102 protein-coding genes and 1 pseudogene (2 of these 103 cut by a window edge) are annotated in these 115,343 nt (G+C 54.2%); 47 read left to right on the plus strand and 56 right to left on the minus strand.

Features of this window, described 5'->3' with window-relative positions:
• Window positions 1-431 carry the 5' end (the start) of a 4Fe-4S binding protein gene (locus tag LUQ43_RS02015; RefSeq protein ID WP_299963279.1) on the minus strand. Its footprint begins 805 nt before the window's first position, so 431 of the gene's 1,236 nt are visible here — the first part of the coding sequence; it begins with the start codon at window positions 429-431; its stop codon lies off the left edge, out of view.
• Window positions 432-686: 255 nt separating this feature from the next.
• Here LUQ43_RS02015 and LUQ43_RS02020 point away from each other — a divergent pair, with 255 nt between their 5' ends.
• The 6 genes from LUQ43_RS02020 (at window position 687) to hisB (ending at window position 7,259) form a co-directional block, all read left to right on the plus strand.
• Window positions 687-2,081 (plus strand): hypothetical protein, encoded by a 1,395-nt coding sequence (locus LUQ43_RS02020; protein ID WP_299963281.1) that lies wholly within the window; start codon window positions 687-689, stop codon window positions 2,079-2,081.
• 100 nt (window positions 2,082-2,181) lie between these two features.
• On the plus strand, window positions 2,182-3,591 hold the full coding sequence (locus LUQ43_RS02025) for a zinc-ribbon domain-containing protein (protein ID WP_299963282.1): 1,410 nt from the start codon (window positions 2,182-2,184) through the stop codon (window positions 3,589-3,591).
• 243 nt (window positions 3,592-3,834) lie between these two features.
• Complete coding sequence (locus LUQ43_RS02030) at window positions 3,835-5,037, plus strand: methionine adenosyltransferase (RefSeq protein ID WP_299963284.1); 1,203 nt, start codon at window positions 3,835-3,837, stop codon at window positions 5,035-5,037.
• 7 nt (window positions 5,038-5,044) lie between these two features.
• Window positions 5,045-5,962: an ATP phosphoribosyltransferase gene (gene hisG / locus LUQ43_RS02035; RefSeq protein WP_299963286.1), complete on the plus strand. Its 918-nt coding sequence runs from the start codon at window positions 5,045-5,047 to the stop codon at window positions 5,960-5,962.
• Window positions 5,963-5,970: 8 nt separating this feature from the next.
• Window positions 5,971-6,681 (plus strand): 1-(5-phosphoribosyl)-5-[(5-phosphoribosylamino)methylideneamino]imidazole-4-carboxamide isomerase, encoded by a 711-nt coding sequence (gene hisA, locus LUQ43_RS02040; RefSeq protein ID WP_299963288.1) that lies wholly within the window; start codon window positions 5,971-5,973, stop codon window positions 6,679-6,681.
• Window positions 6,678-7,259: an imidazoleglycerol-phosphate dehydratase HisB gene (gene hisB, locus LUQ43_RS02045; RefSeq protein ID WP_299963290.1), complete on the plus strand. Its 582-nt coding sequence runs from the start codon at window positions 6,678-6,680 to the stop codon at window positions 7,257-7,259. The genes hisA and hisB overlap by 4 nt, the downstream gene beginning before the upstream one ends.
• Before the next feature lie 5 nt (window positions 7,260-7,264).
• Here hisB and LUQ43_RS02050 read toward each other — a convergent pair whose 3' ends face one another.
• From LUQ43_RS02050 to LUQ43_RS02070, 5 genes are all read right to left on the minus strand, one after another.
• The gene (locus LUQ43_RS02050; RefSeq protein ID WP_299963292.1) at window positions 7,265-7,771 is read right to left on the minus strand and encodes a GNAT family N-acetyltransferase; all 507 of its coding nucleotides are present in this window, start codon (window positions 7,769-7,771) and stop codon (window positions 7,265-7,267) included.
• Between the two features lie 82 nt (window positions 7,772-7,853).
• A complete protein-coding gene (locus tag LUQ43_RS02055) occupies window positions 7,854-8,375 on the minus strand; it encodes a MarR family transcriptional regulator (RefSeq protein ID WP_299963294.1) in 522 nt (173 codons plus the stop codon).
• A gap of 102 nt (window positions 8,376-8,477) precedes the next feature.
• Window positions 8,478-8,684: a histone family protein gene (locus tag LUQ43_RS02060; RefSeq protein WP_292544835.1), complete on the minus strand. Its 207-nt coding sequence runs from the start codon at window positions 8,682-8,684 to the stop codon at window positions 8,478-8,480.
• Between the two features lie 196 nt (window positions 8,685-8,880).
• Window positions 8,881-9,645 (minus strand): methanogenesis marker protein Mmp4/MtxX, encoded by a 765-nt coding sequence (gene mtxX / locus LUQ43_RS02065; RefSeq protein ID WP_299963296.1) that lies wholly within the window; start codon window positions 9,643-9,645, stop codon window positions 8,881-8,883.
• Entirely contained in the window at window positions 9,630-10,679 is a 1,050-nt protein-coding gene (locus LUQ43_RS02070) for a methanogenesis marker 2 protein (RefSeq protein ID WP_299963298.1), read from the minus strand. The genes mtxX and LUQ43_RS02070 overlap by 16 nt, the downstream gene beginning before the upstream one ends.
• Before the next feature lie 72 nt (window positions 10,680-10,751).
• Between LUQ43_RS02070 and LUQ43_RS02075 the strand changes: the two genes are divergently transcribed.
• Window positions 10,752-12,209 carry a replication factor C large subunit gene (locus LUQ43_RS02075; protein ID WP_299963302.1) on the plus strand — a complete coding sequence of 486 codons (1,458 nt, stop codon included), beginning with the start codon at window positions 10,752-10,754 and terminating at the stop codon, window positions 12,207-12,209.
• Here LUQ43_RS02075 and LUQ43_RS02080 read toward each other — a convergent pair.
• On the minus strand, window positions 12,186-12,605 hold the full coding sequence (locus tag LUQ43_RS02080; RefSeq protein WP_299963304.1) for a UPF0146 family protein: 420 nt from the start codon (window positions 12,603-12,605) through the stop codon (window positions 12,186-12,188). The two genes, LUQ43_RS02075 and LUQ43_RS02080, sit on opposite strands and share 24 nt — an antisense overlap.
• Window positions 12,606-12,622: 17 nt before the next feature.
• Here LUQ43_RS02080 and LUQ43_RS02085 point away from each other — a divergent pair, with 17 nt between their 5' ends.
• Window positions 12,623-13,162: an archaemetzincin family Zn-dependent metalloprotease gene (locus LUQ43_RS02085; protein ID WP_299963306.1), complete on the plus strand. Its 540-nt coding sequence runs from the start codon at window positions 12,623-12,625 to the stop codon at window positions 13,160-13,162.
• A gap of 168 nt (window positions 13,163-13,330) precedes the next feature.
• Here LUQ43_RS02085 and LUQ43_RS02090 read toward each other — a convergent pair whose 3' ends face one another.
• Both LUQ43_RS02090 and LUQ43_RS02095 read right to left on the minus strand, forming a co-directional pair.
• The gene (locus LUQ43_RS02090; protein ID WP_299963308.1) at window positions 13,331-13,900 is read right to left on the minus strand and encodes a hypothetical protein; all 570 of its coding nucleotides are present in this window, start codon (window positions 13,898-13,900) and stop codon (window positions 13,331-13,333) included.
• 103 nt (window positions 13,901-14,003) lie between these two features.
• Window positions 14,004-14,600 (minus strand): RDD family protein, encoded by a 597-nt coding sequence (locus tag LUQ43_RS02095; protein ID WP_299963310.1) that lies wholly within the window; start codon window positions 14,598-14,600, stop codon window positions 14,004-14,006.
• Window positions 14,601-14,913: 313 nt separating this feature from the next.
• Between LUQ43_RS02095 and LUQ43_RS02100 the strand changes: the two genes are divergently transcribed.
• Window positions 14,914-16,029: a hypothetical protein gene (locus LUQ43_RS02100; protein WP_299963312.1), complete on the plus strand. Its 1,116-nt coding sequence runs from the start codon at window positions 14,914-14,916 to the stop codon at window positions 16,027-16,029.
• A gap of 11 nt (window positions 16,030-16,040) precedes the next feature.
• Here LUQ43_RS02100 and LUQ43_RS02105 read toward each other — a convergent pair whose 3' ends face one another.
• The 8 genes from LUQ43_RS02105 to LUQ43_RS02140 all read right to left on the minus strand — a co-directional run bounded on the left by LUQ43_RS02105 (window position 16,041) and on the right by LUQ43_RS02140 (window position 25,379).
• Window positions 16,041-16,226: a tautomerase family protein gene (locus LUQ43_RS02105; protein ID WP_299963314.1), complete on the minus strand. Its 186-nt coding sequence runs from the start codon at window positions 16,224-16,226 to the stop codon at window positions 16,041-16,043.
• A 1,087-nt stretch (window positions 16,227-17,313) separates the two neighbouring features.
• Entirely contained in the window at window positions 17,314-18,069 is a 756-nt protein-coding gene (locus tag LUQ43_RS02110; protein ID WP_299963316.1) for a TetR/AcrR family transcriptional regulator, read from the minus strand.
• A 49-nt stretch (window positions 18,070-18,118) separates the two neighbouring features.
• On the minus strand, window positions 18,119-19,075 hold the full coding sequence (locus tag LUQ43_RS02115) for a class I SAM-dependent methyltransferase (RefSeq protein WP_299963318.1): 957 nt from the start codon (window positions 19,073-19,075) through the stop codon (window positions 18,119-18,121).
• Between the two features lie 90 nt (window positions 19,076-19,165).
• Window positions 19,166-19,966, minus strand: coding sequence for an EFR1 family ferrodoxin (locus LUQ43_RS02120; protein WP_299963320.1), 801 nt, complete (start codon window positions 19,964-19,966; stop codon window positions 19,166-19,168).
• A 99-nt stretch (window positions 19,967-20,065) separates the two neighbouring features.
• Window positions 20,066-21,652: an amidohydrolase gene (locus LUQ43_RS02125; protein ID WP_299963322.1), complete on the minus strand. Its 1,587-nt coding sequence runs from the start codon at window positions 21,650-21,652 to the stop codon at window positions 20,066-20,068.
• A 28-nt stretch (window positions 21,653-21,680) separates the two neighbouring features.
• On the minus strand, window positions 21,681-22,409 hold the full coding sequence (locus LUQ43_RS02130; RefSeq protein ID WP_299963324.1) for an isoprenylcysteine carboxylmethyltransferase family protein: 729 nt from the start codon (window positions 22,407-22,409) through the stop codon (window positions 21,681-21,683).
• Between the two features lie 677 nt (window positions 22,410-23,086).
• Window positions 23,087-24,523 (minus strand): condensation domain-containing protein, encoded by a 1,437-nt coding sequence (locus tag LUQ43_RS02135; protein WP_299963326.1) that lies wholly within the window; start codon window positions 24,521-24,523, stop codon window positions 23,087-23,089.
• A 673-nt stretch (window positions 24,524-25,196) separates the two neighbouring features.
• Complete coding sequence (locus LUQ43_RS02140; protein ID WP_299963327.1) at window positions 25,197-25,379, minus strand: hypothetical protein; 183 nt, start codon at window positions 25,377-25,379, stop codon at window positions 25,197-25,199.
• A 256-nt stretch (window positions 25,380-25,635) separates the two neighbouring features.
• On the opposite strand from LUQ43_RS02140, the gene LUQ43_RS02145 reads away from it, so the two are divergent.
• From LUQ43_RS02145 to LUQ43_RS02160, 4 genes are read left to right on the plus strand one after another with little or no spacing between them, the layout of a single operon-like run.
• A complete protein-coding gene (locus LUQ43_RS02145; RefSeq protein WP_299963329.1) occupies window positions 25,636-25,932 on the plus strand; it encodes a nucleotidyltransferase family protein in 297 nt (98 codons plus the stop codon).
• The gene (locus tag LUQ43_RS02150) at window positions 25,925-26,266 is read left to right on the plus strand and encodes a DUF86 domain-containing protein (protein ID WP_299963331.1); all 342 of its coding nucleotides are present in this window, start codon (window positions 25,925-25,927) and stop codon (window positions 26,264-26,266) included. The genes LUQ43_RS02145 and LUQ43_RS02150 overlap by 8 nt, the downstream gene beginning before the upstream one ends.
• Before the next feature lie 8 nt (window positions 26,267-26,274).
• Window positions 26,275-26,577 (plus strand): type II toxin-antitoxin system HicB family antitoxin, encoded by a 303-nt coding sequence (locus LUQ43_RS02155; protein ID WP_299963333.1) that lies wholly within the window; start codon window positions 26,275-26,277, stop codon window positions 26,575-26,577.
• A 5-nt stretch (window positions 26,578-26,582) separates the two neighbouring features.
• Window positions 26,583-26,924, plus strand: a complete 342-nt coding sequence (locus tag LUQ43_RS02160) for a nucleotidyltransferase domain-containing protein (protein WP_299963335.1) — start codon at window positions 26,583-26,585, stop codon at window positions 26,922-26,924.
• 206 nt (window positions 26,925-27,130) lie between these two features.
• Here LUQ43_RS02160 and LUQ43_RS02165 read toward each other — a convergent pair whose 3' ends face one another.
• From LUQ43_RS02165 to LUQ43_RS02200, 8 genes are all read right to left on the minus strand, one after another.
• The gene (locus LUQ43_RS02165; RefSeq protein WP_299963337.1) at window positions 27,131-27,421 is read right to left on the minus strand and encodes a type II toxin-antitoxin system RelE/ParE family toxin; all 291 of its coding nucleotides are present in this window, start codon (window positions 27,419-27,421) and stop codon (window positions 27,131-27,133) included.
• Window positions 27,418-27,618 (minus strand): hypothetical protein, encoded by a 201-nt coding sequence (locus LUQ43_RS02170; protein WP_299963339.1) that lies wholly within the window; start codon window positions 27,616-27,618, stop codon window positions 27,418-27,420. Before LUQ43_RS02170 ends, LUQ43_RS02165 begins: the two co-directional genes overlap by 4 nt.
• A 241-nt stretch (window positions 27,619-27,859) precedes the next feature.
• Window positions 27,860-28,231: a hypothetical protein gene (locus LUQ43_RS02175; RefSeq protein ID WP_299963341.1), complete on the minus strand. Its 372-nt coding sequence runs from the start codon at window positions 28,229-28,231 to the stop codon at window positions 27,860-27,862.
• Window positions 28,232-29,241: 1,010 nt separating this feature from the next.
• Window positions 29,242-30,036 (minus strand): nucleotidyl transferase AbiEii/AbiGii toxin family protein, encoded by a 795-nt coding sequence (locus tag LUQ43_RS02180; protein WP_299963343.1) that lies wholly within the window; start codon window positions 30,034-30,036, stop codon window positions 29,242-29,244.
• Window positions 30,033-30,791 (minus strand): type IV toxin-antitoxin system AbiEi family antitoxin, encoded by a 759-nt coding sequence (locus LUQ43_RS02185; protein WP_299963345.1) that lies wholly within the window; start codon window positions 30,789-30,791, stop codon window positions 30,033-30,035. Before LUQ43_RS02185 ends, LUQ43_RS02180 begins: the two co-directional genes overlap by 4 nt.
• Window positions 30,792-31,591: 800 nt before the next feature.
• Window positions 31,592-36,715, minus strand: coding sequence for a hypothetical protein (locus tag LUQ43_RS02190; protein ID WP_299963347.1), 5,124 nt, complete (start codon window positions 36,713-36,715; stop codon window positions 31,592-31,594).
• A gap of 401 nt (window positions 36,716-37,116) precedes the next feature.
• The gene (locus LUQ43_RS02195; protein ID WP_299963349.1) at window positions 37,117-37,689 is read right to left on the minus strand and encodes a GNAT family N-acetyltransferase; all 573 of its coding nucleotides are present in this window, start codon (window positions 37,687-37,689) and stop codon (window positions 37,117-37,119) included.
• Window positions 37,690-37,836 (minus strand): hypothetical protein, encoded by a 147-nt coding sequence (locus LUQ43_RS02200; protein ID WP_299963351.1) that lies wholly within the window; start codon window positions 37,834-37,836, stop codon window positions 37,690-37,692.
• A 269-nt stretch (window positions 37,837-38,105) separates the two neighbouring features.
• Between LUQ43_RS02200 and uvrA the strand changes: the two are divergent.
• Together uvrA and uvrC are read left to right on the plus strand one after the other, a co-directional pair.
• A pseudogene (uvrA, locus tag LUQ43_RS02205) lies at window positions 38,106-40,928 on the plus strand (excinuclease ABC subunit UvrA).
• 66 nt (window positions 40,929-40,994) lie between these two features.
• Entirely contained in the window at window positions 40,995-42,584 is a 1,590-nt protein-coding gene (gene uvrC, locus LUQ43_RS02210; protein WP_299963353.1) for an excinuclease ABC subunit UvrC, read from the plus strand.
• A gap of 185 nt (window positions 42,585-42,769) precedes the next feature.
• On the opposite strand, the gene LUQ43_RS02215 is transcribed toward uvrC, so the two are convergent.
• Together LUQ43_RS02215 and LUQ43_RS02220 are read right to left on the minus strand one after the other, a co-directional pair.
• Window positions 42,770-43,168, minus strand: coding sequence for a hypothetical protein (locus tag LUQ43_RS02215; protein ID WP_299963355.1), 399 nt, complete (start codon window positions 43,166-43,168; stop codon window positions 42,770-42,772).
• 107 nt (window positions 43,169-43,275) lie between these two features.
• Window positions 43,276-43,590, minus strand: coding sequence for a transcription factor S (locus LUQ43_RS02220; protein WP_299963357.1), 315 nt, complete (start codon window positions 43,588-43,590; stop codon window positions 43,276-43,278).
• Window positions 43,591-43,757: 167 nt separating this feature from the next.
• On the opposite strand from LUQ43_RS02220, the gene artA reads away from it, so the two are divergent.
• A complete protein-coding gene (gene artA / locus LUQ43_RS02225) occupies window positions 43,758-44,636 on the plus strand; it encodes an archaeosortase A (protein WP_363318472.1) in 879 nt (292 codons plus the stop codon).
• A gap of 418 nt (window positions 44,637-45,054) precedes the next feature.
• Here the strand turns inward: artA and LUQ43_RS02230 are convergent, their stop codons facing one another.
• The gene (locus LUQ43_RS02230; RefSeq protein ID WP_299963361.1) at window positions 45,055-45,687 is read right to left on the minus strand and encodes a CDP-alcohol phosphatidyltransferase family protein; all 633 of its coding nucleotides are present in this window, start codon (window positions 45,685-45,687) and stop codon (window positions 45,055-45,057) included.
• Between the two features lie 136 nt (window positions 45,688-45,823).
• Here LUQ43_RS02230 and LUQ43_RS02235 point away from each other — a divergent pair, with 136 nt between their 5' ends.
• Complete coding sequence (locus LUQ43_RS02235) at window positions 45,824-46,507, plus strand: dihydrofolate reductase family protein (protein WP_299963363.1); 684 nt, start codon at window positions 45,824-45,826, stop codon at window positions 46,505-46,507.
• A 6-nt stretch (window positions 46,508-46,513) separates the two neighbouring features.
• A complete protein-coding gene (sppA, locus tag LUQ43_RS02240; protein ID WP_299963365.1) occupies window positions 46,514-47,317 on the plus strand; it encodes a signal peptide peptidase SppA in 804 nt (267 codons plus the stop codon).
• On the opposite strand, the gene truD is transcribed toward sppA, so the two are convergent.
• The gene (gene truD / locus LUQ43_RS02245; RefSeq protein ID WP_299963366.1) at window positions 47,304-48,581 is read right to left on the minus strand and encodes a tRNA pseudouridine(13) synthase TruD; all 1,278 of its coding nucleotides are present in this window, start codon (window positions 48,579-48,581) and stop codon (window positions 47,304-47,306) included. The two genes, sppA and truD, sit on opposite strands and share 14 nt — an antisense overlap.
• Window positions 48,578-48,940 (minus strand): peptidyl-tRNA hydrolase Pth2, encoded by a 363-nt coding sequence (pth2, locus tag LUQ43_RS02250; RefSeq protein WP_299963368.1) that lies wholly within the window; start codon window positions 48,938-48,940, stop codon window positions 48,578-48,580. Before pth2 ends, truD begins: the two co-directional genes overlap by 4 nt.
• A 114-nt stretch (window positions 48,941-49,054) precedes the next feature.
• Here pth2 and LUQ43_RS02255 point away from each other — a divergent pair, with 114 nt between their 5' ends.
• The 4 genes from LUQ43_RS02255 to LUQ43_RS02270 all read left to right on the plus strand — a co-directional run bounded on the left by LUQ43_RS02255 (window position 49,055) and on the right by LUQ43_RS02270 (window position 54,316).
• A complete protein-coding gene (locus tag LUQ43_RS02255) occupies window positions 49,055-49,690 on the plus strand; it encodes a class I SAM-dependent methyltransferase (protein ID WP_299963370.1) in 636 nt (211 codons plus the stop codon).
• 63 nt (window positions 49,691-49,753) lie between these two features.
• Window positions 49,754-50,761 carry an ATP-binding cassette domain-containing protein gene (locus tag LUQ43_RS02260; RefSeq protein ID WP_299963372.1) on the plus strand — a complete coding sequence of 336 codons (1,008 nt, stop codon included), beginning with the start codon at window positions 49,754-49,756 and terminating at the stop codon, window positions 50,759-50,761.
• A gap of 1 nt (window position 50,762) precedes the next feature.
• A complete protein-coding gene (locus LUQ43_RS02265; RefSeq protein ID WP_299963375.1) occupies window positions 50,763-51,599 on the plus strand; it encodes an ABC transporter permease in 837 nt (278 codons plus the stop codon).
• Between the two features lie 131 nt (window positions 51,600-51,730).
• Window positions 51,731-54,316: a calcium-translocating P-type ATPase, PMCA-type gene (locus LUQ43_RS02270; protein WP_299963377.1), complete on the plus strand. Its 2,586-nt coding sequence runs from the start codon at window positions 51,731-51,733 to the stop codon at window positions 54,314-54,316.
• Between the two features lie 372 nt (window positions 54,317-54,688).
• Here LUQ43_RS02270 and LUQ43_RS02275 read toward each other — a convergent pair whose 3' ends face one another.
• Window positions 54,689-55,069: a response regulator gene (locus tag LUQ43_RS02275; protein ID WP_299963379.1), complete on the minus strand. Its 381-nt coding sequence runs from the start codon at window positions 55,067-55,069 to the stop codon at window positions 54,689-54,691.
• A gap of 113 nt (window positions 55,070-55,182) precedes the next feature.
• Complete coding sequence (locus LUQ43_RS02280; protein ID WP_299963381.1) at window positions 55,183-57,243, minus strand: PAS domain S-box protein; 2,061 nt, start codon at window positions 57,241-57,243, stop codon at window positions 55,183-55,185.
• Window positions 57,244-57,584: 341 nt separating this feature from the next.
• On the opposite strand from LUQ43_RS02280, the gene LUQ43_RS02285 reads away from it, so the two are divergent.
• The 5 genes from LUQ43_RS02285 to LUQ43_RS02305 are packed head-to-tail and all read left to right on the plus strand — an operon-like array spanning window position 57,585 to window position 61,852.
• Window positions 57,585-57,758 carry a hypothetical protein gene (locus LUQ43_RS02285; RefSeq protein WP_299963383.1) on the plus strand — a complete coding sequence of 58 codons (174 nt, stop codon included), beginning with the start codon at window positions 57,585-57,587 and terminating at the stop codon, window positions 57,756-57,758.
• The gene (locus LUQ43_RS02290; RefSeq protein ID WP_299963385.1) at window positions 57,755-58,351 is read left to right on the plus strand and encodes an acetate uptake transporter; all 597 of its coding nucleotides are present in this window, start codon (window positions 57,755-57,757) and stop codon (window positions 58,349-58,351) included. Before LUQ43_RS02285 ends, LUQ43_RS02290 begins: the two co-directional genes overlap by 4 nt.
• A gap of 5 nt (window positions 58,352-58,356) precedes the next feature.
• A complete protein-coding gene (locus LUQ43_RS02295; RefSeq protein ID WP_299963387.1) occupies window positions 58,357-59,835 on the plus strand; it encodes a methyl-accepting chemotaxis protein in 1,479 nt (492 codons plus the stop codon).
• A 17-nt stretch (window positions 59,836-59,852) separates the two neighbouring features.
• Window positions 59,853-60,386, plus strand: a complete 534-nt coding sequence (locus LUQ43_RS02300; protein ID WP_299963389.1) for a chemotaxis protein CheW — start codon at window positions 59,853-59,855, stop codon at window positions 60,384-60,386.
• A 20-nt stretch (window positions 60,387-60,406) separates the two neighbouring features.
• Entirely contained in the window at window positions 60,407-61,852 is a 1,446-nt protein-coding gene (locus LUQ43_RS02305) for a response regulator (RefSeq protein WP_299963391.1), read from the plus strand.
• 116 nt (window positions 61,853-61,968) lie between these two features.
• Here LUQ43_RS02305 and LUQ43_RS02310 read toward each other — a convergent pair whose 3' ends face one another.
• Together LUQ43_RS02310 and nudC are read right to left on the minus strand one after the other, a co-directional pair.
• Window positions 61,969-65,421: a response regulator gene (locus LUQ43_RS02310; RefSeq protein WP_299963393.1), complete on the minus strand. Its 3,453-nt coding sequence runs from the start codon at window positions 65,419-65,421 to the stop codon at window positions 61,969-61,971.
• 153 nt (window positions 65,422-65,574) lie between these two features.
• Window positions 65,575-66,408 carry an NAD(+) diphosphatase gene (nudC, locus tag LUQ43_RS02315; protein ID WP_299963395.1) on the minus strand — a complete coding sequence of 278 codons (834 nt, stop codon included), beginning with the start codon at window positions 66,406-66,408 and terminating at the stop codon, window positions 65,575-65,577.
• 129 nt (window positions 66,409-66,537) lie between these two features.
• Here nudC and LUQ43_RS02320 point away from each other — a divergent pair, with 129 nt between their 5' ends.
• On the plus strand, window positions 66,538-67,488 hold the full coding sequence (locus LUQ43_RS02320) for an aldolase (RefSeq protein WP_299963397.1): 951 nt from the start codon (window positions 66,538-66,540) through the stop codon (window positions 67,486-67,488).
• A 161-nt stretch (window positions 67,489-67,649) separates the two neighbouring features.
• Here LUQ43_RS02320 and LUQ43_RS02325 read toward each other — a convergent pair whose 3' ends face one another.
• The 3 genes from LUQ43_RS02325 to LUQ43_RS02335 all read right to left on the minus strand — a co-directional run bounded on the left by LUQ43_RS02325 (window position 67,650) and on the right by LUQ43_RS02335 (window position 69,474).
• Entirely contained in the window at window positions 67,650-68,093 is a 444-nt protein-coding gene (locus LUQ43_RS02325) for an Hsp20/alpha crystallin family protein (RefSeq protein WP_299963398.1), read from the minus strand.
• Window positions 68,094-68,192: 99 nt separating this feature from the next.
• Window positions 68,193-68,534: a translation initiation factor eIF-1A gene (eif1A, locus tag LUQ43_RS02330; RefSeq protein WP_299963400.1), complete on the minus strand. Its 342-nt coding sequence runs from the start codon at window positions 68,532-68,534 to the stop codon at window positions 68,193-68,195.
• A gap of 715 nt (window positions 68,535-69,249) precedes the next feature.
• Window positions 69,250-69,474: a hypothetical protein gene (locus LUQ43_RS02335; protein ID WP_299963402.1), complete on the minus strand. Its 225-nt coding sequence runs from the start codon at window positions 69,472-69,474 to the stop codon at window positions 69,250-69,252.
• Window positions 69,475-69,590: 116 nt separating this feature from the next.
• Between LUQ43_RS02335 and LUQ43_RS02340 the strand changes: the two genes are divergently transcribed.
• Window positions 69,591-70,898, plus strand: coding sequence for an STAS domain-containing protein (locus LUQ43_RS02340; protein WP_299963404.1), 1,308 nt, complete (start codon window positions 69,591-69,593; stop codon window positions 70,896-70,898).
• A gap of 3 nt (window positions 70,899-70,901) precedes the next feature.
• Here the strand turns inward: LUQ43_RS02340 and LUQ43_RS02345 are convergent, their stop codons facing one another.
• Together LUQ43_RS02345 and LUQ43_RS02350 are read right to left on the minus strand one after the other, a co-directional pair.
• Window positions 70,902-71,336 carry an ATP-binding protein gene (locus LUQ43_RS02345; RefSeq protein ID WP_299963405.1) on the minus strand — a complete coding sequence of 145 codons (435 nt, stop codon included), beginning with the start codon at window positions 71,334-71,336 and terminating at the stop codon, window positions 70,902-70,904.
• Between the two features lie 20 nt (window positions 71,337-71,356).
• Window positions 71,357-72,739: a SpoIIE family protein phosphatase gene (locus LUQ43_RS02350; RefSeq protein WP_299963407.1), complete on the minus strand. Its 1,383-nt coding sequence runs from the start codon at window positions 72,737-72,739 to the stop codon at window positions 71,357-71,359.
• Window positions 72,740-72,863: 124 nt separating this feature from the next.
• Between LUQ43_RS02350 and LUQ43_RS02355 the strand changes: the two genes are divergently transcribed.
• From LUQ43_RS02355 to LUQ43_RS02365, 3 genes are read left to right on the plus strand one after another with little or no spacing between them, the layout of a single operon-like run.
• Window positions 72,864-73,196 carry an STAS domain-containing protein gene (locus LUQ43_RS02355; protein ID WP_299963409.1) on the plus strand — a complete coding sequence of 111 codons (333 nt, stop codon included), beginning with the start codon at window positions 72,864-72,866 and terminating at the stop codon, window positions 73,194-73,196.
• Window positions 73,183-74,928: an MBL fold metallo-hydrolase gene (locus LUQ43_RS02360; protein WP_299963411.1), complete on the plus strand. Its 1,746-nt coding sequence runs from the start codon at window positions 73,183-73,185 to the stop codon at window positions 74,926-74,928. The genes LUQ43_RS02355 and LUQ43_RS02360 overlap by 14 nt, the downstream gene beginning before the upstream one ends.
• Before the next feature lie 48 nt (window positions 74,929-74,976).
• Window positions 74,977-75,789: an ATP-binding cassette domain-containing protein gene (locus LUQ43_RS02365; RefSeq protein ID WP_299963413.1), complete on the plus strand. Its 813-nt coding sequence runs from the start codon at window positions 74,977-74,979 to the stop codon at window positions 75,787-75,789.
• A gap of 933 nt (window positions 75,790-76,722) precedes the next feature.
• On the opposite strand, the gene LUQ43_RS02370 is transcribed toward LUQ43_RS02365, so the two are convergent.
• Window positions 76,723-76,965 (minus strand): hypothetical protein, encoded by a 243-nt coding sequence (locus LUQ43_RS02370; RefSeq protein ID WP_299963415.1) that lies wholly within the window; start codon window positions 76,963-76,965, stop codon window positions 76,723-76,725.
• Between the two features lie 400 nt (window positions 76,966-77,365).
• Here LUQ43_RS02370 and LUQ43_RS02375 point away from each other — a divergent pair, with 400 nt between their 5' ends.
• Window positions 77,366-77,665, plus strand: a complete 300-nt coding sequence (locus tag LUQ43_RS02375; protein ID WP_299963416.1) for a hypothetical protein — start codon at window positions 77,366-77,368, stop codon at window positions 77,663-77,665.
• Between the two features lie 123 nt (window positions 77,666-77,788).
• Here the strand turns inward: LUQ43_RS02375 and LUQ43_RS02380 are convergent, their stop codons facing one another.
• The 3 genes from LUQ43_RS02380 to LUQ43_RS02390 form a co-directional block, all read right to left on the minus strand.
• A complete protein-coding gene (locus LUQ43_RS02380; protein ID WP_299963418.1) occupies window positions 77,789-78,565 on the minus strand; it encodes an ABC transporter ATP-binding protein in 777 nt (258 codons plus the stop codon).
• Window positions 78,566-78,576: 11 nt separating this feature from the next.
• The gene (locus LUQ43_RS02385; protein WP_299963420.1) at window positions 78,577-79,749 is read right to left on the minus strand and encodes an iron ABC transporter permease; all 1,173 of its coding nucleotides are present in this window, start codon (window positions 79,747-79,749) and stop codon (window positions 78,577-78,579) included.
• Between the two features lie 65 nt (window positions 79,750-79,814).
• Entirely contained in the window at window positions 79,815-81,764 is a 1,950-nt protein-coding gene (locus tag LUQ43_RS02390; RefSeq protein ID WP_299963422.1) for a putative cobaltochelatase, read from the minus strand.
• 293 nt (window positions 81,765-82,057) lie between these two features.
• Here LUQ43_RS02390 and cobN point away from each other — a divergent pair, with 293 nt between their 5' ends.
• From cobN to LUQ43_RS02410, 4 genes are read left to right on the plus strand one after another with little or no spacing between them, the layout of a single operon-like run.
• Entirely contained in the window at window positions 82,058-85,870 is a 3,813-nt protein-coding gene (gene cobN / locus LUQ43_RS02395; protein ID WP_299963424.1) for a cobaltochelatase subunit CobN, read from the plus strand.
• A 31-nt stretch (window positions 85,871-85,901) separates the two neighbouring features.
• The gene (locus LUQ43_RS02400; protein ID WP_299963426.1) at window positions 85,902-86,858 is read left to right on the plus strand and encodes an ATP-binding cassette domain-containing protein; all 957 of its coding nucleotides are present in this window, start codon (window positions 85,902-85,904) and stop codon (window positions 86,856-86,858) included.
• On the plus strand, window positions 86,855-87,580 hold the full coding sequence (locus LUQ43_RS02405) for an ABC transporter permease (protein ID WP_299963428.1): 726 nt from the start codon (window positions 86,855-86,857) through the stop codon (window positions 87,578-87,580). The genes LUQ43_RS02400 and LUQ43_RS02405 overlap by 4 nt, the downstream gene beginning before the upstream one ends.
• Window positions 87,577-88,677: an ABC transporter substrate-binding protein gene (locus tag LUQ43_RS02410; protein ID WP_299963430.1), complete on the plus strand. Its 1,101-nt coding sequence runs from the start codon at window positions 87,577-87,579 to the stop codon at window positions 88,675-88,677. Before LUQ43_RS02405 ends, LUQ43_RS02410 begins: the two co-directional genes overlap by 4 nt.
• A gap of 33 nt (window positions 88,678-88,710) precedes the next feature.
• Here LUQ43_RS02410 and LUQ43_RS02415 read toward each other — a convergent pair whose 3' ends face one another.
• From LUQ43_RS02415 to LUQ43_RS02455, 9 genes are all read right to left on the minus strand, one after another.
• A complete protein-coding gene (locus tag LUQ43_RS02415) occupies window positions 88,711-89,691 on the minus strand; it encodes a metal ABC transporter substrate-binding protein (RefSeq protein ID WP_299963432.1) in 981 nt (326 codons plus the stop codon).
• Window positions 89,692-89,716: 25 nt separating this feature from the next.
• A complete protein-coding gene (locus LUQ43_RS02420; RefSeq protein WP_299963434.1) occupies window positions 89,717-90,547 on the minus strand; it encodes a metal ABC transporter permease in 831 nt (276 codons plus the stop codon).
• 5 nt (window positions 90,548-90,552) lie between these two features.
• Window positions 90,553-91,269 (minus strand): ATP-binding cassette domain-containing protein, encoded by a 717-nt coding sequence (locus tag LUQ43_RS02425; RefSeq protein ID WP_299963436.1) that lies wholly within the window; start codon window positions 91,267-91,269, stop codon window positions 90,553-90,555.
• 26 nt (window positions 91,270-91,295) lie between these two features.
• Complete coding sequence (locus LUQ43_RS02430; protein ID WP_299963438.1) at window positions 91,296-91,751, minus strand: formylmethanofuran dehydrogenase subunit E family protein; 456 nt, start codon at window positions 91,749-91,751, stop codon at window positions 91,296-91,298.
• Between the two features lie 139 nt (window positions 91,752-91,890).
• The gene (locus LUQ43_RS02435) at window positions 91,891-92,445 is read right to left on the minus strand and encodes a type IV pilin N-terminal domain-containing protein (RefSeq protein WP_299963440.1); all 555 of its coding nucleotides are present in this window, start codon (window positions 92,443-92,445) and stop codon (window positions 91,891-91,893) included.
• Between the two features lie 2 nt (window positions 92,446-92,447).
• Window positions 92,448-93,179, minus strand: coding sequence for a type IV pilin N-terminal domain-containing protein (locus tag LUQ43_RS02440; RefSeq protein ID WP_299963442.1), 732 nt, complete (start codon window positions 93,177-93,179; stop codon window positions 92,448-92,450).
• 12 nt (window positions 93,180-93,191) lie between these two features.
• Entirely contained in the window at window positions 93,192-93,908 is a 717-nt protein-coding gene (locus LUQ43_RS02445; protein WP_299963444.1) for a type IV pilin N-terminal domain-containing protein, read from the minus strand.
• Window positions 93,905-94,597 carry a type IV pilin gene (locus tag LUQ43_RS02450; RefSeq protein WP_299963447.1) on the minus strand — a complete coding sequence of 231 codons (693 nt, stop codon included), beginning with the start codon at window positions 94,595-94,597 and terminating at the stop codon, window positions 93,905-93,907. The genes LUQ43_RS02445 and LUQ43_RS02450 overlap by 4 nt, the downstream gene beginning before the upstream one ends.
• A gap of 620 nt (window positions 94,598-95,217) precedes the next feature.
• Window positions 95,218-95,520, minus strand: a complete 303-nt coding sequence (locus LUQ43_RS02455) for a hypothetical protein (RefSeq protein WP_299963449.1) — start codon at window positions 95,518-95,520, stop codon at window positions 95,218-95,220.
• 56 nt (window positions 95,521-95,576) lie between these two features.
• On the opposite strand from LUQ43_RS02455, the gene LUQ43_RS13375 reads away from it, so the two are divergent.
• The gene (locus LUQ43_RS13375; RefSeq protein WP_363318473.1) at window positions 95,577-95,744 is read left to right on the plus strand and encodes a hypothetical protein; all 168 of its coding nucleotides are present in this window, start codon (window positions 95,577-95,579) and stop codon (window positions 95,742-95,744) included.
• A 1,060-nt stretch (window positions 95,745-96,804) separates the two neighbouring features.
• On the opposite strand, the gene LUQ43_RS02460 is transcribed toward LUQ43_RS13375, so the two are convergent.
• Complete coding sequence (locus LUQ43_RS02460; RefSeq protein WP_299963451.1) at window positions 96,805-97,374, minus strand: DUF308 domain-containing protein; 570 nt, start codon at window positions 97,372-97,374, stop codon at window positions 96,805-96,807.
• A gap of 239 nt (window positions 97,375-97,613) precedes the next feature.
• On the opposite strand from LUQ43_RS02460, the gene LUQ43_RS02465 reads away from it, so the two are divergent.
• The 3 genes from LUQ43_RS02465 to LUQ43_RS02475 are packed head-to-tail and all read left to right on the plus strand — an operon-like array spanning window position 97,614 to window position 101,846.
• Window positions 97,614-99,923: an Orn/Lys/Arg decarboxylase N-terminal domain-containing protein gene (locus tag LUQ43_RS02465; protein ID WP_299963452.1), complete on the plus strand. Its 2,310-nt coding sequence runs from the start codon at window positions 97,614-97,616 to the stop codon at window positions 99,921-99,923.
• Window positions 99,920-101,359: an amino acid permease gene (locus LUQ43_RS02470; RefSeq protein WP_299963454.1), complete on the plus strand. Its 1,440-nt coding sequence runs from the start codon at window positions 99,920-99,922 to the stop codon at window positions 101,357-101,359. The genes LUQ43_RS02465 and LUQ43_RS02470 overlap by 4 nt, the downstream gene beginning before the upstream one ends.
• Window positions 101,360-101,405: 46 nt before the next feature.
• A complete protein-coding gene (locus tag LUQ43_RS02475; protein ID WP_299963456.1) occupies window positions 101,406-101,846 on the plus strand; it encodes a hypothetical protein in 441 nt (146 codons plus the stop codon).
• 62 nt (window positions 101,847-101,908) lie between these two features.
• Here the strand turns inward: LUQ43_RS02475 and LUQ43_RS02480 are convergent, their stop codons facing one another.
• Window positions 101,909-103,015, minus strand: a complete 1,107-nt coding sequence (locus LUQ43_RS02480; protein WP_299963458.1) for a hypothetical protein — start codon at window positions 103,013-103,015, stop codon at window positions 101,909-101,911.
• Between the two features lie 248 nt (window positions 103,016-103,263).
• Here LUQ43_RS02480 and LUQ43_RS02485 point away from each other — a divergent pair, with 248 nt between their 5' ends.
• Both LUQ43_RS02485 and LUQ43_RS02490 read left to right on the plus strand, forming a co-directional pair.
• The gene (locus LUQ43_RS02485; RefSeq protein WP_299963460.1) at window positions 103,264-103,842 is read left to right on the plus strand and encodes a hypothetical protein; all 579 of its coding nucleotides are present in this window, start codon (window positions 103,264-103,266) and stop codon (window positions 103,840-103,842) included.
• 39 nt (window positions 103,843-103,881) lie between these two features.
• Window positions 103,882-105,042 carry an NAD(P)/FAD-dependent oxidoreductase gene (locus tag LUQ43_RS02490; protein ID WP_299963462.1) on the plus strand — a complete coding sequence of 387 codons (1,161 nt, stop codon included), beginning with the start codon at window positions 103,882-103,884 and terminating at the stop codon, window positions 105,040-105,042.
• A gap of 33 nt (window positions 105,043-105,075) precedes the next feature.
• On the opposite strand, the gene LUQ43_RS02495 is transcribed toward LUQ43_RS02490, so the two are convergent.
• The gene (locus LUQ43_RS02495) at window positions 105,076-108,999 is read right to left on the minus strand and encodes a PAS domain S-box protein (RefSeq protein WP_299963464.1); all 3,924 of its coding nucleotides are present in this window, start codon (window positions 108,997-108,999) and stop codon (window positions 105,076-105,078) included.
• A gap of 1,119 nt (window positions 109,000-110,118) precedes the next feature.
• Complete coding sequence (locus LUQ43_RS02500) at window positions 110,119-112,431, minus strand: response regulator (protein ID WP_299963466.1); 2,313 nt, start codon at window positions 112,429-112,431, stop codon at window positions 110,119-110,121.
• A 249-nt stretch (window positions 112,432-112,680) separates the two neighbouring features.
• Between LUQ43_RS02500 and cbiM the strand changes: the two genes are divergently transcribed.
• The 4 genes in view from cbiM to LUQ43_RS02520 are tightly spaced (at most 43 nt apart) and all read left to right on the plus strand, a layout consistent with a single transcriptional unit that may run on beyond the window.
• On the plus strand, window positions 112,681-113,334 hold the full coding sequence (gene cbiM, locus LUQ43_RS02505) for a cobalt transporter CbiM (protein ID WP_299963468.1): 654 nt from the start codon (window positions 112,681-112,683) through the stop codon (window positions 113,332-113,334).
• A complete protein-coding gene (locus LUQ43_RS02510; protein ID WP_299963470.1) occupies window positions 113,331-113,675 on the plus strand; it encodes a PDGLE domain-containing protein in 345 nt (114 codons plus the stop codon). Before cbiM ends, LUQ43_RS02510 begins: the two co-directional genes overlap by 4 nt.
• Window positions 113,676-113,718: 43 nt before the next feature.
• Complete coding sequence (locus LUQ43_RS02515; RefSeq protein WP_299963472.1) at window positions 113,719-114,552, plus strand: ATP-binding cassette domain-containing protein; 834 nt, start codon at window positions 113,719-113,721, stop codon at window positions 114,550-114,552.
• Window positions 114,549-115,343, plus strand: partial view of an energy-coupling factor transporter transmembrane component T gene (locus tag LUQ43_RS02520; RefSeq protein WP_299963474.1) — the 5' portion only. Its footprint extends 33 nt past the window's final position; only the first 795 of its 828 coding nucleotides appear in the window; its start codon is at window positions 114,549-114,551; the stop codon falls past the right edge of the window. The genes LUQ43_RS02515 and LUQ43_RS02520 overlap by 4 nt, the downstream gene beginning before the upstream one ends.

The raw sequence follows: 115,343 nt of genomic DNA on the forward strand, positions 1-115,343 counted from the left end.
AGGGCAAGAGCCGGGGCGGTTTTATCGATCTTTATCCCCCCGATCCCTTTCCTGATACTGAAGTAGAGCACAGCACTGATCAGGGCAAAGAGGATCGCTCCTGCTATCATGACCGGGGTACTGAGCGAGTCAAAAAGACCAAACCCCGTTGAATTCTGTACGGTGGTTGGAGTTGTAGTGGCAGTTGTTGTATCCACTGCGTTTGTCGGGGGCGATTGTCCGCTCCCGCTCGGTCCCGCTGCTGATGACCCGGATCCTGCGGTATAGTCGCAGAGAGAGTTCCCGTCTGCATCGGTGAAAAGGAAACACCTGCCGGGAGATGTGCAGCCCCCGATACCCTTGGGGCAGACTGCGGCGCAGGCCGGATAAACCATTCCTGCTGTCACGAGGCCAGTTGCGATGTATTTTCGGATGGATTTGGTAATTTTCATAGCTGATCGCCCCGCTGATATTTTTCCGGAGTATGTTCACCAGAGAGCCCGTGACCTATATAGAATGAGTGTATATATTGGAGTGAATACTGATCGGCTCAGGTGATAATTTTCACGTTTACCATCCTCTTATTTTATATAACCCTTCAAAATTACCGGAATCTTCCGGCCGGAAGAACCCTGTTCCATAACCCGCGGTGTTCGTTACGGGAATGGTTATACGGATCGCCGGCGTAATGCTGTGCACTGTTACCCATGTCCGCCACCCAGTATTTCCCCATCCTCCCGGAGTTGTTTGCCCATGCCTGCGATACCGTCACCAAACGCGTATCGCAGCTGCCGTTTCTCCGGGGAGGTGTCAATGTCACCGGAGAACTGGTCGGGGTAACCATGGAATGCCTCAATGCCGAACCCACCCATACCCTCGCCCTCACCACCCCGCGCGATGCCCCGGCAGAAGTTGACCCCGGGCTCGACCGGTGTCTTGAACAGCGCCTTGGTGTCCCGGGAAAGCCGGTTGTTGACATCATTGCCGACGTATTATGCAGTGCAGGCATCGCCGAAATGACCGAGATCATTGACCGGCACCTGCACAAACCCCGGAAAGCGATCCGCCTGGTTCCCCCGTGGATCTGGCATATCGCGTCAACCATGGCGCCTTCGGTAAGGCTCGGGGAATCCGGCGATGGTTCTTCGCTGTCATGGCTCGATACATGCCCGGTATGCCGGACCGGCATCCTGGAACGGGTTGTCGGAAAACAACTCTTTGGCATTCCTCACACGGATTTCTATATGGCCTGCACCAGCTGCGGTGCAAAATTCATTCCGGTTGGCACAGCATTCCGGCTGGTATCCATTGCCACGATCCGCGACCCGCTCTGGAAGAAACATCTTGACAAGACCTATCCTCCGGAGACCTGGGCCACTATTGCGCGTGGTACCGGTTCAAGTCGTATCACGGAACGGCGCCCGGTTGAAAAGAGATCCGGTGGCCCGGCGCTGAAAACCCCCCATGTACCTCAGGCACTGCCTGCCGCATCGGTCATGCTCACCCCGTTGTCTGATGGGTCATTTGCGGTTCCCATAGCGGGAAAGACCCAGTATTTCCGCCCGATCGGTGTGAAGTTTACCGGCGGGCTCCGGGAAGATGCGTTCTCCCGGGTCCAGAAGACCCTGGCCGAACTCCTTGCAGATCCGGCCTATGTGCACCTGAAAGATCCGGTCAATGCAAAATATTCCCGGTATCTCACCATGCCGGTCGGACTCTTCCTCTCCCAGCTCAAGGAACGGTTCGACCCGTTCTACCGGGAGTTCCTCAACTCCTACGGGGATGATAAATACGGGTCGTTCATGGCCGAGCGTTCCGGGGAAACGGAAAAAACAGGTGTCATGATCGTTGTCGTGAAACGGGGGCTCTACATGGTCGTGGAGTCCCCCGGTCCTGTCGGCGCCGCTATCAGCAACCACTTCGGGAGGGTTGGGGCGGATGACTGTCTCCTCACGGGCGATCCGGCCCGGTGCCGGGTCAATGCCCTCCTCTGCAACAACCGGAAAGAAGCCGGGCTCTATTTCCACTCCGCGGACCGGGAAGATGAGCGGCTCATGCTCCTGCATGCCATTGAAACCCTCCTGCATCCCGGAGAATCCTGAACAACCGGAGCAGCGGGCAATTACAGGATCAGAGAATTTTTCATATCTGATGAGAACATTATAGTTAACCAGTCCGGATATCGGGAAACGGAGTTCACGGATGAAGTGCCCTCATTGCGGGATGAATATACGGGATGACACCACTGAGTGCGGCTATTGCGGCGGCAAAGTCGGCCGCGGCGCAGAGAAAGCGTCAGCTGGTGCAGGCAGGTTTGCTGCATCCCGGGGAGGTGCAGTGCAGAAAGAGGCACAGCGCGCCCAGAAACCTTCAGATGAACCCGAAACCGATGAGGAGGAGGGAGGAGGTCTCTCGGCAATCCTCCAGCCCGGGGAGCAGGTGCTCATCGGGTCGCTCAACGTAGCCGTCAAAAAATTTTCCTTTCATGCCTACCTGACCAACCAGCGTATCTTTTTGATCGACACGCAGGAGAAGAAACTCAAGGTCACGGCAAAAGATGTGGCGCGGGACACGATTGTGGGGAGCATCGTGGAGTTCTCCGAGAACTCCGATCCCGTGCTCGTCCTCTCCATCAAATCCGGTGATGACGAGACCAAGACCATGAAACTGGTCTTTGTCCAGAGCGGCACCGACCGGGCCAGCGAGATCGATGAGTGGATAGCCCTTCTCCAGGAAGCGGAGGCCCCGAAGAAATCCTCCCGTAAACCGGCGCCCGCACATGAACAAGAAGAGTCTGGAGAACCAGAAGACGAGGAATCTGCGCCGATCCGAGTCCCGGAAAAACCCCGTCAGCGGCAGGAACTGCAACCGGCGAAGAGACCCCTTAAGAAGGATCACGAGCGGCAGCCTCCGGTGAAACGCCTCGTCCCCTACAAGATTCCGGAGGAAGAGTCCGAACCAGAGCCGGAACCCGAGCAGGAACCTGAACCGGAGATCATAACTCCCCCGCGCAGGGCGCAGGTCCGGCAGGTTGTGGCATCAAGCTATGATCGGGAGATTCCACCTGCCTACGAGTCCGATGTGCCTCCGGTGCGGAAACCGGAGGTGCAGACTGCCATGCGGGTTGCCATGAAAGGCGCCTTAAAACAGACCTCCCCCTCACAACAGCCAATAAGAAGGGCGGTTGTCGAATCCCCGAGGCGTCCCGTTCAGGAACCGGAACCAGAACCCGAGGTGGAATTCCCCCCGTCCCGCCGCCCGGTGGTCCAGGAAAACATCCCTGAGGCACCTGTCGCTCATGCGGAAGTTGCGGATTCGCCCCAGTTCTGCCACAACTGCGGGAAGAAACTGCCGCACTCTGCCAATTTCTGTCCCGGCTGCGGAACGAAACTGAGCATGGGCCGGACACTCCCGCACTCCCGCACCAGTCCCACGCTCACCGGCCGGAAAGCAACCCGGACGGATCCCCCGGGGCACGAACACCGTCCGGTCCCGCAGGATGCCGAAGATGAGGAGGCCGAAGGAGAGAAACCCGTGCCGACACGGCCCCCGGTCAAGAAGGCGCCCAAAGGCAGCGAGATGACCATCCTGCACAAATTCCTGCGAAGATAACGCAAGGATATACCATCCTTTTTGGGATTCTATCACTCTTTTCCGGCAGATCATGTTTTTCCCGGTTCATTCCTCCCGTGAATGCAATACCAGCCGGATGTATCTTTTATCTCTAGGATCTCCCCGGAAGAACTGCGAAATCAATTACCCTCGGTAATAAAAATTCTCTGAGAATTGTATAATTGGAAATGGTTATATGAACTCCAGTCCTTTGTACTAGTACGTAACGTCACGAGGAAATTCATGAAGAGAAATATCCAGATTGAAGCTTTGGACCAGATTCCCCTTGAGAAACAGCGTATCGAACTTGCCGAACGCAAGTGCCTCGGTCACCCGGACAGCCTTGCTGATGGTATTGCCGAGTCCATCAGCCAGGCACTCTGCAAGACCTATCTCGAGGAATTCGGGGTAGTCCTCCACCACAACACCGATCAGGGCGAAGTGGTTGCCGGTGAGTCCGCACCCAAATTCGGCGGCGGCCGGATGATTCGCCCGATCTATGTCCTTCTCGATGGACGGGCAACGAAGCAGTGGAACGGTGTCACCATCCCCACGGATGCAGTGGCTGTTGAAGCTGCCCACAAGTATATTCATAAGATCCTTCCCGAGCTCGATCTCAACCGCGAGGTCATGATAGACTGCCGGCTCGGGACCGGTTCCACCGATCTGCGGGATGTCTTCAAGCCCAGCCAGGGCAAGGTGCCCCGTGCGAATGATACCTCGTTCGGTGTCGGCCATGCCCCCTTCTCCGATGTGGAGAACATCATCCGGAACAGCTCCGAGTACATCGACACCAAGCTCCGGAAGAAATACCCGGCAATCGGCCAGGACATCAAGATCATGGGCCTGCGTGACGGGAACACCATCACCCTCACAATTGCCTGTGCTATCGTCGACCGGTACTGCAAGGACATCAGGGAATACTCGGAATACATGAGCCTCCTCAACGAGGAGATCACGGCGATTGCGAAGAAGAATACCAAGCGCAAGGTCGTAGTCCATGTCAACACGGCAGACGACATCAAGAAGAAGAGTGTTTTCCTCACCGTGACAGGAACCTCGGCAGAGATGGGCGATGATGGCTCGGTCGGCCGCGGCAACCGGTGCAACGGGCTCATCACCCCCAACCGCCCCATGTCCATGGAGGCAACGAGCGGCAAGAACCCGATCAACCACATCGGCAAGATCTACAACCTCCTCTCCACCCAGGTGGCGCAGGAGTGCGTGAAGAAGGTTGACGGTATCGAGGAGATGTACGTCCGGCTGCTCTCCCAGATAGGGAATCCGATTGACCAGCCTCTCGTGGCCAGTGTCCAGGTGCTTCCCGCATGCGGCGTGAAGCTCAAGGACATCAACGCGGATATCATGGAGATCGTGGACGACCGGCTGGCCAATGTCACCCAGATCACCGAAAAGGTCATCGAAGGCAAGCTCAAGACCTTCTGATACGACAATGGCAAAACCAGCAAAAGTCACCAAAAAAACCCGTGACATCCCCTCTTTTTCAGACCGGGTACGGCTTGCCATACCCAATAAGGGAAGAATTGCAGTTCCTATCATGGACCTGGTCGAGAAGAGCGGGCTCCACCTGGCGGAGAGCGGCACTGACCGGCGCCTGATCACCCAGACTCTCGACCCGCATGTCGAGATCCTGTTCGCCCGCCCGGTAGATATCCCGGAGTACGTTGCCACCGGTGCAGCGGATCTCGGTATTACCGGGCACGATATGGTTATTGAACGGGAATCCGATGTGGAGGAACTCCTCGACCTCCAGTTCGGCAAGGCCAGACTCGTTCTTGCCGTGAGTGAGGATTCCGATATCACGACGGTAAAGGATCTTGAGGGCCTGAAGGTCGCCACCGAGTTCCCCGTGATCACCCGGTCCTATTTCAGGCAGCACAAGGTCAATGTCGAGATCGTCATTGTCGGAGGAGCCTGCGAGGCAACGCCGCACCTCGGGATTGCCGATGCGATCATCGACCTCTCCAGTTCAGGGACTACCCTGAAGACCAACCGGCTCCGGGTGATCGATGAGGTGCTCGTGACCTCCACGCACCTTATTGCAAACCGGGAATCCCTGAAAGCGAAGAAGGACAAGATCGACGAGATCCACCTCGCGCTGGAGAGCGTTATCAGGGCAAAGGGCCAGTGTTACCTCATGATGAACGTCAAGCGTAACTGCCTGGAAACCGTGAAACGTGTCCTTCCCGGGCTTTCCGGACCTACGGTGATGGATGTGGCATCGAGCGAGGATCTTGTTGCCGTCCATGCGGTTGTCAACGAGGAACGTGTCTACACCCTGATCAATGCGCTGAGGCGTGCCGGGGCAAAGGACATCCTCGTCATGGCCATCCAGCGGATGATCCGCTAGGATCGCCTATGAAAATTTTTCCCGCTGTTGATATCCTCGGGGGCCGGTGCGTTCAGCTGGTGCAGGGCCGGCGGGAGAGTGCAACGGCGTATGGCGATCCCCTTTCCTGTGCAACCCGGTGGCTGAACGAAGGAGCAGAAGCGCTCCACGTCGTCAATCTCGACGGGGCATTCGGGACCTCATCGAAAAACGCTGAACTTATTGCCGAGGTCATCAAAAAGACCGGTGTCGAGATCGAACTCGGCGGGGGTATCCGGTCAGTCGAGGATGCCCGGCGCTGGCTGGAGACCGGAGTGGATCGTGTCATCATCTCTACCCTTGCCACCCAGGATCCGGACTGTATCCGGACCCTTGCTCAGGAATTCGGGCGTGAACGCGTGATGCCCGGCGTGGATGCAAAAGGCGGGCAGATCGCAGTTCATGGCTGGCAGGAGACCGCGGGCGACTATATCGGCTGGGCCAAACGGTTCGAGGAGCTGGGTGCCGGCTCGCTCCTGTATACCAACGTTGATGTCGAGGGCCTGCAGCAGGGCGTCCGGTTCGAACCGGTGAAGCGGCTGATCGATGCGGTCGGTATCCCGGTTGTCGTGGCCGGTGGCGTGTCGGCCCGTGCCGATGTGGCCGGGCTGCGGGAAGCCGGGGCGGCCGGGGCAGTACTGGGTTCGGCCCTGTACAGCGGGAAGATCAGACTGAAGGATGCACTGGAGGAATGTCTTTGAGAATTGTGGAAGTCAAGCGGGAAACCAGGGAGACGAAGATCGCGATCAACCTCAACCCGGACGGGACCGGGAAGGTATCGGTCAACAGCGGCGTGCCGTTCTTTGACCACATGCTGACCGCACTGGCCCGGCACGGGGGATTCGATCTCACCTGCACGGCCAAAGGCGATCTGGAGGTGGACTGCCACCATACGATTGAAGATATCGGCATCGTGCTCGGAGAGGCGATCAAGCAGGCGATTGGCGACGGTCGGGGCATCAGACGTTTTGCCCATGCCATCATTCCCATGGACGAATCGCTTGGCCAGGTTGCGCTGGACTGCGGGGGCCGGGGATACCTGGTCTGGCACGGTACCTTCGGCAACAAGGTGGTAGGGTCTATTCCGTCGGACATCTTCGAGCACTTCTTCTACTCGCTCTGTACCCATGCCGGGATCACGGCACACATCACCTTTACCGGGAAGAACGATCACCACCAGTGCGAGGCAGCGTTCAAGGCGTTCGGTATCGCCCTGGGAGAAGCCCTGGCAATCAGCGGGGACAAGCTGGCTGTCCGGAGCACGAAGGGGAAGTTCTGATCGTTTCAGATGAACTTCTGCATCCAGACGGTATCGAACGTAACTCCTTTTTTCATCCCGACTTTTACAAACCTGCCACACTCGGAAAAACCGTGACGGGCATGGAACCGGATACTGCCCTCGTTCAGCGATGATATACTGGCAAGGATCGTGGTGATACCCTGTGTTTTTCCTGCGGTTTCAAGATATCCGAGCATCTCTGTCCCCAGTCCTTTTCCCGTCCAGTCAGGCCGGATGAAATACGTGATCTCGGCAGTATGCCGGAATGCCGGCATCGGGTTATGGGCGCGGAGCATGCCGAATCCCGCAATCGTTCCCGTGGGAAGTTTAGCCACAACAGAGGGATAGTTCCGGCATGAATCCAGAAACAGTGAAAAAAAATCATAAGGAAATTTCTGTTCCGGGTAGGCCGCAAAGCTGTTCTCGATATAATAATTGAAGAGATCGATGATCTCCGTTCTGTTCTCTTCCGTAATCGGGTCGAATCTGTATTCCTGCGGATCTGGTTTCATGGATATTACCTCATGATTGTACGATGTGCAGAAAATAGTTTAGTATCTAAACTATTTATGGGCGAGCCCCGGCCTGCTCCCGTCAAGGTCCTGCCGTTTTATTCTGTACCATCTCCCGGGTGATCCGGTTCCGGGTCTCTTGGCAGTCGTCAAATATCGCTTCCATCTGCACGAGGAACTGCCGGATATTCTCCCGGTCTTTCCCGGCAAGCCCGGCGAATTCCCGGGCAATCCTGTCATTCACCACTGCATGGTACGCCCTGTGCCAGCTGAATGCCTGCATCCCGGTATCCGTAAGCCTGATTAGAATGGTTTTATTGTCGCCCTCAGGACTGATTCGTTCAAGGTACCCTTTCTGCTCAAGTTTCTTTGCGGTTTGGGATATGGCACCCTTGGTGACACCCAGCCGCGAGGCAACCTGGGACATACTGTCACCGGGAAAACGCCCGGCCATGTCAAGTAAGTGGATCTCCGATGTGTAGAGCAGTATGCCGTCCCCGGTATCCACCGGCTCCCGCTCGATCAGGGCAGCCTTGCTGAGGAGTCGCACAAACTGGTCCATGCATGCTTCTGCGGTTATGTCAGACCCGGAAATATTTAGCATCTATACGAATTTATGATCCGGATAGAATAAGATGCCTTCTGATAAAGAGCGCCAGCGTAAAAACCCTGGCCTGATGGGAATGTAAGAGAAAAAAAGAGTTGATCAGTTGGACTTTGCCGCCAGGTCAACGTCTTCTTTCTTGATGGTCTTTCTTCCCGCGTGCTCGGCAAGCTTGTTGGCTTCCTTGGTCAGCTGGGCGATGTACTTCTCTGCCTTTGCAACAAGTGCCTCTGCTGCATCGCTTCCTACGCGTTCGGCTCCGTTCTTCTTTGCAATCCTTACAACTGCGGCGATTGGTAAATCTGCCATGTTTCTTACCTCAAAAGAAATCATCTTGAGATATTTAAATACTTTTTGGGAAATTATTGCAAATTACCCAGCATTATGCTATCAGATGGCATACTGTGCAGGAAGTGAGAATCGGGGTTAGTAATTTCGCAGAATATTTTTTTATTGCATTATTTGCTTTTTTGGGAGGAAAATAAAGGAGAAATGAGGTTTAAAATTATTCCGACAAAGATACAGCCAGCAATAGCGCATTGGCATAATTTGGAGAGGCGCGCGAAGTATCCACGAAAATTCTGCGGATATTTACCACTGGTGCGCCATGGCCGTACCCGTTGCCCAGGAACGTAAGTGTACGGAAGATGAGATTGCCGGAAATCCCGTCCGGTGCAATGATCAGCCCGCATGACTGAATGGCATCTTCGATCAGGATCTCGCAGTGCACCGAGCCGGAGAGCCGGGCCACGAGCTCCGCCTCTGCCATGCTGGCATCCACCTGCGGATGCCGGCCAATGTCCCCCAGCCTTCCCCCGGAGAGTACTCCCGTCTTCTCCGGCAGGCCGAATTTTTTTGCAATGATCTTCCCTTTTTTTATCAGTTCGATCTTTTCCGGAACGGTCCAGCCCTCATCGACTCCCACCGGAGTCAGGAGGAATTTTTTCCCGCCTGAGGTCTCCAGCAGGGCAATACGTTCAAGATGATCGACCCCTTCGGCGATCTTCAGAGCCTTTAAGGTGGAGTTCGAAGGAAGCGTGCCCCGGACAGCGGCATCGATCGTGCCTGCCATGAGATCATCGATCATGGCTTGTTCGGGATTGGCAGATTCCCGGATATGGATGGATTCGGCTGCCGGTTTTATCTTCACAATGCCAGGATGACAATAACAGAAAATCTGGCAGGTGGCACTTACTTGTGTGGCACTTTCGAGAACCTTTTCGGGATCCTCACAAATCCCGATCCCGATCCGTTTCAGCGCTGGCGGCATGCAACATCCTCTTCGGTCAGGTGCATGATCCCGTTCTGCATGAAGTCAAAGACCTGCGTCTCGTTCCCGTCGTACCGTATCCGCAGGGTCTTCTCGTTGTCAACCGTGCCGATCATTTTTGCGGTCATCCCGACCCTGGCAAAGATACTGATGAGTTCCTCCACGTGCTCTTTCCTTGACGTCAGGATAAATCCCATGCCCGGGTACATCTTGACCCACTGCTCGAAGCTCATGTTGTTCTTTGCAAGGTCCGGTTTCGGGATCAGCCCGAGATCGATCTCTGCCCCCTTACCGCTGATCTCCAGCAGCATCCCCAGCGTTCCGATGATCCCGGGATTACTGATGTCTTTTCCCGCAGTTGCGAGATGCTTCTTCCCGATCTCTTCCAGCACGGCGATCTGGGCCCGGACTTCGGCCGCGGATTTCATGGTGACCGAGTCCCAGTTGAGGGCGCAGGACGGGTGGACCCGCCCGTTCAGGTCGATTGCGGCAACAATGCAGTCGCCGTCCTGTGCTTTGTGGCTGTAGATGATGGAGTCGAGCTGCGCCGATCCGAGAATGGAGACGTCGATGACGCTGTAGGGCGCGTCCGGGTGCAGGTGCCCGCCAACGATCGGGACACCGAACTGTGCCGAGGCATCGTGCATCCCCTTCACCACCTGCTCCTGGATCATGCTTTTCGACATGGAGAAGACATCCACCATGGCAATGGGTCGCCCTCCCATGGCCGCGATGTCGTGGATGTTGACGAGCACCGAGCAGTATCCTGCCCAGTAGGGATCCGCTTCCATGAGTTTTGACCAGATACCGTCAGCGGCAAGGAGGAGAGCCTCACCGTTATGCTCGATCACCGCTGCATCTTCCCCAAAGGCGGCCACAACCTGCGGGGCGTCGATCATAAGCGCTTTGACCATATCTCCGATGGCCCGTTTCCTCCTGACGCCCTCATATTCCCTGACCACTTTTGCGATAGATTCTGTGGAGCAGTTGTGGACCACGACATCACCTGAAAAAACAACACCCTGTTTGCACATGGGTTCTTGTGTACTCCTACTTTAGAGACTCATCAGAGATAATTTATTTGATATCCGACCAACGTGTCTAGTATGGACTGGGCAGAGAAATACCGCCCCGCACACCTTGCGGACCTCGTCGGGAACACGACCGCTGTGCGGCAGATCGCGGACTGGGCGAGGAACTGGACCAACAAGTCCCGCCCCCTCCTGATCTACGGTAAGCCCGGTATCGGAAAGACCTCCACGGCATACGCGCTCGCAAATGACATGAACTGGGAGGTCATCGAGCTCAACGCGAGCGACCAGCGGACGGCTGCCGTCATCGAACGGATTGCCGGCGCGGGCAGCGTGACCGCAAGCCTGACCGGGGCCGTGCGCAAGCTGGTTGTGCTCGATGAGGCTGACAACCTCCAGGGCAATTCCGACCGTGGCGGGGCAAAGGCGATCCTTGAATGCATCCGCAATGCCCAACAGCCGATGGTCCTGATCGCAAACGACCTGTACGGCCTCTCCCCGGAGATACGGGCACGCTGCGAACCGGTCCAGTTCAAGGCGGTTCCTGCCCGCTCGATTGCCCCGCGCCTCAGGTATCTCTGCTCTGCCGAGAAGATCACGTGCAGCGATGCTGCGATTCATGCAATCGCCGAGAGTGCGGAAGGCGACATCCGTTCCGCGGTCAACATGCTCTATGCATCGGCTCTCGGGAGGGACAGCCTTGACGATGCGCAGGTCCACACGTCCCAGAAGGATGAGCGCGTCTCCATCTTCTCCCTGGTCTCTGCCCTGTTCGGCAGGACGGGCGACGATGAACTGATGCGGCTCTCGTACGATGTGGATGACACCCCCGAGACCGTCGAGCAGTGGGTTGAGGGCAGCGTCCACCTGATTGCAGATCCTCCCGCCGTTGGCCAGGCATACCGCCACCTTGCGCGGGCGGACGAGTACCTTGGCTATACCTACCGACGCCAGTACCACACGCTCTGGCGTTACGCAACCGCCGTGATGCTGCTTGGCGTTGCAGACGCTGCCGGGGGAAAAGGCATTCATACGCGGATCATGCCCCCGGAGCGCTGGCAGAAGATGTCAACGGCAAAGAAGCAGAAGGCGATCCGCCTTGCCACGCTGAACAAGGTCTCCGGCATGATGCACATCCCGCAGAATACCCTGCGCGAATCCTATCTTGGCACCATCACCCTGCTCGTTGAACAGGATCCCGCCGGGTATGCCCGCGATCTCTTGTTCGATGCAGACCAGCTCAACTTCTTCCTCAATGACCGGGCACGGTCAGCAGAGATCATCCGGGCTCTCGTGCAGGAAGAGAAGGACCGGGAGAAAGAGCAGAAGAAGGAGGCAGCGCAGCAGAAAAAAACCCGGAAGGAACCTAAGGAATCAAAGAAAGAGGTCCCCGTGGATGAGCCCCCTGCAAAAGTTCCTGACGAATCGCAGACGGTAATTCCGCAGGCAGTTCCCGAATCACCCCCGCCGGAAACCCCCGAGACCAAAAAGACGCCGTCGCAGTCCCAGTCAACCCTGTTTGACGGTTTCTGATCCCCGCACGTACCGGTGGAGACGCACCCCGCAGTCGATACTCTCCCCCCCATTGCCGTAGATCTCGAATCCCAGGTGGTACACCACGAGATCGCACCCGATGCGCCGGGCCAGATCCATGAGCGGCGGGATCATCTCGATGGCCGGCCGGATGGAATAGATCACATCTGCCCCAGTATAGAGCGACAGGTCCGGTTCAAAGATATCATCGACTGTAAAAACAATTCCCCCGGGTATGTCGAGTGGCCTGATATCCGTACACCGGACAGGAATCCCGGCAGCATGGAGGATCGCCGCCGCGCCCGGGTTTCTCCCAACGCCAACTTCGACGGGACTCGCGTAATGGCCGGCAATATACCTGCCGACGCTCGTCTCAATATGTTTATAGGATTCCATTCCAACAGAATATAGCGATGCATGTCCATATTTTTTGGGATGCCTCATCTCCCGTCGGTCTCCAGATGCCGGTCTCCCGTTTAATCTCATCAATTCTTCGCGTTCCGACCACGGTGTCGGAGAATCATGTCCGCATGATGGGATATGTCCCGGAGCGGAAACAGATCGATGCACAGGCGCTGCTGGATGGAATCCAGGCCTATAAGTACCGGCATGGGATTGATGATCCCGTGCTCCTCGTTGTCCAGCAGGATCTCTTCAGGAACGGGAACAGTTTTGTCTTCGGTCTCGCCCGGGAGCAGGTGGGTGCAGCAGTGGTCTCGTCTGCCCGGCTCAGCAACGAGTATTACGGCCGGTATGGCAGTGACGACGACCTGATCGACCGGATCACCAAGGAGGGAGCCCACGAGATCGGGCACCTGCTGGGCCTGGGTCACTGCGAGAATCCGGAATGCATCATGTTCAGGCCTAATACACTGGATGAACTCGATCGCAAGAAGAAGATGCTCTGCCCGGCATGCGAGGCACAGCTTGACGGGATCACTCCCGCGCAGTAACCGGCGCTCTTTTTACCCGCAGTCACTCTTTTGTACCTGTTCCGGGAACAGCAATAATCCCGTACCTGGCTTCCGGTGCTCCCTGGTACGGGGGATCGGACGCCTGAAATCCCGCGGGAGATCACCCGGCAAATGGAAAAATACCTGTGCCTATCCGGTAACAACGGGTTATTCAGATGGGATCACAATGATCTCCATATGGCTGATCTTCTCGTAGATCTTCTTTTTTTTGATGATAGGCCAGAGTTCGTACAGGAGGACCGTGACCGGTTCCCACATCGCAGCCCATCCGATGATGAGGAGTGAATCGGCAATAATCTGGGAGACGAGGTGGCTGCTGCCCAGGATGGCTGAGACGAGCTGCCGGAGGATCATGGCGATGGCGACAAAGACGAGACCGATGAGGAGTGCCCATCTCCCGTACCGGAACCGTGCGCGGAATATCTGGTCCTGCTCCATCACACGGTACTGGAAATGGGACCGGATCGCCTGGGGGAGGGTCTTTGCATCGTAATCGAAGGCACTCTCGCCATGCATGTAGATGTTGAGCAGGAACGGGGTTTTCAGGGGAAAATCATCGACAATATCAACGATATAGTGTTCCGCGTTCGCATCGAGTTCCTTCTCGTGGAACGGGGCGTGGTCGAAGGTGTTGAAGATCTGCTTGACAGAAGAGAGATCGATCTCTATCAGAACCTTCCCGTCAACTTTCCGGTACAGGGATTCGATCTCGGCCATGTGTTGCCTTTGAGATCCATTACTCTCCTGATTGCCTATAAACCCCGCTCATTGATGCAGAAGATAAAAAAGAAAAAGGGAACCGGAAAACCCGGGTCCGGGTTCATTCCTTGTCTTTCACGTACTGGATCCCGGCGGGTTCCTTGTAATCGGTCTTGATAACGATGGTATTGGATAACCGGTTGAACATCCTGAGCTTGGTTCCGGGCATCGCGAGCCAGCCGATGAGGCAGTCCAGCGGGAGGAGAAGGACGAATGCCTTGCCAAAACTTTCGAGCGCGGCGGACGTATACCGGATCTTTGTGCCGTCGCGGTTGACGACTTTTAAGTTCATCACCATCTTGCCGATAGACTGGCCTCTTCCCTGGAATCCTTCCATGATCGTCCAGTACGCGAAGAAGATCAGGCTCTGGAATCCGAATTCGAACGGCTCCCAGTACCGGAAATCGATATACAGGGGGATCTCCCACCCGGTCGAGGCAAAGATGCCGCGGACAATGTTGAGGAAGAGGATGACCATGCAGAAATCGATGATCCATGCCCAGAACCGTGTGGTCCACTTGGCAAGATACAGCGTCCGGCCCCGCTCATCCTTTACCGCGTCGGGTTCCGTTGATGCCACCGGGGCGGGGACTGGTGGTGTTACCAGGTCGCCTGCCTGCTCTGCAACAGGTCCTGGGACTGGTGATTCGTCAGCCATTTCGGTATATCTGTTGGCCGTTGGTATGAATGAAGTTTACTCTTTATCGTATGAGCCCGGTTATGCCCGACGGCATTATGGCCTGAAGTCTGCGCCGGACAGCTGCCGGTTCTGCTCCCGTTTGCCGGAGTTCTGGATTCCGGGAACGCCCGATAAACTATTTCTCCTCGGCTCAATAACGTTAGAAACAGAAGCTATCAATGCGTGAGCGGAGTGAACACCTGATATGACCGATCCCGTTATTACCGAACATACCGGATCCCGTCACGGGCCCGTTGTACGCTCTTACCAGTATGGTAACGGCGGAGTTCGTGTGCTTGATGCAAAAAAGGTTATCCGGCGGCAGTATCTCTTCGACCCCTCATCGGACATGATGACGGAATGCGACCCGGCTAATCCGGGCCGTATCCTCCGGCGATTTGTCTTTGACAATTATGGCATGGTAGAGGAGGTCTTCGCATTCGGCCAGCCGCCCCGGACCTTCCGGTACGAGGATGGCGGGAACCGGATCGCCGTCCGGGAAGGCGGGGATTACGGCGCAGTCGGGAAACTCTTCACGTTTGAGGAGAACGGGGTATCGGAGACCGGCTGGGGTCGCAACGGCGAGATCGAACGGGTTTTTGTTTTTGAGAGGGGTAATGACACGATCACGGAGCGGGCCGGGGGGTGGTTCGGGGATGTGGAGCGGGTCATTGTCTTTGAGCGGATCAATGCCTCGGTCTTCCGCGAGCCCGAGTCATTTCTCCAGTTCCTGATGTTCACGGAATGGAGCGAGAGTGACCGCGAGGCACATATCAACGAGGAAGTGGCAAAGATCCGTGGCGGGAAACCGGCATCTTCCGGCGGAAGCCCGTATGCGTATACCGGCAATCGTTCCGCGTCGCAGAATGCCGGCGGGCAGGCACCCCGCATGCCAGCCCGTGCGTCCCGGAATGATACGGATAACGGGAGCATTGATTTCATCCAGGATGCCGATGCACCGGCACAGGCTGCTCCAGCGGGCCCCATGTCAAGACGGAGTGCCAGTATCCCTGTTGAGGAACGCCGGCAGCAGCGTGACCGTGACGTCCAGGACCGGTACACGAATGTGAGAAGCGCCGAGATCGATCTCCAGGATCGCTTCGAACGAGCCCGCAGCGGGCGGGGCGAGTTGTCGAAAGGGAAAAGCGTTGAGATCCCGATCCAGGAACGCTTTGAACACGCCCGGGGGGAACGTGAGCCCCTCTCCCGGGGTAAAAGTGTTGAGATCCCTCTTGAGGAACGGTTTGGCGAGGCACATGCCGACCGCGAACCACTCTCCCGGGGGAAGAGTGTCGAGATCCCGCTCGAAGAACGGTTTGAGAATGCCCGCAGCGATCGCAAGAAACTCTCCCAGGGCCGGAGCGCTGAGATCCCATACGATGAACGGCGGGGCGGCAGGGACCGGTAAAAAAGGGGAGATTATTCGTCACAGCGGAGTCTTCCGCCCTTGGCGATATCCTCGAGTTCCTTTTCTTCAAAAAAGATCGTGACGAGCTCTTTTTTGAAGCCGGCTACGCTGACCAGCGTCTCGGTAAATTCCTTTGCGATCCGGCGTTTCTGTTCGGTCGAGAGGCCTTTTTTGCTTTTCAGGATAATGACGGGCATGGTAATACCTTGTCCGGATATTGGGCCGGATGCAGGTAACGACTTTGCGGTTCTTGTGGTCCCGTGCACTACCCTTTCTAATCCGTGCTTTCCGGAAACACGACAGGTATCTTTCAGCAAAAAAATCCTGAGACCCTTCTCCTCAAAAAATATTTTCCGGTTTTCGTTTTGCAAATCCAAAATTATTTTCTCATTCTCTTTCGCGTAAGAAAATTTACGGCACGATCACGAATGGTCCGGAAAATCTTTTGCGCATGAACAAGTCCGGTGCCAGATGTGAAATGCATAATCGTACGCCGGTCGTGGGGGTTCAGAAAACCCCGGTTACCGGTGACCGGAGACCATGGATCCCGGAGATGCCTGATGGGGTTTCATGGACAGGATGTACCTCGGATCGTGTCTCCGTCGGAGAACACCGTGGCCCGGAGTCGTACAGGACATACCCTTTACACATGATCACTCTCCTTCGGAGAACCCCGGGAAGTATGGCTGCCGGCCCCTACGGACCGACATAGTTTTGTGAAAAACGACACTATTGTTTTACGAAACGCTGATTTTGTGCTCTGATTGGGGGAAATCCCTATAAACCGTGCCCGAAAAAGCAGTAAACAGCAGAGTTACAGCGGCCGATAGGTTTAAGATCGCTCCAGGAGGGTGGAAAATGAAAAGAACCCCTGTTTTCCGGATCGGGTTTACGTCGGAGAGGCGCCGGGCCACGTCGGAGGAAAAAGGAGTTTTTGTGCTGATGGGGCGGTGCATGGGGGATGGCGGTGCCGGGTGGTATGCGAACAGGGCCCGGCGCCGGCATTTTTTTATTCGTGGCCGTGATGATCGGAAAAATTTCCGGTGCGATCATTGTTGGCCCGGATTTTTTCTCTCTGATCTGATCGTTGGATCTGTCTCGCAGCTTCCGGGTCGGACGCGTGTTGTGGGGCCGGACCTTTTTATGGACCGAGCCTTACCGCAAACCCGGACCTGATGATTCCTGTTTTCCGGAATCCAGGACTCTTCATCTTCAGTACCTGGTGACAGGATTGCTCTGAACCCCCATTGATCGTTTCTTTCCAGACGTACACCTGGCCCAATATCATTTTTTGCGGGGATTTTCAGCAGATCGTTTCTTTTTTGGAGACTCGATCGTCACCGGGTCCATGCAGAAAAAGAGCGACGCAAACGGGTTTAACCCACCGTCATACCGGAAGAGCTGGGGTTTCTCACCGGTCGAGATCGCCGGCGTGATGAACCGGAAGAATTCCTTCGAGAACTGCTCGTAACTGAACCCCTCCGCCTCGATCACCTGTTTCCACTTGTCTTCCATGGACAGGATGCCCATGAAGGATATCATCAGGTACATCGAGATCAGGAACGGGTCGAGATCGGCCCGGATCGTGCCATCATCGATGCCCTCCTGGACAGCATCCCGCAGGATCATCCGGCACGTGCCATACCCTTTTCCGATCTCTGCCGTGCACGGGTTCTCTTTGGAAAAACGTTCCGTCCCGTAAAAGTGGATCAGTCGCTGGTAATCCGGGTGTTCCTGCGAAAACCGGTAATATGCCTGGCCCAGCAGGGCTACCTTGACAACGCCCGGGACCTGTGTCTCCATACATTCCATGTATTTTTTCTGCAGGATCCAGATGCCCCGGAGCACAATAGCCGCGAAAAGTGTTTCCTTATTTTTAAAATAGAGATAGAGGGTGGCCTTGTTCAGCTCGACCTCGCAGGCGATCTCATCCATGGAAACATCCTCGTACCCCCGGGAGAAAAAGAGCCGTTCGGCTGCATCGAGGATCTCTTTCTTCCGCTGCTCCTTTTCCCGTATTTTTCTTTCAGAGATTCCCATCATGCCCTCCTGCTAACCTCTGTTTATACTATAACCGGGAGTTGAACAATTAAAGGATTTGGCCGGCACAGCCCGGTTTTCTCTCGTATGTTTCCGCATGGCAGAACCTGAGCAGCCCCGTTGTCTCCATCCCCCTGGCATTTTCCGGGAACAGCTCGCGGAGATATTCCCGGTTCGAGACGTTTCTGATGATCCGGTACCCGAACTCTGAAAGGAATGCCTCGGCCCCTTCCTTTGGCATCCCGAACAGGAACGGTTCCCCAACTGCTGCAACGTGGCGCCGGATATTCTGTGCGATCGCGGAAGGATGGATCCCGTCCACTACGGACTGGTCGAGGTAATCGAACAAGATACTGCTTCCGGGCTCTGCCTTGCATGCGTTCTCCCAAAGCAGGTCCCGGACCCGAGGCGGGGGGAGGTAGTAGAGGAGCCCTTCCATGATAACCACCGCCCTTTGCGTGCGATCAAATCCGGCACCAATAAGAGCGGTAAAAATGCTGCTGGTCGAAAGATCGAGCGGGAGATATGTGACATGGGAGGGCAGCGAACCGAAGATCTGTACAACCATTGCCTTTTTTACGTCCTGGAGTTCCGCCCGATCGATTTCAAAAACCCGGGCCTGCCGGATCCCTTCGATGCGGTACGCCCGCGAGTCGTAACCGGCTCCGAGGATGATAACCTGCCGGATTCCCCCTGCAATCTCTTTTCTGACAGTATCGTCAAAGAATCGGACCCGCGATGCAATCGAGTTCCGCTGCCCGGGAAATTCCTGGTCGTAGGCAGCCCGGTCCGCTTCCCGTTGCTCAGGTGGTATGTCCCTGAAATGTGCGAGGATTTCCGGCCGGATAAACCGGACCGCGTACGGATCATAACAGATCCGCTCATCCTTGGGCTTTGCGGATTCTGTTGCCCGGATCAGGGCCACGCCTTCGGCGGTCACGCTGCCGGCACTGCGCTTTTTTATGGACGATTCGTAATACTCCATGGTTTTATCTGGTTGCTTCATTGCATATTCCTTATATCCGTTGATGATTGTTCCACAGGATACCGACAATGCCGATGATTTTCTGGAAATGCACCCCCTCTTTGCACTTCATTACAAAAAGAATACCGGCTCCTTTCGCTCTTTATACAGGGTACTCAGACGCACTGCGGCATCCCTGACCAGGCCGGGTTTCATGGTTCTCGCATGGTGGGGACAGTGCCTGATGCAGGCACAACAGGTAATGCATGTTTCCGTGTCGATTGCCCTGCTGTTTTCCGGATCGATGGCTCCGACTGGACACCCTTCTGCGCAAATCCCACATTGCACGCACTCATTACCCACCGCAATAAAATCAACCGTCCACAGTTTCGAGTCACCCCGGTAGGGATGGCAGCCGGGTATTGTTACATCAGGGATCTTGTCGGATGATGAAACGGACCGGAGTTTTTCCTGAATTTTTTGCCCGAACAATTCTGCGTGTTCCAGATCCCTTGCATCCGGACGGCCTTCGGCTGTGGGTGTCTCAGCGTTCGAGAAGGAGTGTTCCCCGATATATGCTGCACCGGCGATCGGTTTACATCCACACGATTTCAAAATATCTTTCAGCTCGAGCAGGGCATCGTCAAACATCCGATTGCCATACACGACAACGCAGACTGCAGGTGTATTATGCGCGTGTATCGCCTGCAGCCATTCCATCAAAAGTGCCGGCACTCTTCCCATATACACGGGCACTGCAACAACAAGCAGGTCACGTTCCGATGCCTGTAATGGCTGCTTTCTCGCATCGGGCCGGGTGATATCGATACATTCCCCATTGCTGTGATTGATTCCGCGTGCAATCCCCTGAACAACTGCTTTTGTTGTTCCCGTTGGTGAAAAATAAACGAGTTTCAGTGACTGAATTTTCATCGGCTTTTCTCCTTGGATCTCTAGATTTTATACCGGTTATAATCGTAATTCAATTCTCTGTTGACGGTTCATGCCGGGCCCTGCCTGCACGGTACGGTTTCAGGCCCGGTAGACCTGCTTGCCGTTCCGCCATGTTTCAGCCACCCGGGGCGGATGAGCCGGATCGAGTTCTCCTTCAAGGATCACAAGATCGGCAACGAGCCCTTCTTTGAGCATGCCCCGTTCGTTCTCCTGCCCGCCGGCCCAGGCCCCGCCTGCCGTGTATATCCGGAGCCACTCTTCAAACGGGAGAACCTGTTCGGGGAAGATGGTTCTGCCATCACCGGCGCTCATGGTCGCGCCCATCACCGAGCATTTGATCGGATCACGGGCATCCATGAATCCGCCCGGATCATCGCTGCTCGCTGAAACCACAACGCCGGCACGGGAAAGGTCTCCGTAGGCAAACCATTTCGCTTCTTCAACCGGGGCACGCTTCATCTTCTCCCCCCGTATGAGAAACTGGGGCTGGATCGAGACACACCCTTTCAGGTCTGCAAGCCGCTGGATCTGGCTGTCTGACAGGAGGGTGACGTGTTCAAGCCGGGGCCGGAGGATTACGCCAGCGGGAACTCCTTTCGCTGCCTGTTCATAGGCATCGAGTACGGCATCCGTTGTCACGTTCCCGAACGAGTGGACACAGGTCTGGAACCCGAGCCGGGTTGCCGTGCATAATGCATCGGTGAAATCATCCCGGTAGTTCCCGCTGCGGAATACCTGGCCCCGCATCTTCATGGCAAACGCGACGGTCTCTGCGGTTGCACCATCCGCAAAGAGTTTCACCGGGCCGGTACGGAGCTGCTCGTCACCCGTGCCGGTCACCGGACCGGAGAGTCGTGCCCCGACATCGTTGTCGAGCACGCTGCTGCCGTGCGGCATCATCAGGATCGAGACGGGCAGCCTCCCCTCAGCAGAGAGAAGGTGGTACGCGGCCTCTGCTGACGGGGTGACACCGGGGTCTTGGATCGCAGTGATCCCCAGCGGCAGCAGTTCCCGTGCCCGGGCCTCGATGAGATCGGCATGTCGCCTTGTATCTACTGCCATGATCTCTTTGAAGACCGGGGCCTGGGCCTGCTCGATCAGGATGCCGTTGGGAACTCCCTCCGGGTTGCGCCGGATGATCCCGCAGCGGGGGTCCGGTGTTGACGGCCCGATGCCGAGGTGGTCCAGTGCCCGAGTGTTTACCACGCTCTTGTGGAACGTGGTCTGGATGAGGACTACCGGGCGATCCGGGTAGCGGACGTCGAGGTCTTCTCGTGTGAGGTCAATACCATCGGTCTGCGCATCATACCAGCCAAACCCGACAAGCCAGCCAGTGCCGGGATTTTTTTTCGCGTGCTCATCCAGTGCTGCAAAGACTGCATCCTGTGTTGTGAGGGCGATGAGGTTTGCCCATTCCGGGAAGAAGCAGGCAAAGGAGGAGAGGTGGTTATGGGAATCGATGAACGCCGGGATCAAGGTCCGGTCTGCAAGGTCATGTACTTTAATTCCCGGAAAATCCCGGAGGAGGGACTCCTCCCCCGCCCCGACGATTCTGCCCCCCTGGATGACATCCGTCTTTGCGGTTGGTTTTTCGGGGTCCATGGTCAGGATTTTTCCGTTCGTGAATGCGATTGCCGGTTCTGTTGTATGGTTTTTTGTTGTCATGGTTATGCTCCTGTTTTGGATCCTCATCTTACCAGATCCCGGGCACCAGCCGGTACCGGACCTGCCGGGTGAATTCCCGGTATCCGGGGAGTTCTGCCTGGAGTGTTGCATCCTCCCGGGAGGTGCGGATGACGATGATCCCGGCCGTGATGATGGCAGGAATGATCGCGAGGATTGATCCCAGGATGACCGGCTGGGCAAGCACGATGATGAAAAAACCGGCATACCCGGGGTGCCGGACGAACCGGTACGGTCCACCGGTAATAACCGTGTGCCCCTTCTCCTCCTGGACCCGGACAACGAGCGAGAAGAAGCGGTTGGTGATCATTGCCCAGGAGAAGAGGCAGTACCCGAGGATGAACAGGACAAATGCCCCGGCCTGAACCGGTAACGTGATCTGATCAGTCCAGCCAAACCGGAAATCGAGACCGGCAACAAGGAATGGCAGAAGCCCGACAAGGTTCAGGAGCCGGACCAGCTGCGCATCCCAGTCTTTTGCCCCTGCCTGCTTTTTAGTACGCTCCATAACGAGATCCGTACTGCAGGTAAGGGAGACTACAACTACTGCTATAAAGACCGGAAGGAGAATCAGCCATGCAGCAGGCCAGAAAATTGTTCCTGCGGAAATGAAGAGGACGGCGCCCATGATGATTATGGGGAAAAGTCCAAAGAGGATCCCCCGGAGCCGGAGCTGGCGTTCATGGGGGATATCCAGCGGTTCCGGGGTTCTGCCTGAATCAGGATGTATAAACGTCATTTTTTCTCACAACTCAGTACTAACCTTTGGTTAAATTATAACTATCGGTTACTTTGTAACTAAAAGTATCAATGAAGAAAGAGCCATAAAAGTAAGACAGATACTCTGTTAGTGCATTGCCAAAACGGTAATCAGAACCTGAAAGAAATGAAACAGTAATACTCTGTTAATCCCCGATTGATTGAACCTGAAATTTATTCTGGAAATCATACCAGACCTCCTGAAACCGGAGGGGTATTTTGGCCTGACCTGTTTCAACCGGAACGGTGGTGCAGATATTTCAGATTATGCTGTGTCCAGGAATGGTTCCCTGCACGGAGGAAGGGGATATTCTGATTAAAAACTCAGATCGGTTCTGGAAGATTACTTCGATATCGTTGAATTCAGGAAAATGAAGTAGCCTCCAGGTTTTTTCCCGGAGGCAGTCTCGCTTCACCGTGATTACTCGTGGTTAAAGGATAACCCCGGATCGTATACAACTAAACGTTAACGTGGAAGGCGGGATTGCTGCATTTTCTGGTTATCTGTGCCAGCGAGAAATTCCATCACCGGTGTCACCAGCTGTTTTGGATGCATCCGGGCAATCCGATGGTCCCCGTCGGTATGGATCAGCCGGGCAACGTCAATCCCCCTCGCAGGTCCATTTATAATGGAGAGATGTGCGGGTCTCTCCTCGCTCACTCCATTGCCCCGTCATGCACCTTCTCCGCAAAGCCGAGATATTCCAGTGCCCGATTCCGGATCCGGATCAGATGTTCTTCCACAGAGATCCCGTTCTTTGCCGAAGGATCGACAAACGGCAGTGAAAATACCATACGGCCCCCGGCACCGGCCCCGCCCAGGACCAGCGGATTGAGATCGCTTATCCCTGGCAGGAAGATGAGTCGGTCCAGCCGGATACCGCCCGGGGATTCCGGGACATCGATCCTTCCCACATTCGAAGGGACAAAGCCGGGAAGGCCCGCCTCATAATTGCGGGTAAACGCGAAGGCAACATTTCCGGTATCCCTGATGAACCGTTGCAGGGTATCTGTGCGGGTATATGCATCCGGGACTTTATCGACGAACAGGCTGAACGCTGAGAGGGCATCGATAAAGGATGGTTCAAATTCCGGTATGTCGAGACAGGACGGGTCCAGAACCTCGATCCGTGAGTGGATTTTTTTGTGCAGGTCCTTTGCGTTATCCCAGAATGTTTTTTTCACGGAATAAGCAAACGGGAACTTTACCCCGCCATCGCAGAAACAGAAGACATTCCCGATTGGCGGGTTCAACCGCCTCCTTAAGTCAAAGGGAACCATCACCGTCTGCTTTTTTTCTGGAAAACCTCCGGTGATATCAGTATGGGCTGCCAGGCATGCCGCAGAGACTGCCGATCCCACGGTAATCCCCTGGCTCCTGCAGGTTGCAAGAAGGTGAGCGGATTCCTCCGGATCGAACTCCAGGAGGACAAGACCGGGTTTCCGGTTCTCCCAGTAACCACGGTACAGGGCAGCATACTCTTCCGCCCCGAAATGGTACGGGTTCTTTTGCCACTTCCGGTTACCAAGGCTGACAAAGAACCGGGCAATGAGCCCCTGCAGGGATATGCCGGGCTTCACAAGATCAAGGACATCCGGTGGATCCAGCACGCGGACTTCCTGGGCAGGATCCTCATACAGGCAAAAGATGTCCCGGACAAGGTTCGCAAGCGCCATGCCGTCGCAGATGCTGTGGTTGCACAAAATGAGGAGATCGGACACCTCCGGTGACTGGAGGAGCACGAACCTGATGAGCGGTCCCCTTCCGATATCGAAGGGAACCCGAGCCTCTTCTTTCAGTTCGTCAAGCCACTGGTGTTCTGACTCTCTCTCGGCAATCCTCATCGGGACCGGCGGAACACCTTCTGATGAGAACCATGCCTCGTGCCGCTCATCGAACACGACTTTTGCGCGGAGCAACGGGTGTTTCCGGGAGGCAGCATCGAGCGCCTGCCGGAGCCGAATCGTATCAACAGCGCCGGTGATCCGGGCTGCCATGATGATGGTAAATAACGGGCCCATGAAGAAGAGCCGTTCGCACCGGGACATCTTCCGGATACAACCGGGGATACCGGGATTTTTCACGTTTCGCATTTCAGTCTGAGATGGCATTCCGGTTGAGGATTTGACCGGACTGGTTTCTTCCCCGGATGAACCGGGGTTTATTGTTGGTTGCATTTCTGAATCTCGTTTGGTCTGGAATTATTCTCATGAGCGATTCATGGATGTTCATGAGCCCGGGACGGATCAGGCTTCCGGCACTGGCGATTACCCGTTTTTCCGGCGCCGTCAGCACCTGATCACAATGGAGGGTATTTTTCGTGATGAGGGATGCGGGCCGGTCACGAATGACCTCACGTAGCATCCGAAACATGGAGGGGAGGTGCGGGGAACCGGTACGCACGCTGACGTAAACCGGTCCTGTTAATAAAAACCCGCCGGAAGATTACAGCATTACTGGTTACACCATTCTGCCTTCACGTGAACGTGAGGGCATGCTGCTTTCTCCGGGCATGAACATCAGGGAGATATTCCGGTTATGGAACTCCGGTCTCCCGTTGGTTCAGGGTATTAAAACTGCATACCTGATATAGAGCGTGAATCTCCAAATAATCTGCGGTCCGTTTGCCCGAACTTCTTCTCGTACGCCTCGGTAAACCTCAGTGTACGGGTCGGCGGAGGGGTTGGTCCCCTAAGACATTTCGCCGAAGTGCCAGGTAGTTGGATCAGGGGCGGTTGTGTCCCGGCACCGGTCAGGGCCCATCAGTTATGTATGGTGGCAATAAGCATCGTGACAGCCGGAGTTTAACGGAGCTATCTGACCGGCCACCTGATCAGGAGCGATTACCACGAAATACATCACAAGTGCGATGATGGTGGCGATGAGGGCGAGGGCGATCATGAACGTTACAAGTTTTTTTATGGCATCGGGAGACATTGACGCAGACATGGGGAGAACCTTCCGTATAAGTCTTCATTTATCAATGAGGGTATATAAGAATATACTATTTTGAATAAATGGGGGGATTATTTTTTACCTTGACATGAGCGGCGGACCCGGGACTGGATTCGTGCAATTGCCCGGAACCGGGGACACTGAGGAACGATGATGGAGAGGGTAAGGTTCTGGCAACTCACAAAAGATTCCGCAATAGTTCTAAAATATTTATTAATAGTTCGTCGCCCATTTTACCATAGGTACTATTATGAGATCCACCCGGCAGGATATCCTTTCCTCACTGAAAAAACTTAAAGGGGAAGTGGCACGGGAATATTCTGTCAAAAAAATAGGCCTGTTCGGCTCAATCTCCCGGAGCGAAGGGACCGAACAGAGCGATATCGATCTCTTGGTGGAGTTCTCAAAGCCGGTTGGTTTTGTAACATTCATACGGCTTGAAAATTTTCTTTCAGAGCAACTCGGGGAGAGGGTTGATCTCGTGACTTCGGATTCCTTAAAGCCAGTGATCCGCCAGGATGTTCTCGCTGAGGTCATCTATGTCTAAACGCGAGGTGAAACTCTACCTCACGGACATCGATGATTCAATCTCCACGATTCTGTCCTATACCGATGGGATAACGTATGAACAACTGCTCGGCGACCGGAAAACCCGCGAGGCAATCATTCTCAATTTTGTGGTTATCGGTGAAGCGATAAAGAAAATTCCGTCGGAGATTATCGAAAGGTACCCCGACGTCCCCTGGAAAGAATTTGCGGGGATGCGGGACAAGATGGTCCACGGGTATTTCTCGATAAGTCCCATGATTATGTGGGAAACAATCCACCACGATCTGTTACCTCTTGCAACTGCGGTGAAAGAACTACTCCGGCAATGTTAGGGGAATGTATGGAATATTCCGTCCTGATCCACAAGGCTGAGGAAGGCGGGTTCTGGTCTGAAGTGCCAGCCTTGCCCGGCTGTCTTTCGCAAGGGGAGACGGTAGAGGAGACGATCGCAAATACGAAGGAAGCTGCCGAGCTGATCATCTCTTGTCTTAGGGAAGATAACCGCGAGATCCCGGTTGAAGATGAATTCACCGTCCTTCGGATCCGGGTAAGCGACGATTACACCGAAGAGCGCAGGCAGTGGCTCAGCAACGATCTTGATGAAATCTGTGGAGAGATCCAGCAGACGCAGAAAGAGGAGTGAACCTCATGGTTGACGCACAAGTCCTCGAAGTGGTCCTTTTTTTCAGCGCCATCGTGAGGGAAAAGGGTGTTCACATCCACGATCTTATCCTCTTTGGGTCATCAGGCACCGGAATTGCTATTCCGAAAAGCGACATCGACATCGCGATTATTTCGAGCGATTTTGCCGGTAAGGATATTTTTGACCGGGCTCTCATGACGAAAGACGCGGAGATCCAGACCGTCAGGAAATACCGTGTGGCCCTCGATGTGCTCACCCTGACGCCGGAAGAATACCAGGATCCGGCATCGCTTATTGCCGGCACAATCCGGAAAGGAATCATTGTGCCGGTTACTTCATCTGCTTGAGATAATCCGGTACGTGCGTTCATTCCCGGATCTATTTCCTGTCGGTCGCGTGCGGTGGGGCGGGGCCGGGCTTGTGGTGACTGGGCGGACCCGGGACCGGTTAGTATCGAGGCCGTCGTCAATCTCCGGAAACGGGGGCACTGAGGAGCGCCGGTAATGGCGGGCCGGGACAAAAAAATGAGATACCAAAAACCAGCGAGAAAAAATTAATAAAATCCGTATTTTTTATGAGCCTGCTCGATTGGCAGTATCTCCTGGACAATCACCAGTTTTTCCTCTTTATCGATATCGTAAAATGCGGTGTAACTGCGGGAAATGTGAAGCCGGTAAATTACAACCCCGCCTCGTAAAACCAGTTTCTCTTTATCCCCTTTGCTTCCCGGGAATGGATCTTCTTCGAGCCGTTTCAGGGCAGTTTTGATGATCCTTCGTGACTTCTCCGGCAGGCGATTGATCTCATCAGCTAACTCGTGCCAGAGCACAAGGGAAAATGTCAATCCTTAATCTCCGAAAGTGAAACGTACCCTTCTTTCTTACGGCCGCTCCACGTCCTGACATCTTCCTCAAGCCTGCGCCTCTTGCGGTCCTCGATCATCTCTGCCAGGAGATCCGTATAGGTCTGGCCGGCCGCCCGCATCTCGGCAAGGTCCTTCCATACCGGCTCCGTTACCGGTATCCGTTTTACCGCAGACATGATCAGATTGTAAACATTGTAAGTATGAATATTTTTGGCTGGTTTTCTGCGTGTGTTGGGGGTCGGGCTTATGGTGGTTGGGCGGACCTGAGGCCGGTGTAGTACCGGACCCGTTGTCAGGTGCCGGAACATCGGGGTTCCCCGGGTGGAGAGGGGAACTCTTTTTTAGAAAAGGTACCGGAAAAATACGGCAGCAAAATACAGTGCGGAAAAAATAGTTCCGGGAAATTTTTCCCGGCAATCATGCAGGCATTCCACCGGCCGCGAGCGGCTTCCCGTCCCGGTCGATCTCGATCAGTCCGGTGCCGGTGACCAGGAAGAACCGCCATGTCCCGTGTTTCGACCGGAGCCAGAGTTCGGCCGAGATGGCAGCGTCCCGGGCGATGATCCGGAGCTTGTCGATCTCGTCTTTGAAATCCCCGGCAATCTGTTCGATCGCCACGAGGATCTGCGGCGCAAACATAACCCGTGCGAACGTGACCGGGATCTTCGAGATGATGGATATGTCATAGATCCGTTCAGGGCCGAGACCCGACATCTGGAAGACGCCGCGCAGTTGGGCGATGGGCATCGCCGCAGCGAGCGCCCGGTGCGGACGCGGTCCGCGGCTCACCGGAAGCACCTCCCGGTGGTTTTTAAGGTGGTTGCCGGATTTTGTACCGGCGGGGTTTTGGTTTTTCTCATGTGTTGTTACCTCCTTTTGTTGTGATGTCGCGGGGCCCTTTGACAGAACAGGATTAGCTCGGGGTATATAAGCGCTTGTATGAATAAATCCGGAAACACAAAATCCAGAGGTTTTGCTCGCGATTGAGCGCCAACGGGGCCCGATACGCTGATATTGGCGGGCGCAAAAATGGGAACCGCATGTGGTGTACAGGAGGGAACTTCTGCCGGAACGGGTCCCGGGAGATCCCCCGCCGGCTGATCCGGCCCACGGTACCCTGATCGGTCTGGTCTTCGTGTGCTGGAACACGGCTAAATCCGACCTCAATTATTCCCGTCGATAATGAGGGGTAAATTCCGTACCCGGTTCCCTAGTTTTTGCGAATTATGACCTCTGTTTTTGGTGCTTTTGGGAAAAGAGGTACAACCGGGCTCGCAGCAGGCTCCGTTGTACCAGAATTCCCACGGGTGCCTCCCAGCCTTCTGTGAGGGAGGTCACCGGGGAGGTGTCGTCTGGCAAGGTCACCGGGGATGGAGGTGCCCATCGTCAGTCGCTGGTATCCTGAGGGCAGTGCCAGGGGATGCGGTGGAGGGGGGTGGGAGTTTGCGAACAGGGCCCGGACAAAAAAAATTATTGCGGACAGGGCCCGGTAAAAATATTTTTGATTGCGCTGGATTTTTCCGGAAAAATTTTTGGTGCAAACGTAAACGGCCCGGAATTTTTTTACACGAACCGGTTCTGCCGGGAATTTTTTTTGCCGGAGCAACCCGACACGATCTCCCGCCCGTGTGCAGTGGGGCGGGGTCGGGCTCTCGCTGATCGGGCGGACCCGGGACCGTATTTAGTACCGGACCCGTCGTCAATTGTTGGAACCGGGGGTACTGAGGAACGCTGGCAATCAGCAGGAAAAATCATAACTATAACAGAAATAACAAACCAGAAAAATCCAGATTTTTCACTCAAGAATGGGATTTTTTCTTCGAATATCCCTCAATTACCTCCAGCATTGTCTCAAACGACTCATCAAAATCCGGAACCCCGCTCATCTGGTGGCCCAAAGAAACCTGCCACAGATCTTTGAAGTGCTCCCGCTTTCCATTGAGTACCGCCATATCGACAACAACACCTTTCGCATCGCATTTACGAAGGAGAATCGACTTCACAACCCGGTGGTCCACCCGGTTCGCCAGTTGCACGATATCATAGAGATCGCGTGAACGGCTCCGCTGGAAGAGCGACCGTATCTTCTCTGCCATGATCTCTTCGAGCGCATACGAAGCCACGGATACAGAGAGCCCGTCGGAATACGGGTGGAAGACCGGGCGTTCGCTGACCGGAAGCAGGACATCCTCCTGGCCCGGGCCGGTCAGGTCAAGATCGATTTTCACCGGGGATGATGAACCCCGGTTCAGGATCCGGAACCGGGCCGTTGCCTTATAACCGGTTTTAGTTTCCCGGAAGCCGGGATCGTCTTCGAACAGGATGCCACTCTCCTCACGAACCCGGAGTACTGCATCGCTCACCGCTGCCTGCAATGCACCAGCATCGACCGGTTCAAGAAGGGTAAAATCGAGGTCATCGGAGAACCGGTAGTTCTCGATGAACACTTTCCGGATGCCGGTCCCTCCCTTGAATGCCATGTTGATTGGGCGAAGTGCGGACAGGAGCCAGTTCTGCGCATAATCCCGCTCAATGGTGGAGGTGGGAACGCCGGATTCCCGGGCGCGTTCCTTGATCTCAAGGGTCGTAATCATTCAAGCGACTCCGACAGCACAGCATCGTGATTGATCACGAGCCGCCATTTCGGATCGTTCTTTCCTTCTGCCGGCATGGTGGGATCCAGCAGCAGGTATTTTTTCGAACGCGGCGGCGGGAGATCGATTTGCACGCCCAGTTTCTCGCACAGGTACCCGAGCCTCCGGACCACGGCAAAGTTATCGATCCGGATGGCGTATTCCGTGAGCCGGTCGCGATCCAGCGAACCGCTTTTGAGCGCTTTTGCGACTTCGATGATTCCCCCGGCGTACTGTGGCTTGTCGAGGCAGTCGATGATCGTCTTTTCCTTGTCTGTGATGCTGACCGGAGTCTCCTCGATCCATTCCTTACGGATTCCGAAGATCTTCTCCTCCTTCACCCGCACGATCTGATAGTTCACTCCGAAAATCTCCATCGCGCTTTTGCTTTTGCGTGCAGGTGTCTGGATAAATACGGTGGCAGGGATCTGCTCGGTGAGACCGTAGTGGTGGAGAGCGCTCCAGTAGGAGATCGCGTACGGTTCGACAAGGTACGACGCGATGACAAATTCGTGGAGCGTGTATTTTCCTTTCTCGCTCCCGAGCGGAATGATGAGGTACTTGCCCTTGTCAATCCGTTCGATGAACCCTTTTTCCTCCAGCCGGAAGAGGATGACCCTGAGCGTTCCTTTACTGATGTGCGTCTTCTGGTAGAGCTGGTCAAACGAGAAGACCTGGTTCTCTTTTGCCATGGACTTCAGGATCTCAATGGTCATTCCCCGGAGTTCCCCCTTAGATACACTAATGTTATCATTTATGTTAACATTTGCGTACTGGAGGGGGAATTATCCGGGTTCCCTGTTTGACGCATTAACGTCGGACAGATCCATCAGGTCGGAGGGGGACCGTCGTCAAATGCCGGTACGAAATCCAGACATCAGATCCGGCACCCGGGAAAACCAAGACTCCACAATCCGGCCCTGACTTTTGCCATCAAAACGTTGCTAAATCCGACCTCAATTATTCCCGTCGACAACTCACAGTAAATTCCGGGCCCGGTTCCGCATTTTTACGAATTATGACCTCCCCTTTTTGGGGGTAGGGGGAAAAGAGGTACAACCGTCCCCGTTAAGGGCTCCGTTGTACCTGAATTCCCACAGGTGCCTCCCAGCCTTCTGTGTGAGGGGTCACCGGCGGAGGTGTCGTCTGGCAAGGTCACCGGGGAGGGAGGTGCCCATCGTCAGTCGCTGGTATCCTGAGGGCAGTGCCAGGGGATGCGGATGAGGGGGGGCGGGAGTCTGCGAACAAGGCCAGGACAAAAATTGATTGCGCCGGATTTTTCCGGAAAAAATTTTGTGGGAACGTGACCGGCCCGGAATTTTTTTTATACGAACCGGTTTTGCCGGTTTTTTTTGCCGGAGCAACCCGATGTGATCAATCAAGTCGGCCGCATGCAGGGGGGCCGGGCTGGAACTGATTGGGCGGACCCGGGACCGGTTGGTCCCGACCCGTCTTGCTTCTCCGGAACCGAGGGCACTGAGAAAAGTGAGCGATTCGGCGAGTTCGGGTTGGCGTCCTAATTGGCGATCTTTCTTGAACGGACCATTTGTTCCCTGAGATAATATGCCCCGGAAGATCCTGTATCTACGAGTGCATCCAGCAAAATCTTACACGATTGATATTGTATTCTCGGGATCGATGTGCTATTTTCAACTAAAAAACGGTTGATGCACATTTCGAGATAAAATGCTGTGTTTTGAGTGAATAATTGTGTTCCACCAATAGCCTTCTGATGTTTTGCAAGAATTTTCATTCCTGAATCAAGAAATACATCTGAATATTGAAATATCAACTTGGTAGCGGACTCAAAAACTACCCGGTTTACCCCGGCAGTGTCTATGAAATCGATGATTAGTCTTTTTCCTTGAATGAGATTATCGCGTTCATATTCGACTTGGTGCGGTTGAAGATCTGAAAATAACATATCACGAATTAATTTATGCTGATTTTTTACCAGGTCATCTTCATATCTATTCGATCGAGATTGGTTTTCAGCATTTTTTATGGCAATTTTTTGCATTGGTCCTGATAACGCACTCCATAGTTCCCAATAGCGATCTCGTTTTTTTGTCTTATCGGCCGATACGAAAGTCCACATTAAAACCCATTTTACAAGATCTGGAGCTGTGTCGCAGAGTAACTGTAATTGTTCCTCATATTTTTGTTTGACTTCACCTTTTGAAATGTTGAACAAATGGTCCGACAATAATTTTCCAAATTCTGTGGGAAGTTTATAATCCATTCTTTCTCTATATCCCTCTCTAACATGACTATCGTGGGACTCTTCATCTTGCTCCGCTTTTCCGAAGAGTTCCAACATTCGTGAGATAAGGAAGATATGCTCTGGGTCAGTTGAACCGTTAGGAATCATCAAACAAGATGTCAATAAATGTTCGGGGCTATGAGATTCAAAAGTTATATTTGTAATATCTGTTGTTATTTCCCCACGTGCAATTTTTTCACAGAAAGCAAAAAGCCATTCATTCAGATCTTCTATTTTCTTGAAATTCTTTTGTTCCAAAGCCTCTAATCGGGAGTACTCTATAATTCCAAGAATACATTTATGAGCAAAATCAGGATCTCGTTGCCAGAGATTGTTTCTCACACCGTTAGCGGCTTCGATTCGCACATTTTTATTTACATGTGTTAGTGCGATGGCTATGATCGTCTTGACAATAATCTTCTCATCGTCGTTTGAGGTAAAATCTAAACTAATTGGGAGAACGGAAGCCGCAGCCGCAGCACCACTTGAATCTGTTACATCCATAGCTACGGCTGGATTTCCGGAATCTGCATGAACAATGATTGTATTGAGGATTAAATCGAAACCTAAAGAAAAATTCTCACTAGTAATTTCGTCATGGTGGTCTCGTAACAACACTGCTGCTCCATTTACGAGACACCTAGAGAATAAAAAAAGTCCCGACGATAGTATGTCTGAAACATCACCTTTTGTATTGCTTTGGATGATCGTTGATAAACTTTCAATTTCTTCATATGCATCACGCCATGTAGAATAATATTCTCTATCCAGTTTCTCATTTTTCAGAAGTTTGTCCGACCACAGACACAGTGAATAAAATCGATTATTTAATGTCTGTTCAGATTCGGTTTTCTTTTGGATTTCAATTAGATCGGGCTCCATATTTTGTGGAGTGAATACAATCCTACTGTTCTCTTTATCAACTTCTGGCTTCCACTCACGACTATCAATTCTATGGAACCGGAATCTCCAGTTCTCATCTTTTCCGGTCTTTGACCGCAAATCGTCAAGGATTTTTAAAATCTCATCCCTAGAATCTTTAAACTGGAGATATCCGATCAGCCATTCAAGATCTTTTTTCCTCCAGGGTCGTAATGCAGCTTTACGTCTTTCTTCTATGTAGATATCTGCTAAAGGATCGATTTTTGGTACAAACAAATTAACTTCATTTCCACCACGTTCGTGTAACATCCTGTCCAAATCCAAACCATAAAATTCAGGTGTTCTTAGAATTGGAAAAGCGGCTTTTCCTATTTTCTCCGGAAAACCAGTCGCGATCGATGCCAGGATAGCGGTTGGCATGACAGAATTGCTTCGCCGTAAAACTTTACTGAAAAGAGCTTCAAAAATTTCAGGACGATCAAAAATAGTCACAAGATCGATCATCCAGTTCTCTAGTGCCATCAGGGCACATTGTAAAATATACGGAATTACTTCATGACCCCGATATCCGACCCACAAACGTTTCGAACAATATTGTTTGATTTTCGATCCGTCGTTCAGGGTGATTTCAACTTCCTGAACCCCCGAAGATTTCATATCGTCTGGCAAATTCGGGAATCTTTCAGGATCATCGAATTCAGAATGGGCGTAACTATCCGCAGTTGTGTTAAGGAATCCTAAGATAAAATCCAATCCGTTTACCGAAGGAAAACGAAGTAGGGAAGAAAATGGCCCTTTTTCTCCACTAGGCGGAAAAAATTTCATATCCGTCTTGTATTTATCTAATCCAAAACACTCGTCTGCATCTCTATATCCGTACCCACTATCAATATCGTTGTCAGATGGTACTTTGATCCATTCATGCCATGCAATATTGATGACTGTGTCTGGTACGTATTTGCACAAGAACTTAGATTCTTGCTTACGTAGAGCGATGGCGACAAGATCATCAATATAGCGCGGTCGACGCTTTTTAGTATCTTCTTGAAACAAGTCAGTTTCCAGAAGTTTGTGGAATTCGTCCTGAATCGCCGGAACGACACGGACGATGACATTTAGTATTTTTTTTCTTTCTTCATCCTCTCTATGCGAATCCTTGATATCACTTAGCAAATGCAGCGCAAGAAGGCCAACTTCACGGGAATTGGGGGGCAGATCGTCATTTATGTTAATTTGCGAGGACCATTCATCGAGAACCGAAGAAATATGAGGTAAAAGGTTTTTTGAAATATTTTGTTTTTCAGTAAATATGAAATGAATTATTGCATACCAGCCCGGGCCATAGGGTTTTAAGAAAATAGTATGGGACAGATATCCTGCCATTTCTTTTTTAATTGCCAGCTGACTCAATAACTCCTGATTGGGAATTTTACATGCAGTTCTTAGAATAAAACAGAATCGTTTGAGAAGTTCGCTATCGTTCGTAAATAACTGATCTTTTAATTCGCAGAGAAACCCAAGTGGGTTTTGGCCCTGGAGTACAGCAGTTATTGTTTCATCTTGCCAGATTCTTTCAATCTTCTCGTCGTTTAATATTGACAGAATCAGGGGCTTGATATCCGCCCCATCTTTTAATTTTTGATTAAGCCACAAACGAAAAGCTCGATTCATTGCCGGTTCGTGACCTATTGAGTCTAAGAATCCTTTGGTTTCCCCGATAGATGACTGAAATTTCTCTTCAATATATTCAACAATTGCCCAATCTTCAAAAACATCATGATCTGGCCGGACGCGAGAATTTGATGGATTCCGATGAATCAAATTATCGGCTTCAAGTTTAAGTAATGCATTAGCATCGAATTCAGTACTAGTGACTTCGTAAACCATTTGTTTTGCCCGTTTTACTGCGACAGCGATAAACGCTCGCCGTCGCCTTATTGGCATACCGTCCGATCTCTCAGATTCTTTTGAGATTATATCATTCCAGACGGCTTCCCGAAATTCCCGTTCGCCCTCGCTGTTTGAAAACTTCTTGCCATTATTGATAACTAGGTAAGCAAGGTCCGCTAGGAACGGGTTTTTCAATAAAGGTTTGAGAAGGGGATTTTCTGCAAAAGGTTTCAGAATTTGAAATTTTTCGCACAATTGTGTGATATCATCATCCCTAAATCCACTGATCGGTATTGTTTCATAATTAACACCGGATGGCTGAAGAAACGTAAAAGATATTGGTTGAAAAGCATACTCTCGACAGCTCGCAATTATTGTCCATTCGGGATGTCGTTGAATAAATTGAATCAGATCGTTAAACGCGGTTTTGTTCTGAAGTTCGAGTAATTTTTCCAAAGACTCAATGAGAAGGTATTTTTTCGGCATTAAGGCGAGACCTTCTTCTAGATCTCCGAGAGAACTTGTCAGACCTATTGCTGAAAAAACGTTATCCAGGTGAGGTTTGTCAAGATCCTCTGTTCGAAGGCAAAATATAGGCTCTTTTCCGATCAAGTCGCCAGTAAATTCTCGAACGAGACTGGACTTTCCACAACCCCTCTCCCCTAAAAGGATGACAAATTTATTTTCTGCACTGTTTTCAATAAGCTGAGCAAGTAGTTCTGGACGCTTGACATGAAACCCACCAATTTCCGACCTTATCCCCTCAACGATGTATTTACTTCTTTCATTCAATTTTTTGAGGTCGTGAGCGAAGTGCGGATTTTTCTTAGTATCGAGAGAATCACGGATTTCTTTCGAAATTGTAAGTGGCGAAAGTGTTCCTGCATCTGGATTGAATGATTGTACTTCTCCGAGGATCTTTTCCCAAATTGACGACGGATCATTATTGGAACTTTTGGAAATCAGTGATAGTACTAACTGGAGAATGCTGCTGGAATCCGAATCCAGATCATATCCCAATTGATAGAAGTGTTTTAAAAAATCCCAAAGTTGATGATCCGAAAGGGCAATCCCCTCATTTGCATTTTGTAATTGTGTCCTGAATGCTTTGAGAAGATTTTGTTTCTTTTCGCTGCTGAATTTCCCTTTACTAACCTTATAGAGAAATTCGTTTTCATCTTCAGAATGTCGTGCCCAATCCAGAATTGTTCTAAGGTTAGTATCGGAGATAACGGTGATAAGGGCAAATACATCCGTTTCTTTATTAAAAATATCAGGATTATTAAAATCCGTCCAAGCTGCTTGAATTACCTCTTTAAAAGTTTCATTTTCTTCCGTTATTGTTATTGAACGTTTAATTTGAGCTAAAAGTTTTGCTTCTTGGCCTGTTGATTCGTCTTTTGTAAAGACAATGAAATCATCAATATTGAACCCGGCATAACGTCCTTGTAGTTTTATTTTTTGAATAGGCCATTGGGGTAAACAAGGTGAAATTCTGCTCGTTAACATGAAGACTACAAATGCAGCCTGGACCCGTGTTTCAAAAAATGCCCCTAAGGATCCTGAAGAAGCGGGATTAATCAGATTTTTTTCTTTATCGGTCATGTCCCTTGCGCCCTTATTATAATTGCTCTATTTTCAAACATTACAATCTTCCGTGCCTTTAATTGGGCGATGAAGTAAAATTAATCAGGTAAAGGTTTGAGATTAACTATCACGATGTCAAAGGACACTGAATCTATCAGCATTAACGAAAAAATTCAAATTCATTGTCCTTATTGTGGAAAAGAGTTTTTAGATTTCGAACAAATCGGTTCCGGAAAATCCACGCTCGCTAATCGATACGCTCTATGCGGAAGGCCAGCGCCGGTACAGGGAATCGCTCTCCAATTGCCCGTCAGTTCCTCATGCTGATGCAGAAGTCCGACGTGGACTTCATCGGGTCAGTGCATGATAAAAACGAAAACAGATTATTTTCCCGGGCAGAATTATTTTCACAGGGAGGATTAACGTTCATCATAATCGCTTAACGGCGCATTCTTCCCGATCCTCTCAAGTTCCTTGTGGATGTCGATATACAGGGGAATAGTGTCCCTGCCCTTCAGCTTTCCTGGATCGAAAATAGCTTCATGAAAAGAGAATTTTACGTAGAATCCCACGGCATCGGGTTTTGCATCGACCGTAATGATCCTGCACCCGATATACCGCGAGAATCGTATCCAGATGGAAAAAATCTTCAGCAACATCGCGCGGCCTACACCCTGGTGTTCAAAATCCTTGTGGGTTGCGAGCCGGGCAATTTTCAGAGCCGAATATGTTTTGTACTGATAACCAGGATCGCCATCGTCTTCTGCAAGCTCATCCTTCTTGATAACATCCGTGACAAGCGTGAAATACCCGACAAGACGACCCTGCCAGAAAACCAGCCGGGTAACGGAAATCCGGTCCAGCTGGTTCTGGTAAGCATCTTCCGATAAAAAATCTTTCAGCTCGGGATTCCTGCAGCTGAATGTTGAAATCTGTTGATCGTGATCGGCAGTTAAAACTACAAATTCAAGATCATCGAGGCTGATACTCATTTAGAAACGCGATCGTTCAGCCAGATCGGCTGCTTCCCTGATAAGTTTACGTCCTTCCTCGGTGTAGGTCGGATTATCAATATATTTCTGGAACCTGACAGACTCTTCCCGATCAAGGATGAGACCCAGTTCAATTGGTTTTGCCACGGTTGTCCACCTTCGTTATAATGGTAACTAAGTTCGTTTGCATATTATAAAATTGTGGTCAACGTATCACTCGCTTCTTGCTCACTTCAATCCGAGTCGTTTCACGTAACTCCCATTGTTTTCCGGAGTGTCGTGTTGGCAGGATGACGCCCCTGAAGGTGAATTTTTTTTCCTCTGGATGTGATAAAAAACAACACTTACTCTCTTCACTTTCATGCCCCGAACTGAACTCCTTTATATGCCGGTGCCAAACAGTCTGAGCACCTAGCATGAAAAATATCATCATCAAAGGTGCCCGCCAGCACAACCTGAAAAACATCAGCGTCGAAATCCCCCGCGACAAACTCGTGGTGATCACGGGAGTCTCCGGGTCCGGCAAATCAACGCTCGCATTCGATACGCTCTATGCAGAAGGCCAGCGCCGGTACGTCGAGTCCCTCTCTTCCTATGCCCGGCAGTTCCTCGGCATCATGCACAAGCCCGATGTGGACCATATCGAGGGACTTTCCCCTGCCATCGCCATCGAGCAGAAGACCACGTCCAAGAATCCCCGGAGCACGGTCGGGACGACAACCGAGATCTACGATTACCTCCGTCTCCTCTACGCCAGGATCGGGACACCGTTCTGCCCCGAGCACAATATTCCCATCACCGCCCAGACCCCGGACCGGATGGCGGACCAGATCACCGCGGAACATCCCGGCATGGTCACTATCCTCGCACCGATCGTGCGGCAGAAGAAGGGAACGTACCAGCAGCTCCTCCGCGACCTGAACAAGGAAGGATACGCCCGGGTCCGGGTCAACAGGAAGATCATCCGGACCGATGAGGAGATCAGCCTCGACCGGTACAAGAAGCACGACATCGAGATCGTGATCGACCGGCTCGAAACAAGCGACCGCTCGCGTCTCGCGGAAGCCGTGGAGAACGCCCTCAAAAAGTCGGAAGGACTCATCATCGCCGTGGACGAGCAGGAGAATGAGACAACGTACTCCTCGCTGATGGCCTGCCCGGTCTGCGGGATGTCGTTCGAGGAGCTCCAGCCACGGATGTTCTCGTTCAACAGCCCGTTCGGCGCCTGCGATTAATGTCACGGGCTGGGCGTCAAGATGGAGTTCGACCCGGACCTGATCATCCCGGACAAAACCCGCTGCATTGCTGACGGTGCCGTAGCCCCGTACCGCAATCCCATGGACGGGTTCCGGGGCCAGTACCTTGCAACCGTTGCAAAGCACTTCGGCTTTTCTGTGATGACGCCGATCAAGGATCTCACCGAAGAACAATACAATGCCCTGATGTACGGCTCGAACGAGAAGATGCATTTCTCGATGAGCACGCGGAATGGCGATGCCCAGTGGTCCCACAACGGCGAGTGGGAAGGTCTCCTCCCGCAGACCGCCCGGCTGTATTCCCAGACCAAGTCCGAGTGGAGGAAGCGCGAGATGGAAGGCTACATGCGGGTCTTTGACTGCCCGGCCTGCAAGGGGAAGCGGCTCAAGGACAAGATCCTCGCGGTCCGGATCAACGGCAAGTCCATCATAGATGTCACGGACCTCTCCGTATCCGGCGGTCTCGCATTCTTCGACGGCCTTAAGCTTACCGACAAGGAAGCGGAGATCTCCCGGCAGATCATCAAGGAGATCCGGGGCCGGCTCGCATTCCTTGAAAAAGTCGGTCTCAGCTACCTCACGCTCTCCCGCAATGCCGGCACCCTCTCCGGCGGAGAGGCCCAGCGGATCCGGCTCGCCACCCAGATCGGCACCAACCTGATGGGCGTGCTCTACGTGCTGGACGAGCCCTCCATCGGCCTGCACCAGCGCGACAACCGGAAACTCATCGAGAGCTTACAGACCCTCCGTGACCTCGGCAATACCGTGATTGTCGTGGAGCACGATGAGGACATGATCCGGTCTGCCGACCACGTGATCGATATAGGCCCCGGGGCGGGGATGCATGGCGGGGAGGTCATTGCGGAGGGCAACCCGAAACAGATCGAGAAGAACAAAAAGTCGCTGACCGGCCAGTACCTCGCCGGCACTAAATCGATCGCGGTTCCGGCCACGCGGCGGAAAGCCGGGAAGTTCATCACGGTAAAGGGCTGCCGTGAGAACAATCTCAAGAAGATCGATGCAAAGTTCCCGATTGGCCTGCTGACCGTTGTCACCGGGGTATCAGGGAGTGGGAAATCCACGCTCGTGTACGAGACCCTGTACAAGGGCATGATGCAGATCATCAACAGGTCCCGTGAGCAGGTGGGCAAGCACGACAAGATTGTTTTCGATGCGGATATCGACAAGGTGATCGTCATCGACCAGTCCCCGATCGGCAGGACCCCCCGGAGCAACCCGGCAACATACACCAAACTCTTCGATGAGATCCGTACCGTCTTTGCCGGGACCAAGGAGGCAAAGATGCGGGGCTACACCCCGGGACGGTTCTCGTTCAATATCCGGGGCGGCCGGTGCGAGGCCTGCGAAGGCGACGGCCTGATCCGCATCGAGATGAACTTCCTGCCCGATGTGTATATCGAATGCGAGGAATGCAAGGGGAAGCGGTACAACCGCGAGACCCTCGAAGTGCAGTACAAGGGCAAGTCCATTGCCGATGTGCTGGACATGAGCGTTGAGGAAGCGCTGAACCTGTTCGAGAACATCCCTTCGATCCGTTCCAAGCTGGAGATGCTCTCCCGCGTGGGCCTGGATTACATCAAGCTCGGCCAGAGCTCCACGACGCTCTCCGGTGGCGAAGCCCAGCGGATCAAGCTCACCCGCGAACTGGCGAAAAGGGCCACCGGCAGGACGCTCTACCTGCTCGATGAACCGACCACCGGCCTTCACTTCGACGACACCAAAAAACTGATCAAGGTGCTCGACGATCTCGTGGAAAAAGGCAACACCGTCATCGTCATCGAACACAATCTCGATGTGATCAAGTCGGCGGATTATATCATCGATATCGGTCCTGAAGGCGGGGATGCGGGCGGGAAGATCGTGGCGTGCGGGACACCGGAGAAAGTCGCATCCGTTCCCGGAAGTTATACCGGGCAGTTCCTGAAGGAGATGCTCGGCCGCAAATCGCCGGCCCCCTCATGATTTTTTTATCCTGATGGTTTCTCCCCATTCATTAATAATCCGGGCGGAGAGACGCTAGTTACAGAAATGTTCGACACTGCCACCCTCCCCGGCAACCCCGGCTGTTACCTGTTTCTTGACAAAGAGGGGACGATCATCTATGTCGGCAAGGCAAAGAACCTGAAAAAGCGGGTGAGCAGTTACTTCCAGAAGAAAGACCACGACCCGAAGACAAGGAGCCTTGTCGCGGCCATTGCCCGTGTCAGCGTCATGGTGACCAACACCGAGACCGAGGCTTTCCTGCTGGAAAACAACCTGATCAAGAAGAACCAGCCGAAATACAATATCGATCTCAAGGATGCCAAACGGTATGCCTACATCGAACTCAGTAACGAACCATTCCCCCGGATTGGGATTGCCCGGCGCACCGGGACTGACGGTTCCACGCAGTTCGGGCCGTTCGTCTCGGCTGCGGAACGCGATGCCCTGATCCACATCATCCGGAAGATCTTCCACCTCCGGTCCTGCCGGAGACTGCCGAAACGGGCGTGCCTCCGGTACCATATGCATACCTGCAGCGCCCCCTGCATCGGCGCGATCAGCGAGGAAGAGTATCGCCGTGACGTGAATCGTGCAGCAGAACTGCTGAAAGGGAAGAGTGCCGAACTCCTCCTCTCGCTGCGGGAGGAGATGGCCGGTTATTCGGCACATGAGGAATACGAGAAGGCGCTTACTCTGCGCAACCAGATCATCGCGGTTACGCACCTGGCAGAACGCCAGCATGTCGAGCGGCCGAAAGAGACCGACCAGGACGTGATCGGGTACGCGATCTCGGACGATACCGTCTACCTCATGGTCTTCTCGGTCGAGAAAGGGCTGCTCTCCGGCAAACAGGAATACTCGTTTGACAACCGCGAGGATTTCCTTGATGAATTTCTCGTCCAGTATTATGCGGATCGCGTTCCCCCGTCCGAGCTGATCGTGCCGCACGAGGTTGACGAAGCAATGGCAGGGTACCTGTCAGAGCGGAAGGGAAAGGCCGTGCAGGTGACGGTTCCCCGGATCGGGGAAAAGAAGAAACTGCTCGATCTCGTGGAGAAGAATCTCGAACACGCGTTCCTGAGAAATGACCTGAAGATCCGGGATCTCCAGGCAAGTCTCGGTCTTGCGGATGCCCCGGATGTCATCGAATGTTTCGATATCTCGCACCTCTCGGGTACTGCCATGGTGGGATCGATGGTGCAGTTCCGGGGCGGCATCCCGGACAAGAAGAATTACCGCCGGTTTAAGATCAAGACCGTGGAGGGTGTCGATGATTTTGCTTCCATTGCCGAGATCGTGAAACGGCGGTATGACCGTCTCATCCGGGAGGATGCGGAACTGCCCGACCTGATCATCATCGATGGGGGGAAGGGGCAGCTCTCTGCTGCCGGGGAATCTCTCCGCGATCTTGATGTCACCGTCCCCGTCATCGCCATCGCAAAACAGGAGGAGGATGTGTACCTCCCCGGGGAGATGCTTCCCCGGCAGCTGGACAAGAAAGGCATGGCCCTGCACTTCATCCAGGAGATCCGCGATGAGGCGCACCGGTTTGCCATCACGTATAACCGCCAGCTCCGGAAAAAAGCGGTGATCCCGGAAACGAAGCCGAAAAAGTCCCGGAAGAAGGACACCTGATACCGGCCGGGGACACGGTATCCGGCCACCCGGAACCGGGTGCGGCAATCCGGATTATTGTCCGGCATGCACACCTGCCGCCCTGGAAAAACACTCCTGAAAAAAAGTGAGCATCCCGGCGTACGCTCGTTTTCCATCCCCTTGGTGATGATGAGCGGGACGGCTTTTGGGGAATCACGGTGCGATCAGATGTCCCGGTCCACAAGTACCCGCTCGCTCCCGTCACTGAAATACCCGATCACGAGGACATGGTTTTTCCCGCCATAGGATCCGGTCATGGACTCGGTTGCGTGGATGGGGATGGGTGTTGTGCCAAGCCTGGATCCTTTTGAACGGGTGATGCTTTTTCCATTGCTGTCAGTAAACGTGATCTCCATCTCAACAAGGGAATCCATGCCCTCTGCACCGACAAAGGCAACGGTGATGTGCGAATCGTCCGGGTGCGTGACCTGTATTCCGTTCGCGGTCCAGGTACTGCCTGTTGAACTCTGGGTGCATCCCGCTGAAATAATCAGGAGGAGAAGTGCTGCTGCAACAGAACAATACCGGACGGCTGCATGCCGATCAGGGAACAAGGATCTCATGTATCACCTATTTCTCACCCGTTCTTAATACCTTAATGAATGGTACCCGCTCATTGCAGCAGGATGGAACCGGTAAACCCTGTTAAAAAAGGACGTATGGCTGATATTCAGTCGTACTGGCGCCATGTGTGGTCGCATTCCGTGCACCGGAAGAACCGCACTTCACTCTCATCCGCAGCCCGGAGCTGGCGCAGCCACCAGATCGCAAGGTTGTTCCCGCACTTGGGACACTTGATCTGGATCGTGGGCATGGTCTTGAGATCTTCATCCTCATCGTCAACGATCGTGATCTCGTTCTCCGTGCGCTTCTTCTCAACTTTCATCTGGTCGGAACTCTCAATCTTCCTGATATACCCGCACTTGCGGCATTTGAGCTGCCCGCCAGATGATATCATAAGAGACTTACATTCAGGGCAAAACATCGGTATAGTATGCGTGATGATAGAAGATTAAGCCTCGCGTTCGGGGATGAATGCAGATTCCGGTAATTCACACCCGAATTGCGGAACCCTTCAACCATTCAATTCCTGCCCGTACATGTGACGGGAGTGCAGAATCCTTTTTTTGGTATCGGGTGGATAATTCTATAATGATCGAGTATCTGGTTCTGCTGTCCTGTGCCGGATTCCTGGCATTCCTCATACCCGGTCGTCATCGGAACTATGCAGCCATAGCAGGCTGGATATTAATTGTCCTGACCCTCTTTGCCCTTCTGCCGGAATATTTTGCTGAAAATAACTTCCTGTATCCCCTTATTGCAGCCCTTTCCGTGCCGTTTCTTGTAATCACCGTCAAGTACCTGCTCGCCGGCGATGAACGGGCGATCTGCCTTTCCCGGGCAGCAGCGGTGGCATTCCTCATTTATGCACCGTTCGGGTTCACGCAGGTCCCCCTCTTTGCATGGCTCGGGAACCAGCTCATCTCTCTTGTTGTCGGGCAGGTGATGTGGATTCTTGATGCCCTCAACTTTGCCGTCTCGCTCACCTGCATGAATCCCCTGACCGAGCGGGTTATCGATCCGGCCGCATGTGGCGACCTGCTCCGCGACACCATCACCCGCAACGGGTTCAGCGTCCAGATCATTCTCGGGTGCACCGGTATCCAGAGTATCGCGATCTTACTGGGCGTTGCGGCGGCAGTCCCCACAACGCTCCGTCAGAAGATTTATGCATTCCTGATCATCGCGCCGACGATCTATATCCTTAACCTCCTGCGCAATGTCTTTGTTATCATGGCGTATACGGACCAGTGGTTCCCGTATTACCCGGATATTGCCGGCAACGGCGAACTGGGATACGAGAGTTTCTTCTGGGCGCATAATGTCATTGCCGAGATGCTCGCCCTTGTGATCCTGGTCATAATCGCCTACTGGCTCTTTACCCTCATCCCCCGTCTCGGGAAATTTGCCGACGATCTCTACCAGCTCTATACCGGGGAGATCAGGAAAGCGTTCGGCAAAGGGAAGTAATCCGCGTAACAAAGCTGAGGCGGGTGCCGGTGGCAATGCCTGATGAACCGGATGTTTCCGGTATCGGCGAACCGGGCTTCCGGTGTTTTTTCCGGGCGTACACGGTTATTCCCGGACTGCCGGTGTTCAGGATCCCATAATGATCTCTCTCTCTTGCGCCACCATTCCCCCGTGGGGGACGGGGCGCTATTAGCGATGCCTCGGCATTACCTTAATTGGGGGCACACACAGGTACAGGTAATACGGCACTATCGCAACCGGGGGATGCCCGATCGGTGGGGGCGGAGGCTTGCCGGAGCCCCCAGGAGCGGTAATGAAAATTTTGTTTCAGGTTTATCGCACGTTTGGTGGATGTTACGCAATCACCTAAAAAAATTATAAAATACTGATGATCTCTTCCCGCACTATGTCGGTGAGATCAGGAAAGCGTCCGGTAAAGGTAGATGATCCTCTGCAGTGCCGAGAGGTTGGTGCAGATGGCAATGATGATGATTGAGGCCCAGATAAACCCGGTCACTCCCCCGATAATCAGGATGAGGAAGGTTTCAGGACGCCCGAAAAAGCCGACGCCTTCGAGGGGGTCATCGATCTTGCCCTCGACTTTTTCCCGGTAACCAATCTCCGCGTAGACTACGGGCTTGATGAACGTGTTCATCAGCGACCCGATGATGGCGAGTGCCACGACCCCGAAATCGGCGATCGGGGAGACGGCTATGAACTGGCTGATGATCTGGATCCCGGAGAGCCCGATGCCGAGCATGGCCAGGGCATCGACGTACTTGTCGACAATCCAGTCAAAGACTGCCCCGAAGTTGGTGTGAGCACCGGTCTTCCGGGCAACGCTGCCATCAATGAGATCGAATATTGCCGAGAGCAGCAGTGCCAGGGATCCGAGAAGGAACTGTCGCTGGAAGAACAGGGCGGCGCACAGGATACCGGCGGCGAGCGAGAGCAGGGATATCTGGTTGGGCGTGATCCGGAGCCGCACAAAGAGATCTGCTACCGGCTCAAGGTATCCGATGAACCTTGGCCGGAGTGCAGTAATATTCATGACTCAATTCTTTCGCAGATGAACCATTAATAGTTGCCCATCCGGCGTTAATCCGGTGCATTACGGGGAGGAGTATGGCCGCAATCGCCACGTTATTTATATCCGCCGCCCTATTATTCCTGAGAGACGAGACCTCATGACAATTCCTGCAGACCGCCCGCACGTGCTGATGATGTCGGAGATCACTGCTGACGGCAAACTCACGCTCAAGAAAGGGGCATCCTCGAAGATCCTGATGAAATACATGGCTCACGAGACCGAACTCCTCCTCCATAATACCCGGGCGGAGTACGATGCGATCATGGTCGGGGCCAACACCATACGGATCGACAACTCGTTCCTGACGGTACGGTATGTACCCGGAAAAAGTCCTCTCCGGGTGATCCCCTGCAGCATGGCGGACATCCCGCTCGATGCCAATGTGCTGGGTCCCGATGCGCCGACAGCCATCGCGGTAGCTGAAGTCGCCCCGGAAGAGCGTATCGAGGCAATAAAAAAGAAAGGCGCACATGTGATCGTTGCCGGGAAGAACCATGTCGAGCTGCCCCTGCTCATGAAGATCCTCCGGGAACAATTCGGCGTGAAGAACCTTATGATCGAGGGCGGGCCCACGCTGAACTGGCACATGCTCCACGACCGGCTCGTGGACGAGATACGGCTCATCCACCTCCCCTTCATTGTCGGGGGTTCCGACACCCCGTCACTGGTCGGCGGGATGCATATCGATAACGAGAACGAGATGATCCGTCTCAACCTGAAAAAATACTATATGTGCGGCAGTAACCTCGTATCAGAATTCGATGTTCTGTACACACAGTGAGGTACCATGGATATATTCGAAGAACAAGCCACTGTTTCCCATAAAAAATCCCATTCAAACCTCAAACTTGCCCTGGGAATTGTTGCCGTGCTGATCATCCTTGCCGGCCTTCTCATTGTTGTTTATGACCTGAAGAACATGGATACCCGCGGGGTTACGGTTATCCGGATGGAGGGTGAAATGGCCACCGGGAATATCGACGACGGTACAACGGTTGGCAGCGAGGCGGTCGGGAACCAGCTCCGTGACGCTGCGGATGACCCTCTTGTCGAGGCAATCGTGCTCCGGGTGAACAGTCCCGGCGGTACTCCTGCGGCAGCGCAGGAGATTATCGGGGATCTCGAGTATGCCAAGAGCAAAAAGCCGGTTGTGGTGTCGATGGGAGATATGGCAACCTCCGCGGCATACTACGTGAGCGCTCATGCAGACCGGATCTACGCGAATCCCGATACGATCACCGGCAGTGTCGGGGTCATCTGGAAATTCTCGGATATCAGCAGCTGGATGCGGAACGAGGGTTACAATGTCAGCGTGGTGAAGTCCGGCAGCAAGAAGGACATGGGCTCGACCTCCCGTCCCATGACCGGTGACGAGGAAACGTATGCCCAGAATCTCGTGGATGAGAGTTTTGAGGCATTCATCACCGATGTGACCACCGAGCGTGCGATCGCCCGCTCCGATGTCGAGGATGGCAGGGTCATCCGCGGCGCCGATGCGCTCAAACTGAATATCGTTGACGAGCTCGGGAATCTCAACGACGCCATTGAAGGCGCAAAAAAGCTGGCAGCGTCCCGGTCTAGATCATCCTGACCGGGTCGGCTTTCATATATTCCCTGCATACGGTTGTCGCGTAGTGGCCGGGGGGCAGGGTGAACTTCAGGCGCACGGCATTCCCTTCAGGCGCTGATTCGATGTCCGCCCTGAGGGAGATCGGGCGGTAGGCGCCCTCGAATTTTGTCTCAACGAACCGTGCTGCCCGGCCGAAGTCTTCCCGGGTTATGCCGTGCTCTGCAAGCAGGGCGTCTATGACCGGTCCCGCTGTCCCGCCTTTCCCGGCGGCCATCTCTTTTCCGGGCATGAAGAGGGCGATACTGCACCGTCCCCGCTTGATGTGCATTGCCGCAGCACCGGCGTTCACGGCAGTCACCGTGTCGGTCCGCCCGTTTGCAAAGACCAGGTGATCGCCCGGCACCGGTTCCGTGAGCTGGTGCCCGTCGTCAAACCGCTGGCTCAGGGCGCAGTTGAAGAGATAGGACTGGAACGCGGATACGAACATGGAGAGCAGCTTGGGGGGCAGCTCACGGAGGGCACCCGCGTAGTCGCCCGGGTTGTTGTAGATGTGCTGGAGCATTGCCCGTTCGTAGTTCATCTGGACAGGGAATTCCTTCAGGGCCGGGCCGGGATCGCGGCTGTCGAGGAATGCCTGGCGGGTTGTCCTGGTTGTTTCATTTTCAGACGGGAAGGGGAGGCCGATGTAGGTCATGACTGCCTGCTCGTAGTCCCCCTTAAGGATCCACTCGCCCACGGTGTGAGTAACCGGCCGGATCGCACCGAACCGCTGGAGGCCGAAATAATTGGGCACGCCTTCGCGGACGGTCCCGGTGATCGTATCGACCCGCGCTGCAAGGTCAGGCACTTCGCAGTCCCGGATCACGAGATCGAACCGGTTCCCCAGCAGGTCGCCAAGGGAGAGCGCCTCGTTTGAGCTCCGGAGCGGCTCCAGCACGATGTCCTTCATCTGGACGGCGTTCACCTGCTCGGGCGTGATGTTGTACAGGGAGATCCATTGGGTTGTGATCGCATTCCGATCCTTGGTGCCGGCCCACCCGATCCGGCGGTGGCTGATACCGAGCCGTTTTGCGATCTCTTTTACCGCGTGCTGGAGTTCCCAGTTCGTCTTTGTCAGCCGGCAGATGAGGAAAGGACCGGTTGTCCCGCCCTTGTTCTCGATCGGGATCTCCTCGACAATGAAATCGGTGGGGGCCGCCCGGAGCCTGCCGCCGATCCCGTCGGCATCGCTGGCGTAATACCGCATGCCGAGGTCGCGTTCGAGAGGATAGGTGCTCTGTCTCATAGGAGGGTGAGCGATCCGGTAATCTTGTCGAGATCCTCGCTCTTTGCCGGGCCAAGGCCGAGGGCCGTGATCGTGCCCGGCGGGATCTCGGTCATGCCCGCATCCTGGATGAGGGAATGTGAGATGCCGGCCCGCTCGGCAAGGACCTTGAGTTCAAACAGAGTCCGTTCGTCGTTTGCCTTCAGCACGACCTTCTTCTGCCCTTCGGTCATCCAGGCCTTCTGCAGGGACTTGTCGGCACCATTGTAGGCGCCGATGGCGGCGTGGCCGGCCTGGGCACAGCGCTTGCCGCAGCTCATCTTGACATCGTTACGGATGATGATGCATTGTTTGTATCTGAACTCGGGCTCGGGAACCATTGGCGTATACTTGGTTGCCGCACGTCAAATAAGTATAGCTGGAAAAACCTGGCCGATCCACCCCGGAATCCACCTCCTTTTTCAGCCTGCCCGGCAAACAGACCGGTGACTGCAATGACCGGTGAAAAACGGGATTTTAACGCGGCTGCGGCAACCTGGGATGAGGACCCGGGCCGGGTAAAGATGGCGCACGATGTGGCACGGGCGATCCGCGAGACCGTGAAGCTGAGTCCTGACATGGATGTGCTGGACTTCGGCTGCGGGACCGGACTTTTAACCCTCGCCCTCCAGCCGCAGGTCCGCACCATCACGGGTGCCGACAGCTCGCAGGGCATGCTCGATATCCTTGACGCGAAGATCAAAAAGCAGGGACTGGCCACCGTCAGGACCCGGCTCATCGACCTGGACCATGGCGACCGGCTTGACGGGCAGTATGACCTGGTGGTCAGCAGCATGACCTTCCACCACCTTAAGGATGTGCAGCTGCTGCTCGACCAGGTTGCCCGCGTTCTCAAACCCGGAGGCCGGCTCGCTGTCGCTGACCTTGACTGCGATGAGGGGAGGTTCCATGATTCGAACGAGGGTGTGTTCCATTTCGGGTTCGACCGCTGTATCATGATGAACCATTTCAGGGCAGCAGGATTCGGGTCGGTCCGGAACCGGACCGCTGCAATCAGGGTAAAACAATTTCCTTCCGGTGAAACACGGGCATTCACGGTCTTTCTCATGACCGGGCAGAAACAGCCCTGATCTCCGGGCTGCCTGATGGAACGATCGTCGGATTCATGTACATGGACCCAGAATACTTCTTGTATGGTACAACCGGGTCCCGCTGGCGACGATCCCATCATTCTCGTGGAGAATCTCGAACATACCTATGGGAATTTCAAAGCGGTTGACGGGATCAGTTTTGCAGTGAAGAGAGGGGAGATCTTCTCGTTTCTCGGCCCGAATGGCGCCGGCAAGAGCACGGCTATCAATATCCTGATCACGCTTCTCACCATTCAGAAAGGGCGGGCTGTCGTGGCCGGATATGATGTAGCCACCGAGCCGCAGCGGGTCCGGGAATCGATCGGGATCGTCTTCCAGGACATTACGCTCGACCGGGACATGACCGTGTGGGAACAGCTGGAGTTCCACGGCAGGTTGTACGACATGCCGGTGAAGGATCGGCGGGACCGGATCGAGGAGCTGCTGAAACTCGTCCAGCTCGAAGCAAAACGCAACGAGCTCACGAAACGACTGAGCGGGGGCATGAAACGACGGCTCGAGATAGCCCGCGGGCTGATGACCCGGCCAACCGTTCTCTTCCTTGACGAGCCGACCATTGGTCTCGACCCGCAGACCCGGATGCGGATGTGGGAGTACATCAAGGGGGTGAACCGCGAGGGCACCACCATCTTCCTCACCACCCACTACATGGATGAGGCCGACCAGCTCTCGGACCGGATCAGTATCATCGACCACGGGAAGATCATCATCTCGGGAACCTCCGGTGAACTGAAAAACACTCTCGGCCGGGATCTGATCCACCTGGAAACAGACAACAACGAAAAGGCGATCACCCTGCTCGAACATCTTCCGTCCGTCCGGGAGATCACGGTCCGGGACACCCTGATCGTGCTGATGGTGAACGAGGACGGGACCCGGGTGCTGCCCGGTATCATCGACACCCTGCGGGATGCGGGGATCGAGATCAGTTCCATCAACCTGAAGAAACCCAGCATGGACGATGTCTTTGTCTTTTACACGGGCAAGGATATCCGCGATGAAGGACAGGGGCCTGCCCGCCCGCATTTCCTGCGGGCCGGAGGGAAGTAACATGCAGTACGGTTTTGTGACCATCTACTGGAGGGACATGATCCGGTTTGTCCGGTTCAAGACCCTGCTCATCTCATCGCTCCTCCAGCCGGCGCTCTGGCTCGCGTTCTTCGGCATTGCCATGGCGAGCAACTTCGACGCGATGATGGCGGGCATGCCGGTTCCTGCTGGTATACACTCTGTCGGGTACCTCACGTTCATGGCCGCCGGTATCATCGCGATGACAACGCTTTTTACCAGCCTGTTTGGCGGGATCGTGATCCTGTTCGACAAGAACTGGGGGCTGATGCGGGAGATCCTTGCAAGCCCGGTAGGCCGGAATCACATCATTGTCGGTATTGCGCTCTCCGGGGTAACAAAGTCCTTCATCCAGGCCCTCATCATCATGGGCTTTGGCGTTTTGATCGGTGCTGCGTTCTTTGCCGGGTATGCGCCGCTCCAGATCGTGATTGGGATCCTCGGCATCCTCGCGTTCGTTGCCCTGTTCGCGCTGGGTTTTCTGTTCCTCTCCGCAGCGATCGCGATCTCGATGGAGAGCCCCGAAGGGCTCCAGGGTGTGATGACGCTCCTGACCATGCCGATCTTCTTTGCGAGCAATGCCTTGTACCCGATCGACAGCTTCCCGGAGATCCTCCGGGTGATCTCCCTGTACAATCCCATGACGATGCTCATCAACGGCATCCGGTACTTCGCGATCGGCCCTGACTTCTATGCCCTCGGACACCACTACGCCTTCACGCAGATGGATATCGCGCTCTCGTTCCTCGGGCTTGTCGTCTTCTCGGTTATCATGTTCGTTCTCGCCTGGTGGCGGTTCCGGAAGGCAGTGGTGACGTAGATTCATCTCTCTGTGCCGGACCCGGTTGATCAACAGATCCCCCGGAATTCCGTTCCAGGGTCATTTAAAAAACCTATACCCTTTTACACGGCCCGCCCCAATAATATCCCCAGCACAGAAGAGCATGGCCCATGAAGGAAGAACCACAGATCCCGCTTGAAAAATTACAGGAGATTGCCGGCACGTCAGGTCTGGCATCCGACCGTGTCGAAGCAATGCGTACGCAGTATGGCGCCAATGTCATGACGCCCCCGGTACGCGATCCTCTCTGGAGACAGTACCTCGAGAAATTCGACGACCCCATCATCAAGATCCTGCTCTTTGCGGTTGCCGTATCCACGGTCGTTGCTGTCGTGAAAGGCAGCGGTCTTCTGGATACGGTGGGAATCATTGCGGCTATCCTCCTCTCCACCGGGATTGCATTCTTCAACGAGTACCGGAGCAGCAAGGAGTTCGATGTCCTGAATGCGCACCGGGATGATACCGCGATCAAGGTTGTCCGGGACGGCCACCCCACCAACGTGGCTTCGCGGGACATTGTTGTCGGCGATCTCATCCTCCTTGAAGCAGGAGATGCCGTTCCCGCCGACGGGTGGATCCTCTCTTCGGACGAGCTTGTTGCTGACGAATCCGCCTTTACCGGCGAGAGCGAGCCGGTCAGGAAGAAGGAAGAGGAGCGTCTCTTAAAGGGGACGTATGTCACTGCCGGCAAAGGCAGGATGCTCTCCAGTGCCGTGGGCGATTCGGCACAGATGGGCCAGATTGCCGCAGCGCTGGGTATTGATCATGCGACCCAGACTCCTCTTGAGAAGAAACTCGAAGAACTGGCCGGCGTGATCAGCAAATTCGGGTACGCAATGGCCATCCTGATCTGCAGCACGCTCCTCATCCGCGGTCTCGTGACCGGGGAAGTGACCGGCCTCAACATCGATACGGTCAACAATGTCCTGCATTACTTCATGCTCGCGGTCGTGATCGTGGTTGCAGCAGTGCCCGAGGGCCTGCCGATGAGCGTTGCCCTCTCGCTCTCCCTTGCCATGCGGAAGATGACCCGGGCGAACTGCCTTGTCCGCCGGCTCATCGCCTGCGAGACGATCGGGTCTGCCACTACTATCTGCACGGATAAGACCGGAACGCTGACAAAGAACCAGATGCTCGTGGCGTCTTCGTCTGCCGGCAATCCGGTCATAGCGGATTCGATCCCGGAAACACCCATAGAATGGATCACCCTCAACGCAGCGGTGAACGGTACTGCCTACCTTGACACGCATGATGGCAGGACCGTTGTCATCGGGAACTCCACGGAAGGTGCCCTCCTCCGGTGGCTTGCCGAATACAACCTGGACTATGCGCAGATCCGGGCCGAGCAGCACGAGACCAAACAGTTCCTCTTTGACGGGAACCGGAAACGGATGTCTACCATTGTCCGGATTGAGGGCAGGTCATTCATTCTCGTGAAAGGTGCGCCGGAAATTCTCGCTGCGCTTTGTACCGAGAAGCCTGATCTCGAAGGCGTCTCGGTACTGGCCCGGCGTGCGATGCGGACGCTCGCGTTCGCCCACCGGGAGATCACCGGCAGCGACGAGAGCGAGACGAACCTTGTCTGGGATGGTTTTGTCGGTATCCGCGACCAGCTCCGGGACAATATCGGCGACGCGGTTGCCACCTGCCAGCAGGCCGGTATCCGCGTGCGGATGGTGACCGGCGATAACCCGGAGACTGCCCGTGCCATTGCGCAGGAATCGGGGATCCACAAGGGCGGGACCGTTGTTCCCGGCCCGGTCTTCCGGGCAATGAGCCCCGATGAGCAGGTGACCGCTGCACAGAACCTCGATATCATGGCCCGCGCCGAGCCGATGGACAAGCTGCTCCTCGTCCAGGCGCTCCAGAAGTCCGGGGATGTTGTCGCGGTGACCGGCGACGGCACCAACGATGCCCCCGCACTCAAGCATGCCAACGTCGGATTTGCCATGGGCATTGCGGGAACCGAGGTGGCCCGCGAGGCAAGCGATATTATCCTGCTCGACGATTCCTTTGCCTCCATCACGCAGGCAGTCTGGTGGGGCAGGTCGCTGTACGAGAACATCCAGCGCTTCCTCCTCTTCCAGCTGACCATCAACTTCTGCGCATGTCTCCTGGTCTTCCTCGCGCCGCTCCTTGGCTACCAGGAGCCGTTTTCCATCATCCAGATCCTCTGGATAAACATCATCATGGACACGCTTGCGGCGTTCGCCCTCTGCTCTGAAGCCCCTCATGCAGGGCTGCTCAAGCGCCAGCCGATCCCGCAGAACGCGACCATCATCACGCCGTTCATGTGGCTCTCGATCATCGTGACCGGTGCCGTACTGATCATCGGCGGGCTCCTCCAGCTGGCAACCGGGTTCCTCGGCGGCTCAACACCGGAAGAGATCCGCACAGTCTTCTTCTCCGCGTTCATCATCGCCGCGGTCTGGAACGGTATCAACTGCCGGGCCCTTGACGGGAAGATGCCGGCATTCTTCAAAGGAAACCCGATGTTCTTTGTCATCATGGGTCTCGTGGTCGTCCTCCAGATTGTGCTGGTGCAGTACGGCTGTGCGATCTTCAATACGGTCCCGCTCTCGGCACTCCAGTGGGTGACGATCATCCTTGCGACAGCATTCATCCTTGTTGTCGGGTTCGTGCTCAGGGTTGCATACCACGGATACATGGCAGGAAAGAGTTCTGCGCCAGCGTGAGCTTCGGGCCTGCATTTTTTTTACTCTGGCGAAAACCCGTTGTATGGTATATGATCACCCCCTTTTGTCCCACAGTCTGCCGACGGGACGGAGCACATCGTGATGCACTGGTATCAGTAAAGTACAGATTTTTCACTCGTGTATAGAGGTAAGGCAGTACCCTCGCAACCGGGAGAAACCCCTGGAACGTTACACAATTAATTGCATGATGCCGACTGAGGGCAGGAAAATCGGGGTCTGAAGGATAAAATATCGGTACAGCGCACTACGTCTCTTCTGGAAAATATTCAGCAATCTGCGAGAAAAACAAAAGAGTACAGGTCTGACGATCCGATAGATACACCGGGGGAATCCCGGTCGCCGGAGGACTCTTCAGATGGTCTTCTTTCCCACGGTATTGATCAGGCGATGGATCTCGGCAAATTCCTTCTCCGGATCGCCGCCCCGGTGCAGGTAATGGTCAGCCCCGCAATCGAGAGCGGTACGGATATCGGTACTCATGTTATACCCGGAGTACAGGATAATTAACGATGTGCACCCGTCCTTGCGCAGTTTCCTGACAAGATCGATGCCGGTCATGCCGGGCATGCGCCAGTCGGTTATGATAACATCGTACCGGCGCCCCTGCGTCTTCTCGATCGCTTTTGCGGCAGTACCGGAGATATCCACTGCAATGGCCGGATCGTCCTCGAGATCGAGACGGATAATATCCAGTATATCAGGATCATCGTCAACGAGAAGGATGTGTGGCATTTTTGTTCCCGGCAGATATTCGTATCTTCTGTTACAGGACGGAGGTATTTATAAATTGTTCTTTTATTCCGGATTGTGCCGGGAAGGATCGGTTCTTGTGTAATAACGCCCCTTCACGGGGTCATCGCGGTAAACCGGTAGTAGGTTTCCGGTACCCGGATCTCGAACCGGGCGCCGGCTCCCGGAATCCCGTTCTCCGTGAGGTCGATGCCTGTCAGGGAGAGGATCTCGCGTGCAATGAGCAGCCCGTGATCCCCGGATCCGTTATTCTGCACGTCGAAGATCTGTTCCTTCTCTTCCGGTGAAAAACCCGGCCCGTTGTTCTCAATGACGATGAACAGCGTGTTGTCCTTCACGTGATGGCTGATCCGGATCTCCGGGCTATCCGCCCTGTGCTCCTGCGATCTCCCGATGAGCCGGTCAAAGACAAGGGCCAGCTGGCCGTCGGCAAATATATCCGCATCCGGAAGATCGGTGCTGATCCGGACTGCCTGCTCATACCGGTGCACTACCCCGGCAACGAGGGCCGGGATATTCTGCCATACCGGGGGATGGCTTCCCAGGTCCTTGAACTCGCGGGTCAGGTTGATCTCGGTCCTGATGGCCTTTGCGGCCAGTTCCTGGTGATTGAGATAGTCAAGAAGGCGGGGATCGGTGATCGATCTCTTTGTCCTGCTGAGATAGGCAAGCAGGATCGTGATCTTGTTCTGGATGTCGTGACGGGCAATGCTGGTGTAGATATTGATCTTTTTATTGGCTTCCTTGAGTGCCCGGTCCAGGCGTATCCGTTCTGTCAGGTCGCGCGAGGAACCGTACACAAATTCCTTGCCCCGGTACTCAAGGTAGGTCAGGTGGACCTCGGCAGGGAACCGGGTTCCGTCCTTTTTTACCAGCGGGGTCTCATAGGATACCTGCCCGCCCTGTTTGAGTTTCTGCCAGACCTGATCCCAGTCGGTAATGGTGTAGCCGGGAACAATATCGCCAAGCGTGCAGTCCAGCAGTTCAGTTTTTCCGTACTGGAGTGCATCTGCCGCAACATCATTGGCATACCGGATCCGTGCATTCTGGGTGATCCAGAAGACCATGTCGGTAGACCTGTCCATGGCAAACTGGGCAAGGAGGAGCTGCTCTTCCATCTGTTCCCGCTGGGCAATCTCCTGGTACAGCTGCCGGTTGATCCCGCGCAACTCGTCCGTGCGGTGGACAATGGAATCCTCAAGGGTCTCCTGTGCGTTCTTCAGTTTCCGGGTGGCAAGAACCTGTTCGGTGATATCGATGCCAAACGAGTTGATGGTGTCAAGTTCTCCCCGCGAGTTGAATACGGCCCGGTCCTGCCATCGCAGGTGATGAAGTTCCCCGTTTGCCATGACAACCCCGTACTCGATGGTGCCGACCGGGTACTGCACGTTCAGGCCCGCGATGTGGGTCCGGATCCTGTCCGTATCCTCCGGTGAGATGAGGGGCTTGAAGGGACGGCCGACAAGTTCTTCCCGGCTCTTTCCCGCGGCGCGACAGTAAGGCTCGTTCACGTACTGTGTGATTCCCTCCGCGGTCCTCCGGATAACATACTCAAATCCGTCATCAAGAAGGCCCGTGACGTCAAAGGATGCAGCTTCTCTCCGGTTTGAATCTGCGAGGGGATTGTCCATTTCGATGATAACAGAGACCCCGGGTCTGCCGGTCTCAAATACGCCCGGGATCATAAGAAGCGTAACCGGCAGGATCTTCTCTCCCTGCCGCACCTGTGCCCGGATCCGCTGCTCGGTACCTTTCAGCACCGCTTTGATTGCAGCGCCCGGAGAGGTCGCGTCAAGGAACCGGACCGGCAGGTTCTCGATGGGGAGTCCCGTGAGCTGATCTCTGGCCATACCAACAAGAGTGCCGAACTCCTGGTTGTGGTCTGTTACCTTCCCGTCCTGGTTGGTAACAAAGAACGGGCGGGTACAGAATTTCCTCAGGGATGCGACCGGAAGCCGTTCGGAGAGGAAAAAAACCTTGGAGGTTCCTTTCCTGCGCCCGTCAACAGAACCCTGGATCTGGAGAATGTCCATGTACTTGGCAACCGTGTTCCGGTTCATATTGAGCATACCTGTGATCTCGGTTATGCTCAGACCCTCCCGGTTGGCTGAAAGCAGTTCCTTGATCCGGAGAATTTCAGCCTGGTACTTTTCCATATTCTTACCGTATCACAGTGTATGTTTCGCGGGAGTATAAACGCATCGATTTTGCCAAGCATATCTGCATGGCAAATAAGTTCTATTATAAACAAAATCACTCACAAATATGTTTGCTGCAATGAAACGCATGGCAGATAAAAATTGTGCTGCAAACTTCTGGTGACGAAAATGACCGATGACATGACACAAATTGCCCCCACAGGAGGGATCTCCCCCGCCTATGGTCTTCACGACGGATTACAGGAACATATGCAGACATTATCCCGGTTATCGACCGCCCTGGATGAGTACTTTGCCCTGCGGACGATGGGCAGTCCGAAATAATGGAGTGAAAAACCATGATATCAACCGACATGAAGATGAGGAGTCCCGCGGGATTCTGGCGTGACGTGCCAATCGTGATCGGGTCTTCGTCATCGGATGCAAATCGCGCCCAGCTCCTGTATGGCTGGTTGCGCTCTACGGGAATGGATGAGATGAATGAGATCAAGGGAATGGTGATTGTAGAATGACAGAAGCAGTTGATGAAGTATTCTTAAACGAGATTAAAATTACTGACCGAACGGCGAACGCGGGCGCACTGGGCCTGATGGCATTCGGGATGACAACGATCATCCTGAACCTGCACAATGCAGGGCTCTTCGGGATGGGTTCCGTCATCTTTGCCATGGGTATATTCTATGGCGGTCTTGCACAGGTAATTGTGGGAATCCTGGAATGGAAGAAGAGCAACACGTTCGGTATGGCCGCGTTCGTATCATACGGATTCTTCTGGATCATACTGGTGATGATACTCCTGATGCCAACGCTTGGATGGACCCCTGCGTTCGACAAGATGTCGTTCGTTGCATTCCTGACCCTCTGGGGCATCTTCTCGCTCGTGATGTTCGTCATCACCCTGCGGCTCTCGAAAGCCCTCCAGGTAGTATTCGGATCGGTTGTGATCCTGTTCTTCATGCTCGCCATAGGAAATTTCCTGGGCAGCCAGCTGATCCTGACGTTCGCTGGAATAGAGGGAATCATCTGCGGAGCAACAGCCCTGTACACGGGTCTTGGTGAAGTCATGAATGAAGTATACAAAGAGAAAATTGTCAAACTCGGGTGATTACGATGGTAGATGTAAACGAATTCAATGAGATGTTTGAAAGGAACCCGCTCGCCCAGGTACTTATCGATGCCGACCTGAAGATCCAGTTGGTGAATGAGGCCTTTACAAAACTGGTCGGGTTCAGCAAGGACCGACTGCTCGCGATCCGGATAAGTGATCTCCGGTCACAGAACATGATCAAGTACCTGAAGGATTCAGGACAGACCATCCAGGATGCAATTACCACAAAACGGGTATCTCATGGCGAGAGCACCATTGATACCCCCTCCGGGATGCACGTCATTGTCAGGGCAAACATCCCCCTCATGGATGAAAAGGGGAATGTGAAGTACGTCTATGTTACGTACAACGAAATCACAAAGATTGTAAAGTCCCAGCAGTTTATGGAAAAACAGGTTGATGCGCTTTCACAGGGTTATGCCAAGATGGCCGCAGGCGACCTGACGATCCGTCTCCAGCTCCAGGAACCTGATGAAGATACAAAAGATGTGAATACCCAGATCATCAAGCTCCGGGATGCTGTCCGTGGCATCGTCATCAGCCTTGAGAAGAACATCGGTGATGTCAACAAACAGATGCTGAACCTGACTTCGACTGCAGATAATGCTTCGAAGAGCGTTGAGGATGCATCCAAGAGCGTCAACCAGATTGCCAAGAATGCCGGTGTTGTCTCCGAGAATGCACAGAAATCCTCGGAAGGCATCGAGCAGATGTCAAAGGCCATGCAGGACATGAGCGCAGCAGTCGAGGAAATTACCTCCAGCATGGAGAGCGTCTCGTCCCAGGCAAACACGGCTAAAGATTCGGCAAGGACCGGCGCAGTCCTTGCGGAGAACGTCAACAAGGACATGATGGACATCACCACTCAATCCGGCGTGACCTACGAGGTCATCAAGGAGATCGAGAAGCAGATGACCGATATCGGCAAGATCATCGTCCTGATCCGTGACCTCGCCAGCCAGACCAACCTGCTCGCCCTTAATGCGGCGATCGAGGCAGCCCGTGCGGGAGAGCACGGCCGGGGCTTTGCCGTAGTGGCATCGGAAGTCAAGTCGCTGGCCCAGGAGTCCCGGTCAAGCGCAGAGAAGATCGAGGAGATGATCACACAGCTCAACATTGCCACCAAGAAGGCAGCGGATGGGATGGAAGGAGCCCAGGTCCTGGTCAAGAAAGGTGTCGAGGAGTCTAAGCAGGCCCTTGAAGCATTCAAGACCATCCAGAAAGCGGCCGAGGCCGTTGCGAACAGCGCTTCGGAAGTCGCTGCGGCAACCGAGGAACAGGCAGCAACCACGGAAGAGATCACCGCAAGCGTGCACGAAGTGGCAAGCCTGATCGAGCGGACCGCCAAGGAGTCCGGGGACACGGCCGCGGCAACAGAAGAGTCCGCTGCAGCCATCGATGAGATCACGCGGATGATCCAGACCGTCAACGATGTCGCCGTCGAGGCAATGGAAGCCAACAAGAAATTCAAGGTGGAATGAGCGGGAGGAAATTGCCCATGACAGCAAAGGTAAGCGAACCTGTTGCAACGGCAAAAACTTCCGTTACTACCGAGAAAATGGCTGACACGATCCAGGTTGTGGAGTTCGTACTCGGGAGCGAGCACTTCGCAGTCGACCTGTTCGACGTGAAGGAGGTGGTGGAGTACACCACCATCACCAAGCTTCCCAATGTCCCCACCTACGTGAGGGGCATCATCGACCTGCGGGGCGAGATCACCATGATCGTCGACCTGAAGGGGCGCCTGAACATCACTGAAGCGAGCATGACCTCTGTCGACGCATCGCGGATCATTGTCCTCGATGACAAGATTGCAAAGTCGAAGATCGGTATTCTCGTCGACGACGTAACCTCCGTATCGACATTCGAGAACAACCAGGTGGATTATACCTCCGCTTCCGTGAGCAAGGAAGAGACCTCCATCATCGGGATCATCAAGCGGAAGATCAAGGTCAAGGACAAGGAGATCAACGAACTGATCATCTGGGTTGATATCAAGCAGCTGCTCAGCAACATTGACTCCACCCTCTGACGGTGAGTGAGGCGGATTGGATGATCCACGTGCTGTGTGTGGACGATGAGCCGGATCTGCTGGCGATAACAAAGGCATTCCTTGAGCTGCCAGGTACCATCGCTGTTGATACGGCCACATCAGCACAACAGGCCCTGGAGATGCTGGGACTCGTATCCTATGATGCGCTGGTCTCGGATTTCCAGATGCCCGGGATGGATGGGATTGCACTTCTGGTCCGGATACGAAAAGACCAGGGCGATCTCCCGTTTATTCTTTTTACCGGAAGAGGGAGAGAGGAGATCGTGATTGAGGCGCTGAACCAGGGTGCCGATTTTTACCTGCAGAAGGGTGGCGATCCCAAATCCCAGTTCACTGAGTTGTACCACAAGATCCTCCAGGCGGTCAGCAGGAGGGAGGCGGATGAAAAATTCCGCATTCTTATTGAAGAATCGCTTGTCGGCGTGTATATCATCAAGGATGACCGGTTTCTCCATGTCAATGACCGGCTTGCGGCACTGTTCGGGTATACACCGGATGAGATCATCCATGATCTTCGCGTGAGCGATCTCGTTGCAATGGAAGACCGGGACCTGGTGGCATCAAACCTCCAGATGCGCTTCTCCGGGGAACAGAAGAGCGTGCACTATGCATTCAGGGGCAGGCACCGGGACGGGGGAAGCATTGATGTGGAGGTAGCCGGGACCCGGGCGGTATTCCATGGCCAGCCCATTGTTGTCGGGACGCTCATGGAGATGACCGGGTTCCGTAAGGTCGACCGGGACCTGATCCTCGCCAACCGGAAGATCCAGCTTCTCAACACGCTGACCCGGCATGATATTGCCAACCGGCTCACGGTGCTCCGTGCAAGGCTCATGACGGTAAAGAAGCACTGTGCCGATCCTGTCCTCCGGAAGCAACTGGAAAAAGTTGACGATGCGGGAAAGGACATCTACAATCTCCTGGAAACCGCCCGTATTTACCAGGAGATCGGTGTCATCACTCCCCAGTGGCAGAACGTACATGAGATCATTACAACCGAATGGAAACGGATGGCAATGCCTTCCCCCACCCTCTCCCTGATGCTGGGGGGGCTCGAAGTCTGTGCCGATCCGCTGCTGGACCGGGTTTTTGCAAATCTCCTGGAGAACACGGTGCGTCACGGCGTTCATGTCACGGAAATCCGCGTCTCGTGCCGGAGGTCCGGTGCGGGTATGACCGTTATCTGGGAGGACAATGGTGTCGGGATCGCCGCGGATCTCAAGGAGCGGATATTCGAAGAGGGATTTGGTACGAATACCGGTCTGGGGCTCTTCCTCTGCCGGGAGATCGTGTCCGGTACCGGGATCACGATAACCGAGACCGGGATACCGGGCAAAGGTGCACGGTTCGAGTTTTTCATACCGGAACACAACTGGAGGGTCTCGGGCGATTCCCTGGGGGTGAGCGTCAATTCCCTGATTGAAAAGACCAATACGCAGTCGTAAGACGTGTTCTTTTTCAGATCCCCGAACCGGGAATCTTCCTCCCATCAATTAGTTTTTCCGTTTACAAAAAAAGGGTTGCCGGATTTATATCCGGGTATGGGAGAAACAGCTCTCGTTCAGACCAGCCGGTAGCCCTGTGCCTGTGCAAGACTGAGCAGTTCCCTGACCTGCTCTTCCTGTTTCTGGGTAAGCTTCCTGCCCCTCTGCATCAGCCGGCCCATCCGCAGGATCTGCATCCGCTGATCCTGCGTGAGTGTCCCGGAATGATGTGCCCATTTCAGGAGATCGTACCACTGGGCACGGTTAATCGCGAGTCCCCAGGAAGTGCTCTGGGTGGATTCTCCTGGAGCCGGGGCCGGGTCATCTTCGAACACAGCATCATCGTCCGTCTCCTCCGGCATATCCGTGGAAACCACTCCGTCCTCTTCTTCAGGCACTGTGGCTCCGGTTTCCGGCCGGGTTATACCTGTCTCAACCGGTTCAACGGATGCAGTGCCTGCAAGGTAGTCCTGTACCGGTGAATCCTCATCGTCCGATGCGGGTTCGTGGATGATGGAGACCGAAGGTATCTCTTCGCCCTCTTCCTCAGGCTCATCATCTTCAAAGAGATCGTCGATGTTCGTGATTCGCGGTACCGGTGAAACCATGGCGGGTACACCGGCAGGCTGCACCGCACTGAGGGAATGCGGGTGTATCCCGGCGTTCATGGGAAGATCCGGCCCTTTGATGATGAGCGAGCGTTTCTTTGCCTTCTCGGATTCCAGTTCTCCGGGCGGGTGCAGGGATGCCTCCATCTGCTGTTTTTGGCGGACGGCTGCTTCCAGGCGCTCTTTTGCATCCATGTGGTTTTCCCATTCGTCGGCAAGGGCAGTCCGTGCCTGGTCGATCTCTGCTGCGAGATTTTCTGCAGTTCCTTCTACCTGCTGTTTCTCATGGACAACCGTATCCAGGCGCTCTTTTGCATCCATGTGGTTTTCCCATTCATCGGCAAGGGCAGTCCGTGCCTGGTCGATCTCTGCTGCAAGGCTTTCCGCAGTCTCTTCTGCCCGCTGTTTTTCGCGGGAGAGCACAGCAACCTGTTCTTCGAGATCCCGCAGGTGGGACTGCGAGGCCTCAAGTTCTGTGCTGAGCTTCCGGATCGCAGTGAGTTTATAGGATTCCTGGAGTTTACTTTCGGATTCAGCAGCTGCAAGGAGTTTTTCGAGCCGGTCCTTCTCCTGGTTCTGGCCAGCCAGCTGGTCCCCGGCCTCGCGCCGCTGCCTCCTGCTGGTTTCGAGTTCGGCTTTTACCTGTTCCAGTTCATCGGCAAGAGCGCTTGCCTGCTTACCGGTATGAGCGCCGGCGCTTGTCGCGGTCTTCAGTCCCGCTTCAAGTTCCTGGATCGTTGCCCGTGCCTCTTCGAGATCGCGGGATACCTGTTCCCGTGCCTGTTTCTCACTGGCAAGAGCGTTCCCTGTGCTGGTGGAAAGACTCCTCGCCTCCGCCAGCCCGGCCCTCACCTGTTCCAGTTCGCTGGCAAGGGCGCTTGCCTGTTTACCGGTATCGGCTCCGGCGCTTGTCGCGGCCTTCAGCTCCGATTCGAGTTCCTGGATCATTACCCGTGACTCGGTAAGGTTGCGCTCCAGGTCCTCCCTTGTTGCAAGCGCGGTTTCGAGATCGCGGGAGACCTTCTCCCGTTCCTGCTTCTCACCGGCCAGCGACTCCTCCGTGCTGCGGGAGGCACTCCTGCTGGTTTCGAGTTCGGCTTTTACCTGTTCCAGTTCTCCGGTGAGTGCCTGGATCTGACGACTGCTCTCCCGGCTGTCTTCTGAAGTTGCGGTAAGTCTGGATTCCAGGTCACGGATCCGTGCAGTTGCAGCATCAAGGCTGCTCTCGATATCCGCTCGCGTGGCGAGAGCAGCTTCGAGATCGTTTCTCACCTGGCTCAGGCTGCTCCGGTGCTCGTCCAGATCGCTCTGGGCAGACTGGTGCACTCCGTGGAGTTCCTGTAACGCGGTATCCCTCTCACGGATCTCGCCTGCCAGCCGCTCTTCCGCAACGCGGAATCGTTCCCGCTCTTCGTTCAGGGTGGCCCGCGTTGCGCTGAGTTCATCAGAGAGTGTCTTCATGTCCAGGCCGGTCTTGTCCCGGATCTCTTCAGTCTCCTTTACAACGGCCTTCAGCGATTCGGTTTCCCGCTCTTTTTCACCCAGCGTGGCCCGGGTCTCATCGAGCAGGGCCCGGAGATCCTGGATCTCCGCTGCGTGTGCCGCGGTACGGGTGTCCAGTTCAGTCTCTGCCCGTCCTTTATCGGCAGTCAGGTCCAGGATCTGGTTCTCAAGGCGCTCGATCCGGGTCTTCCCGGTATCGAGTTCATCCGCCCTGCTGGCGAGTTCCGTCCCCTGCTGTCGTGCAGTCTCCTTGAGTTCGTCGATGATGCGGGTCAGGTTCTGTTCGGATTCATTTTTTGCCTGGACCAGGGCGTTGAGATCGTATTCCACGGATTTGGCATGGTTCTTTTCCGTTGCCAGGGATGCCCGCATCTGTTCCGTCTCCAGCGTGAGCTCCTTTACCGTCTTCTCCACCAGCTCTTTCTCGGTGGTGATCCCCATGATCCGGGTCTCGGTCTCCTTTCGTTGCCCGGTCTCGCGGGAAAGGGAGGCTTCCGTCTCTTTTAGTTCTGCACTGGCAGCCGCAAGGCGTTCCGAGAGGCATGAGACCTGCTGGCTGAGGGCCCCGGATTCCTTTGCAGCGCGATCAGCAGCCTCTTCAGCCTCACGGGTAAGCCGCTGGATCTCTTCCCTGTCTGCCGCACTCTGGTCTTTCAGGGATGCGAGATCATCGTTGAGCTGCCGGATCTCCGTCTCATTCTTCTGGATCAGCCGGTCCTTCTCTGCACCATCCGCTGTCAGCGTGCTGATGGTTGCATCCCGTTCCTGGAGTGTCCCGCTCAGGGATTCGATGGAGTGCCCCTGATCCTGGATCCGACCTTCGGCATTGTGCAGGGATGTGGAGAGTGTTTCGTTCTCCGCGGCAATCCGGGAGATCGTGATCGAGCGGTTGACCCCGATCTCAAACGAGGAGAGGAGGAATTCCAGCAGCCGGCGGCGGTCGGCGGTGACAACGAACATGCGGTCGTCGTGCTGGATCTTGAACTGGGTCTTGATCTGCTCGGATGTGGGCCGCTCAACCGGCGTGGCGAGCATGCCTTCGATCAGGGAGGAGAGGTAGGCCGGATCATAGGGTTGTGAGATGAAGTTGTCAGCATTACTGTCAAGAACATTGAGAAGATCGGAGAGGTTCGATGCACCGGTGACGATCAGGACGGGGATGACCCAGAGATCGAAATCGTCCTTGATATGGTGGCAGATATCATAGGCCTCTTCCGGGAAGGTCACCGAATCGCAGATCAGGAGGTTCGGTTTTCCTGCCCGGAGGGCGTCTAACAGCTGTTGTGCGTTGGAAAAAAAGGTGAGCTGGTAACCCCGCTTCTCAAGGTAACCGGCCTCGATGGGAGAATCGGCTGCATCGGTACTCAGAACGAAAATATCTACGATATTCCCGTTCCCGTCTGACTGGTCGTCATTCATTACAATCTCTCACATGTGACAGGGATCCGGCTGGATACCTATTGATATAATTTTATATACAGGATTATAGCATTTCTGGTCGAAAACGTCATTTGCCTGCCACAGATATGCCGGAATGGGGGACTATCATACAAATACGGCCGGTATTTTCGTTCATTTGTCCGCAATCCACCGGTCTATGAGAGCACGGGAGATGCTCAGGGGCGACGGGAGCGTGGGGAGATCCTCCCGGCCAAACCATCCCGCCGCAACAATCTCGTTGTTGTCGATGGTGATCCCGCCGCCTGCGTAATCGGCGACAAACCCGAGCATCAGGGAGTTCGGGAACGGCCACGGCTCGCTGGCCAGGTAGCGGATGTTGGTGACCTCAAGGCCGACCTCTTCCCGGACCTCGCGGCGGACGGCCTCCTCAAGGGTCTCGCACGCTTCCACGAACCCGGCGATGATGCTGTACATATCGGGAGGAAACCGGGGGGAACGGGCAAGGAGGACTTTGTCTCCCTTCCGGATCAGGACAATGATCGCCGGGGACGTGCGCGGGTACGTGATCATGCCGCAGGCATCGCAGCACTTCGCGCGTTCAATGCCGGACTGCCGTGTCGGGGCGCCGCACTGCCCGCAGAACCTGGTTGTCCGGTCGAAGTCGATGATGCGCACGGCAAATGCGGCAAGGGCCAGTTCATCGTCAGGCAGGATCCCGTGCAGCTCCCGGATATTGGCATGGAAGGTGCACCCGGCAACCGGGGAGTCCGGCCCGGTCTCTACCGCATAGAGGGGGACATCGTTCCGGTGCCCGAGATACTGGCTCCGCAGGATCGTGCAGGTCTTTTCCGGGTTGCCGGAGAAGAGAATGGTCGGGGGAGTGCCGGCCGCAATGTACACGCCGTTCCCGCGTACGATCACCCACCCGGCATTGCCCGGCATCCGGTCCGGTTCCGGGTACCGTGTCGGGAGGAATGCTGCCGAAAATGCTGCTGCATGGTTCATCGTATCAGGTAGCTGAGTGTTGTCCCCGCAACCAGAAAAGCGATCGGATCGTGTCTTCCCCTACCGAGAGATTATTAACAGACTCCTGCGGATAGCTGATCATTGCCCCATATCGGCGGTGGCACCCTTATGTATACGATTACCCTCATCCCCCCGGAAGAGAAAGACCGGCTGGCTGCCCGCCTCATGCCGGCCGTCCGGTACGAGATCAAATCCGAGATCTATGGCTGCTGCATCAAGCTCCTGTCCGATGATCCCGTGCTCCGGGATACCTGGCAGGAGAATTTTTACGCCATGTCGCAGAGCATCCGCTCGCACGGACGAATGTTCGTTTTCAAAGACCCGGCGTATCCTCCCGACACCGTCCTCTACGAGCCGCAGGCCCGGACCGCGTTCCTCTTCAACATCGGGTATTACGGGTGGATCAAGTCCCTGGCGCTCAGTCTCACCGGCGATATCCTGGAAGATGAACACGGAATCTTTTCGGTGCACGGGGCCTGCATTGACATCGCGGGCAACGGCCTCTGCCTGATCGGGATCTCCGGCGCTGGCAAGACAACGCAGACCTATGGGCTTCTGAAGCATCCCGCGACCCGCATCGTCTCGGATGACTGGTTCTTCTCCCGGATGTTCGGCCCGGAGATTCTTGCCTATGGCTCCGAGAAGAACTTCTATATCCGGCAGGACCTGGCCACGGTCTGGAAAGAATACAGCGGGCTTGTCAAAGCGGATGAATATGACCGGAACGGGCGTGCTGTCGCGGATCTCCGGTGGGTGATCGGGAAAGGGAGACTCCTCCCCCTGACCACTCTGCGGACGGTCATCATGCTCAGGCGCGACCCGGCTGACCGGAATACCGTGCAGTCCCTGAACCCGGAGGCGGCGCTCGCGCTCTTCGAGAAGAACAATTTCTTCAACCCCCACCTCCTTGTCAGCAGCCCCTACAAAGCGGCGATACGGAAGCGGTACATGAGCGAGCTGCTCGGGCGGACAACCGTGTACGAGGTCAATACGATCGGTACGCCGGCCGAGACGCAGAGGATGATCCGGTCGCTCGTTGCCGTCCCGCAGGAGATCTGAACCGGATCCTGAAAATATCGTTTGATCATTATTAGACCGTCAGCACAGTCTGATCATACTGTTGACTCTCCGGGTTAAAATGGACAGGAAACGGGAAAATTTCTGTCATTTTTCCACATTTCCGCTCTTTTTTAAAAAGATGGATAGGGATTTCCGGATTGTCAGGTCTGTGCTTTCTTCAGGTGGAGATCGAACACGCCATTTCTCATGCTCAGTCGGGCCCCCTGATTCGTGACCGGTCCGGGAAGCGTGACAACCCTTTGTAAGGCGATCGATACCCGTTCCGGCCCGGCATTCCTGCCAGTGTCCCCGCACTCGTTTCCCTCGCAGTCACAGGTGATCTTCAGCATATCCCGATTGATGAGATCAACGGATATTTTTGCATTTGTCCCCGGGATCGTATCCATCGTCACCGTTACTTCGTCATCATGTACCGTGACTTCCGCGTCCAGGTTATGCAGGTACTGGCAAATGATCTCAGGATTTTTTTCTGGCGGCAACAGCGGGTTGTCCGCAGGTTCAAGAGCAAGCTGGTACAGGTAGTCCATGGATGCTCTGAGTTCATCGAGTTCATCATAGATAGATCGGCGAAAACGTCGTACCATTTCTCAACCTCCTCTTTTTTGTTGCCCAGGTGAGATCCCACCTGGATAAGGGGACGGAGGATGTCTGGGCGAATATAGGTTGTGGTAAAAAAGAACCGGTTAGATGTACTGGTTTCTCCTGAGCCAGTCAGTCTGCGGTTTGAGATACCGGTAAATAATATCGCATTTTTCATCCTGGAAACTCCAGGGAACGACAAGAACGGTATCTCCCTCACGTATCCACTGGCGTTTCTTCATCTTTCCCTTGATCCTTCCCATGCGGATGACCCCGTCAATGCACTGGACGCGGATGTGATTTGCCCCGAGCATGGATTCGGCAATGGCGAACTGTTCCTTGTTCCATTTCTTGGGCAACCGTACGCGGCAGACGGGCGTGCCGTCTGGATTCACTGCGTTTGGATCTGCTGCGCCTGTATCATCTTTTCTGTGAAAACCACTCATTCAACCAACTACGTATACTGTTATACATGCTGGCTGACATGTTGAAGAGATGTATTGATGACCGGGTGGATTACAGGACCCCCTTAGTGTGAAAAACGCCGGGTGGGGATTATCCGGAATGGTATTTGTCGTGAGAACCGGATAGATCCGCATTGACCTGCTTGACGAAAAAAGGGGATGCCGACCGGTACTGTTTCCCGTGATAGAGGTCAGGATCCGGGTCATATGATCATCAGATAAAAATAAGCCCATTTCGGGCCCCATTTCCCATTTTCCTGTAAGTGGCTCTATTGGAAAGGCCCGGAAACCCGTCCTTTTCATTTCCTGTGGAAAATAAACGTATTTCCAGCCCTGTTTGTCAAAATACTCCCGTTTTCCCCCTCGTATAATGGCTTTTATCAGCGATTGAATCGTGCCGGGTTTCCACCTTCAGGTTCACTCATCCAGACCCAAAAAAGGCTGGCAGAACGCGAATATGAAGGCCGGTTTTTCCGTCAGAGGGGAAAAACAGGGACTGATGGATAATCCTGTGAATCCTGTAAAAAAATGCAGACAACCTGGTGGTAGATCATTTTGTTGGCACCAACAAAATGATCCTGCTTGGATCCGGAGCTTGAGTGTGAGATAGAGCAGTACGATGCCCGGCAATGTAACCGCGTTGGGGAAAAATCCGGGCTGTCACCCGGAGTACTGGCAGGACACGGCAGGCCGGGTCTCACGAGAACGAGAAATGAAAGATATTGATCCCACAGAACCGCTCGAAGAGATACAGGATGCCAAAGAAGATCGCCGCATAGATCAGGAAACCGACAATGAACCCGGGGATACCCGTGAGGCCGCTGAACTGCATCAGGATATTGGAGGCCCCGTTCGCGATGAGGATCGCGCACAGCAGGACGAGTATGATGGTGATGATGCGTTTGACCGATGTAAGATCCATGGATCAGATCCGGGGTCCGGGAATATAAAATTCCCCAAAAGAAGAACAGCCGGCCCGTGGGAATCCCACCCTTATAAAAAGGACGCATGCAATAGTTCATTCAGGAGACATACACTATGGAAGCCAGAAGCGAACGGAAAGATGGTGTCCTCATTTTTTCTGTCAACGGCAGGCTCGACGCATTCGGCGCCCAGCAGCTCAATGACTGGGCACGCGGGGAACTCCACGACGATGATAAGGACCTGGTTGTCGATCTGGCCGGGGCCACGTACCTGAGTAGCGGCGGCATCCGGGTCTTCAATGGCCTGAAGAAAGAACTGAAGCGCAGGAACGGCAAGTTCGCCCTTGCCGCGGTCGGGGAGTACCCGGCAAAAGTGCTCGACATGGCCGGCTTCACCTCGGTTTTCACCATGTACCCGACCGCAGAAGAGGCGGTGTCGGATATCAATAAAAAGCGGAAAAACCCCTCGCTCTTCAACGAGATCTTCTACAAGAAGATCATCGATGGCGATGTCAGCCTTACCATTGAGCCGGGGTGGATGACAAAGAGCCCGGTCATTCGTGTCACCGGCCAGGTGGACCGGGTGCTCCACGCAACGATCACCGAAGCAGATGTCCGGGCCAAGAAGTTCTCCGAGATCACGTACTCCCTCGGCCTCGGTGCCATGGGAGCGGATCTCAAAGATTCCCTTGGTCTCATGGGCGAGATGATCACGCTGTACGGTTCCATGGTCTGGCTCCCGACCGATGGCAACAGCACGCCGGATTTCATGACTCCCTCGGATACCTCGGACGGAGACCTGCCGGTCTACACCGGGTTCAACATCACGCTCGACGGCCCGTTCAACGAGTACCTGACACTGGACTCGGCCGATCCCAGGGGCGTGAGCATCGCTGATATCTACCGCGTCATCTTCTCATCAGGCCGCGAGCGGGTCAAGACCTACCGCGGCGTGGTGGCCGTGACCATGTGGGGCATCCTCTCGGGCTTTGCCAGCTCCGGCCTGAAGAAGGCCCCGGTGGCCGGGTCAATCAACCCCGGAGAGTCTATCATGGACCCGTCCCATGTCCACGAATGGATGGCAGGCGACAAAGGTTCCTCGTACCAGGGCGACACGCTCGTGAGTTTCGGCATCGGCATCGATCTGGGCGGAGACCTGTCCGCGTTCCGGCCCGAGACCCTTTCGTCCCTGTACTATGCCAACCCCTTAAACACCGGCGCGGGAAAAGAGATGTACCTCCACAACCATGGCGTGGTCTTCAGGAATATTCCCTATGACGCAACCCTTGACCTGAACACGCAGGTGAAGAAGATCGTAACCGACGGGGAGTTCGTGGACATGCGCCACCTCCTTGATACCACGAGGCTGCGCAAGGCAAAGATCGGTATTGCCTATATCCAGGATATTGTAAAAGAGCCCTGACCTCTACTCGTTTTTTTCAGGAACGGACTTCTTTTTTATCATCGTCAAGATGTTCTTCCCGTCCTCGAAACGGTACTGGATATCGCTCATGATCTGCCGGGCCAGGAAGATCCCGAGGCCGCCGATCTCCCGCTCCTCGATATTCTGCTCCAGGTCCGGCTCGGGCATCAGGAGTGGATTGAACGGGACTGCGCGGTCTTCGAGCTGGATCGAGATCTCGTCAGGGCCTGCACGGCAGGTGATGACAATATCCCCCACGGTATTCTCGTACCCGTGGACAATGATATTGGTGACTGCCTCCTCAACGGCAAGCTGGGTATCCAGGATATCCTCCCCGGGAAATTCCTGGTCCAGCATGAGGGACTCGAGCGCGTCGGACACTTTTGCGATCTCTTCGAGATCCGACGGGATTGTGAGTGACTGCGACTGCTCAGGCATCGGTTCGTCCACCTGTCTTGTTATTCCACCTTGATGATCATCAGCGTGATATCATCCGACTGGGGCTGATCCCCGGTAAATTCCTTTACCTCATGGAGGATCTTGGACATGATTGCTTTTGAATCCATGCCCCGGGACTGGCTGATCGCGGCCCTCAGCCGATCCTCGCCGAACTGCTTCAGCTGGCAGTTCTCGGCTTCGGTGATCCCGTCCGTGTAGAGGACCAGGACATCGCCCTGCGTGAGCTCTTTTGTGCCCTGGGTGTACTCGGCCTCTGCCATGGCAGCGACCGCCATCCCGGTTGCCTCCAGGATCTCGAACGAGCCATCAGCGGCGTGGCAGATGATCGGCGGGTTGTGGCCGGCGTTGACGTACGTCAGGTTCCGGTTCTTCACCTCGATAATACCATAGAACAGGGTGACGAACATCCCGGATTTCGAATCGGGAGCAATGATCGCGTTGGAGGATTTGATGACCTCGGCAGGCCGGTCCGGGTACCAGGTTGCATTGACCCGGACAACGATACGGGACAAGGCCATGAAAAGTGCCGCGGGAATTCCCTTGCCGGACACGTCCGCGATCATTACGCCGAGCCGGTCATTGGAGAGCGGGATCACTTCCAGCGGGATGACATCGAAGAAGTCGCCGCCCACTTCCTTGGCCATCATACTGTGTGCAGAGATATCGAACCCCTTGATCTGGGAGATCTTTTCCGGGAGGAAACTCTGCTGGATATCGGCAGCAATGGCAAGCTCCGTGTTCTTGCGCTCCATCTCCTTCATCAGGCCGTCGCGTTCTGCCTGGAGCCTGCGTTCCGTCTGGAGATTTTCCACAATGAACGCGAAGACGAACATCCCCGCCGCGTTTGCCGCGATCATGGGGATGGAGACCTGCTGCACAACTGCCATCGCCTTGTCGAACGGGCTGCATATGGCAAGGGTGAGCAGCATGTGAAGCGCTTCCATGAGAATACCGAAGAGAACGGCAATGGTGATCCCGGCGAACTTCTTCTTGCAGGCATACCAGATCAGGCCGCCGAAGAGCCCGGCAAGGACCGTGGAGAGCGAGCAGGAATACATCGTAAACCCGCCGAGGCTGAAACGGTACGCGGCCCCGATGAGACCGGCGCTGATACCGACCACCGGTCCGCCCAGCAGGCCGGCGAGCATTGGCCCGAGATCGCGGACATTGACGATCGCGCCGTTGACCTCCACACCGGCCATGGTGCCGTAGACCGAGAGCGCTCCAAAGATAAGGATCAGGACTGCTTGTGATTTCCAGGTCAGATGACCTTCAAGAACATCGATGAAGAACCTGCTCCGGGTGAGCAGGTAGGCAACCACGATGATCACGCACATTATCTGGAGGAGCAGGATCAAAGAGGAGAGTATTGTTGTTGCCATGCCAATCCTGTACGCATTGACCCCCGTTCCACTTAATATTCACCATTCTCAAGAGGGATAGGATTATCTTTTTTAAGCACCGACATTGCACTACCAAAAAACCAGATTTGTGTGGGGGACTTCAGTGGATATTACTACCAACAACAAGGACAATGCAACTATCCTTTCTATTGCAGGAAGAGTCGATACCGCCACCGCACCGGTGCTCGAACAGGCGATCAACAAGGAGATCGAGGCAGGCCACCGCAGGGTCCTGCTGAACTTTTCAGCCGTATCCTATATCAGCAGCGGCGGCCTGCGGGTGCTTCTTGCAACCGCAAAGAAACTCAAAGGCGCAGACGACAAATTCAGCATCTGCGGGCTCTCACCCGAAGTCCTGAAGATCCTCAAGCTTGCCGGGTTCACCTCGATTTTCTCGATCTATCCTTCCGAGGGAGAGGCGCTTGCCGGCTGGTAACGGCCAGCTGGTTCCTCTCCAATGGCAGCCCCTGCCGGGAGCGACAGGGGCGCAGGTGTACCCACTTATCCGGAAGATCGATACCGTTTCTTCCAACTCTTATCTTATCCAGACGCCGGATGCCATCCTCCTGATCGATCCGGGCGGCCTCCCCGAGCAGGCAGAAAACCTGATGCAGGTGGTAACGGAGTGCCGCCATGAGAAGGACCGCCCGGTCTTTATCATCCTCACCCATATCCACACCGACCATTTCTACGGTATCCAGAATGTCCCGGCCTTTGCATTTACCGAGACGGTAACGCTGATGGCCCAGGAGAATGGCGCTGCCGCCCTCGAACGGGGTGATAAGAGGTATACCCTGGCAGACCTGTTCAGCCTCACCCTCCGGCCGATGAGAGTCGGCATCCACCTCCTGGCCCCGGGCAGCAGGGAGCATCCCGGCATTCCGGCAGAACTCTGCGTTGCAAACGGCGGCCGTCTCACGGTCACCCGGTTCCTGCCTCATGCTGCGTCGCCGCTCCCGGACCGCGAGGAGATCCAATTCGGAGCATCCGGGCCAGTTGTCGAGTTCTATCATACGCCCGGGCACAGCGTGGACAGCATCTGTATCCGGATCGGAAGCGTCCTCTTCATCGGCGATCTTCTCTTTGCCGCAAATCCCGGGGTTGCCGGCCTTGTCGGGTGGTCGCAGGAGCAACTCATCCGTTCGCTTGAGGGGATCGGGGCGCTTGTCAGCGGGGGCGGGATCTCGGTCCTCTGCCCTGGCCACGGCCGCCTGATCATGGCCGGGGACGCAGCCAAGACCCTTGCGATGGTGAAGCGCGACACCCTCGCCCTCACCGATATCGCCGAGCTCAGCCCGGACCGTGCTGCCGATGCCGCCGCATATGCCGAGGAGTGTATGGAAGAGGTGAACGAGCTCTTCACGATCATGGCGGGCCGCCTTTATTATGTAGGGTATGTTCTCGAAGAACTGGGCGAGTCCGAGATCGCTGACGAGACCCGTGCCCTCATCCACGGCGAGGCCATGGATGAACTCCTGGATGCGTTCAGGACGTTTGCCGATGAGCACCACCGGGCCGGGGGCCTCTCGATCCACCTTGCCCTCAAGGCCGGCCAGGTCATCGGGAAGATGCAGCGTATCTTCAACAAGGATGAGCTGGCAGATATCATCGACCGGAGCATGGTGCACCGTGCGGAACGGCTTCTCTCGGATTATATCACCATGTTCCGCGGCTTCACGCCGCCCCGGGAGATCACCGTCACCGACATCAACGGGCTCATCGAGGCGGTGGCCGAGGGGCACTCCGTCTCCTCATGTTCCGACGATGATGTTCTCTCGTCAGCGGATGACGAGGATGCATTTGCCCGGATCCTGCTCGCCCGCCTGGGTACCAGGCCCCTCCTTGACGAGGTTGATTTCGCCATGAACGAACCCGCGGGCCCGGTACCGGTTGCCATCGACCGCGATCACTTCACCGATCTCCTCACATACATCCTCGAGGACCTGGTCGGGACCGGCTCGGATCATATCAGGGTCGGTATCGAAAAGAGCGATTCGGGAGTACAGGTAACCGTATCCGGCAATGTCTCTCCCCATGGAACAAAGGAGAAGCGGAAGACGACACGGTTCTTATCCGGGCTCTGCGAACGGGCCGGGGGCAGCCTCACCTGCTCCCGCGAGACGGAAGGTCTGTGCCGGTATACGATCGCGATCGCCAACGTAGTATGAGACGGCAGCCCGGGGTTCCCGTTCTACCCGTCGGTACCAGGAGATTTTATGGATAACCATTCACTGTCAGGGCAGGATACCGCCCCATTCCTTGAATTTGACAACGTCACCGTTTTCCACGGGGACAAGAAAGTCCTTGACGGGTTATCCGTCACCCTCCGCCGGGGCGGGAACGTGGCGATCCTCGGGCCGAACGGTGCGGGGAAATCCTCGTTCATCAAAACCATCACGCGGGAGTTCTACCCCCGGCTCGATGCCGGCCCGGTCATGTTCCGGATCTGCGGGAAGGATGTCTGGGATGTCTTCGCACTGCGGTCAGCCTTCGGGGTTGTCTCCAATGATCTCCAGTACACCTTTACGCGGCAGATCACCGGCAGGGAGGTCGTCCTCTCCGGGTTCTTTTCGAGCATCGGGCTCTTCAACCGGGAGATCACGCCGGAGATGGACCGGAAGGCCGACGAGATCTGTGCGTTCCTCGGCGTCAGCGGGATCAGCGACCGGACCATGACGGAGATGTCCTCCGGCGAATCCCGGAGGTTCCTGATCGGCAGGGCAATGGTAAATGATCCCGGTGTCCTGATCCTTGATGAGCCCACCAACAGTCTTGACCTGAACGCCCTCCACACGTTCCGGCAGACGATTCGGAAGATCGCCCGGGCCGGCACGGGGATCATCCTTGTCACCCATAACCTCCAGGACATCATCCCGGAGATCGATCGCGTCATCCTCATGAAGAACGGGCGGTTCGAAGCGGACGGCAGGAAAGAGGACCTGCTTACCGATGATCACATCGGCCGGCTCTTTGGCGTACCCATGAAAGTGATCACGGTGGATGGATATTATTATGCAACCGGGTATTGAGATCCGAACGGAACCGGAGATATACGAAGAGAAAAATCCGGTTGGGATCCGCTGAACATTTATTGAATAATAAAATAGTCAGCAGGGTCTCATTGAAAAACAGATAGCACGGGAGACACAGGAAAAAGTCCTTGCAGTTTTCATGTTCCTGTACAAGAATAGCCGGGTGTCTATTCAAGGGATTTTCCTGGCACAGGTTCTCCGTGGTCCCGGAACGCTTGACTTCGATTTGTTCTGGTTCGATCACTTCCGGCTCTTCGTCCGGGAAGGGATTGGGAAAAAACCCAAATCCGTTCCTTTTGGTACGGGTCTTCGTAGTTTCAGGCAATTGGGATGTGATACGGGTTGTTGACTATCCATAGAGTATATTTCAGGCACGTACGGGATTCCTGCAATTTGTCTGGATTAAGGTATTCTCCAGAGCATATTTTTTCAAACAGACCCTGCCAGAAAAAATTTCAATCGCGATCACAGGGTGTAAGTTAACGAGCCGGTTACCGGTTAATTAACCGATAATTCAATTGAATAACCGACATTTTTTTACAGTTTCCGGCGTGCTGTGAGGGGATGATCAACCAGACCATGCCTGAAAATTTTCAAGCAGGGGGTGAGGGGGTGAGGGGGTGGTTGAAAATTTTTGCCGGAGATCGATTGCGATGCTGATACTGGTGTAACTCATTCAGGTTTTTGGCAGGTAGTGTACACTACCAGGATTCACGAAGAAAGTATGAGAGAGGTCTAGATTCCGTTCGAAAAACCGATCACGGTCCGGCATTCGGTGAACGGGTCCGTGTATTATTTCAGGGAATATCCCGTCGGAGGATACAAAGCGGCTGTATGCTGTGCGCAGGATGGAAGGAAACACCTAGAAAACTCCGAAAATTTTCCGGTATTACGGGAAGAATTGTTTTCACAATCTAAAAAAAGAGAGATTTACTGTTTGTTGAGGGCAGCCGTGATCATCTCGGATGCGCCCGCGGGAAGGTTGAGCCCCGAGAGAACACTGGGGAGCACGCTTGCCATGGCCTTCTTTCCTTCCGCAGATCCGGCAAAATTCTTCAGCAGGGTAATTCCCTCGGGCGATGCAAGGAACTGTTTCACTGCTTCCTGACCTTCGGGTGTTGCAATATACCCTGCAACTGCCCCGCCCATTCCACCAAGACTTCCAAAATTCATGTGTTTGTCACTTCACGTTATACTTTGACTGTACACATATACAGGTTCATTCTTATAAAAATTGGGACGAATCCGGTCCTTGTATTTTTATAACAGTTACCCTGTCAGTGAAGCGCATCATCAGGATATCCGGTAAATCCTGCTCTGATAAGGTTCACTAACCCTGGGAGTTTTTTTAAAAAAGAAAAATTCAGGAGAACCCGCTCACGCCGTGACCGCTTCGCCGCACTTTTTTGCAGCGAACGAGACGTAGATCGAGACGATCCCCATGACGATTGCAAACCCGCCGGCCACGAAAGGCAGGAGCGCTGCTGCGATGAAGGGTTGATGAGCAGGATGATACCAAAGATCAGGCTGATGATACCGAACACGCCGACAGCGACATCCACCCCCTCCACTCGTGCTTCTGCCGACGGCTTCTGTGCCCTCGGTCCAGAAGTCCTACTTCCATGTCGAGAAAAGTCCCATCACTTCAAGAATACTAATCACGCTTGCCGGAAGTGCAGGGCATGGCAGCATCCAGAGTGCGGATGTCACGGTTACCCGCCCGAACGGATCGGTGTCAACTGGCATCATCCTGCCCTTGAATGGCGTGACTGAGATTGTCCTCGATGGATCGAAAGAGGCCGACCGTGTGGAGATCATTGCACTGATGTCCGAGGGTAGGACATACCGGGTCTATGATGCGCTGGCTGCATGACGCACCAGGCAGACCCCGGGTCCGGAAAAAGTAAACAATCCCCGGACAACCGTTTTGCTTTTTTTCGCTGTCCGGAAAACCCTTTACAATACCGGGATACAACGAATCATGCGTCCGTCAGGATTATGGTGCTGCGTTTGCCCGGAACGGCACCAGGAATTTCCCGAACTCGTTTTCGATAACAAATGAATCCACGCCATACACCTTGCTGATACAGGTCGGTGTCAGGATCTCCTGCGGTTTGCCATACCCTGCCATCTTTCCCCCGTTGAGCACAACCACGGTATCCGCGTACCGGTACGCGAGGTTGAGGTCGTGCACCGCGATGATCATGCCGGCACCCCGCTCCCACGTGATCTCCCGCATTGTCTCCATCACCTCGATCTGGTACCGGATATCCAGGGCACTGGTCGGTTCGTCGAAGAGGAAGAGTTCCGGGTCCTGGGCAAGCGCCCTCGCAATGAAGACCTTCTGGCGCTCGCCCCCCGAGAGCTGGTCCATGTAATTCCCTGCCATGTGCCCCATCTCCAGTGCATCGAGCGAGTGCTGGACTCTTGAGAGTTCCTCATCCGACACCGACCACTTGATGTGCTGGCGACGGCCAAGGAGAACGGTCTCAAAGACCGTGGAATAGAGCGTATAGGTGAAATGCTGGGGAACGTACCCGATCACCTTCGCAAGATCGATGGGATCCACTGTACGGATATCGTTCCCGTCAATCCGGATGGTACCCGTACTCTGGGTATGAACCCCGGCAATCGTCTTGATGAGCGTTGATTTGCCGGAGCCGTTTGGGCCAACAAGGGCAACAATCTCTGCGTTTCCGAGGGAGAATGATATATCGTCCAGTACCCGTTTCTGGTCATAATCCTTGCCGACAGCGTCAATCACCAGTTCCATACGGATACCTCCTAATACAATCCCCGTCCTCTGCCCCTCATGATCAGGAAAAGGAAGAATACGCCGCCAATGGCATACATGATGATGCCAACCGGGATCTCCACCGGGCTCATGATCGTCCTGGCCACCGTATCGGAGATCAAGAGGATTGCCGCACCCATCAGGCCGGCGCACGGGATCAGGTAGCGGTGATCGCTCCCGATGAACATGCGACAGATATGCGGCCCCATGAGGCCGATGAACCCGATGATGCCGGTGAAGGCCAGGCAGCACGATGCCGCAAAGGTTGAGATCATCAGGCCGGACAGGCGCAGGCGCTCGACATTGATCCCGAGGTTTTTTGCCACATCGTCGCCCGCGGAGAGGGCATTTAAGTCCCATGCCTTTCGCTCCAAAAGGTAGAAACAGATAACCACGAGCGGGATAAGAAGCAGGACGGCACTCCAGCTTGCCCCCCACATCCCGCCCATCAGCCAGACCATCAGTTCCCGGAGTTTCTCGTTGTTGGTGGTATACTTGAGTGCCATTACGCCGGCCGTAAAGAGGTAGCCGATCACCACACCGGCAAGGATAAGCGTGGACTGCGTGGTCCCCCGCGAACGGGAGATCCAGTAGACAAGGAGCATGGAGAGCCAGCCGAAGAGGAACGCGAAGACAACGATCCACATGTCATAACTGAGCAGGAAGTACGAGACGAGGATACCCGGCCCAAGGACAATCGCGAGCGCGGCGCCAAAGGATGCGGCCGATGAGAGTCCCAGCGTGAACGGGCTGACGAGCGGATTCCTGAGCAGCCCCTGCATCACCGCACCGGCAACAGCGAGACTGATCCCGGTGAGGATGGCAAGGAAGATCCGGGGGAGCCGGAACCCGACCACGATCAGTTCGGCCTGCGGATTGGATGGTGCGGGGATGGAGACCGGGATCGTATCGTACCACGCCCCGATGGAGGGCAGGTACGTGTGCAGGAAGTTCTGGAGCATTACTGCGCAGGAATGCCCGATGGCAAGGATGGTGTCCATGGGTGAGATCGGGACCGTACCGATACCTGCGGAAATGACAGCCGCCATGATGACCAGGAGGGAGAGGCCAATGATCAGCGCTATACGCCGGGTGCTGCCCTCTTTGTACAGGGAATGTACGGTCACTTTTTTGGGAGTTAACGGTTTATGGATCTCTTCCATGAATGGACCCCGGGAGACAGGAGCGATACGGGATTCCTGCTGAAAAGGTGAGGGGAGGTCTGGATTTACATCCCGATTCCTTTCACAAGATCTGCGAGTTGTTCTGCCTGGAGATCCTCGAGTTTGAGATATTTTGCACCCAGTTCCTCAGAGAGGGACTGGGCAAGCCCAAAGGAGAGAAACCCATTCTCGGAATCGATCACAAACGAGGATATGCCGGCATCGCGGATGTGGGCTGCCATTTCCCTGGCATCCTCCATGGGGGAACCGGATCCCATGCTCACATTTCCTTTTCCATCAGAGATCAGGATCATTCGTGGGATGGTGTGGTGGTTGATCATCAGTTCCCGTTTCAGGACTTCGAATCCCTTGGAGAGTCCATGGGCAAGTGGTGTTTTGCCACCTACCGGAAGCGACTGCATGTAGTTCCGGGCAAGCTCCACACTCGATGTTGGCGGGAGAAGAACTTCAGCGCCCTTGCCCCGGAAGATCACAAGACCTACGCGGTCACGTTTCTGGTAGGCATCGATCAGGAGCGAGAAAATTGCACCCTTGACTGCTGTCATCCGCTGCTGTGCGCCCATGCTCCCGCTGGCATCAACAACAAACAGGACCGTGCTACCCATTTTGCGCTCCCTGACTTTTTCACGAATGTCCGAGGTCTCAATCACAACGGCAAGTTCCCCGGCTCGGTCCCGCTGGTGAGGAGCTGCCGCCCGGATCGTTGCGTCAAGGGCAATGTCCGGCCCCAGGGCCTTTGGGATCCGGTCTCTGACGTATCTCCCGTCACGGGATTCAGTTGTGCTCCTCCTCCCGTTTCCCTCCCGACAGAATGCGTCAATTCGGCGCGGCGCTGAAAACTGCTGCTGGTTTACCTTAAACGGCGCCCCTTCAGCAGACTGCGTAGTGGCCGAACCGTCAGGCATTGCGTTCTCTTTTGGTTTCTGGTTTTCCGGATGTTCGTGGTTGTGCTCCGGCTGCTGGCGCTCGTCTTGCGATTTCCGGATGGACTGTTCTATCTTCTGCGTATCCATCTGTTGTTCGGAAAACGGCCGGCGACGCATCCGGTGGGAGAGCACGAGCGTTGCCGCTTCACGGACATCGTCCCCGGTTACCTCCGTACGGCAGTTGTATGCCGCGATGGTTGCTGCCGTCTTCATCATGGTAATATCGGCACGGTGGCCATCGACTGCCATGTCGATGCATATCTGGGCGATCATCCGGAGCATCTCATCGGAGACTACGACCTGCGGCAGGAGTTGTTGTGCCCGGACAATCCGCTCACGGAGTTCCTGTTCAGCAGAATCCCAGGTGGGGAGGAACTCTTCCGGTGAATCGTCATACTTCTGCCGCCTCCGGATCACCTCGACCCGGGTGTCGGCATCATGGATGCCCTCAATGTCCACGCAGAGCCCGAAGCGGTCGAGGAGCTGGGGGCGCAGTTCTCCCTCTTCGGGATTCATCGTGCCGATAAGAATGAATGCCGAAGGGTGGACGTACGAGACCCCTTCACGCTCGATGTAGTTCATCCCCATGGCCGCAGCATCCAGGAGAACATCCACGATGTGGTCATTCAGGAGGTTGACCTCATCCACGTACAAAATATTCCGGTGTGCCTGTGCAAGGATGCCCGGCTCAAACTTCTTCTCTCCTTTCTTGAGTGCATGTTCGATATCGAGGCTGCCAACCACTTTGTCTTCGGTGGCGCTGATTGGCAGCTCAATGACCCGCATCTTTACATCTGTCACGGGAAGGTTTGGATATTTTTTCTGGCAATCAAGACAGAGGCCTTTTCGGTCATTTGGATCACATCCGAATGTGCATCCCTCGACAACCTGTCGTTTCGGGAGCAGGAAGGCGAGTGCCCGGGCAGCGGTTGATTTTGCCGTGCCTTTCTCGCCTTTGATAAGTACGCCGCCGATGCGGGGATTGATCGCGTTGAGGAGTAACGCCATTTTCATCTGTTCCTGGCCGACAATAGCGGAAAACGGGTAAATGTCGTCGAAATGGTGCATCGCTGGGCTCCGGCTATTATTTTTAAAATTCGTAATTCTACTTCATCATATTGTTTTCATTGATCTTATAAATTATTTTATTTGTAATTTTTCTTACTATTCAGTATGAAATTTCGTAAGATATTTATTACTTCATGAAAAGAATTACCCTCAAGCCGGGTTGCGATCCGATTCTTCCGGAAACGGGAATGCGCCGTTGATGCAACAGACATTAAACCGGATGAGTTTGTCTCTCAGCAAACCCCGGCAACACCGGGAATTCAATCTGGAAATTATTTTTGGGAAGACATGTCATGAAACTGACTGCAATTATGTGGGGTTCGTATTCCCCGATTCTGAAACGAGCGGCAGAAACAACCGGTGTTGACCTCACTATTTATCCTAACCGGGTACTGGACGATTCTCCGGAAAAAGTGGAGGAAGCACTTGAGTCCATGAAAATGTCCGATGTCGTGCTCTTATATCATACTTCAGACATGTTCTGGGAACAAATTGACAAAGAGATCAAACGTATCGGAAAAACAATTCCCGTAATCTCTCTGGGATATGAACCATCCTTTTTTGCATATTCTTCCGTATCCCCGGCGATTGTCACAACCTGCCAGGCATACCTCGTCAACAGTGGCGATGAGAATTACCGGAATATGCTCCGGTTCATCCAAAAAGAACTGTTCGGTGAAGGTGTTCCCGCTCTTCCTCCCCTTGATGTCCCGTGGGAGGGGATCTACCACCCGGATGCCCCGACCGTGTACACGGGTATTGACTCGTATCTGGCCTGGTATTCCCCACGCAGGAAAGGGACCGATCCGTTTATCGGTATCATCTTTTCCCGGGTGACGTGGGCATCATCGAATACTGCTATTGAAGATGCCCTTATCCGCAGCCTTGAAGAAAAAGGCCTCAATGTCATACCGGTTTTCACGTATGCAATACGGGACGCGAGTATCGGTGCCAAAGGAATGATGTATATCATCTCCGAATACCTGACACACGGGGGTGTGCCCCGTGTTGACGCGATCATCAAACTGGTGCCATTCCTGCTGGGAACCTCGCGGGGAGATAATTACCAGGAAAAAACGACCGCAGAAAGCGGTGTCAGACTGCTCAAGCAGTTAAATATCCCGATCTTTCACCCCATCATCTCAAATTATCAATCGATCGGGCAGTGGAGGGATTCCACCGGCCTGACCCTTGACACCGGATGGGCAGTTGCAATGCCGGAGTTTGAAGGTGTGATCGAGCCGGTCTTTCTCGGCGCAAGCAGGAGCAGTGCTGACGGGGAAAAACCCCGGGAACCGGTTCCGGACCGCTGCGACAAGATTGCGGCCCGGGTAAAACAGTGGGTCATGCTTGCAGGAAAACCGGTCCATGAACGGAGGGTATCGTTCATCTTCAACAACAATCCCTGTGCAAATGCTGATGCAAATGTGGGCTCGGCATCGCATCTGGATTCACTGGAAAGTGTCGCGCGGATCCTCACAAGGATGAAGGAAGCCGGCTATGCCGTCGATCCTCCGTCCAATGGCAGGGAACTCATCGAGACCATCATGGGGAAAAAAGCACTCTCCGAGTTTCGCTGGACAACCGTCGAGGACATAGTAGCAAAGGGCGGCGCCCTCCTGCAGATGGATATGGAGACCTACCTGCCGCACTTCACCTCGCTGCCACCCGCGGCGCAGAAACGCGTGATTGCAACGTGGGGGGAACCACCCGGCCTGGGAATGGTGTACCAGGACAGGATTCTTATTACCGGTCTCTCGTTTGGCAATGCAACGGTTCACGTCCAGCCCAAGCGCGGTTGTTTCGGCGCACGGTGCGACGGGCAGGTCTGTAAGATCCTTCATGATCCTGACTGCCCGCCGCCACACCAATACCTGGCTACGTACCAGTATATCCGGGAAATTTTCAAGGCAGATGTCGTTGTCCATGTCGGTACGCATGGAAACCTTGAGTTCCTGCCCGGAAAGGGTCTCGGACTTTCAGAGGAGTGTTTCCCGGATATTGTCGCCGGGTCGGTTCCCTACCTGTACATCTACAATTCGGACAATCCTCCGGAAGGCACGCTTGCGAAACGGCGGAGTTATGCCACTCTTGTCGATCACATGCAGACCGTCATGACGGGGAGCGGCCTCTACGAGGGACTTGAGGAACTGGAGAACCTGCTCACCCAGTACGAGACCGCAAAGATCGACCCGGCGCGGGCCCACGCCCTCCAGCACCTGATTCTTGATACGCTGGCGGAAAATAATCTCGATAAGGATATGCACATGACCCACGATCTTCCCCTTGCGGAAGTGGTTGGCCGGGCACATGAGGTGCTCTCGAAGATCCGCAATACCCAGATCGATGCCGGTATGCATATCTTCGGGGAGCTTCCGCAGGGTGAGAAGCGGGTGGATTTCATCAGTTCGATCATCCGGTATGATACGAGCGATCGCTCGCCCCGCCGTATCATGGCACAGATACTTGGGCTTGACCTCACCGATCTGCTTGCAAACCAGCAAAAGTACTCTGATATCCACAAGGCATCGTATGGTGCACTTCTGGAACAGCTGGACGGGATTCTCCGGCAATTTATCTGGTCCGTGCTGGAAGATCCCGCATTGTCCTATGAGACACTCTTCCTGCGCACGATATCCCAGGAACAGGCCTGTGAACTGGATGGCATCCGCGATCGGATCGCTGACATCGACCGCCGTATTGATGACTCAAGGGAGATCGAATCGCTCTTCAACGGTTTTAACGCGGGATATATCCCGGCTGGCCCCTCCGGTCTCATCTCACGCGGCCACGAGGATGTTCTGCCCACCGGCAGGAACTTCTATTCCCTTGATCCGCACCGGGTCCCGACCCGGGCTGCATGGCGTGTCGGCCAACGGCTTTCTGAATCGCTTATCGCCAAATACCATGGCGAAGAGGGAAACCTTCCGGAGAATGTGGCATTCTACTGGATGGCAGGCGACATCATGTCTTCGGACGGAGAGATGTTTGCCGAGATGTTTGCCATGCTGGGTGTTGAGCCGGTATGGTCCCCCAACGGACAGGTGAAAACATTTACTATTATACCGCTGGTGACACTCGGCCGGCCCCGGATCGATATCACGGTCCGTACCTCCGGTATCCTGCGGGATAACTTTTCCAATTGTTACGAACTGCTCGATGAGGCTGTCATGGCTGTTGCAGCGCTCGACGAACCGGTGGAACAGAACTACGTCCGAAAGCATACTCTTGCTGCCATCGGACAGGAGGGGATGTCCATCCGTGATGCAACTCTCCGGATCTTTTCATCTCAGCCTGGCACTTATTCGAGCGGCGTGAACCTTGCTGTGCTTGCGAGTGCCTGGAAAGATGAGAAAGATCTTGCAGATATCTTCGTTGCTGTGAACGGCTATGCCTATGGTAAGGAGATCACCGGCAGGAACGCCCATGAGCAGCTTGCGTCCAGCCTTTCTACGGTATCGGTGACGTTCAACAAGGTGCAGTCTGATGAGTATGATCTGCTCGGGTGCTGCTGTTACTTCGGGGCGCACGGGGGAATGACCGCAGCTGCCCGCCATTATTCCGGCAATGAGGTAAAGCCGTACTATGGCGATACACGCGAGCCCGGACATATCGAGGTCCGGGATCTTGCCGATGAAATCCGCCGCGTTGTCCGCACAAAACTCCTGAACCCGAAGTGGATCGACGGCATGAAGGAGCACGGGTACAAAGGGGCGTCCGATATTATGAAACGGGTGACCCGGGTGTACGGCTGGGAGGCATCAACACAGGAAGTTGATGACTGGATCTTCGATGATATCGCCCAAACATTCGTGAATAATGAAGAGATGAGGGAGTTCTTTGAGAAGAATAATCCCTATGCACTGGAAGAGATCTCCCGAAGGCTGCTCGAAGCAGAACAGCGCGGTCTCTGGAATGCGGACGAGGATGTGCTCAACGATCTCAAGAACAACTACCTTGAGATCGAGTCCTGGATGGAAGACCTGGTGGGAGAGGGCGAATACCAGGGGGGCAGTGTTGACATCATAACCAAGGATGATGTCGCTGCCTGGGGCGATTCGATGAACGAGATCATGGCAAAAATCCATACAAAACACCGGCACTGAAACGCCAGGGAAAACAGGATGGAACAAGACAATGAATGCAATCGAGACAACGAATCTCACGAAATACTATGATGCGCTCTGCGCTGTGGATAACCTGACTCTGTCCGTGAACAACGAGATCTTTGCCCTGCTGGGCCCGAACGGGTCCGGCAAGACCACCACAGTGCTGATGCTGACTACCCTTCTCAGACCAACAAAAGGAAGCGCAACCGTCTGCGGACACGATATTTCTGGTGATGGAGAAGGTGTGAGAAAGAAACTCAGTTATGTCCCTCAGGACATGGCGGTGGATATCAAACTGACCGGCCGGGAGAACGTCCGATTCTTTGCAGACCTGTACGGGGTGCCGCAAGCCAGCGACCGTGTCGATGATGTGCTTGCAGTGATGGACCTGACCGACCGGGCCGACGATCTTATTAAGACTTACTCGGGCGGGATGCGACGGCGGCTCGAACTCGCGCAGGCCCTTGTCCACGAACCGTCCGTGCTCTTCCTGGACGAACCGACAATCGGTCTCGATGTTGCAGCACGCAAGAAGATCTGGGAACATATCCGGGCCCTGAGAAAGAAAGGCATGACGATCTTTGTCACTACCCACTACATGGACGAGGCAGACCAGTTCTGCGACCGGGTCGGAATCATCAGCAAAGGACGGATTGCCGCGCTTGGCACCCCGATGGAACTCAAGGCCCGTCTGATGAAAGATGTGATCACGGTAAAGATTGACGGGTCGTTTGTTCCACCGGAGGTGGACGGGGTGGTCTTTGTCGGGAGTAATGGTGACGAGGTCTCGTTTACTGCAGAGAACGGGCGGGAAGCGCTGCCGGCGCTTGCAGATGCCCTCGGGAAATCCGGTTGTCTTGTCCGTGCAATGTCCCTGCGTGAACCTACCCTGGATGATGTGTTCCTGCATGCAGTTGGCCAGCAGGAGGAGCCTCAAGGGTTTGAATATAATAAATTCAGGATTATGCTGCGGAGGAGAAGATGAACGGTATTGTCCCCTACATGAAACGGGATTTTACCAAGTGGTTCCGTGGGCGGGTAGCGGTGATCTCATCGCTGGTCATGCCAGCAGCCTGGCTGATCTTTGTCGGCCTTGCCCTGCCGGTCCAGTTCACTGGCAACTACCTGGACTTCATCACGCCGGGTATCCTTGTCATGACCATGCTCTCTGCCGGGCTGAGTGGCGGAGCGCTCCTGATGTTTGATAAGATCCTTGGCTTTCTCAATAAATTCCTTGCCCTTCCCACCCCCCGGAGCAGCATCCTTGTTGGCAAGATCCTTTTCATCACCGGACGCGGCCTGATCCAGACAACGATCATCCTGATTATCGCGCTTCTCATCGGAGCTACCCTGCTCAATCCCGTGCAGTATGCCCTCACGTATTTTATTCTCTTCCTCTTCGGGGTCCTGATCTCGGCGTTTGCCACAACGATTGCGCTGTACCTTGACGATCACGATTCCTACTCAGCATTCAACACCATGATCTCGATGCCGCTCTTCTTCACGTCCAGCGCCCTGATGCCGTATAGCGTCATGCCGGCCTGGCTTGCAACCATTGCACATTTCAACCCGCTCAGTTATGCGATCGATGCGGTGCGGGATGTAACGGCTGGTGGATTCCCCGTCCTGCCACTTCTTGTCCTGCTTGTGCTGACCGGGTGTGTGCTTGCAATCTGCACGCACGTTTTCAGGAGGGTAACCGTATGACTACACAGATGATGCGGATCAGTATTTCCCTCATCCTTGTTCTCTGCATGGTCCTGGGTGCGGGCTGCGTGGATTCTTCTGAAAAAAGCCCGCTCGCACCATCGGGTACGCCAGCCCCTGCAATGACCGGCATCACCAATGAGGTGTCAGGAATCTCCAGCGGGAACTGTACACCGGTCACCATCATGCAGACTGACGGGTCACTGGTGACCCTGCCCTGTCATCCGAAGCGAATTATCGTAGCGAATGGCAATGCCGCTGAGATGATGATCGCAATCGGGGCACAGGATATGGTTGTTGGCGTGACCCAGTCCACGACCAATGTCTCGTATATCATGGATAAGATCCCGCAGGCAGAAAATGTTGGTGACTGGCAGGTGCCCAATGTCGAACGGATACTGGCTCTCCACCCGGATATCGTGATTGCGTATGCAAGTTCAAAACCCAAGAACCTGGACCAGTTCGCAGCTGCCAATATCACGGTCATCTATCTCGACTGTTTCCGTCTGTCTACTCTTGCCCGGGATGCCCGGTCTCTGGGCGCTCTGACCGGCAAATCGAATGAGGCGGAAGTGTATGCCCGGATGGTGGAAGATACCGTTGCGGAGATTACCGGGAGAGTCAGGGACATTCCTGCAGAAGAATATCCATCTGTCTATTCAGAGTCCTACACCGATTATACGGTCTCCGGTTCTGGTTCCGGTGCTGATGAGCAACTTACCCTTGCCGGTGGAAGGAATATTGCATCGGATGTTTCGACTTCATCTGCCAAGATCAGCACGGAATGGGTTATTGCACGCCAACCGGATTTTATTTTCAAGGTTATTTCGTCCAGTAACCAGAAACCATTCCCTGAGATAGCGGCGACCCTCCGGAACCGGACCGGGTGGAACACGGTCCCTGCGGTAAAGAACGACCGGGTGTATCTCTTTGCCAATGATGTTGAGTACGGACCCCGGGCATATATCGGGCTGGTCTACAAGGCGCAGCTTCTCCACCCCTCTGAATTCCGAGACCTGCACCCGCGGGCAATGCTGAATGCATATGCGGACAGGTATGTTTCCGGGACGAACGGGACGATGATGGTGTTCCCGTGATGTGATTGTGGTTTTCTCCTGAGTAACCTTTTTTTATTGATCTTCTTTCCTGCGGTAGTGGAGACCCACAAAAAGGATACCCATCCCGATCAGGGCAGTTTCAACACCCAGCGGTGAGGGAAGCGCTGAAGTTCCCCTGGCGGCAGCAGATGCGGCGGAAGGAGTCACGAGCCCTTTATTGTACCGGAGAACACCGGGAAGCGTGTCGGCACCGGCAACCGAGCCGGGGAAATTGGTAAAGATCACACGCTCCGCCGGAATTCCATTATCGTGAAGTGCCTCCGTGATACCTTTAGCCATATCCCCTGACTGCATGTTCTCGATCACGTATTTTACATTCCGGTATTTCTCCGGATGATCAAAGATATCATTGATGACTGCCCGCGGGGTGGACTGCCCGTTGTTATAGAAATCCGGTGCAAAAACCGAGACCACGTTAAGCCCGAGCCATTCTTCAGCAGCTTCTTTCTGCCAGAGCATGACGATGACATCCTGTCCGGCAATCCGGGATCGCTCCTCTCGTGATGGATCGGTTGCATCGATCTGTGCATTGTATGAGGCAAGCCGTTCCTCATAGTAGGTCTGGTTCTTCGGATCGGCACCGATGAGCCATGAAGCGGATTCCTGCGCAAGCGTATGGGCTCCTTCCGGTGTATTCCAGACCATTGAGGGATCCTTCAGGGTCTTCCAGGAAATATTCGTGTTATGGTTTGCTGCCATGAACTTGTTGACATAGGGCATCACGTATTCCTTGTCCACCGACCCGTTGATTGCGACAAAGAGATCTGCGCTTGCAAGGAAGTCCATGTCCATCTGGATGCGGTTGGGAATGATCTCGCCTTGCATGTGCGGGCAGATGGTGGGATCGGCAATGGCGATCACCCGAACACGATCTCCGCCGATATAACTGATTGGGTCAGACAGGACGGTTGTCGTTGATACGACATTCAGTGCAGCGACACCCGGGATACAAAGAATTACAAGAATAAGAGCAAGTGTGATATATTTTCTCATAAGTAATACAAGATCAACAAATCGTTTATTCTTTTCTCATTGAGATCCTCCGGCGGGGGGAAAGTATGATGGCCGCAGCAAACAGGATGCTGAAAAGAACTGCTGTCAGGGGTGAGACCGGGAGTCCGTATTCCAGGCCGGTTAGAGCCCCGCTCACGCTGACGATGGCTCCGATAATTGGTGCAACAATAAACATCTGTTTGATACTGTTGCAGAACTGGACCGCGATTGCAGCGGGAGTGACCAGCCAGACATAGAGCAGCAGACCTCCGATAATATTGATACAGAGTGCAACGGTAAGTGCGATCATGAAGAGCATCGCGTAGTAGACCGGACGGACCCGGATACCGGCAGCCTCGGCAATTTTCTGGTTAAAAATAATTGCGGTGATCTCTTTGTAAAAAATTATGATAAACAGGATTGTGACAATTGAAATTACTGCGAGGCCGTAGATCTCCTCGCGGAACAGGGAGACAACATCGCCGAACATGAGCCCGCTGGCATCAAATCCCCGGCCAAGGGACTGCATGTAGGCAATAAAGAAAATTGCGATTGCCATGGTCATGCCAAACATGACGCCCAGTGCTGTGTCGGGGGAGATCTTCGCACGCTCGGAGAGCGGTCCGAGCAGAACTGCAACGATCAGGCCGGCAAGGATAGCGGCAAGGGTGGCATTGATTGAAAAAAAGATGCCGACCGCAGCTCCGGCAAACGCTGCATGTGCCATCGTGAATCCAATCGATGATATATTGATCTGGGTGATGACAACGGCGAGAACGCTGCAGGCAATGGATGCAAAGAGCATCGCTTCCACGGCATGGCAGACAATATTATTCTGGATGAGAAATTCAAGCATGATATTCACGCACTGGATTTTCGGACCTGGGCTTCCACATCGCCCGGTGCACAGGTGGTATCATGGATCAGCGTACCGTTTTTCATCACCAGGATATGGATCGGGCGATCAGGGAGGTCGTCAAACGCATGTGAAACAATAATAATGGTCACGCCTTTTTTTGCCAGTGATTCCAGCAAATGCGATATACGCTCCCGGGCGAACAGGTCGAGGTTACTGAATGGCTCGTCAAGGAGCAGCACCCTGGGATTTTTTGCGAGATTATGAGCAATCAGGACTTTCTGCTGCTGGCCACCCGAGAGCTGACCAATCGGGATATCCGCCATATCTTCAACGCCCAGGCTCTTCATCGCTTCTTCAGCTGCACGATAATCGGCATCCCCCGGCCGGGTAAATAATCCAAGACCTCCATACCTGCCCATCATGACAACATCCCGTACGGTAAACGGCGTCAGGGGACTGAACGCAAAGTTCTGGATGAGGTACCCGACCTTCTGCCGTACATGGACACCATCCCCCGCCAGGGCCATTCCACAGATTGTTGCCTTCCCGTGGGTAATCGGGAGCATGCCGTTGATGGTCTCAAGCAGCGTGGTCTTGCCCGCACCATTCGGGCCTCCGATGATGACGTACTCGCCCTGTTTTATCGTGAGAGAAAGATCGCGGATAGTGGGATGTTCGGCGCCTTCGTATGCCGTGAATACATGGTCAAGGACAACCACGGCATTATCCTTTTGTCCGTGAATGCTCATGCCAGTCGGATGGTGAAGAGATTGTTGTCGGTCTTATTGAAAAGATCGAGAGCGAAATGCTCAATCGCTGCCTCATAGTGGTGCCCATCATCCTTTGGCGGGGTATAAGGTTTCGGTGTCAGGACAAGCGTTTTGCCATTGCCTGTAAACACGCACTGGACGGACGGGCTCATGACAATCTCGATGTTGCGCTTGCCAAGGGTGCAGCCGGATCCCAGCTGGACTCCATCGACCACGCAGGACTCCGGGGGAGTGCCCGAACAGTGCACCGCGGCTTTTAAGGAGAAAGGGTCATCGCAGAAATGGTCGCGGGCATATCGTCCCATGCGGTAGCCGAGAACGATGAATGGCCCAAGGTGCCCGTGGAAGGCCGCGAGGTCCTGGGCCGTGTAATTCTTGGTGATATTGAACAAGTGGCAGTGTTCGTCTGCCATGGATGATGCGGATTTCATACTAATATTATTACTAAAAATGATACTTAAATACAACTTTTTGATTTTGTGCTATAACTTTCAATAAATGTATGCAATAACTCTCCAAAATCAGGATTGAATCTTCCAATTATCGAAAAAAAGGATAAAAAAGATGAGATCAGGGTTCGATTTTTATCTTCGTCTTCGCAAAGATCTTCCCGCTCTTGTCGGTCAGTTCCACCCAGAAAGATCTGCCAATGTTGTCCGGGTTATCAAGATAATATACGCTTGATTTACTATCCATGTTCGGTTGAAGGAATGAGTGGTTATGGTATGGCGGAAGAACGTATGCCCGGTCACCCACAGTGAATGATTTGATTCCGGTATAGCCTCCGGCTTTCAACCAGCGGTTAGCATCGGCATCTTTTGTTGAATTCGTGATCGAGGTCTTGTTTACCGACCAGACCATATGCTCGGCATTGCCGAACGAGTCCGATAAGCGCACAAGGACAGTCGTACTTGCCGTGCTGATATCCTCCGGGCCTTCGTTTTCGATCCAGAATCCATGGGACTGGCTGTAACCTCCAGTGATCTGGACATCGGGCGCCTTATCGTTACTCTCACTCAAGCCACCTGCAAATGCCGATACTATCGCCGCGATAATGATTGTCACGACAAGCATCAGCATCACACCGACTACCGGTGAGACTGCTTGGTTGTCCATTCGTGTCATGGTTATGCATCCTCCACGGTGACATCCTTGTCAAAGATTACCTTCGAACTTGGGATGTGGATCAGTTGGACGTTAACGACCTTACCGGGCCTGAGTTCCTCCCATCCCTTGCCGAGGATTGCCTGCATTGCATCAGTGCCGAATTCACCAGGGCCCAGCGTGTAAGATCCAGTAGTGTACTGGTATCTGGAGTCTGGAGTGGAACCATATCCCCCGATGGTCTTACTAAACCCGGCGGCAGAGTTGTGAAGATGCGTACCGGACAGCAGACTGTAGTTGCCCCAGTGCTGGTCTGTGTAATAACTACCGCTTACCACCGTACGGTTCACACCTGGTCCGAACCCGAGAGGCGACGTGTAATTATTTTCACACTTTATTGGATCCGTTACTGAACCACATTTATAATACGTGTTCGGTATTACCGACTGCCCGGTGATCGTGGTGACAATCGGGTACCCGCTGTTGTTTGTCCAGGTTGTTACCAGTTTGAGATCCTTTGTCGGGATCGCGTTGTCCGTGCTTATGACCGCGAGATCGAATCCGCTGGTACCCCAGCTGCCGCTGTTCGAGATATGGCATTCGAACGATGCCACCGGTGCTTTCTCGGTTCCGGCGGATATACCCCCGGCAAAAGCAGAGACCACGGCTGCAATGATGATCGTGACGACCAGCATCAGCATCACACCCACAATCGGGGAGACTGCATTTTCATGGTTGTTGAAAGTCCTGATCATGTTTTCCCCTCCTTATCCGGTAATCTCCGGCACCGCGATCTGCCCGGACGTGATCATCTTATTGCTGGATTTGTCGATGATCTGATAGGTAAGCACATCACCGGCATTGACAAAGAATGGGTACGTCCCGTCGTTCTTGAGCCAGTTAACGGAGACATATCCCTTATACTTAGCTACATAATCCGCGTGGACAACGAACTTATCACCCGGTTTGACAATTGTGCCATGATCCGGCATCCGTTCCATATACTTCGACCAGTTATTGGAGAAGCCGGTGATCAATGATTTATCTCCGACGCCCGTGGCCTGGCCACCAAGTCCGGAGGCATTGGTATTTGTCAGGGGGGTGTTGGCATTGGATACCGTGGATTTCTCCGCAGGTTTCTGAAGAGATGAGAATTTCATCTCGATGTTGGCGAGGTTGACCGAATCGCCGCCTTTATGCTCAAAGATGATGTAAACATCAGCGGCAGGATCGGCCGGATCACTGATCGGTGCCGGAACCCCTTTTCCAAAGCCCGTTGTTTGGTTGGTCAGATCATAGGATCCCCCGACATAGAACTCCGAAGCCGTGATGGTTGCCACCGGGGTCTTGGTCTGCGCCCCGCTCACTCCTCCGGCAAAGGCCGAAACGACTGCAGCGATGATGATCGTCACAACCAGCATCAGCATCACGCCTACTACCGGGGAGACTGCTGAATCCTGCTTATGGTAATGTTTTGTCATCATTGCAGGTTCACCTTCTTGTCGATAATGTACTTACCGCTGGGCACATGCAGCAGTTTCACTTCAATCTGCGAGTGATTGCTGATACATTCTTTCAATACATCAATCCCGGCGGTTATTGCGATATTATCTGGGGTGGGATACATACTGGCATCCGGAACCAACCCCAGGAGTTCGGCAGTATATGCCATCTGGTATGTCCGGGCGATATCCCCCGACATCCAGGTTGCATTCCCGAACCATGCGGAACTCTGGAATCCTGTTACCGCATTTCCGCAGGGAAAACCGTATTTCTGGTTGTCGTAGACGTGTGGAGCCCGTGTGCAGGATACGCTACCATACAGATTCATGCAATTATATGAAGAAGTCGGCGACTGTACGTGCCTGACTACGGTCCCGTTCGGGAGTGTCAGGTACGTAATCAGCTGCGTATCCTTGGTCATAATTGCATCGCCTCCCATATGCTCGAATGAGATATCATAATTCGACGTGCTGATAGTCCCATCATCACCAACAACCCAGCCGGTCTTAATCTGGAGACTGGCCTGCGGCGTTTTCTGCTGGCTGCCGCCAAGTCCCCCGGCGAATGCGCTCACCACTGCTGCAATAATAATCGTCACAACCAGCATCAGCATAACGCCGACGACCGGAGAGACGCCAGCGTCTCTGGATTTTTCGTAAGAACACATCATAACACCTTTGTCATTTTTAAAAAGATGTAGGTACAAATTTCATACATCCTATCGAATTCGTAGCACTTGATTATATAAAAGAATTCGTTTTTGTAATTTAATGTGAGTGGATAGCAAGAATTGAATAATTATTGAGAGGCTGCAACAAAAAATAAAAAAATTCACCGGTATTGCCAACAGGGATTCACCAGCCATTATGGGGAATCATCTCCACGCTCCCCCGGATCGTGGGGCCGGAAAACCCACGGTTCCCCCACTGCCTCAGTCACCAGGTCGTCCTGCATGGCGATCCGCGCTGGAATTAGCGCTATTTACAGATTTGTCGAGCCATGCAAATGCTCCGGATCACCCGATCCGGGCCCATTACAAAGGAATCGAAATACTTAGTCCTTCATTTTCACGATTTAGTCCCTCAAAAACCGGGTATTACGGCCCGGGTCCCGGGCATTTGGTTTTTCTCCGTCAGAGAAATGTCTTCCAGGTGTGGGGGGATGCAGGTCAATGAGGGGATCTCGGGTCTCACCCCTGGATGCCCTGAAAGAGGGAATCGGGCACACTCCGGTTATGAGGTGTACTGTCCCCCATTCCCTCTGCCCCTGGTTCCTTCCAGGTACGGGTATTTAAGAATCTCCCGGACTGACTGGTAAACCAGAGGTCCCGTCACGCTCGATCTCGGAAAGGCCGGCCCTCCCGACCCGGAAGTACCGGTAGGTTCCGTTCTTGGAATAAATCCAGAGCTCGAGGAGGATCTGGGTTGATTCCGGAAACAGCTGGAGTTCTTCGATCATATCGCGGTACTCGTGTTCGAATTCCCGGATCGTGGAAATAATTTTTTCTGTACGCCGTACTTTAACAAAGATAACGTTGACCGGTGTCCGGATCAAAAAGTCGCACACGCTCTCAAGGCCGTAACAGATTTTCATCGCGCAACCCTGCCCTGTGCAATCCGGATTGCATTGTCAACACCTGTTGTTGCCGGGTGTCCTTTTGTCATGGCAGTTCACATTCCTTCATTTCCATGTCCTGTCTGGCCAATACCGGTTGCATTGCAGTTTCTCTCTTGAGCGATCGTATCCCGGGTCCGGGTGTTGAAATACCGGCGCTGGATTTTGTGTGGGTGCAGCATATTCCGTTGTATACTCCTTGAGTGTCCCATGTATCGATGCAAAGCCTGTGTTGATTATATAAAATAAATATTTGTTTTACATTAATATTAAAATTGTTATTTTGGTGTAAATACACTTGACCGTGCCTCCGTTGTCATCATGAACAAAAAATCGTGAGAATTCGTTATGAGCGCGGGTTCGATTGCATGATCTGGTACTTGCTGACTTCCCGACTTAAAAAATATTCAATGTGGGCGTTTGTCCCTGGCAAGGAAATCAACCGAGTTCCCCGTGAGTTTGTAATCCGGACATAACCTGTGGCATGGAGAAGACATGACTATGCTGGGAATAACCAGTTGTGCATGATTTTAGGGAAATCCACCTGACTCAATTTTAAAAAAATCATATATCGTAATACAAAATGAAAAATTCTTATACTACGGGAACCAATTTTCATTTGGTGATGAATGGAGAAAAGCATTGCCATGTATCAGCCTCATTATTCATCAATGCATGTTTCCTAAGATCCATTTTCTTTTAAATCCCCCAATTTAAAAAAAAGTGTACTCTTTTTTATAATTCAAACAAATTCATACTAAATCAAAAAAGTTTATTACTCGCGGGGGCATACTATAATTTCGGGGTGATGATATTTGCCTGGCTCTCCGGAAATCTAACCAGATACCCGAATTCCGGACTTGCCGCTCCACAGATGATCATCCTCTGGTAATGCATCACAAATCATTTTGATCGGAGTTGAACACCAGATGGTTGAAACCAAAAAGAAACCTGTGACAAAGAAAGCCGAACCAAAAAAGACCATGGCGACAAAGACTGCGACAAAACCAGTTTCCAAACCAAAAAAATAACTTTTTCAGGATTGCGAATCAAGTTTCTGGTTTCTCTCGTATTCGTTCAACAATGATTTCTGCTCTGTAGAATCTGTGGCAGTGCCAAGAATGGCTGTGCCACACTCCCGGTTGTGCTTTGTGTTGTAACTGGTGAGCCTTGGAAAAGGGATTTTGACCTAAACGTCAGATTTTTTCCATCAGGTCGCGTTGGAAATTTAATTTTAAAAAAGAAAAATTCAGGAGAACCCGCTCACGCCGTGACCGCTTCGCCGCACTTCTTTGCAGCGAACGAGACGTAGATCGAGACGATCCCCATGACGATTGCAAACCCGCCGGCAACGAAAGGCAGGAGCGCTGCTGCGATGAAGGGGTTGATGAGCAGGATGATACCAAAGATCAGGCTGATGATACCGAGCACTGCATTACCCCAGTCCTTCTTCGAGAATGCCTGGAACAGGTGGGCGCCTCCCACGAAACAGGCCCAGAACCCGATGAAGATGATGAAGAACGACAGGACAAAGATCGTGCTGTACATCGGGTAGAGCAGGATCACGATGCCGGCGACAATGTTGATGATCGCAAGGAAGATCTTCCAGCCCATGTTGCTCTTGTCAACCGCAAGACTCGCAATGGCAAAGATTCCTCCCACGAGCCAGTAAGCTCCCATGAAGGTGATGAGAAGAATTGTGGTCATGCCGGGAGTGAGGAGGAATGCGACCCCGAGAAGTAATGCAAGGATCCCCCAGAGGAGGAGGAGCCACCAGGGGAAGAGCCTGAGTCCTTCGATGCCCTGGTCAGCTATTGTTTCGTTTTCTGTCATGGTATTACCGGTGTAAAATTCCTCACGGTAGTATATCTATCATTCTGTTCTGCCGCAGGATGACCATGCACCCGATCGTTACAACGTTCACGTCAGGGACCGTTTCGGGCGCCTCTCCCTGCAGAATCCCCCTGCATCATTACCCCACTATTTAAATGCAAGTATATCCAAGCGCTCATCATGAGCAGGACCATTCATGATCGCCTTCTGTGCCGCCATGCACGGACGGAGGGAATGCGATGAACCCGGAGAAGCATCTGCTGGTCGCCGTCATCGATGACGCGATCCACACTGATACCCCCCACGGGCGGGCAATCAAGCGGATCGTCAAGGGCATCGAAGAGTTCGGCATCCGGGTTGCGGATGTTTCATCGCCGGAGGATGCCCGGGCTGCCTATTCCAGCCTCCCGGAAGTTGACTGCATTCTCATCAACTGGAACCTTGGCGGCGACACGGCAAAGAAACAGAAAGAGACCGTGGAGCTCATTCACGAGATCCGCAGCCGCAACGAGGATATCCCGATCTTCCTGATGGCCGAGCCCACGAGCGAGACCCCCGTGGCCCTGACGGTCGGCCTGATCCGGGAGGTCAACGAGTACATCTACGTGATGGAGGACACGCCGGAATTTATCGCCGGTCGCATCATGGCCGCATCAAAGCGCTACGAGGATCGCCTGCTGCCCCCGTTCTTCGGTGCACTGGTGAAGTTCTCGGAAGATTTCGAGTACTCGTGGCACACGCCAGGCCATGCCGGAGGCACCGCGTTCCGGAAATCGCCGGCAGGGAGGATATTCCACGAGTTCTTCGGAGAACAGCTCTTCCGCTCCGATCTCTCTATCTCGGTCGGCGAACTCGGGTCGCTGCTCGATCACTCGGGACCGGTCGGTGAGGCCGAGCGGTACGCGGCCAAGGTCTTTGGCGCTGACATGACCTACTTTGTCACGAACGGGACATCCACGGCCAACAAGATCGTGTACTTCGGCCGGGTCACCAAGGACGACATCGTCATGGTAGACCGGAACTGCCACAAGTCGGCCGAGCACGCCCTCACGATGACCCATTCTGTTGCAGTGTACATGATCCCCACGCGGAACCGGTACGGGATCATCGGCCCGATCCCGCCGGAAGAGATGACATCAAAAGCGATCAAGGCCAAGATCGCAGCCTGCCCGCTCACAAAAAATATTCCTGATAAAAAACCCGTGCACGCCGTGATCACGAACTCGACCTACGACGGCCTCTGTTACCATGCAGCGGACGTGGAAGCGCTGCTTGGGAAGAGCGTGGACAGCATCCACTTCGACGAGGCGTGGTACGCCTATGCCCGGTTCAACCCGCTCTATAAGGACCGGTTCGCGATGCGGGACGGGGCAAAGGACAAGAACGGCCCCACGGTCTTTGCCACCCAGTCCACCCACAAGCTGCTGGCCGCCCTCTCACAGGCCTCCATGATCCATATCCGGAACGGCCGTACCCCGGTCGAACACTCCCGGTTCAACGAGGGGTTCATGATGCACAGCTCCACATCGCCCCTGTATACGATCATCGCGTCGCTCGATGTCTCCTCGAAGATGATGGACGGGGCTTCCGGCCGGGTGCTCACCAATGAGTCCATCGAAGAAGCGATACGATTCCGCCGGACCATGGCCCGGATCGAGAAAGAGATCGCGACCGGAAAGACAAAAACTGACTGGTGGTTCCCGATGTGGCAGCCGGCAATGGTCACCGACCCGAAGACAAAACGGAAAATCCCGTTTGCCGGGGCATCGCTCGATACCCTCCGGGACAATCCCTCCTGCTGGGTGCTGCACCCGGGCGAGAAATGGCACGGGTTCGACGGCCTGCCGGACAACTACTGTATGCTCGACCCGATCAAGGTCACGGTCCTTATGCCCGGCGTCAATGATGACGGCACGCTCGCACGCTGGGGAATCCCGGCGGCAGTCGTAGTGAAGTTCCTCGATACGCGGGGCATCATTAACGAGAAGTCCGGGGATTATTCAATCCTCTTCCTCTTCTCGATGGGGATCACGAAAGGGAAGTGGGGCACGCTGATCACCGAACTCTTCGAGTTCAAACGACTCTACGATGAGAATGCCCCGCTTGAGGAGGTCTTTCCCGACCTTACGAATACCTGGCCTGCCCGGTACGGCGGCATGACGCTGCAGGACCTGGTTACAGAGATGCACGCCTTCAAGAAGGATCACACCATGTGCGGGCTGCTTCAGCAGGCGTTCTCGCTCCTGCCGGAACCGGCCATCACCTATGCTGATGCGTACCGGAACCTGGTGCGGAACAACGTGGAGCAGATCCCGGTTGCGAAAGCCGGCAACCGGATCGTGGCAACCGGTATTGTGCCGTATCCCCCGGGCATCCCTCTCCTTGCCCCGGGTGAACGGACCGGGGGACAAAAGGGGCCCCTGCTCCAGTACCTTCTGGTCATGCAGGAGTTCGACAAGCGGTTCCCCGGCTTTGAGCACGACACCCATGGCATCGAGAATGTCAATGGCGAGTACATGATGAACTGCGTTGTGGAGAAGAAGCGATGAGTGCAGATGCAACCAATACGGGCAGTCTTCCGTCAAAGAAAGTGCTGGGACTGTTTGCGCTGGCCATGATCAACGTGGCCGCTGTGCTGAGTATCAGGAATTTCCCCTCGATGGCGATCTACGGGTGGTCATGTATCGGGTGGTATATTATCGGCGCCATCCTCTTCCTTATCCCGATCTCCCTTGCCGGTGCCGAGCTGGCGACCGGGTGGCCGGAAGGTGGCGGGGTCTATGCGTGGGTCAAACAGGCGTTCGGCGAGAAAGGCGGGTTCACCGCGCTCTTCTGCGAATGGTCCAACAACCTTGTCTGGTTCCCGACGGTCCTTTCGTTTATAGCGTCTACGCTCGCCTTTGCCCTTACCCCGGCGCTGGCAACCAGCCCGTATTACATGTTCACTGTCATGATGATCGCGTTCTGGGGCACGACCGCCATCGCGTATTTCGGGGAAGAGGCATCCACGAAATTCGGCAATGTGGGTGTGATACTCGGGAGCATAATCCCGGCGATCCTGATCATCCTGCTCGGGGTCTGGTGGCTCAGTTCAGGCCAGTCGCTCGTGCTCCCGCACCTGACCCTGGAGGCAATGGTCCCGACCATCAACTTCTCCACGCTCCCGTTCTTTGCCACCATCATCCTGCTCTTCGCCGGTATGGAGATGGCAGGGTTCCATGCCCTTGAGACCCGGGATCCCCAGAAGGATTTCCCGCGGGCCATGGCCCTTTCGGCCCTTATCATCGTGGTCTGCACCGTTCTTGCAACGCTCGCGATCGCCATCGTCATCCCGGCAGACCAGCTCAATCTCGCCTCCGGAGTCATGCAGGCGATCCAGTACTTCTTCAATGCTGCCCATGTTCCCTGGCTCGTGGCACCCATGGCCGTGCTGATCACCCTTGGCGGGGTCGTCTCGCTCGCGGCCTGGCTGATCGGGCCGGCCAAAGGGCTCGGCATCGTTGCCGAGGAAGGCAACATGCCCCCGCTCTTTGACCGTACCAACAAGTACGGAGCACCGGTTGCGGTCCTGGTCATCCAGGCGCTGATAGGCTCGCTCATCGCGCTCCTGTACGTGTTCCTGCCCTCGGTCAACCAGGCGTACTGGATCCTGTCAGCGATGACGGTCGAGCTGCTCTGTATTGTGTACATCCTGGTCTTTGCATCCGTGATCAAGTTGCGGTACAGCCAGCCGGACAAGCCTCGTCCTTTCACCATCCCGGGTGGGAAGACCGGTGTCTGGATTGTCGGGGGGCTCGGGCTGTTCGGAACAACCCTTGCATTCGTGGTCGGGCTCATGCCCCCGTCGTTCTTCGCATCAAACGGGCTCGCCTACGTGTTGTCCGTCCTGCTCGGCACGTTCCTTCTGGCCGTACCGCCCCTGGTATTCCTGAAACTCAAAAAAGCGAGCTGGAAAAAACCAGCGGTGCCCGGGAGGAATGTATGATGAACTCGCTCTATCCAGATAGTACCACAGGAGGATTCTCATGAACATGACGCCAAGAATGGAGCACGGGCTGGTACTGTTCCTCGTCCTGATGTTCCTGATACCCTGCGCGATGATCATCTTCGTCTCCACGGAAGTTCCATACCGGGTGGTTCCCGGTGAGCCGGTGAAGGATGCTGCACTGGCAGCGGGAATCACCATCACCAGCGTTAAGGATACCACCTGGAACCTGACCGGGGCAACCGGTGGGAAGACGTATGTCCTCACCGATTCTTCCGGCAATACGGTAACGATGTCAACGCAGGCGTTTGACAGCGCTGAATCGCGTGATGCGGCCATCCGGCTGTACAATGCCCATCCGGTGGGCAGGGGAAAACCGGTGGGCAGTCTGCTCGTTGTTGGACAGCACATTGTCTACGTAACACCGGCGAACAGCCCGATCCTGGAAGAGATCTCAGGAGAACTGAAAAAGATGAATGGTTCCTGATGACAGAAGGGGTTTTCTTAAAAACCCCCGCGACTTTTTTCCTGGTCCTTACAGGACAGAACTTACTGTTTCTCGGTGATGTATCCCTTGATCGCAGTCAGCGTGGTGGTGTCCATGATCACGGAAAAATCGAGGTCCACTACGTAGACCGGGAAGGTCCCGAGCAGGGAATTCCGCTGGATCCGGTAAATCCGGGATTCCATGAGGCGCGTCGTCATCTCGTACCGGCTCTTCACATCGGTATCGTGACCTGATGTGGAACCCTGTTCAAGATCCCGCTCCAGACTCCGGAGCAGTTCCTCCCGGTAGTCGAGCAGGCGCTCCGCCATTACCCGGCTGGTCTTCCCGTGAATGTACCGGATGATGAAGTACTGGCTGACAACGAGGACGCCCAGCAGCAGGAACATGTGAGCGAGTTCCGAGAGCCCCGATCCGGTCAGAAACGCGTTCAGGGTGATCCCCGGCAGGAGAATGATCGTGGTGATGAACAGGAAGACGATCGTGAGAAACCCGGTCAGGAACAGCAGCGAGATGATCGCCGGGGGAAGATCGCGGGAGAGCCGGTCCCGTACGAGATCAATGTTCCGGGCGAATTCAGCGGTGAACGGCTCGATCTTCCAGACAAGGCCATAAAACAGGAGGATGACCGCGGACTGGGTGATGACAAAGAGGGCGATATCCGAAGGGAGCCCATAGAAATACGCGATGATGGTGAAGACGATGTCCACGGCAAAGATCATGCAGAACCCCCGGGTGAGCGTCCGGCTGTTCATGAAGATCGTGTTTACGAAGATCCTGGTGAACTGCCGGGTGCCGGAGGTGATGCCGTTCTCTGCCAGCCAAGCATGGAATTTTGCGATCTCCGGTTTACGGAGAGCAATGGCACCGGGGCTGGTCGGGACAAGGAGGGTGATGAAATAGAACATGTTGAGGTAGAGGCTGGCGGCAACAAAGAGGAGGAGGTAATCGTTGCGTATCCCGGAATAGCCGACATTTACCAGGATACAGAGGAGCAGGATTGCTGCTTCGATGGCAGCCGGTTCCCTGTGGAGACGGAATGCCTGCCGCTCGCACTCTGCCGTTGCAATCTCTCCGGCAACGATCTGTTCAAGAGGGATTGTCCTATCCGGTTTTACCGTTTTATCCATGGGCTGGGGAACAGGAGACACGCAAGGACACCGGGGAATGCAGGCATTCCTTGGGGAAATGCCCGCTCTCAACAGATTATTGAGTTCCGGTAATAAGTACACATCGCTTTTCGTCGGGATACCGGAGGCAGGCTTATATCCAGATCCCCCAATACTATCCATCACAGGTATTCCCTGCCGTGCTGTCCTGACAGTATGCATTTTGTAGTTGTATTGCCAATCAATCTGTAGGAAAATGGACAGACTGCGGGACTGCCCGGGTGATATATATGTTCGATAAGAAAACAACGTGCCTTATAAGGGGTTTTGTCGGGGTTATTTTCGGTATTCTGGCCCTGCTGCTTCCGGAGCTTACGCTGGGGACATTTTATGGATTCTTCTGGGTACTGATAATCCTCGGGATCGCGGTCTTCGTCTTCCTTGCCATCACGGGCAGGGGCGATGACTCGATCCTCTGGTTCGGTCTCTCGGCTGCATTGCTGGTTACCGGGGTGCTCTCGATCATCTTTGCCAGTTTTGTTGCCATCCTGCTCATCCTGCTCATTGCAATCGTCGCCGCCTATAACGGGTTCACCGATATCACGCTCGCCCTTACACACCCGAAGACAAAATATATCCTCATCCCCGCCATGATCCTGGCCGGGCTGGCACTTCTCGGTGCCCTTTTCTATTACTTCCCGGGTTTTGAGAAGAACCTGGTACTCTCGATTGTCGGTACGTTTGCCCTGGTATTCGGCCTGTTTGCCATCATGCTTGGTTTCTACAATCCCGAGGGCGACGAGGGTTCGGGAGAGGTCCCCCCCCAGAAAACCGCGTACATCCGCCACAAATCCGACGGGAAAAAATAATTTTTTAATTCTTTTCCGGGCAGCAGAGCCCCCGCACCTATGACCCCACAATCCGATTCCTATGATGTCGTTGTTGTCGGTGCCGGACCGGCAGGGAGCGCAGCAGCGGGTGAATGTGCAAGGCTGGGGCTCAAGACCCTCTGCATCGAGGAGCACGGCACCATCGGCTACCCGGTCCAGTGTTCCGGCCTCCTATCGAATGCAGCATTTGCCGAATGCCGGGTGTCAGAGAGATCCGTCCTCAACAGGGTGTCCGGTGCCCGCGTCATCTCCGCACAGGGTTCGGATATCCTTATCGATGCAAAAAAGACCAAGGCATTCGTTGTTGACCGGGGAATCCTTGACCATGAGATGGCGGAACATGCGGCGGATGACGGTGCCGAGTTTCTCCTTCATACCGCTGCCTGCGGGATCCGGGATAAAATGCTTGAGACCCGGGGGGTTGACGGGCACCAGGAGATCTCCTTCAATGTCCTGATCGCCGCAGACGGCCCCCGGAGCACCCTGGCCCGGATGCTCGGTATGCAGCGTGCGCCGGTCTTTCTTGCCGGTATCCAGGCAGATATACTCCATAAAAACGATTCCCGGTTCGTGGAGGTCTACCCGGATGCGTCGCCGGGATTTTTCGGGTGGTCGATTCCTACCGGCCCCGAGCGGACACGGATCGGCCTCTGTGCGCAGGACAATGTGCCGGCGCTGTTCGCAGCGTTCCGGAAACAGTTCGGGGATTCCACGGTCCATCTTGTCACCGGCACCATCCCGCTGGGGATCATGCCACGGACGTACGGCCACCGGACCCTCTTTACCGGGGATGCTGCAGGGTTTGCAAAACCCACCTCCGGGGGCGGGGTCTACACCGGCATCCGCTCGGCCCTGCACGCTGCAGCGGTTGCAGCGGAAGCCTGCGCAGCCGGCCGGTCTGATGACGCGATCCTTGCCGGCTATGAACAGCGGTGGAAGGCGGATTTCGGGAACGAACTTGCCCTCGGGTTCAGACTGTTTCAGATACGGCAGCATCTCTCCGGGCAGGATATCGACGACCTGATCCGTGCGCTCGATGACCCGGAGATCCTCCGGGTCATCGAGGAGTACGGCGATATGGACCGGCCGTCCGTGGTTGCCCGGAAACTGATGCTGAAACCCCGGATGCTCCGGCTCCTCGGCCCGCTCATGCAGGCCGGGATAAAGACGCTGTTTTAAAAACCCGGTCTCCCGGGAATAACGGTACTCCCGTTAATCCCCCGGTTGGGAATTGGCTGGCCGGTATGCGTCATTCGGTATAACCATTTCGAACCGTGCACCTCTGCCGGGCGTCCCAGTCTCATGGATCGTGATTCCCGTGATATCAAGAATCTCGCGGGAAATGGCTAACCCGAGCCCGGTATTTCTCCCATACCCACGGTCAAAGATCCGCTCCTTCTCCTCAGCCGGGATACCCTCCCCATCGTCTTCGCATACCATGACCCGGTTGCCGTTTTGCAGGTCAGTAGAGAACCTGATGGTCGTGATCTTTCCGCCATACCGGATCGCATTGTCGATCAGGTTGTAAAAGACCTTGACAATCAGGGTATCTGCGAATATCTCTGATTCGGAGGATAGATCGTTTATCATCACCACATTTCCGAGCGTAGTACCCGCTGCTGCCGAGTCGACAAGGGCACGGCACTCCTGCCAGGCAGGATCATTGGCGCCGATTTTTTCATATTCTTTGGTGAACCTGATCATGGCACTGATCTGGTTACTGGCCTTCGCGATCCTGGCGAAGTGATGATTCAATGAGGGATCGGGTGCATTCCTGTGCAGGAGTTCGATATTCCCGTTCAGCACCATAAGCTGGTTGGTGATGTCATGGCGGGTGATGCCGGTGAGCAGGCTGAGCTGGCCGTTCGCCCGGCGGAGGGCTTCTTCGACTTTTTTACGTTCTGAAATGTCAACGAAGGATTCCACCAGTACCTCCCTTCCCTCAAGCATTGTTTTTACCACACTCTTGAGAATCGGGATCTTTTTTCCCCCATGAGTGAGAAGGATACGTTCAGAGGAATCAACGGTCTGCCCCAGGTCCGTTACCGGGCATTTCCCTTCATCGGCTGGACAGAGAAAGCGGTGACAGTCCGAGCCGATAACCGATTCTCTCGTTTCCCCGATCATTTCGAGCGCTTTGGGATTTGTGTCCAGGATCCTGTAGGTACGTGCATCGATAATGACAATACAGGACTGCATTGATTCAAGGATCGTGCGGAACCGTGCCTCGCTCTCACGGAGCACCTGTTCGGTTCTCCTGAGTTCATCATTCTTCTGGAGGAGTTCTTCCTCAGCCTGTTTAAGTTTGGTAATCTCCGCGGCCGTGCTGATAATGGCAGACCTGCCGTTAATGGTGACCGGAATTGTAGAAGCCTGGATGTGAACCCGTTTCCCTCCTTTACCACCGATGGCCATAGACATATTGTCAAGGCAGCCCGGGCCCAGCAGGTGTGAACTTAACCTGTCATAATCCCCGAAGGATAGCACACCCAGGTCCAGCGGGTTCTTTCCCAGCACTTCTGATTCCGCATACCCGCTGATTGTTATGAATGCTTCATTGACGGCCAGGAATTTGCCATCGGGGATACTGTTGATGCAGATGGGAGAGGGGCTGTTCTTAAAAATGGTCCGGAACTTCTCCTCGCTCTCTGTAAGTGCACGCTCAATCCGGGCCCGCTCGAGTTCCGCAGAAGCTTTTACAGCAATCACCTCCATGATCTCCTGCACTGACAACGCTACCTGGAGCGGGCTCCGGGAAAGAACACAGAAAATCCCAAAAACCTGCCCCCCGGAGTTCCGCAGGGGAATCCCGAGGTAACCACAGATATTGAGTTCAGCGAGATCCCTGCTCTCCGGGAAGAGCTGTCTCACGTTATCCGGGTACAGGCAGAGCCCCTTTTCCCGGACATTCTCACAGGGAGTTCCTTTGAGGGTATAGGAAAAATCCGGAACCACCTTTCCGTCAAGGATCATGGCTGCGGCGTCCACCGTCAGGTTGTCAGGCTGGATCTCGCCGATCATGACGCATTCGGCCCCCAGCCACGTGCTGACGATTTCTGTTATTTTCTGGAGAGAATCGAGCCCGGTTGTGCCGACCACGCTCTTGATCATTGCCTGGTATGCAGTATCGGTGTCCTTGCGTTCGGTAATATCTTCAATGCTTGAGAGAAGGTAGGGTTTCCCGCGTATCAGGATAATACTGCATGAAATCCGGCATGTCCTGAGGGCCCCGGCTTTTGTCCGGCACTTCATCTCAAGGCCCTGGACGCGTCGCTTGTCCCTGAGCATGGAGACGAAATGTTCATTTTCATTCCTGTCAGTAAAGATCCCCAATGTTTGTGCTGATATGCCGATTACCTCTTCGCGGGAATACCCGGTACTTCTCACAAATGCGTCATTGACATCAACGAATTTTCCATCGGTCAGAGAGACAAGCGTGAGCGGGACCGGGCTGCACCGGAAAACCGTGGCAAATTTGTTCTCCGATTCCAACAGTTCCGCTTCGGCCTGTTCACGTTCAGATACATCCCTGACGGATACCAGCATTGCCGGAGAGTTTCCGAATGCGATCTTCTTCCCGATGCACTCGACCCTGCGTTCCCGTTTTGTTTCGGTGATGAGCCGGTAATGGACAAGGTAGGCATCGATACCCTGCGAAACCTGGTATAAATCCCGGATTACCTCATCACGGAATTCCGGGGCGATAAATTCAAGGACATTCCTCTTCCCTGTCAGGGTTTCATAATCCTCAACATCCATGACACGGCCGGCAGCCCGGTTGACAAAGAGAATCTTCCCGGTAAAGTCGGTGATCAGGATGCCATCAAGCGAGTGCTCGACAAGTGTCCGGAACTTCTTCTCGCTCTCCCGAAGTGCTTCATCGGCCCGTTTTTGTTCGGTGATGTCCTCGTAGGTTCCCAGGATGCCGATAATATGTCCATCCGGATTCCTCAGCGGAACTTTGCTGGTCCGCACATGGATCTGGCACCCTCCCGATGAGGACTGAGTCTCCTCGTACCCGATTTTTGGTATACCGGTATCGATAATCTGCTGATCATCAGCACGGTACTGGAGAGCCTGCTCCTTCCAGACCATATCGAGATCGCTCTTGCCGATAAGGTCAGAGGGATCGGATAACCCGGCGTCATCGATAAAGGATTCGTTGCATCCCAGAAACCGGAGGGTTGTATCCTTCCAGAATACCCGGGCCGGAACCGTGTTGAGAACTGCAGTAAGCATCTGCTGTGATTCGGCAGTCCGCTGCTGCATGGTAACCATACTGTCATACTGTACACGGAGTTCTTCTTCCTGTACGGTGATCTGTTCGTATGCCCTCCGTAGATCCATCTCTGCTGTTTTGCGTTCGGTGATATCCTGGTTCACACCATGGGTCTTGATGGTTCTGCCTTCGGCATTCTTTGTGATCCCGACACACATATCAATGTACCGGATCTCGCCATCCCCGCGGATAATCCGGTATTCCCGTCGGGATTTGTAGTGCGGGTCAGTCATGTTCCTGGTTTTCTCATCTTCATCGAGAAGGACATGAAGATCATCCGGGTGAACCACTTCGCTGAGATATGCTTCTGCGGTCATATGGTTGATGCCCTTACGCTTTGCGGGAGTACCATACAGCGTGGAGAACCGGTCATCGAACGTTAACATACCCGTGTCGATATCACACTCCCAGTTCACCAGGTTTGCCAGGTCCATTGCTTCTTCGAGCATACGCTGGCTGTTCCGGAGTGCCACCTCAGCAGATCTGTTTATGACGGCATACTGAATCTTGTTTGAAAGTTCGGCAAACTGGCTTTTGGGCTCGCCACCTTTCTGGAGATAGAAATCGGCACCGGCATTCAGTGCCTGGATGACAACCTCTTCGCGTCCCCGCCCGGTAAAAAGGATAAACGGGATCTTGTTTCCCGATGATCTGACCTCCTTTAACAGTGCAAGGCCATCCATCCCGGGCATCTGGTAATCAGAAATAATGGCGTCGTAACTCGTTGTGTCCAGGAGGGTAAGAGCGCCCTGGGCAGAAGTGATGGTGTCAACGGTGAACTTCCCACGCTGCTCAAGGAAAAGTTTGCCGACCTCAAGCAGGGCGGGTTCGTCATCAACATAGAGAATTCGATACACGGTTCCAATGTTCCGATTTCTTGTTCTTATTTAATTACTATATATTTCTTCCGTATTTTATTCGGGCTCAAAATAGCAATATATTTGAAAACAATCAAAATTTTGAGGTATATTAAAAAACGCGGGCATTTTTAGTCGTACCCTCAAAACCCTGTCCGCCGATCGGGATCCCTTATTTATCTGCAGGTCCTGAATTTTCGGGAGACAATGGATATCCCGTTGCACGCGCTGTTAATGAATTCAGTACTTCTCTCATACTTTCTTCGTGAATCCTGGTATGTACACTACCTGCCATAACCTGAGTGCGTTACACCAGTATCAGCATCGCAATCGATCTCCGGCAAAAAATTTTCAACCATCCCCTCACCCCCCACTCAAAATTTTTCAGGCAGGGTCCGGTTGATCGGCAAACCATCTCACGTCGGAAAATCAAAAATTTTGTCGCATGTACATACATATTGTCGGATAATTATCCGATAATCGTCTCATCAACTGACACCTCATGATCGCGATTGAAATTTTTTCAGCAGAGTCTGGCTGAAAAATATGCTCTGGAATACCTGAATCCAGACAAATTACAGGAACCCTTTATGTCTCTGAAATTTTCCATGTGAATTGTGGATAGTCGGCAACCCGTATCACATCCCAATCATCTGGAACTACGAAGAACCGTAATAAAAGTAATGGATTTGGGTTTTTTCCAGATTTCTTCCCCGGACGAAAAGCCGGAAGTGATCGAACCGGAACAAATCTTCGTCAATCGTTCAGGGACCACGGAGAACACGGGCCAGGATAATCCCTTGAATAGACACCCGGATATTCTTGCGCGGGAACGAGATGATGGCCAGCAGGTACCGGATTGCACTGTTTCTGGAAGATGTCTTGGTATCCGGCTGGCGTTTTTTTCCCTAGTGACTATATCCGGCGCTCGTTGCCTGTTGAGATCTTACGCTTTTTATTAATTCGGGCTCTAATTTCATGCAGTACTGGAATTCCTGTTGAACCGGATATCACATATCCTGGTTTGTTCTGGTTTAACCGGTGTATTCCTGCCCCACCGTAACTGATGCGTGGGAATGCCCGTGCCCGAAAGAAATGCTGGAAAATTTTCCATGGGGGTTAATTAAAAAAACGGACCTCTGGGTGAGGGAGCTCTTTTGCGTCGGGATCAACGAGATGGATGTGGCATCGGTCAGCCCCCTGGTTTTGCGGGAACCTGCATGCTGCATAGGGAATACCCAGTTCGAACCGTGCTCCCTTGTGGTATTCACCGGTTTCACGGATGGTAATGCCGGTGATGGAGAGGATCTCGCGGACAAGGAAGAGGCCAAGGCCGGTGTTCTTCCCGTACCCTTTCGTGAAGATCTGCTCCTTCTCTGATGGCAGAACCCCTGTCCCATTGTCCTCTATCACAATCATTGCACCATCAGGTGTTTCATGGGCGGAGATCCGGATCAGGCTCACCTTTCCCCCATGGGTAACGGCATTTTCCGCGATATTGTAAAACGCCCGCTCAAGGAGGGGATCGGCAAAGATCTCCAGCGCCCCGGTATCCGACTGGACTGAAATTGTCCGGATATCGATGCTGGCGCATGCGTGGAAGAAGATGTCGTGGACGTTCTGCCAGTCAGGAGCAGTCACACCGAGGTTCTGGTAGAGTCCGGTGAACTCGATGTTCTCGCCAATTGTCCTGACAATGTCCTGGATCTTCCGGATGTACATGCTGTAATCCGGATCCCGGGTGAGTCCCCGGGAGAGTTCAAGATATCCTCCAAGCACGGTAAGCTTGTTCCGTATATCGTGACGGGTGATATCGGAGAGCAGGTTGAGTTTCCGGTTCGCCAGTTTCAGGGCATCCTGCGCCATCTGGATATCAGATATGTCATGGAAGATCCCCATGACGTGCAGCCGATCTTCAAGAGTGATGGAAGTGAAACTTGCTATCGCCGGAATAACCCTGCCTTTGCGGTCAACGATTCCAAGGGAGTGGGATCCTGAACCTTCGTGTGCTGCGTGGGAGAAATAGTTCATGTAGGTCTCATGAAATCCGTCTGGAAAAATACCGGTCAGGTGCATGTCTCGGAGTTCGGGAAGGGATCTGCCGACAAGTTCGAGTGCCCGTCGGTTGGCATCGGTGAACATGCCGGTTGCGGCATCCATAATGAAGATGGCATCGCTGGCATTGTCCATGAGCCCCCGGTTCTTCTCGTTCTCGGCGCGGAGATCATCCTCAAAGTGCTTGCGAGCGGTAATGTCCGTGCCAACGCACAACACCCCCTCAATGACACCTTTCTTGTCATATAGGGGCTTGTTCCACCAGTGGATCCAGACCCGATCACCGGTTTTGGTGATATTCTCGTTCTCGTTGTTTGTGTAATCATCAGGATGGGCGATGATGTTCTCGATCATATCAGCGAGATCGCGGTTGGAACCGGATTCATGTGTCGGGACAATGGTGCCAACAGCGGGTTTCCCGATGATCTCTTCCGTAGTGAACCCGAAGAGGCGCTGAGCAAATTCATTGAAAAAGGTGATCGTGCCTTTCGGGTCCATCTTAATGATGATACTGTTGGCGTTTTCGACAAGTTCCCGATATTTGGTCTCGCTCTCGCGCAGGGTCTGGTCAACCTTCATCTGCTCGGTTACATCCCGCACGGATTCAATGGCCCCGGTGATCTTCCCGTTCTTGTCATAGAGCCGGCTGGCCTTTGCCCAGATGTGCACGGCACCGGTACAGTCCGGATTTTCAATGGTGGTCCCGGCTGTCAGGGTTATGCCGTCGTGGCAGTGATTATAGTAATGTGCCTGTTCATACGGATCATCCGGGGCAAGGACGAGGTCGATGAGGATGGGCCGGCGCGTCCGGTAGAACGGGATCGCATACTCGTACTCCCCCCGGCCCATCATCAATGACGCAGGGATACCGGTCATGGCCTCGATTGCCTTGTTCCAAGCGATCACCTGCCCATTCGTATTGATGGCAAAGGTTGCGTCGGGAAGGAAATTGATGATGTCGGCAAGTTTCTGTTCGGAGTCCCTGAGCGCATCGATTGCCTGTCGGCGCTCCATGGCAACGAGGATCTTATGGCGGAGTTCGGCAAACTGGGGTCGGGCTGCACCGCCTTTCTGGAGGTAAAAATCAGCACCATGGTTGATGGCCTCGATCACTACTTCTTCCCTGCCTTTGCCGGTGAAAAGAATAAAGGGCGTGGAAAGCCCTCTGCCCCGCACCTGTTTGAGGAGTTCGATGCCGTCCATACCGGGCATCTGGTAATCGGATATGATGGCATCAAATGACTGGTCTGCCAGCATGTCGAGACATTCCATCGAAGACGTTGTTGTGGTAACGAAAATATCGCCCTCCCGTTCCAGGAATATCTTGGCGATCTTGAGCAGTTCCGGCTCATCGTCGACATACAGAAGGGAGATCATTAGTGACAGGTATCATTCTGTCTATGGAAAAAAAGGTTCTCATTTATTATTTTTATATTTAAGAGATATTCACTCCCCACAAATACCCTGTATTTTCTCTATCCCGACTGGTTTTGTATTGTAGGAAATTTTTTTTATATTTTCTGTCACTTTCCGGAAATAATTCAGACCTAATTATCAAAGAGCAATATTTTTAATCTACCAAGTATTACTATTTCTCACACTAGTAACATTTATTGAGATGAAACCATGCATATTCCTGACGCATTCATTCCGATATGGCAGGGAGCTATCTATTGGATCATTGCCCTTGTCTTTGTAGCGCTGGCCCTGCGGTGGGCGAGAAACGAGATGAACGAAGAGAAACTTCCCCTTGTTGCGGTGCTTGCGGCGGGAATCTTCGCCCTCCAGTCCTTCAACCTCCCGGTTTCAATGGGAACCAGCGGGCACCTTGTAGGTGGAGCGCTTGCCGCTATCATCCTCGGATCGCCGTTTGCAGCGGTCTTCATTCTCTCCCTGGTCCTCATCGTTCAGGGGGTCCTGTTTGGAGATGGCGGCATCACGACCATGGGTGCAAACATCATCAACATGGGTGTCATCGGCGGTTTTGTCGGGTTCTATTCCTTCAAAGGACTCATGGGGGTTACTAAGAGCATGCCGATCTCAGGATTCGTTGCAGCATGGCTTGCCTGTCTGATCCCGGCCCTTGCCTGCGCGGTGGAGATGTACTTTGCCGGCACGTTCCCGCTCACGGAAGGCCTTGTCGCAATGGGTATCTATCATGCCATCATCGGCGTGATTGAAGGATTCGTTACTGTTGCTGCAATCTATCTGATCACCAGTGTCCGCCCGGATCTCGTGGATACCGGAGTTAAAACTCCCGCGGGGGCACAGGTACCATGATGGACAACAAGACGTTCCTTATTGCCGGTATCATCGTCGCCCTCCTTATAGGAGGAGTTGCGGTGTTCATGGCATCCGGCGATCCGGATGGTCTTGAGAGCACGGCACTGGTTGTGCAGGGACAGAAGGATCTGACCGGCGCAACCCCGTTGGATGCAGAGATCCATGAAGAGGAAGCAGGCCGTTTCGCTTACTCTGCGCCAATGCCGGATTACTCGCTCGGTGAATCACTGGGGTCTACAGGGGGACTCGTCGCGATCATTGTCGGCACGATCCTTGCATTCCTGGTGGTCTTTGGTCTTGCCTATGGCCTTAAAAAGGCGAGCAAGCCCGTGAAATAAAACCAACAGGACTTTACCTTTTTTCAACCTACATCGTGTACTTATGCATCTGATCGAGACCCGCGATCTCTGTTATGTCTATCCCGGTAAAGTTGCCGCCCTGAATAATATCAATTTTATCGCACCCCGGAATGCCCGCATCGCGGTGATCGGATCGAACGGTGCCGGAAAGAGCACCCTCTTCAAACATTTCAACGGGATATTCAAACCCACGTCCGGTTCCGTCCTCATCCGTGGCGAGCCCATAACCAAGCAGAACCAGCGGGAGATCCGGAAGTTCGTAGGTATTGTCTTCCAGAATCCGGATGACCAGATCTTCTCCCCGACCGTTGAACTGGATGTAGCCTTTGGTCCGACCAATCTCGGTCTCGATGAGGAAACCATCCATCACCGGGTCCACGAGGCACTTAAGATTGTCGGGATCGAGGATCTTGCCCCCCGGGTCCCCCACCACCTGAGTGGCGGCGAGAAGAAACGGGTGGCAATTGCCGGGGTGATTGCCATGGAACCGGAGGTGCTGGTGCTGGACGAGCCTACTGCCGGTCTCGATCCCAAAGGGGTTGCCGATCTCAATACGTTCATCAATTCGCTCTCGAAAAAATACGGAATGACGGTCATCTTCTCCACCCACGATGTCGGGCTCGTCCCTGAGATTGCGGATTACATCTATGTGATGGACAAAGGGAGGATCGTGGCAAGCGGAACAATCGACGAGATATTTGTCCAACCTGACATGCTCAAATCCGTACGGCTTGATGTGCCGGTCATCCCAAAACTCCTGAATTCGCTCAAAGAGAACGGTGTGGACGTATCGATGGCCTATACGTATGCGGATGCGGAAGAGTCCCTCCTCCGCGCATTCGGCAAGCGATCATGATCGAAGAACTCTTCCAGATTGAGCGGGATGCTTTCAAGGACAGCCCGATCCACCGGCTGGATGCCCGGGTCAAGATCGCCATAGCCTTTGCTGCGATCATTGCTCTTGTCGCAGTGCCTTATTCCCCCATGATCTACACGGTCGGGGCGATCTTCTTTGCCTTCTTCTGTGTACTCTGGGCCTGTACCCGGTTGTCCCCCGTCATCTATCTCAAGCGTGCACTCGCGATCATCCCTCTCTGGGGGGTCATCATCTTCTTCCAGATTTTCCTAAAAAACAAGTATTATACCACGTACGATGTGGTCATGAGTCTTCCCTTCGGGATCAACATCTATGCCCAGTCCATCGAGTTCGCATTCATCCTGTTCGTCAAGTTCGTGGTCTGTATCTCGTTCATCATCCTGCTCTCATCAACAACCAAGATGCAGGATATGCTCGAAGGCGGGGCACGGATGGGCCTTCCCGCCGAGTTTGCCCTTGCCCTTGGGATGATGATCCGGTATCTGTTTGTCTTCGGGTACATGTTCCGCAAGATCAATGAAACGCTGAAAACGAAATGCTTTGACGCGTTTGACCGTCACCTTTCCTACCAGTACCGGCTCCGCCAGTTAGGGTACATGATCGGTACGATGTTCATCCGGTCCTACGAACAGGGCGAGCGCGTGTACACCAGCATGCTCTGCCGGGGATATGGTCGTGAGAGTTACCTCTTCGTGGCAAAGAAGGGTCTCAAAGGCGGGGAATGGGCCTTCCTGTCGATATCTCTCGTCTTTATCATCGCTATCCCGGTA

Source organism: Methanoregula sp., from assembly GCF_028679125.1.
Lineage (GTDB): Archaea > Halobacteriota > Methanomicrobia > Methanomicrobiales > Methanospirillaceae > Methanoregula.

Excerpts from the sequence above, each read along its gene's own strand:
- LUQ43_RS02335 (WP_299963402.1), bottom strand. The coding sequence starts at position 69,474 with ATGGATCTTACATCGGTCAAACGCATCATCACCATCATACTCGTCCTG.
- LUQ43_RS02085 (WP_299963306.1), top strand. The coding sequence starts at position 12,623 with ATGCATGTCCATATTTTTTGGGATGCCTCATCTCCCGTCGGTCTCCAG.
- LUQ43_RS02075 (WP_299963302.1), top strand. The coding sequence starts at position 10,752 with ATGGACTGGGCAGAGAAATACCGCCCCGCACACCTTGCGGACCTCGTC.
- nudC (WP_299963395.1), bottom strand. The coding sequence starts at position 66,408 with ATGAACCATGCAGCAGCATTTTCGGCAGCATTCCTCCCGACACGGTAC.
- artA (WP_363318472.1), top strand. The coding sequence starts at position 43,758 with ATGATCGAGTATCTGGTTCTGCTGTCCTGTGCCGGATTCCTGGCATTC.
- sppA (WP_299963365.1), top strand. The coding sequence starts at position 46,514 with ATGGATATATTCGAAGAACAAGCCACTGTTTCCCATAAAAAATCCCAT.
- LUQ43_RS02320 (WP_299963397.1), top strand. The coding sequence starts at position 66,538 with ATGTATACGATTACCCTCATCCCCCCGGAAGAGAAAGACCGGCTGGCT.
- LUQ43_RS02445 (WP_299963444.1), bottom strand. The coding sequence starts at position 93,908 with ATGATGACAAAACATTACCATAAGCAGGATTCAGCAGTCTCCCCGGTA.
- uvrC (WP_299963353.1), top strand. The coding sequence starts at position 40,995 with ATGTTCGACACTGCCACCCTCCCCGGCAACCCCGGCTGTTACCTGTTT.
- LUQ43_RS02190 (WP_299963347.1), bottom strand. The coding sequence starts at position 36,715 with ATGACCGATAAAGAAAAAAATCTGATTAATCCCGCTTCTTCAGGATCC.
- LUQ43_RS02125 (WP_299963322.1), bottom strand. The coding sequence starts at position 21,652 with ATGACAACAAAAAACCATACAACAGAACCGGCAATCGCATTCACGAAC.
- LUQ43_RS02195 (WP_299963349.1), bottom strand. The coding sequence starts at position 37,689 with ATGAGTATCAGCCTCGATGATCTTGAATTTGTAGTTTTAACTGCCGAT.
- LUQ43_RS02150 (WP_299963331.1), top strand. The coding sequence starts at position 25,925 with ATGTCTAAACGCGAGGTGAAACTCTACCTCACGGACATCGATGATTCA.
- LUQ43_RS02055 (WP_299963294.1), bottom strand. The coding sequence starts at position 8,375 with ATGCTAAATATTTCCGGGTCTGACATAACCGCAGAAGCATGCATGGAC.
- truD (WP_299963366.1), bottom strand. The coding sequence starts at position 48,581 with ATGAGACAGAGCACCTATCCTCTCGAACGCGACCTCGGCATGCGGTAT.
- LUQ43_RS02365 (WP_299963413.1), top strand. The coding sequence starts at position 74,977 with ATGGATAACCATTCACTGTCAGGGCAGGATACCGCCCCATTCCTTGAA.
- LUQ43_RS02410 (WP_299963430.1), top strand. The coding sequence starts at position 87,577 with ATGACTACACAGATGATGCGGATCAGTATTTCCCTCATCCTTGTTCTC.
- LUQ43_RS02215 (WP_299963355.1), bottom strand. The coding sequence starts at position 43,168 with ATGAGATCCTTGTTCCCTGATCGGCATGCAGCCGTCCGGTATTGTTCT.
- LUQ43_RS02400 (WP_299963426.1), top strand. The coding sequence starts at position 85,902 with ATGAATGCAATCGAGACAACGAATCTCACGAAATACTATGATGCGCTC.
- LUQ43_RS02155 (WP_299963333.1), top strand. The coding sequence starts at position 26,275 with ATGGAATATTCCGTCCTGATCCACAAGGCTGAGGAAGGCGGGTTCTGG.
- LUQ43_RS02435 (WP_299963440.1), bottom strand. The coding sequence starts at position 92,445 with ATGACACGAATGGACAACCAAGCAGTCTCACCGGTAGTCGGTGTGATG.
- LUQ43_RS02120 (WP_299963320.1), bottom strand. The coding sequence starts at position 19,966 with ATGAAAATTCAGTCACTGAAACTCGTTTATTTTTCACCAACGGGAACA.
- LUQ43_RS02325 (WP_299963398.1), bottom strand. The coding sequence starts at position 68,093 with ATGGTACGACGTTTTCGCCGATCTATCTATGATGAACTCGATGAACTC.
- LUQ43_RS02450 (WP_299963447.1), bottom strand. The coding sequence starts at position 94,597 with ATGATGTGTTCTTACGAAAAATCCAGAGACGCTGGCGTCTCTCCGGTC.
- LUQ43_RS02510 (WP_299963470.1), top strand. The coding sequence starts at position 113,331 with ATGATGGACAACAAGACGTTCCTTATTGCCGGTATCATCGTCGCCCTC.
- LUQ43_RS02130 (WP_299963324.1), bottom strand. The coding sequence starts at position 22,409 with ATGACGTTTATACATCCTGATTCAGGCAGAACCCCGGAACCGCTGGAT.
- LUQ43_RS02485 (WP_299963460.1), top strand. The coding sequence starts at position 103,264 with ATGTTCGATAAGAAAACAACGTGCCTTATAAGGGGTTTTGTCGGGGTT.
- LUQ43_RS02370 (WP_299963415.1), bottom strand. The coding sequence starts at position 76,965 with ATGAATTTTGGAAGTCTTGGTGGAATGGGCGGGGCAGTTGCAGGGTAT.
- LUQ43_RS02020 (WP_299963281.1), top strand. The coding sequence starts at position 687 with ATGTCCGCCACCCAGTATTTCCCCATCCTCCCGGAGTTGTTTGCCCAT.
- LUQ43_RS02115 (WP_299963318.1), bottom strand. The coding sequence starts at position 19,075 with ATGAAGCAACCAGATAAAACCATGGAGTATTACGAATCGTCCATAAAA.
- LUQ43_RS02475 (WP_299963456.1), top strand. The coding sequence starts at position 101,406 with ATGACGCCAAGAATGGAGCACGGGCTGGTACTGTTCCTCGTCCTGATG.
- LUQ43_RS02340 (WP_299963404.1), top strand. The coding sequence starts at position 69,591 with ATGGAAGCCAGAAGCGAACGGAAAGATGGTGTCCTCATTTTTTCTGTC.
- LUQ43_RS02260 (WP_299963372.1), top strand. The coding sequence starts at position 49,754 with ATGGTACAACCGGGTCCCGCTGGCGACGATCCCATCATTCTCGTGGAG.
- LUQ43_RS02170 (WP_299963339.1), bottom strand. The coding sequence starts at position 27,618 with ATGTCTGCGGTAAAACGGATACCGGTAACGGAGCCGGTATGGAAGGAC.
- LUQ43_RS02220 (WP_299963357.1), bottom strand. The coding sequence starts at position 43,590 with ATGTTTTGCCCTGAATGTAAGTCTCTTATGATATCATCTGGCGGGCAG.
- LUQ43_RS02070 (WP_299963298.1), bottom strand. The coding sequence starts at position 10,679 with ATGTGCAAACAGGGTGTTGTTTTTTCAGGTGATGTCGTGGTCCACAAC.
- LUQ43_RS02030 (WP_299963284.1), top strand. The coding sequence starts at position 3,835 with ATGAAGAGAAATATCCAGATTGAAGCTTTGGACCAGATTCCCCTTGAG.
- LUQ43_RS02050 (WP_299963292.1), bottom strand. The coding sequence starts at position 7,771 with ATGAAACCAGATCCGCAGGAATACAGATTCGACCCGATTACGGAAGAG.
- LUQ43_RS02465 (WP_299963452.1), top strand. The coding sequence starts at position 97,614 with ATGAACCCGGAGAAGCATCTGCTGGTCGCCGTCATCGATGACGCGATC.
- LUQ43_RS02305 (WP_299963391.1), top strand. The coding sequence starts at position 60,407 with ATGATCCACGTGCTGTGTGTGGACGATGAGCCGGATCTGCTGGCGATA.
- LUQ43_RS02280 (WP_299963381.1), bottom strand. The coding sequence starts at position 57,243 with ATGGAAAAGTACCAGGCTGAAATTCTCCGGATCAAGGAACTGCTTTCA.
- LUQ43_RS02265 (WP_299963375.1), top strand. The coding sequence starts at position 50,763 with ATGCAGTACGGTTTTGTGACCATCTACTGGAGGGACATGATCCGGTTT.
- LUQ43_RS02390 (WP_299963422.1), bottom strand. The coding sequence starts at position 81,764 with ATGCACCATTTCGACGACATTTACCCGTTTTCCGCTATTGTCGGCCAG.
- hisG (WP_299963286.1), top strand. The coding sequence starts at position 5,045 with ATGGCAAAACCAGCAAAAGTCACCAAAAAAACCCGTGACATCCCCTCT.
- LUQ43_RS02420 (WP_299963434.1), bottom strand. The coding sequence starts at position 90,547 with ATGCTTGAATTTCTCATCCAGAATAATATTGTCTGCCATGCCGTGGAA.
- LUQ43_RS02270 (WP_299963377.1), top strand. The coding sequence starts at position 51,731 with ATGAAGGAAGAACCACAGATCCCGCTTGAAAAATTACAGGAGATTGCC.
- LUQ43_RS02515 (WP_299963472.1), top strand. The coding sequence starts at position 113,719 with ATGCATCTGATCGAGACCCGCGATCTCTGTTATGTCTATCCCGGTAAA.
- LUQ43_RS02185 (WP_299963345.1), bottom strand. The coding sequence starts at position 30,791 with ATGACCATTGAGATCCTGAAGTCCATGGCAAAAGAGAACCAGGTCTTC.
- mtxX (WP_299963296.1), bottom strand. The coding sequence starts at position 9,645 with ATGCCGCCAGCGCTGAAACGGATCGGGATCGGGATTTGTGAGGATCCC.
- cbiM (WP_299963468.1), top strand. The coding sequence starts at position 112,681 with ATGCATATTCCTGACGCATTCATTCCGATATGGCAGGGAGCTATCTAT.
- LUQ43_RS02415 (WP_299963432.1), bottom strand. The coding sequence starts at position 89,691 with ATGAGAAAATATATCACACTTGCTCTTATTCTTGTAATTCTTTGTATC.
- pth2 (WP_299963368.1), bottom strand. The coding sequence starts at position 48,940 with ATGGTTCCCGAGCCCGAGTTCAGATACAAACAATGCATCATCATCCGT.
- LUQ43_RS02345 (WP_299963405.1), bottom strand. The coding sequence starts at position 71,336 with ATGCCTGAGCAGTCGCAGTCACTCACAATCCCGTCGGATCTCGAAGAG.
- LUQ43_RS02455 (WP_299963449.1), bottom strand. The coding sequence starts at position 95,520 with ATGAAAATCTGTTACGGCCTTGAGAGCGTGTGCGACTTTTTGATCCGG.
- LUQ43_RS02470 (WP_299963454.1), top strand. The coding sequence starts at position 99,920 with ATGAGTGCAGATGCAACCAATACGGGCAGTCTTCCGTCAAAGAAAGTG.
- LUQ43_RS02405 (WP_299963428.1), top strand. The coding sequence starts at position 86,855 with ATGAACGGTATTGTCCCCTACATGAAACGGGATTTTACCAAGTGGTTC.
- LUQ43_RS02275 (WP_299963379.1), bottom strand. The coding sequence starts at position 55,069 with ATGCCACACATCCTTCTCGTTGACGATGATCCTGATATACTGGATATT.
- LUQ43_RS02235 (WP_299963363.1), top strand. The coding sequence starts at position 45,824 with ATGACAATTCCTGCAGACCGCCCGCACGTGCTGATGATGTCGGAGATC.
- LUQ43_RS02490 (WP_299963462.1), top strand. The coding sequence starts at position 103,882 with ATGACCCCACAATCCGATTCCTATGATGTCGTTGTTGTCGGTGCCGGA.
- LUQ43_RS02385 (WP_299963420.1), bottom strand. The coding sequence starts at position 79,749 with ATGGAAGAGATCCATAAACCGTTAACTCCCAAAAAAGTGACCGTACAT.
- LUQ43_RS02460 (WP_299963451.1), bottom strand. The coding sequence starts at position 97,374 with ATGACAGAAAACGAAACAATAGCTGACCAGGGCATCGAAGGACTCAGG.
- LUQ43_RS02500 (WP_299963466.1), bottom strand. The coding sequence starts at position 112,431 with ATGATCTCCCTTCTGTATGTCGACGATGAGCCGGAACTGCTCAAGATC.
- LUQ43_RS02080 (WP_299963304.1), bottom strand. The coding sequence starts at position 12,605 with ATGGAATCCTATAAACATATTGAGACGAGCGTCGGCAGGTATATTGCC.
- LUQ43_RS02430 (WP_299963438.1), bottom strand. The coding sequence starts at position 91,751 with ATGAAATCCGCATCATCCATGGCAGACGAACACTGCCACTTGTTCAAT.
- LUQ43_RS02095 (WP_299963310.1), bottom strand. The coding sequence starts at position 14,600 with ATGGCTGACGAATCACCAGTCCCAGGACCTGTTGCAGAGCAGGCAGGC.
- LUQ43_RS02090 (WP_299963308.1), bottom strand. The coding sequence starts at position 13,900 with ATGGCCGAGATCGAATCCCTGTACCGGAAAGTTGACGGGAAGGTTCTG.
- LUQ43_RS02350 (WP_299963407.1), bottom strand. The coding sequence starts at position 72,739 with ATGGCAACAACAATACTCTCCTCTTTGATCCTGCTCCTCCAGATAATG.
- LUQ43_RS02295 (WP_299963387.1), top strand. The coding sequence starts at position 58,357 with ATGGTAGATGTAAACGAATTCAATGAGATGTTTGAAAGGAACCCGCTC.
- LUQ43_RS02230 (WP_299963361.1), bottom strand. The coding sequence starts at position 45,687 with ATGAATATTACTGCACTCCGGCCAAGGTTCATCGGATACCTTGAGCCG.
- LUQ43_RS02255 (WP_299963370.1), top strand. The coding sequence starts at position 49,055 with ATGACCGGTGAAAAACGGGATTTTAACGCGGCTGCGGCAACCTGGGAT.
- LUQ43_RS02160 (WP_299963335.1), top strand. The coding sequence starts at position 26,583 with ATGGTTGACGCACAAGTCCTCGAAGTGGTCCTTTTTTTCAGCGCCATC.
- LUQ43_RS02300 (WP_299963389.1), top strand. The coding sequence starts at position 59,853 with ATGACAGCAAAGGTAAGCGAACCTGTTGCAACGGCAAAAACTTCCGTT.
- LUQ43_RS02135 (WP_299963326.1), bottom strand. The coding sequence starts at position 24,523 with ATGCGAAACGTGAAAAATCCCGGTATCCCCGGTTGTATCCGGAAGATG.
- cobN (WP_299963424.1), top strand. The coding sequence starts at position 82,058 with ATGAAACTGACTGCAATTATGTGGGGTTCGTATTCCCCGATTCTGAAA.
- LUQ43_RS02145 (WP_299963329.1), top strand. The coding sequence starts at position 25,636 with ATGAGATCCACCCGGCAGGATATCCTTTCCTCACTGAAAAAACTTAAA.
- LUQ43_RS02380 (WP_299963418.1), bottom strand. The coding sequence starts at position 78,565 with ATGGAACTGGTGATTGACGCTGTCGGCAAGGATTATGACCAGAAACGG.
- LUQ43_RS02180 (WP_299963343.1), bottom strand. The coding sequence starts at position 30,036 with ATGATTACGACCCTTGAGATCAAGGAACGCGCCCGGGAATCCGGCGTT.
- LUQ43_RS02310 (WP_299963393.1), bottom strand. The coding sequence starts at position 65,421 with ATGAATGACGACCAGTCAGACGGGAACGGGAATATCGTAGATATTTTC.
- LUQ43_RS02290 (WP_299963385.1), top strand. The coding sequence starts at position 57,755 with ATGACAGAAGCAGTTGATGAAGTATTCTTAAACGAGATTAAAATTACT.
- LUQ43_RS02440 (WP_299963442.1), bottom strand. The coding sequence starts at position 93,179 with ATGATCAGGACTTTCAACAACCATGAAAATGCAGTCTCCCCGATTGTG.
- hisA (WP_299963288.1), top strand. The coding sequence starts at position 5,971 with ATGAAAATTTTTCCCGCTGTTGATATCCTCGGGGGCCGGTGCGTTCAG.
- LUQ43_RS02025 (WP_299963282.1), top strand. The coding sequence starts at position 2,182 with ATGAAGTGCCCTCATTGCGGGATGAATATACGGGATGACACCACTGAG.
- eif1A (WP_299963400.1), bottom strand. The coding sequence starts at position 68,534 with ATGAGTGGTTTTCACAGAAAAGATGATACAGGCGCAGCAGATCCAAAC.
- LUQ43_RS02140 (WP_299963327.1), bottom strand. The coding sequence starts at position 25,379 with ATGTCTGCGTCAATGTCTCCCGATGCCATAAAAAAACTTGTAACGTTC.
- LUQ43_RS02285 (WP_299963383.1), top strand. The coding sequence starts at position 57,585 with ATGATATCAACCGACATGAAGATGAGGAGTCCCGCGGGATTCTGGCGT.
- LUQ43_RS02110 (WP_299963316.1), bottom strand. The coding sequence starts at position 18,069 with ATGGGAATCTCTGAAAGAAAAATACGGGAAAAGGAGCAGCGGAAGAAA.
- LUQ43_RS02060 (WP_292544835.1), bottom strand. The coding sequence starts at position 8,684 with ATGGCAGATTTACCAATCGCCGCAGTTGTAAGGATTGCAAAGAAGAAC.
- LUQ43_RS02105 (WP_299963314.1), bottom strand. The coding sequence starts at position 16,226 with ATGCCCGTCATTATCCTGAAAAGCAAAAAAGGCCTCTCGACCGAACAG.